The sequence below is a fragment of the Azohydromonas lata NBRC 102462 genome, assembly GCF_001571085.1.
Classification (GTDB): Bacteria; Pseudomonadota; Gammaproteobacteria; order Burkholderiales; family Burkholderiaceae_C; genus Azohydromonas; species Azohydromonas lata.
The window spans coordinates 1-108133 of sequence record NZ_BCTC01000008.1; the positions used below are offsets into that span (position 1 = coordinate 1).

Here is a 108133-nt window from a genome sequence, read left to right on the forward strand (position 1 = left end):
GCATTTTTTGAATTTCCTCTAACTCCCGGCGCTTCGCATCGTAGTCAGTTGCGTGATGGTTGAGATGGCGATCTGGAGCCCAGAAATACAAGTACTCATAGCAGTGTCCCTCCGGCGTTGGCGAAATCCGTCTCAACGGACTTTTATATTCGAGATGCGAATTCCCCGGTTTCGGTTCACGGACATAGCCATCCGCGGACTGCCAAGAGGGGACCGATTGCAGCAAGCGAACCGCAAGGTCGCTTTCGATGAGAAGGCGTGCGCCCTTGTGAGTGCTCTCAAGCCCCACAGCTCTCGCTAGGGTGTCGTCGTTCGGCAGAAATTTTTGAAAATTGTCACGCTCCAATCGTGGCTCGAATTCCAAGACGCCATCAACAATGGCGCCACGCAGAAGCAGCCCCCGGTGCAACAGTTTGAGATATAGCAGCCCAAGTTCCCGCAAGGCGCCTCGCTCATCAGAGCCCCACATAAAAAAACTGTCACTGAACATCATAATTCGGCTACCACTTGCCGAAATCCATTCGTTGTCGACGTTGAGAAATGTGGTGCTGTAGAACTCATTGAGCTTCTCTTTCGCCAAGCCAGGAGATAGCTTGTACATGGCAGAGATGCCAAGGAGATCCCCGTAAAACGTGTAGCCCATAAGGTTCCCTAATGTAAAGTCAAGGGGCAGGGCAAAAGTGCGGCTCTTGGCCTGTCCCACTTAAGCGACATGTTATGCATTTGATAGCAATGATGAGACCGTATCGACCCACTCCACCTGCTTGGTGTGGATTCTCGGCAGAGGATGATAGTAGGCCCACTCAACCCCGTTTTTTCTTATACCAATTGGATTGCTTTCAGAGATTTGGTTGATGGCCTTTCTTGCCAACGCCTCAAGATTGGAATCAACTCCCCATCCATAAATGACAGGCACGCGTTGGCGAAATAGATTTAAAAACTCTTTATGTCTAGATTGATGGAATATTGAATGAGGGATGGAGTTGGCGTTGCTTGATTTGAGGAATTTGTAAAACTCCTTGCTGCTGGGCTGACGCGCATCGGATAAGTTGAGAATGCGCGCAAAATTTAAGCCCACGTTGTTCATTACTGCCATGATCTGATCCTGGGTTGGATCGGGGTGGGCTTCACTTGGAGCATTATTGTTATCAATGCCATCTAATGGGTAAGACGAACCGGGGTTCATCATTACAACCATAATGTCTGGTTGGTTTAAATTAGTCCCTACTGTTTTTATGTTCAGATACCTGCGGCATTTCAGGCCAGAAAGCTCATAAAAATGGCCGGATATTTCAAATTTGTTGGCCACGCCACCTCCCAATGGATGCATAACGTGTGAGTTCAGCGGGCCGGAAAAAGCGTAGCTTTTCCGGCCCGCTGGAAAGCAAGGCTGGGAGTGGCCAGAAACACATTTGGCCCCTAGGATTGCGCAGGCCAAAGAGGCTAGCCAGCCCCGCACCGATTTTCGTAGCGCCGCTCGCCAGAAATGCCAACTGGGCGGTCGCCCGTAAGCGATATGTCACGCGTGCCACCCCCGGCGAATACCGCAGCGCAGTTCGGAAACGAAACGGACCGATTACTCATGACGCCTGCAACACCCAACGTTAATTGACCCGCTCGGTAACAGCACACCAATGCGGCCTAAACAACTCAAAGTCCCAATCATCTGTTCCATGGCCCGCCTCGGCAAGGTGGCCAGGTCGCTTTCCGTTTCGGGTCTGTCTATAGTGCATTAAGCCGCTTAAAAAAACTACGGATGGACAAATGGGCGTTGAATAAGTCACGAAATTCTTTTCCTGCTTCGCCATTGAACGACAAGCGCGGGCCTCCACGCAAAAGGAAGCCTAGCCGCCAAATTGATCTTCCACCGCCGGTCCAGGCCATCTCCACCCGCCGCCCTATGAAACGAATGGCGCCCCCGGGTTGGCCGCCTCGCTGCTTGATGACAGCCCCCGAGAAAACAATATTTCTTTCCGGCACCCCATGCCGACCAATTGACGCCTCCCGCGCCCCTCAGCTCCCGTCGCCCCCCACCGGCCGCTCCTCAAACCACTCCACCAAAAAATCCACCAACGCCCGCGTCTTCGCCGAAAGGTGGCTACGCGTAGGAAACACCGCATAGATATCCGCCGAAGGCAGGCTCCACTCCGGCAGCACGACTTGAAGCGCACCAGCCCGCACATGCGCCGCCGCGTCCCACAGCGAGCGCATCAAAATCCCGTGCCCCGCCAGCGCCCACCCCAGCGCCGTCTCCCCGTCGTTAGTGCTCAGCGGCCCGCGCACCTTCACGGTTTCCTGCCGGCTGCCCTGGCTCAAATGCCAGGTGCCGAAGGTTTCGTCGCCCTCGCGAATGAAGATGCACGCGTGCTGCGCCAGGTCGCGTGGCGTGGCCGGCTCGCCCGCGCGCGCCAGGTAAGCCGGCGCCGCCAGCAGCGCGCGCCGGTTCAGCGCCAGCCGCCGCGCCGTCAGCCGCGCATCGGGCAACTCGCCAAAGCGCACCTGCAAGTCAAAACCCTGCTCGACCAGGTTGATGGGTTTATCGGCCAGGTGCAGTTGCACTTCCACCTCCGGATAGCGCAGCGCGAAGGCCGACAGGGCAGGGGCCAAGTGCCGCCTGCCAAACCCCAGCGTGCCGCTCACGCGCAGCAGCCCCTTGGGCTGCGCGCGGCTGCCGGCCACCGTGCGCTCCAGCGTTTCCAGCTCCTCCAGCACCCGGGCGCCTTCCACCAGATAGGTTTCGCCCTCCGGCGTGAGGCCGATGCGGCGGGTGGTGCGGTGCAGCAGCCGCACGCCCAGGCGCTGCTCCAGCGCCGCCAGCCGCTTGCTCACGCTCGAAGGCGTCACGCCCAGCTCCTGCGCAGCGGCCGCCAAGCTGCCTTGCTTGACGACCAGGCTGAAGAAGGTCAGATCAGAGAAGGCATCCATTGGTGAATTTAAAGAACGAAAGAAGTTCAGAAGAAGAAATTATGCGACTTGGGTTCATGGATAGCATCTCCCCATCGCTTCCACAAGACACAGGAGACAAGCCATGCAACGCCGAAGCGCGCTCGCCGCCCTGGCCGCACTGTCTGCGCTGGCCGCCACCGCGGCCCAAGCGCAGACCTACCCGGAGCGGGCCATCAAGCTCGTCGTCCCTTATGCGCCCGGCGGCAGCGCCGACATCGCCGCGCGGCTGATCTCCGACGAATGGGCCAAGGCGCTGGGCGGCACGGTGTTCATCGAGAACAAGGCCGGCGCCGGCGGCAACCTGGGCGTGGACGCGGTATCTAAATCCAAGGCCGACGGCTACACCATCGGCCTGCAGACCGTGTCGCTGGCCATCAACCCGGCGCTCTTCCCCAAGATGCCCTACGACACGCTCAAGGACCTGGCGCCCATAGGCCTGGTGGCCAGCTCCCAGCACGTGCTGGTGGTCAACAACAACCTGCCCGCCAAGGACGTGAAGGCGCTGCTGGCGCTGCTCAAGGCGCAGCCGGGCAAGCTCACCTACGGCTCGGCCGGCCCGGGCAGCACCTTCCACATGGCCGCCGAGCTGTTCAAGGGTGTCTCCGGCACGGCCATCACCCACATTCCCTACCGCGGCGGCGGCCCGGCCCTGGCCGACACCATCGGCGGCCAGGTGGACATGAGCTTTCCCGTGCTCTCCGCCGCGCAGCAGCAAGTCCAGACCGGCAAGCTGCGCGCGCTGGGCGTGACGGGGGCGAAACGCTCGCCCCTCATGCCCAACGTGCCCACCATCGCCGAGGCCGGCCTGCCCAACTACGCCTTCGAGACCTGGTTCATGGTCTTCGCGCCCGCCGGCACGCCGCAGCCCGTCATTGAGAAGCTCAACGCCTCGCTGGGCAAGGCGCTGGCTTCGCCCGCCCTCAAGGAGCGCATGACGCGCGAGGGCTACGACCCCACGCCGTCCACGCCGGCCGAGGCCCGCGCCCGGCTGGAAAAAGAAATGCCGCAGTGGGCCAAGCTGGTCAAGGAACGCGGCATCACCGCGGAGTGAACAGCGCCATGAGCGACGCCCCACTGTTCCCCGGCTTCCAGGCCCGCGACGTCGAAACCGACGCCGGCATGACCATCCACGCCCTCACCGGCGGCGAGGGCCCACCGCTGCTGCTGCTGCACGGCCACCCGCAGACGCACGCCATCTGGCACCGGGTGGCGCCCGCGCTGGCGCAGCGCTTCACCCTGGTGCTGGCCGACCTGCGCGGCTATGGCGACTCCTGTAAACCCGCGGGCGACGCGGACCACGGCAACTACGCCAAGCGTGTGATGGCGCGCGACGTGCTGCGGCTGATGCAGGCCCTGGGCCACGACCGCTTTGCCGTGCTGGCCCACGACCGCGGCGCCCGCGTGGCCCACCGCCTCGCGGCCGACCACCCGCAGGCCGTGTCGCGCCTGGCGCTGCTGGACATCGCGCCCACGCTGGCCATGTACGAGCAGACGAGTGAAACCTTCGCACGCGCCTACTGGCACTGGTTCTTCCTGATCCAGCCCGCGCCGCTGCCGGAGCGGCTCATCGAAGCCGACCCCACCGCCTACCTGCGCGACGTGATGGGCCGCCGCAGCGCGGGCCTGGCCCCCTTCGACCCCCGCGCCCTGGCCGAGTACGCCCGCTGCCTCGCGCTGCCCGGCGCCGCCCACGGCCTGTGCGAGGACTACCGCGCCGCCGCCGGCATCGACCTGGCCCACGACCGCGCCGACCGCGACGCCGGCCGCCGCCTGCCCATGCCGCTGCTGGCGCTGTGGGGCGAGCAGGGCGTGGTGCACCGCTGCTTCCAGCCGCTCGCCGAGTGGCGCCGCGTGGCCGCCGACGTGCGCGGCCAGCCGCTGCCCTGCGGCCACTACATCCCCGAAGAGGCCCCCGAGGCGCTGCTCGCGCACGCGCTGCCTTTCCTGTCCGAACCTTCCGAAGACCGCTGAGCCCCGACGGGCTTGTAAACCATGACTTCCAAAACGCTCTACGCCAAGCTGGTCGAGTCGCACACCGTCGCCATCCTGGACGAGCAGAACGTGCTGCTGTTCTGCGACCTGCACCTGATGAACGAATACACCAGCCCGCAGGCCTTCGCCGGGCTGCACGCCGCCGGCCGCGACGTGCCCGTGCCCGGCCAGAACGTGGCGGTGGTGAGCCACATCATCCCCACGCACCCGGTGGCTGAACGCGTCATTGCCGACCCGGCCTCCGCGCTGCAGGCCAGCAACCTCAAGCGCAATTGCGAGCGCCACGGCATCCCGCTGTTCGACACCAACGACCGCCTGCAGGGCATAGAGCACGTCGTGTCGCCGGAGCACGGGATGATCCGTCCCGGCATGGTCGTGATCTGCGGCGACAGCCACACCACCACCTATGGCGCGCTGGGCGCGCTGGGCTTCGGCATAGGCACCTCGGAGGTGGAGCACGTGCTGGCCACGCAGACGCTGGTCTACCGGCTGGCGTTGTCCATGCGCATACGCGTGGACGGCGAGCTGCCCGCGGGCGCCACGGCCAAGGACCTGATCCTGATGATCATCGGCCGCATCGGCGCCCAGGGCGCGCGCGGCTACGTGGTGGAGTTCTGCGGCAGCGCCATTGACGCGCTGTCCGTCGAGGCCCGCTTCACGCTGTGCAACATGGCCGTGGAAGCCGGCGCGCGCGGCGCGCTGGTTGCACCGGACGACGCGGCCATCGCCTACGTGCTGCAGCGCGCGGGCGACATCACCGGCGCCGTGCGCGAGGCGGCCCTGGCGCACTGGCGCACGCTGCACAGCGACGCCGACGCGCGCTTCGACGCCGAGCACCGCTTCCATGCCGGCGAGGTCGCGCCGCACGTCACCTGGGGCACCAGCCCCGACCAGGTCATCCCCGTGGATGGCCGCGTGCCCAACCCCGAGCGGCTCCCGGCAGGTGCCGAGCGCGGCAGCGCCGAGCAGGCGCTGCGCTACGTGGCGCTGTCACCGGACGCGCCGCTGGAGGGCACGCCCGTTCAGCACGTCTTCATCGGCTCCTGCACCAACGGCCGCATCGAGGATTTGAGGGCGGTGGCCGACGTGGTGCGCGGCCGCCGCGTGGCGCCGGGCGTGCGGGCCATGGTCGTCCCGGGCTCGGGCGCGGTGATGGCGCAGGCCGAAGGCGAGGGCATCGCGGCGCTGCTCACCGCCGCCGGCTTCGAGTGGCGCAAGCCCGGCTGCTCCATGTGCCTGGCCATGAACGACGACGTGCTGGCGCCCGGCGTGCGCTGCGCCTCCACCACCAACCGCAATTTCGAAGGACGCCAGGGCCGCGGCGCCATCACCCACCTGATGAGCCCCGCCATGGCGGCGGCCGCCGCCGTCACCGGCGCCATCACCGACGTCCGCAAGCTGGAGCGCCTCCATGGCTGACCAACACCTCATCGAAGGCCGCGCCGCGGCGCTGCGCATCGAAAACCTGGACACCGACCAGATCATGCCCAAGCAGTTCCTGCGCGGCATCGACAAGGCGGGCCTGGCCGCCGGCCTGCTGTACGACCTGCGCCGCGACGCCCAGGGGCGCGAGCGGCCGGCCTTCGTCCTGAACCGGCCGGACTACGCGGGCGCCTCCATCCTGGTAGGCGGCGCCAACTTCGGCTGCGGCTCCAGCCGCGAGCACGCCGTGTGGGGCCTGCAGCAGTTCGGCATACGCGCCGTGATCGCGCCCAGCTTCGGCGAGATCTTCTATTCCAACGCCATGAACAACGGCCTGCTGCTGGCCATGTTGCCGGCGCAGGACGTCGCCGCCCTCATGGCCGATGCGGACGACCCGTCGCGCAACGCCGTGCGCATCGACCTGGAAACCATGACGGTGCGCAGCGCCGGCGTGCACGCCGGCTTCAGCCTCTCCGCGCGCCACCGCCGCATGCTCATGGAGGGGCTGGACGTGATCGGCCTTACGCTCACGCAGCGTGCCCAGATCGAGCAGTTCGCCCGCCGCCATTGGGACGCGCATCCGTGGCTGCAGGACGTGGCGCTCAAGACGCGCCAGGCGCTGCCGGCCGGCTGAGCCGCGGCCGTGGCGCCCGCGGGCCCCGCGCCGGCCGTGTGGCCGCCGCTTGCGCGCTGCGTCAGGCCCTCTGTGCGGCCGGTTCGCGGGCCAGTTTCAAGCCAGCTCGACCGGCGAGACCAGGATGCGCCTGTACCGCTCCATCATGGCCGGGTCGCTCAAACCTAACCAGCGCGCCACCTCCGTGGCCGGCTTGCCCTTGCGCAACTGGCGCAGCGCGAAGGTGTGGCGCAGCTTGTAGCTGCCGCCTTCCACGTCCTCTATGCCCGCGGCCAGCAGCACGGTGCGCGCGGCCGTGTACTGCGCGACCTTGCCCCAGGCCTTGCCGCTGGTCTTGGTGGAGGGAAAGCACATGGGCCCCGGGATGCGCTGCTGGCTGCGCACCTGCAGCCACGCCGCCAGCAGCCGCGCCGCCCAAGGCGCCATGGGCGTCTCGCGCGCGGGGGAGTTGCCGTTGCCGGGCAGCCGCAGCTTCCAGGGCAGCCCGGCCACGGGGCCGCCCTCGCAAATGACGCCCTCCAGCGTGAGCGCGCGCACGTCGCCCGGCGTCAGGCCCGCGCCCAACATCAGCGCCACGGAGGCGCGGTTGCGCAAGTCCTGCCAATAGCTGGCGCCACCGCCGAGCGGGCGGCTGTCGCAGAGGTAGACCACGAGCCGCTTGGCCTCGGTGGCGCTGAGCACGTCCGGCAGCGGGTCGCGCCCGTGCGAGCCGGCAAAGCGCACTTCGGCGCGCGAGGCGATCAGCTCGGTGGCGGCGCGGTTCACGGGCGCGCCGCGCGTGAGGCGCCGGTGCTCCATGACGCGCTCCACCAGCCGCAGCAGCCGCAGCGCGTAGCGGGCGCTGAGCTCGTCGAAGCCGCCGCGCGAGGCGATGTAGGCGTCCAGGTCCGCGGCCGTGATCTCGTCCAGCGCGATGCCGCGGCCCACGCACCACTGCGCCAGGGCCGTCCACATCGCCTCGTACACCGAGGCCGAGGAGTCGCGCCGCACCTGTCCGGCCTGCTGGCTGGCGCGCAGCCAGCCGTGCAGCGCGCGCTGGAACTCCAGCGCGCCTGCGCTCTGCGGCGCGTCCTCGAACAGGTCCAGGTTCATCGTGGGCCGTGCAAGGGATTGGTTCATGGCCGCGATGGTGCCTCAGCGCGCAAGCCTGCCCGCTCCATGGGTGCGTTCCGGGCGCGTTCCGGCACGTTCAACCAGCCTTTCCAACCGGCGCCAGTCCTGCGGCCTGGATGGGAGCGCTGCTTTCCGGTGGCAGACTCCGGCCGAAAGACGACCCGAAACGAGCCCCGGCATGGCACTGAGCTACCTGACCTTTGATTTCAGCGAGGCCGACGACGGCGGCGGCAGCTTCGACGCCATGGCTTCCGTGGTGCCGCGCGCGCTGCCGGCGCTGGAGGAGGAGATCGCGCAGGTGCTGGACTGGGCCCACGCCACCTTTCCCGACGGCCCCGGCCCGCTGGACGAGGGTTTTGTTTGGGACCTGGACCTGCAGGCCACCAGCGAAAGCAGCACGCAGCAGCGCGTGCGCTACTTTCCCGGCGCGCGCCGCTTCGAGCGCGAGAGCGTGGGCAGCGAGACCCTGCGCCACACGCTGACGCTGACGCTGGCGGGCCACGCTGATTTCTGCGAGGCCTTCCGCGAAGCCTTCATGGGGGACGACGACTAGCGCGTCCCCGCGGCCTGGTCCAGAGGCCTGGGCCGCGGGCACGCAGCCGCCCGTCGTTGTGTCAGTCCGCCAAGCCGTCCGGCGAGCCCAGCTTGCGCAGCGCCTGGCGTATGTCCTCCACGCCCTGCGGGCGCACGACGCGGGCGACTTCCTGCCCGTCTTGCAGCATCACCAGCGTGGGCCACAGCTTCACCTTGAACGACCGGCCCAGCGGCCGGCCCTTGCCGTCTTCCACGCGCAGGTGGCGCACGGCGGGCACGGCGTCCAGCGCCTGCGCGATGTCGGCCTGCGCCGCCATGCAGAAGCCGCACCAGGACGCGCCGAACTCCAGCACGGTGGTGCCGGCAAGCGCATCGACCTCGGCGCGGGTGGGTTCGACGGCGGCGTAGTGGGGTGTGAAACTCATGTCGGAAAGGGTGCAAGCGATGTTCCTGGGGCTGCCAGTGTCGCCCGGCCGGCCGGCGCGAAGGACGCCCGCTGCCGCCATGCCGCCACGGCCGCCGTGGCTGCGGCGGCCACGCACAATGGGCCGCTTCGCCGGGCCCGCGGGGCCGGCGAGCGCTTGCAGGAGCTGCACATGCACGCATTCACCAGGCGCCAGGGGCTGGCGCTGGCCGCCGCGGCGTTCGCCGCCCGCCCAAGCGCCGCGGCCGAGCCGGCCGCGCTGCGCTCGTGGCCCTTGGGCGCCACGCAGCGGCGCACCGGCATTCGCGACAGCCGCGGCCGGCTTGGGGTGAAGGAGCAGTTCGAGTCCTGGCGCTTCCCGCGCGCAGACGCCAACGTGCGCCAGATCCACGGCCGCCGCGGCGAGGTGTGGCTGCCTGAAAGCGGCACGGAGCACCTCTCCAGCCTGCCCACGTCATGAGCGGCCCCGGCACCCCAGCGCGGCGCGCCGGCCGCCGCCCGCGATGAAGACGCTGCTCGTCGTCTACACCTCCTTCACCGGCGGCACGCGGCAGATGGCACAGGCCGCCGCCGACGGCGCGCGCGGCGAGGCAGGCGTGCAGGTGCGCCTGCTGCAGCCGCCGCAGGCCGGCCCCCAGGACCTGCTGGCCGCCGACGGCTTCATCTTCGCCACGCCGGAGATGCTGGGCACCATGGCCGGGCAGATGAAGGATTTGTTCGACCGCTGCTACTACCCCCTGCTGGAGCGGCTGCAGGGCCGGCCCTGCGCGGTGCTGGTGTGCGCGGGCAGCGACGGGCAGGGCGCGGCGCGGCAACTGGAGCGCATCGCCACCGGCTGGCGCCTGAAGGCGGTGGCGCCGCCGCTCATCGTCTGCACGCGGGCGCAGACGCCGCAGGCCATCGCGGCGCCCAAGCGGCTGGACGTCGCGGACCTGGAGCGCTGCCGCGAGTTGGGCGCGGCGCTGGCGGCGGGCTTGGCGCTGGGGGTGTTCTAGGCCAGCCGCCAACGCGGCCGGGATGTACGGGAAGGCGGCTTCAGGCCAGGCGCTTGACAGGCCGCGGCGGGCGCGATGCGGTCCCCTGAACGCGGTGTTAGACGGTCTAACGCCTGCGTCAGCCCGCCAGCGATTGCAGCGCCGCCATCACCTGCGCCGTGTCGGTCTGGGGCGCATTGGCCTTGAGGGCGTCCAGCGCCAGCAGCGTGAGCTCGTAGAGGTCGCCCGCGCCCACGGGCACGGCAAAGCCGCGCCGCGCCTGGCCCACGCGAACCAGCACGCCGCCGGACTGGCGGCGCAGCTCGAACCACTTGTCGTTGAGCACGCCGTGCCCCTGCGCCTGCAACTGCGGCAGCAGGTTGAGCATCACGGCGGCGAAGGCGGGCAGCTCGCGCGCGGTGAGCTGTACCGCGATCTTGTGCTCCCAGTCGTAGCGGCGCTCGGCCAGCGCGCCGGCCACCTCCAGCCGCAGCGTGTGGCGGCGCACGGGGTCGTCGGTACGCCAGTGGTCCAGCTCCACGCGCAGTGCTGCCTTGGCGCCATAGACATGGTGGCCGCGCGGCAGCACGCGGGCGCCGGACTGGGCCGCTGGCGTGCCGGAGGCCGGCGCGCCATTCGTGGCGGCAGGGGCGGGCGGCGGGGGCGGCTCCGGGGCAGGCCAGGGCGCGTCGTCGTGCGGCTCCGGCGGCGGCCAGTCGTCGTCAGGCCAGCCGGCATCCAGGCTGGGCGCGGCGGCCTCGTCGTCCACCGCCGCTTTCCTGGGCGGCGCGGGCGGCTGCAGGTGCGGCCACAACTGCGCCACGGCCGCTTCGTCCGGCAAGGCGCGCAGCGCGGCGAAGAAGGCCTGGCTGCCCAGGAGCTGCAGCGCCGCCAGCACCTGGCCCACGTCGTCCGACAGGCCCGCGGCCCGCAGCGCGGCGCGGTGCTCGGGGCGGCTGCAGCGGACGAAGTCGGCCAGGTCGCTCATCTGCGCCACGCTGTCCGTGCCGGACTGCAGCGCCAGGCAGGCGCGGCCCAGCGCCTGCGACTGCTCCGGCCGCAACTGCGCCACGGCCTCGCGCAGCGTCTCCATCGGCAGCAGCGGCAGGCCGCGCGCGCGCAGCACGGTGTGCAGCCAGCCGGGGTTCAGCGGCGGGGCGTTCATGCGTGCGGGCGCGGCGTGCGTGCCAGGGGCGCGGCCGTCACGCGTCGGCGGCCGGTTCCACCGGCGCGTGGGGCACGCCGGCGGCGTCCTGGGCGCGGTGGGTGGCGAACAGGGCGTCGCGGGTGCGGTCGTCCAGCATGGGGGCCAGGCGGTCCAGCGCGTCCAGGCGCTGCAGCCCGGCGCGGCGCAGCACCTCGGCGTGCGGCACGCCCTCGCTGAGCCAGGCGACGATGGCGCTGTTGCGCAGCGCGGCCGGGCCCGTGTCGCCGGGCAGGCGGCGCAGCACGCCGTCCTGCAGCGCGACGTTCAGGAAAGCCTGCACGGCGCGGAAGGCGGGCTGGCGGCTCAGCGGCGCGCGCATCTGCGGCAGCGCGGGGATGAGCGGCGTTTCCGGCTTGGGCAGCCGCGGCAGCCAGGCCGCCAGCGCGTCGGCCGTGAGCTCGCTCAACTGCAGCGTGCGCCACTGGCTGCGCCGCGGGCCGCCGATTTCCAGCGACCACACGCCCGCCTCGTCGCGCCCAAGGTGCTCCACGCGCGCGCCGGCCGTTTCGGACAACGTGAAACCTTCGCCCAGCAGCAGCGCGATCAGCAGCCGGTCCCGCTGGGCCTGCACTTCCAGCGGATGCCAGTGCTCCAGCCGCAGCAGCAGTTGCGCGCGCTCCGCGGGCGTGAACGCCACCGAGCGCGGCTGCTCGCGCCGCGGCACCTCGTTGCCCAGGTCCTCGAACGGGTTGCCCGGCGGCAGCGCCCCGCACATCACGCCGCCCGCGTGCACCTGGCCCAGCACGCGGCGGTAGCGCGCCTGGGTGGTGGGGTTCAGGCGCTCGCCGGCCAGGAAGGCCACGGCCTCTATGGGCGTGGCCGCCTCCAGCGGCACCTCGCGCCCGGCCAGGAAGCGCCGCCACGCCAGCCAGTAGGTCGTGTAGAGCTGGCGCGAGCGCGGCGAGAGCTTGGGCAGGCTCATGCCCACGGGGTCGTCTCGCCAGCGCTCGGCGTCGCTGGGCCGCAAGGGATCGGAAGGGAACAGGGTTTCTGCGTTCACGCCCTGCAACATACAACAGCGCGCAGGCGCTTTTGCTCACGCCGGCTCATTAATTTCGGCCTCGGCGGCTGCACTACCAGGACCGGCCCGGGCCCATACCCAGGAATAACGTGCATTTTCGGCGCAACCGCTGCAGCCATTTACATGGCAGCGTTAAAGCGTGCGCAACATTCGCGCACGCTCGCCTCCAGCCCTCGACGGGCTTTTCCATTTTTTATTCCCACGTTTTATGGACATGCCCGCTGCAGCGCCCGCAGGTGACTTGGCGCGCGCCTTGAACGTTTTTGCGCGGCGCACCGCGCCGGCGGCTCACGCCCGAGATCGCCGTTCATGCGCCCAGCGCTCGTCGGCTTGCCTTAACGGACGTGTTTTGCGTCAATATGTTACTGCCGCGGCCTGGCTGTCCGTTGACTTGGGGGCGGCGCCAAGCTGCATGTGCATTTCATGAACTTTTGTCCCTCGCCTACCAATACGCTGCGCGCCGCCGCGCCGGCCGTCACCATCCTGATCGTCGAGGACGATGCGGTGATCGCGCTGGACCTGCAGTTGCAACTGGAGGACATGGGTTACCGCGTGGTTGGGCCGGCCGACAGCGCCGCCGATGCGCTGGCCCTGGCGGCGCGGGAGCTGCCGGACCTGGTGCTCATGGACATCAACATCCGCGGCCCGCTCAACGGCGTGCAGGCCGCGGAGGCGCTCAAGCAGGCCGGCGGCGCCATGCCGGTGATCTTCCTGAGCTCGCACACCGACCTGGGCACGCTGGCGCAGGCCGTGGGCACGGCGCCGCACGGCTATCTGACCAAACCGTTCCAGCCCGGGGAGCTGCGCGCGTGCATAGAAGTGGCGCTGGCCCGCTCGCAGATGGAGCAGCAGCTGCTGGACAGCGAGCAGCGCTGGCGCCATGTGTTCGACGACGCGCCGCAAGGCATGGCGCTGGTGTCGCTGCTGGGCGAGGTGCTGCAGGCCAACCAGACGCTGGCGCGGCTGCTGGGCCTGGCGCTGCCGGCGCTGCAGGGCCGCGCGCACGGCGCGCTCACGCATCCGGACGATGCCGCGGTCGAGTCCTCCCACCTGCGCGCGCTGTGCGACGGCAGCAGCCGCAGCGTGCAGTTCGAGAAGCGCTACCTGCGCGCCGACGGCGCCGTGGTGTGGACGCAGGTGAGCGTGTCGCTGCTGGAGCCGCACGACGCCTCGCCGCGCCTGCTCTACCAGGTGCAGGACATCAGCGACCAGAAACTGGCCCAGCGGCAGCGCGCCGAGCTGGAGGCCGAGCGCCGCGCCCTGGAGCTGCGCGAGGCGCAGCAGCACGCGCAGGCGCAACTGCTCTCGCGCGTGAGCCACGAGATGCGCACGCCGCTCAACGCGGTGCTGGGCTTCACGCAGTTGCTGCGCCTCACGCCCTTCGAGGCCAAGCAGTCCAAGTCGGAGCAGTACCTGCAGCACATCGAGGAGGCCGGCCGCCACCTGCTGGCCATGGTGGATGACCTGCTGGTGCTGCAACGCGCCCATGAGGGCCAGTTGCGCGTGGAGATGGAAACCGTGCCGCTGGCGCAATGCGTGCAACTGGCGCTGTCGCTGCTCATGCCGCAGGCGCGCGCGCAGCAGGTCAGCCTGCTGGAGGACGTGCCGGCCGGGCTGCAGGTGCGCGCCGACCCGACGCGGCTGCGGCAAATCCTCTCCAACCTCGTCTCCAACGCCATCAAGTACAACCGCCCGGGCGGCGAGCTGCGCGTGACGGCCGAGCGCGTGCAGGGCCGCGTGCGGGTGCGGCTGGCCGACGACGGCATCGGCATGACACAGCAGCAGTTGCAGCAGGTGTTTCAACCTTTTGCTCGCGCCGGCCGCGAGCGCACGTCCATCCCGGGCACCGGGTTGGGCCTGGTGATCTCGCGCCGGCTGGCCGAGGCCATGGACGGCACGCTGACCATGGCTTCCCAGGAGGGCGGCGGCACGGTGGCGACGCTGGAGCTGGTGCCGGGCTGAACGCGCACGCCGCTTCCACGCTCGCCATGACACGGCCTTGAGCCTGGCGGGCGCGCCGCCTGCTCCACGCTGCGTCGAGCCCTTGCGGGCGTGTCGTCACGGGAGACGAGGACATGGAAGTAAGAACAATGCGGGCGCGCCGCTCGGCGCGATGGGCGGCTGTCGCCCTGTTGAGCGCGGCCGGTGCCGTGCAGGCGCAGGCGGACGTGCAGCGCACGGTCAGCAGCGACGGCAGCGTGCTGGCGGCACTCTCGGCCGACACGGGGGCGTCCTTCGCTGGGGCGTTGCGCGAGGGCGCGGCGCCGGACGCCAAGGCCGAGTTCCCGGCCTTCACGCTCTCCGGCGCGGCCTTGGCGGACTTCCGCAGCCGCTACCAGCCCAAGCTGCCGCCTTACGCGCGCGCGGGCGGCGACCGCGCCCAACCCGAGGCGGTGGTCGGCCCCGACCGGCGCTTTCGGCTGTATCCCCGGGAATCCGGCTTTCCCTATCGGGCCATCGGCTTCCTGACTTTCACGCAAGGGGGATTCGAGTTCTCCTGCACCGCTTTCCTGATCAGCAAGGACACCGTGGCCACGGCCGGCCACTGCGTGCACGAAGGCGCCGGCGGCAGCTGGAGCCGCGACGTCAAGTTCTATCCCGCCTTCAACAACGGGCTGGCGCCCTTCGGCTCCTGCGGCGCGCGGCGGCTGTACGCCGTGGCCAAGTGGACGGAGGAGGGGCGCGAAGACTTCGACTACGGCGCCATCAAGCTCAACTGCTCCATCGGCGAGACCACGGGCTGGTTCGGCTACTACGCCACGGCCGACTCGCAGACCGGCCTGGCGGTGCTGGTGGTCGGCTATCCCGGTGACAAGCCCAAGGGGACGATGTGGGGCGGCGCCGGCAACATCCTCTCCACCGAGCAGCGCAAGATGCACTACGGCATAGACACCGCCGGCGGCCAGAGCGGCGCACCGGTGATAGAAGCCGACCGCGGCGCCAGCAAGGCCAACTGCTTCGGTACCTGCGTGGTGGCCATACACGCCTACGCAGATTTCGGCCCCACCAACAGCGGCACGCGCATCAACCAGTCCGTGGCCGCCAACTTGACGGCGTGGAAGAACGCGCCGTGAGGCCGCGGGCGCGCCGCGCCGCGTGGCTGCCGGCGATGGCGCTGGCGCTGGCTGCGGCGGGCTGCGTCGGCTGCGCGCGGCAGGCGCAGCCGCAAGTACCAGCAGGCGTGGGCGGCGGCCCCGGCGCTGCGGTGGCCGCGGCTCAGGGCGTATCGGGGCGGGTGGTGGACGGCGCGGGGCGGCCCGTGGCGGGGGCGCTGATCGAGGCCCGCTCGCTGGAGCGTCCGCCCCGGCCGCTGGCCGAGATTGGCGTGCTCAGCGGCGCCGACGGGCGTTTCAAATGGCCGCTGCCGGCCGGGACGCGCGCCGCGCTGCGCGCGCGGCTGGGAGATGCGGTGTCCTGTGAGCGGGACGCGACGGCAGGCGCCGCCGAGGTGGTGCTCACGCTGCCGGCGCCTGCCGCGGGCTGCGCGCCCTTGTCATGAAGGCCGGCGGGGCGCAACGCGGCGCGTGAGCGGCCCGCGTCTTCAGCGGGACTTGCAGCCGGCGGCGCAGACGAGCTGGTTCTTGCCCAGCAGCTTCTTGGACACGAGTTCCGCGCGCGGGCGGTGCACGCCGCATTTGAAGCAGGACATGGTGGCCAGATGCATGCCGCCGCTGCCGCCGGGGCTGAACGGCGAGCCGGCGGCCTTGCGCTTGTAGCGCAGGCCGTCGTCCTGAATGACGGTAGTGGTTTCGTCTTGGGGCTTCATCGCGAGCGTCCTCCTTGGAAATCGGCAGCCGGGCCGCGGCGCTCCAGATGACGGAACGTGATGCGCGCCTTGCTGAGGTCGTAGGGGGAGAGTTCCAGCGAAACACTGTCGCCGGCAAGGATGCGGATGTGGTGTTTGCGCATGCGCCCCGCGGTGTAGGCCACCAGTTCGTGGCCGTTTTCCAGTTCCACGCGGAAACGCGAGTCGGGCAGGACTTCGCGCACCACGCCGTTCATGGAGATGAGTTCTTCCTTGGCCATGGGGTCACGCAGTCATCAGCTTGAAGTGGATGCGGGCACACATGCTGCGGCGTGCTCGCGGGCAGGGCTGCACCAGGGCAGCCGGACGGCAAAAGGGCTGGGGGGTGAAGGTGTCTATGGACGTCTTTCAATAGCCGGCCCAAGCAGGCTGCCCAACGCGGCAGCCGGCGCCGCTTTCGCACGCGGCACCTGGCCGGAAAACTTAAAAAGATTCCGGCCGAATGCCGAAACCGCGGAGCGCAACGCCGTTGCCTGCCATTGACAGACAACCGCAGCAGCGCAAAGACCGAGAAGTGGCGAATCGAGCAAGCCTGCGTCGGTCAGTACAGGCTTTCAGGCAGGGGCCGCGTCACGCGGGCCATCGCGAAAATGTATCAGTTACAGCGTTCGCCCAACGCCGCTGCCAAAAGCGACCTTGCCACTGGAACGCTTTTCTGATGTTTCCATGCAAATTTCGCAGTCATAGGGCACGCGTTCAGAACCCGGTTTGAGCCTGAATTCGTAGAAAACGGGAGTACACGCGTTGGAATGCAAAGGCCTTGATTGCGTGAATTATGTAAATTTATTATACAAGGCGCATTTATTGCCCACTTCTTACTGCCCAAGCCCGCGTGTCGGTTCATCCCAGCCGTTGCGGTTCTTCTCCCTATTCGTTCACCCATGACAGACCTTGATAACGCGAGCAGGGCGCGACGCATTGCCATGCACCAGATTCGGCAGTTGATGGAGTTTTGGAACATCACGCCGGAGGAGTTGGGCTCGTTGTCGCCAGCGCCTGCCCGCCGCACCAGCGCCCCCTTGCCGGGGTATGTGAAATACCGCCATCCGGTGACCGGTGAAACCTGGGACGGCGACGGCGAGCACCCTGAGTGGCTGCGCAAGGCGCTGCTCAAGGAGGGCTATCGAGTGGCCGAGCTCAAACCCGAATTCCAGCAGGACCATGCCGCCCAAAAGCAGGAACAGGAGCAGGAACAGCCTGGAGGTTGAGCCCGGTGCACGAAGTCTGCCGCAGCACGCGCGGGCGGTGGCCTTGACGGCATTGCGACTGCTCCGCGCAGCCGCCGTTGCGCGTGGAGCAGGCCCGGCCAGCGTGTCCGGTGGTTTTGATGTTCGTTAGCGAGGTGTTTGGCGCGCGGCCGGCCTCTACAGTTCTGCCGTAGTCCACGCGCTGACCAACCCCGCCATGAATTCCATCGCCATTTCCAATGAAACCGCTTCGACGGATGCGCGCTGGAGCGCCGTCCTGACCCGCGATCCGCAGGCTGATTTCATTTACGCCGTTCGAAGCACCGGTATTTATTGCCGTCCGGCCTGTCCCTCGCGGCGGGCGCGGCCGGGCAACGTGGTGTTTTTCGAAAATGCCGGGTTGGCGCGGTCAGCGGGTTTTCGCGCCTGCCGGCGCTGCGATCCGGACGGCGAGGCACCTGCGGTGCGGCGCGCGCAGTTGATTGCCGTGCTGTGCCGCCACATCGAGGCCGAGGACACGCCGCCGCCGCTGCAGGCACTGGCGCAGCAGGCCGGCATGAGCGCCGTGCAGTTGCGCCGTGTGTTCCAAGCCGCCATGGGCCTCACGCCCCGTGCCTACGCCCAAGCCCTGCGCGCGCGGCGCGTGCAGCAGGCACTGGCGGACGGCGAGGCCAACGTCACGCAGGCGCTGTACGGGGCGGGCTTCAACTCCAGCGGGCGCTTTTATGCGCAAGCCGACGCGCTGCTGGGCATGGCGCCCGGCCAGTACCGCAAGGGCGGGCAGGAGGCGGACATCCGCTTCGCCGTGGGCCAGTGCAGCTTGGGCGCCATCCTGGTGGCCTGCAGCGGGCGCGGCGTGTGCGCGATCTCGCTGGGTGACGAGGCCGACGCGCTTGTCCAGGAACTGCAAGGCCGCTTTCCGCAGGCGCGGCTGCATGGGGGCGACGCGGATTTCGAGTCGCTGGTGGCGCGCGTGGTGGGCCTGGTGGACGACCCGCGCGCGCCTGTGGCGCTGCCGCTGGACATCCGCGGCACGGCTTTCCAGCAGCGGGTGTGGCAGGCGCTGCAGCAGGTGCCGCCGGGCCAGACCTTGAGCTACGCCGAACTGGCCGCGCGCGTGGGTTCGGCCGCCGCGGTGCGTGCCGTGGCCGGCGCCTGCGCGGCCAACGTGCTGGCGGTGGCCATTCCCTGCCACCGCATCGTCCGCAGTGACGGCGGGATTTCCGGCTACCGCTGGGGCGTGGAGCGCAAGCGCGCGCTGCTGACGCGCGAAGGAGCGGTGCAGGAGCCGCCACCCGCCGCCGGCGACTGATGCGGCCGCCGCGGCCGTCAGGCGCCGCCGCTTACTGCGGCGACTGCAGCATCTTGTCCATGCGGGCCTGCGCGAAGCGGTCTATGACCTTGCGCTGCCAGCCGGGGGCCTGGCGGATCATGGTGTCGGCCTCCGTACTGCATTGCTGTCGCAGCGCACGGGCCTTGGCGGGTTCCAGCCTGCGGACTTGATCCTCGGCCTGGTCCAGCTTGGCCTTGGCTTTGTCCTCGTCACGTGAGCCGTCCAGCCATGCGTCACCCACGAAGGCGGCGCCTTGACGCAGCACTTGCAGCAATTCGGGCTTGCGTGCCTCGTTGCCGGCCTTGACCTGGCCGGCCAGATCGTTGGACTGCAGCTTCAAGACCGCCACGCATTGGGCGTTGTCGCTGCCGGAGGGTTGGGCAACCGCCACGACACTGAGCAGCAGGGCGGCGGAAAAGGTCAGGAATTTGGAGAACATGGTGCGATTGTCGTAAGCAAGTGCGTGCCCGCCCTGCAGCAGGGCCAAGCCGGGCAGTTGTTGCGGGGCTGGGAAAGCCGATCCGGTTCCAACGCGGCATAGCGGGTACGCGGTTGACGGCAACGGGGTTTCACAGCGGGCAAGCCGCCTGCTCTTTTGGTGGAAACCCTGGGCCTGCCGGGCTGATGCGCGGTGGTAGCCAGGGTCCGACGCTGTACCGCGCCCGGTGCCCATTTCTCTAGAAGACAGCCCGTGGCCTTCATTCCCAACCAGTGGAGTTTCCGCATGCCCTCCGACGTGATGCAACCCTTCATGGCCCCGTTCACCAAACTGGCGCAATCCAACCTCGAATTGCTGACCAAATTCTCGCTGTCGCCGGAAATGGTTTCCCAGGCCATGACGCAGGCGCAGCGCATGTTCAATCAGCAGCCCTCGGCCTCGCCCATGGCCGTGCCGCCCAACGCCCTGGCCGATTTGATGATGGGCCTGATGAAAAACTACATGGAATTTCTGATGGAACTGGGCCAAGGCAGCGCCACGCTGATGCAGCAGGCGCCCGCAACCTTGGCCAAAGCCACGCAACAAGCCGCACGCCAGGCCGCCACGGTGGCGGTGCCGCCGACGGCCTGATTCATCGGCCGTTTGTTCAGCAAAACCGGCCGTACGCAGCCGGTTTTTTTGTGCTCAACGTTGCAACCCTTGATCCGAGTAAATGGACCTCAAAGTACAACATACACGTGTCCTTTGAGAACAAGTGATACCCTGGTTTTTTTAAATTTTCATGTCAAGCCGCGATTTACTTTTACTTGACCTGAAATCTTCTTTGTTTCTCTCAATCGGCCCAAAACCCAGCCATCCAGCCTGGAGAGGCGGTTGGCTCACTGCCAAATAAGCCGTGATATATATTCAAATAATTGAAATTGTTGCGCCATTTATCAAGGAGTTATTAATAAATAAAATGCTGGTGCATTTTTAAAATAATCAGGGCAGGGTAGCAATAAGTTGCACTCCAAAAGTTACGTGTATGTTGTAAAGAGGTCCGAAGACCTCTTCCTTACCCTGCTCTTTCAGGCTTCGATCAAAGCCTGGACCAGGCGGCGGATTTCCGACGTCAAGGCAGCGCGGTCCACACCGGACTCGCGCACGCAGCGCACCATGAGCCCGTCAAAGATGGCCGCCAACGCGGATGCACGCGCGCACAGCGTGGTCGGCTCCAGTTCCACGCCGCGCTGTCGCAGCGCCAAGCGCAGCAGCGCCTTGCAGCGCTCGCGGCTGGCGGCATCCGCCGCCTGGACGATGGCCGCGAGCTTGGGGTTGCGGCCCGCCTCGGCGGCCACTTCCAGGCGCAAGGCGGCGTCGGCCGCCGCGGTGCATTCCTCCACGCCCTGCTGAACGCCGTCGAGCATGGCCTGGGCCACGTCCGGCGCGCGCAGCATGGCCTCAGCCTTGGCCAGCCAGTTGGCCTGGTCGCGCGCCACGATGGCGGCGATCAGGTCTTCCTTGTTCTGGAACAGGTTGTAGATGTGGCCGGGGCTCATGCCCGCGGTGCGGGCGATCTCGGCCATGCTCGCGCCATGGAAGCCGTGGCCGCGGAAGCACTGGGCCGCCGCGTCCAGCACCTGCTGGCGGCGCGCCTCGGCGCGCTCGCTGTCGCTGGGCGGCGCCATGTCAGCGGGCTCCGCCGGCGGCGGTGGACGCCGTGCGGGTGGAGGCTTCCCAGCCGCCGCCCAGCGCCTTGTACAGCGTCACGGCGTTGATCTGCTGCGCCAGCGCTGTGGTGATGCGCCCCTGCTGCGCCGTGTAGAGCGAGCGCTGGGCGTCCAGCACGCTCAGGAAATCGTCCACGCCGCGCTCGAATCGCGCCTGCGACAGGAACTGCGCCCGCTGTGCCGCTTCTTCCAGCGACTGCTGCGCGGCAAGCTGCTCCACCAGGCTTTCGCGCTGCGCCAGCCCCTCGGCCACCTCGCGGAAGGCCGACTGGATGCTGCGCTCATAGGTCGCCACGCGGATGTCGCGGTCGGCCTGCGCCACCTGCAGATTAGCCCGGTTGCGGCCCTGGTCGAAGATGGGCAGCGCCAGTTGCGGCACGAAGCTCCAGATGCCCGACCCCGCGCCGAAGAGGCCGGACAGCGAGGAGCTGGCCGTGCCGATGGAGGCGGTGAGCGAGATGCGGGGAAAGAAGGCCGCGCGCGCCGCCCCAATGGTGGCGTTGGCCGCCTGCAGGTCGCGCTCGGCCTGCGCCACGTCCGGCCGCTGCAGCAGCACCTCGGACGACAGGCCCGCGGGCAGCGGTGCGAAGGCCAGCGACAGCGCCTGCTCGTTGGGCAGCAGCTCGGCCGGCACGGGCCGGCCCACCACCAGCTGCAGCGACTGCAGGTCGGACTGCACCTGGCCGGCATAGCGCGCGGCGTCGGCGCGGGCGGTTTCCACCGTGGTGCGGGCGCGCTGCACGTCCAGGTCCGACGACACGCCCAGCTCGAAGCGCCGCTGCGTCAGGCGCAGCGTGTCGGACTGGCTCTTGAACGTGGCCTCGGCCAGCGACTGGCGCTGGCGGTCGGCGGCCAGCGTCAGCCAGCTCGCCGCCACCTGCGACACCAGGCCGATGTGCGTGGCGCGGCGCGCCTCCTGGCTGGAGAGGAACTGCTGCAGCGAGGCGTCGTTGAGGCTGCGCACGCGGCCGAACAGGTCCAGCTCGTAGGCGCTGAAGCCCAGCGTGGCGCTGTACTGGCGCGTGACGCGGGCCTGGCCGCTGGTGCTGAGGTCGCCCGGCACGCGCTGCGCGGTCTGGCCGGCGGCCACGCCCACGGAGGGCAGCAGGTCGGCCTGCTGCACGCCGTAGAGGCCGCGGGCACGCTCGATGTTGAGCGCGGCGATGCGCAGGTCGCGGTTGTTCTCCAGCGCCAGCGCGATCACCTTTTGCAGCCGCTCGTCGCCGAAGAAGGACTGCCAGCCGATGTCGGCCACGGCCGTGGCCGCGGCGGCGGTATCGGCCGTGGTGCTGCCCAGTTGCGCCGGCACCGGCGCGGCCGGACGCTCGTAGGTGGGCGCCAGGCTCGCGCAGCCGCTGAGGAAGGCGAGGGCGGCCACGGCCGCCGCGGCCAGTCGGGGGAAGTTTCTATTCATGGCTTGCTCAGGCATGGTCACCCGCCACCGAAGCGGAGGCGGCGCCAGCCGCGGAAGGCGCCGTCTTGCCCTTGAAGCGGCTGCGGACGACGACGAAGAACAGCGGGACGAAGAAGATGCCCAGCAGCGTGGCGGCCAGCATGCCGCCCAACACGCCGGTGCCGATGGCGTTCTGCGAGCCGGACCCGGCGCCGGTGGCCAGCGCCAGCGGCAGCACGCCCAGGCCGAAGGCCAGCGACGTCATCAGGATGGGCCGCAGGCGCAGCCGCACCGCCTCCAGCGTCGCTTCCACGATGCCCTGGCCCTGTTCCATCAGGTCCTTGGCGAACTCCACGATCAGGATGGCGTTCTTGGCCGACAGGCCCACGGTCACCAGCAGGCCGACCTGGAAGTACACGTCGTTGCTCAAGCCGCGGCCGAAGGCGGCCAGCACCGCGCCCAACACGCCCAGGGGCACCACCAGCATCACCGCGAAGGGGATGGACCAGCTTTCATACAGCGCCGCCAGGCACAGGAACACGACCAGGATGGAGATGGCGTAGAGGGCCGGCGCCTGCGAGCCGGAGATGCGCTCCTGGTAGGACAGGCCGCTGAACGAGATGCCGAAGCCCGGAGGCAGTTGCGCCGACAGCCTCTCCACGGTCTTGAGCGCGTCGCCGGAGCTGGTGCCCGGCGCGGCCTGGCCCTGGATCTGCACCGCGCTCACGCCGTTGAAGCGCTCCAGCCGCGGCGAGCCCAGCTCCCAGTGCGCGTTGGCAAAGGCGCTGAAGGGCACCATCTGGCCGGAGGCGTTGCGCACCTTCCAGTCGTTGAGGTCCTCGGGCTGCATGCGGAAAGGGGCGTCGGCCTGCATGTAGACGCGCTTGACGCGGCCGCGGTCGATGAAGTCGTCCACATAGGAGCCGCCCCAGGCGCTGGCGAGCATGTCGTTGATGCTGGCCACCGACACGCCCAACGCGCCGGCCTTGGCCTGGTCCACGTCGATGCGCAGCTGCGGCGAGTCGTCCAGCCCGTTGGGCCGCACCGCCACCAGCGACGGCTCCTTGGACGCCATGCCCAGGAACTGGTTGCGCGCCTGCATCAGCGCCTCGTGGCCCAGGCCGGCCTGGTCCTGCAGGTAGAACTCGAAGCCCGTGGCGTTGCCCAGCTCGATCACCGCGGGCGGCGCAAAGGCGAAGGCCATGGCGTCGCGCCACTGCATGAAGGTACCCATGGCGCGGCCGGCGATGGCGCGCACGCTGTTCTCGGCACCCTTGCGCTCGCTCCAGTCCTTCATGCGGACGAAGCCGATGCCCATGTTTTCGCCGCGGCCGGCGAAGCTGAAGCCCGCCACGGTGAAGATGGACTGCACGCGCGAGCTTTCCTTCTCCAGGAAGTGCTTCTCGACGCGTTCGATCACCTGCAGCGTGCGCTGCTGCGTGGCGCCGGCGGGCAACTGGATTTGCGTGAACAGGATGCCCTGGTCCTCGTCCGGCAGGAAGGACTGCGGCAGCCGGACGAAGAGCACGGCCAGGCCCGCGACGATCACGCCGTACACCAGCAGCCAGCGGCCGCGGCGCGAGAGGATGCGCGAGACGTTGCGCTGCGTGCCGTTGGTGCCCCGGTCGAAAGTGCGGTTGAACCAGGTGAAGAAGCGGCCGTGCGCGTGGTGCTCGCCCTTCTTGACGGGCTTGAGGATGGTCGCGCACAGCGCGGGCGTGAGGACCAGCGCCACCAGCACCGACAGCGCCATGGCCGAGACGATGGTGATGGAGAACTGGCGGTAGATCACGCCGGTGGAGCCGCCGAAGAAGGCCATGGGCACCAGCACCGCGCACAGCACCAGGGCGATGCCGATCAGCGCGCCGGTGATCTGCTGCATGGACTTGCGCGTGGCGTCGCGGGGCGACAGGCCCTCCTCGGTCATCACGCGCTCGACGTTCTCCACCACCACGATGGCGTCGTCCACCAGCAGGCCGATGGCCAGCACCAGGCCGAACATGGTCAGCGTGTTGATGGAGAAGCCCGCCACCGACATCACGCCGAAGGTGCCCAGCAGCACCACGGGCACGGCGATCGTCGGGATCAGCGTGGCGCGGAAGTTCTGCAGGAACAGGAACATCACCAGGAACACGAGCACCACGGCCTCGATCAGCGTCTTGACCACCTCCTCGATGGACAGGCGCACGAAAGGCGTCGTGTCGTAGGCCACCACGGCCTTCATGCCGGCGGGGAAGTTCTTTTCCAGGCGCTGCAGCGCGGCGCGGGCGGCGTCGGCCGTGTCCAGCGCGTTGGCGCCGGTGGCCAGGCGCAGCGCCACACCGGCAGCGGGGCTGCCGTTGTAGCGGGACTCCAGCGAGTAGGTCTCGGCGCCGATTTCCACCCGCGCCACGTCGCGCAGGTGCACCTGGCCGCCTTCGGTCGTGGTGCGCAGCAGGATGCCTTCGAACTGCTGCGGCGTTTGCAGGCGCGTCTGCGCCGTCACCGTGGCGTTGAGCTGCTGGCCGGCCTGCGCGGGCGCGGCGCCCAACTGGCCGGCGGACACCTGCGCGTTTTGCGCCTTGATGGCCGCGGCCACGTCGGCGGGCGTGAGCTTGTACTGGTCGAGCTTGCCCGGGTCCAGCCACACGCGCATGGCGTACTGGGCGCCGAACAAAGTGACTTCACCGACGCCGGGGACGCGGCTGAGCGGGTCTATGAGCTGCGAGGAGACGTAGTCCGAGATGTCGGTGCGGTTCATGGAACCGTCCTCGGACACGAAGCCCAGCACCATCAGGAAGTTGACGCGGCTCTTGACCACCTGCACGCCCTGGCGCTGCACCTCCTGCGGCAGCAGCGAGGTGGCGGCGGCGAGCTTGTTCTGCACCTGCACCTGCGCGATGTCGGGGTTGGTGCGAGCGTCGAAGGTCAGCGTGATGGCCACGTTGCCCTGCGCGTCGCTGGTGGACGACATGTAGGTCAGGCCGTCCAGGCCCTTCATGCGCTGCTCGATGATCTGCGTCACCGTGTCCTCCAGCGTCTTGGCGGAGGCGCCGGGGTACACGGCGTTGATGGTGATCTGCGGCGGCGCGATCGGCGGGTACTGCTCGATGGCCAGCGTGCGTATGGCCAGCGCGCCGGCCAGCATGATGATGATGGCGATCACCCACGCGAAGATGGGCCGATCGATGAAGAAGCGGGACATGTGAAGGCGCCTTCAGCGTGTCAGTTGGCGGCGGTCGTCGCGTTGACGCCGGAAGCGGAAGAAGCAGCGGCCGCGGGCGCGGCGCCGGCACCCGAGGTCGGCGCGCCGGAGGCGGCACCGGCCGGCGCGCCGGGGACGCCGGAAGCCGGCGCCGACGCGGCCTCCGCCGGCACGCCGCGTGCGGGTGCGCCCGGGCGCACCTTCTGCAGCCCGTCCACGATGAGCTTGTCGCCCGGCTTGAGGCCGTCGGTCACCAGCCACTGGTCGCCCACGGAACGGTCCACCTTGAGCGGACGCGGCTGCACCTTGCCGTCGTCGCCCAGCACCATGGCCAGGGCGTTGCCCTTGGGGTCGCGCGTGACGGCGCGCTGCGGCACCAGGATGGCCTGCTGCGTCGTGCCCTCGTCCAGCAGCGCGCGCACGTACATGCCCGGCAGCAGCGTGCCCTTGGGGTTGGGGAAGACGGCGCGCAGCGTGACGTTGCCGCTGGTGGGGTCCACGGTGGCCTCGGCGAACTTCAGCGTGCCTTCCACGGGGAAGGTGCTGCCGTCTTCGAGCTGCAGCTTGACGCGGGCGCGGTTGCCGTCCAGGCGCTGCAGCTTGCCGGAAGCAAAGGCCCGCTGCAGTTGCAGCAGCTCGGCGCTGGCACGCTGGATGTCCACGTAGATGGGGTCGAGCTGCTGCACGGTCACCAGCGGCGCGGTTTGCGTGGCGGTGACGAGGGCTCCCGGCGTGACGGTGGAGCGGCCCGCGATGCCGGAGATGGGCGCGCTCACGCGGGCGTAGTCGACGCGGATCTGCGCCGTCTTCACCGCCGCATTGGCCGTGGCCACGTCGGCCTTGGCCTGCAGCAGCTGGGCCTGCGCATCGTCGCGGGCCTGCTTGCTCACGGCGTCGATGGTGACCAGCTCGTCGTAGCGGCGCGCGCGCAGGTCGGCCGTGGCGAGATTGGCCTGCGCCTTGGCCAGCGTGGCGCGGGCACTTTCCAGGTCGGCCTGCAGCGTGGCGGGGTCGATCTGGTAGAGCGTCTGGCCCGCCTTGACGAAGCTGCCTTCCTCGAACAGCCGCTTCTGGATGATGCCGCCCACCTGCGGCCGCACCTCGGCCACGAGGTAGGGCGTGGTGCGCCCGGCCAGCTCGGTGCGCAGCGTCAGCGGCTGAGCCTGCACCGTCATCACGCCCACTTGGGCCGGCGGCGGCGCGGCCGGCGCGGCGGCGGGCTGTTCCTTGGAACAGCCCGCCAGCATGACGACAGCCGTGCAGGCCAGCGCCAGCAAGGTGGTGGAAAAAGTGAGGCGGTAAGGAGGACGCAGCATGTGCATGGCGTAAGGAGTGGCAACGCGGGCGCGAAGCACACCCGGAATGGTTTTTACTGAATGAACGTTCATTCTACGGGTTTTGCCGGCATGTTGCAGCGCAGCAGTGGTGCTCCCACCACGCCGAGGCGCTGGGAACCCGCGAAAGTGCATGCGCGCAGGGCTGCGGCAGGCGTCGGCAAGGCCGCGCGGGGCGCGCGAGGCGTTACGCCGCCGGCAGGACAACGGCCCGGGCATGCGGCACCGCCCCGCGGCTGCGCACGGAGAACGGCACCAGGATGGGACGTGCAAAGGACAGGGCTGCGGCGCAAGGCGGGCAGCCGCCGGGTTCAAGGCTCAGCGGCGCACAGCAAATGAAGTGCCTTGGTGGCGACGGCCGGACGCGGCCAGCCGGCGTCAGGCCGCCGGGGCGTCGAAGACCTGGCGCAGGTAGGCCAGGAAGGTGGCGTCGGTGGCCAGCGTCTTGCCCGGCGAGTCGGAGAGCTTGGCCACGGGCTGGCCGTTGCAGCGCACCAGCTTCATGACGATGTTGAGCGCGGGCAGGCCCAGGTCGTTGGTCAGGTGCGTGCCGATGCCGAAGCCGCACTGCGTGCGGTCGGCGAAGTGGCGGTACAGGGCCAGGGCCTTGTCCACGTCCAGGCCGTCGGAGAAGACCAGCCGCTTGGTGCCGGGGTCTATGCGCAGCTTGTCGTAATGGGCCAGGGCCAGCTCGCCCCACCAGTAGGGATCGCCGGAGTCGTGGCGCAGGCCGTCGAAGAGCTTGGCGAAGTAGAGGTCGAAGTCGGAGAGGAAGGCGCGCATGCCCACCACGTCGGTCAGCGCCGTGCCCAGGTCACCGCGGTACTCCTGCACCCAGTCTTCCAGCGCGGCCTTCTGGTGGTCGCGCAGCCGCACGCCCAGCGCCTGGTACATCTGCAGGTACTCGTGGGCCATGGTGCCTATGGGCACGAGGTCCAGCTCGGCGGCCAGGAAGACGTTGGACGTGCCCTTGAAGTACTGCGGCACGGCGCGCCGGAAAGCGTCCACCACCTCGCGGTGCCAGGGGCCGCTGAAGCGGCGGCGTATGCCGAAGTCGAACAGGTCGAAGGGATTGCGGCGCTTGGGCTCCGCGTCGAAGGCCTGCAGCGTTTCAAGCTTGGCGCGCAGGCGGTGCCGGCCTTCGGCCAGCGCCGGTTCGGCGTCGAAGCGGCGGTAGTGCAGCTCGCTGACGATGGCCAGCACGTAGATCTCGAACGCCATCACGTGCACCTGCGGGCCCTCGGCGACGATGTGCAGCTCATCGCCGTCGGCCCAAGCCCGGATGAACTCGCGCTGGAAGCGGAAGATGCGCAGGAAGTCCACGAAGTCCGGGCTGATGTAGCGCAGCGAGCGCAGGTAGGCCAGCTCGGCCTTGCTGAAGCTCAGGCTGCACAGCGCGTCCAGTTCCTGCTCGACCTGCGGCAGCAGCGCGCCCAGGTCGGCGCTTTCGCGGTTGCGGCACACGAAGTGGTATTCGGCCTGCGTGCGCGGGTGCCGGTGCAGCATGGCCTGCCACATCGTGAACTTGTAGAGATCGGTCTCCAGGAGGCTGTGGATGACGGGGGACATGGAAACTCCAGCGCAGGGCAGGCGGTGCCGGCGCAACCAGTGACACGCCCCAGCGCGCCGCCTGCACGGGGAAAGCCATCAAGGGCCCCAAAAAGCCCACCCGCGGCGACAGCGCCTGCACAATTAGGTTGACATAATCCCCATTGCCGATATTCAGCGTGCCGTCCGCGCCCTCAACTGTCTCACCTCGAAGGCCCGCCGGTGAGCTTGATGGGGCTGCGCGGGCGCCACGGCTTCATGCCATGGCCGGGCGCGCCGTCAGCCCAAGGCCCGCGGTGGCCTGTACCGCGACCCGGCCGTGCTCATTGCACCAGCGGCGTATCGGCCCCGTCGAGGCTGACATGCGCCAGCTCGGCCGTGCCCGCCAGCCGTTGCAGGTACTGCCGCAGCGCCAGCACCCAGGCGTGCTGCCGCATGGACTGGGCCACCGCGGCGTGCACCTGCTCGAACGGCGGCGGATCGCCCAGCTCCCGCTTGAGCACCTCCACCACGTGCAAGCCATGCCGGCTGTGCACCAGGCGCGGCAGCACGCCGACCTCGGCGTGGCCGAAGATTTCCTTGCCGAGCTCCGGCACCACGTCCGCCGCGGTGAGCTCGCCCAACGCGCCCCCGTGCGCGCCGCTTGGGCAGTTGGACAGCTCGGCGGCGGCCTTGCCGAACGCGCCGTCCTGCGCCGAGGCGCAGCGCAGCTCCAGCAGCAGCGCCTCGGCGCGCTTGCGCAGCGCGTTGAGGTCCACACCCGGGGTGACGGCGAACAGCACATGGCGCAGCGCCACACGCTCCGGCCCGCCGAAGCGCCGCGGCTGGGCCGCGTGGTGGCGGCGGCACGCGGCCTCGTCGATGACGGGCAGTTGCAGCGCGCGCTCCAGCAACGCCTCTATGGCCAGCGACGCCGCGGCGCTCATGCTGCCGTCGAGCTGCGGCACGTCCGCCGCGTCCAGCAAGCCGGCGCCCAACGCCGCCTGGCGCAGCAGCTCGCTGTACGCACGCTGGCGCAGCGCCGCCTCCTCCGGCCGCTGTCCCGGCGCATGCAGCGCGATGCCGTTGACGCGGGCCACGGGCTCGTCAGCCTCCACCGGTGGTGGCACGGCCAGCATGGCGGCCACGGCCTCGTCCATCACTTCAAACTCGCGCGCCTGAAGGCGCGCGCCGCCACAACTGCATCCGCAGCCGTCGCCTGAGTTGCCTGCACATCCGCTCATGGTGGGCTCCTTGGTTGCGGCCTGGTTTCAACCCCGTCCGTGCGACGGCTGCACGCTGGCCGGCGCGGCACTGCCGTGCACGCTCACGGCCGGACGGCCCACGGTGTTTTCCAGCGTGCGGCGCGGCGCCAGGTGGCCCGCCGGCAGGTTCAAGCGCCGGCTGCGCACCACCTGGTACGGACGCAGCACGTAGGCCACCGAGGCCAGCCCGCTCCACACGTGCACCAGCCGCGTGAAGGGGAACACCAGGAACAGCGTCATGCCCAGGATCATGTGCAGCTTGAACACCCAGCCCACCGAGGCCAGCTCCGCCCCGTCCACGCGCAGCGTCACCACGCGCTGCGCCCAATCGGAGAGCACCAGCATCACGCTGCCGTCCAGGTGTTGGGCGGAGAACGGAAGGCTCGCCAGGCCCAGCGCCAGTTGAATCCACAACAGCACCAGCAGCACGATGTCGCTGGTCTTGGACGTGGCGCGGATGCGCGCGTCGGACAGCCGGCGGTTGAGCAGGATGTTCACGCCGGTGAAGGCCAGCAGCCCGGCGATGCCGCCGCTGGCCATGGCGATCATCTGCTTGGTGCCCGCACCCATGAAATGCTCATACAGCGCGTGCGGCGTGAGCATGCCCACCGTGTGGCCGAACAGCAGGAACAGCACCCCGGCATGGAACAGGTTGCTGCCCACGCGCAGGCTGCCGCCGCGCAGCAGTTGCGAGGAGTCGCTCTTCCACGTGTACTGGTCGCGGTCGAAGCGGATCAGGCTGCCGACGAGGAAGACGGCCAGGCAGAGGTAGGGATAGAGGCCGAAGAAGAAATGGTCCAGGGCTTTCATGCTTGCGCTCCTTGGGCGGGTGCCGCGTGGGCGGCGTTCTTGCGCACGACGTGTATGGGCTGGGCTTGGCCGGGCGCGGACTGCCCGCGCGTGCTGCAGCCGTCAAAGGCGGGCGGCTCGGCCCAGGCCTCGTCCAGGGGCTCGTCGGCCTGCACCGCCACGGCCTGCGGCTTCTCGCCGGCCAGCTCCAGCACGGCACCCAGCACGCAGGCGTAGGGGCTGCCGCGCTGGAGCAGCGCGCTGAAGACGGCGTTGAGGATGTGCGCCATCTCGCCCAGGAACTCCCGCGCCACCGCCGGCGGCTGCGTCGAGGCGAATTCCAGCACCACGCCCAAGTGGTCGGGCAACTCCTCGTCGCCCAAGTACAGGCCGGCGCGCTCGTAGGTCTGCAGCAGGTCGATCATGGCCGGGCCGCGTTCGCGCGAATCGCCGTGCACGTGCTCGAACAGGTGCAGCGAGGTGGCGCGGCCACGGTCGAAGGTCTCGACGTAGCGCTCCTCCAGCTCGTAGGCGTCGCCGCGCTGCAGGCCCGCCATGAGCGCGCGCAGCTCGTCGCGGCGCGCCGCGGGCAGCGCGCCCTCCTCGTCCAGGGCCTGCGCCAGTTGCGGCAGCGCGGCGCGAAGCTCGGCGCCCGGGTAGCCCAGCAGCGCCGCGAGCACGCGGGCGGTGAGCCGGTGGTTCCTAGCCTTGTTGAACATCGCTTGCTCCCCTGGCCTCAGACGCTGGCTTGGATGGGAATGGTGCGGCGCTTCTTGGCGCCGAACAGGCTGGTTTCGCCCGCACCGTCCGAGCAGCCGTTGCCGAAGCTGAAGCCGCAGCCACCGCGCACGTCGAAGGCGTTCTCGGCGTACTCGCGGTGCGCCGTCGGGATGACGAAGCGGTCCTCGTAGTTGGCGATGGCCATCACCTGGTACATGGCCTCGACCTCGGCGCGATCCAGGCCGACCTGCGCGAGCACCGACAGGTTCTCGCGCCCCTCCACGTGCTTGTCGCGCTGGTAGGCGCGCATGGCCAGCATGCGCTCCAGCGCGCGCACCACGGGCTTCTCGTCGCCGGCCGTCAGCAGGTTGGCCAGGTACTGCACGGGGATGCGCATCTGCTGCACGTCCGGGATCTGGCCATTGGTGCCCAGGTGCCCGGCCTGCGCTGCGGACGTGATGGGCGACAGCGGCGGCACGTACCACACCATGGGCAGCGTGCGGTACTCGGGGTGCAGCGGCAGCGCCACCTTCCACTCCACGGCCATCTTGTAGACCGGGCTCCTGCGCGCGGATTCCAGCCACGCCTCGGGGATGCCGTCGGCGCGGGCCTGCTCGATCACGCGCGGGTCGTTGGGGTCCAGGAAGATGTCGAGCTGCGCCTGGTAGAGGTCCTTGTCGTGCTCGATGCTGGCGGCCTGCTCGATGCGGTCCGCGTCATAGAGCAGCACGCCCAGGTAGCGGATGCGGCCCACGCAGGTCTCGGAGCACACCGTGGGCTGCCCGGCCTCGATGCGCGGGTAGCAGAAGATGCACTTCTCGGCCTTGCCCGTCTCCCAGTTGTAGTAGATCTTCTTGTAGGGGCAGCCGGAGACGCACATGCGCCAGCCGCGGCACTTGTCCTGGTCGATGAGGACGATGCCGTCCTCCTCGCGCTTGTAGATGGAGCCGGACGGGCACGATGCGACGCAGGCCGGGTTGAGGCAGTGCTCGCACAGCCGCGGCAGGTACATCATGAAGGTGTTCTCGAACTGGCCGACGATCTCCCTTTGCGCCGCCTCGAAGGTCGCGAGGTTCGCGTCCTTGCTGCGCTTGGCGAACTCGCCGCCGAGGATCTCCTCCCAGTTCGGCCCCCATTCGATCTTCTGCATGCGCTGGCCCGTGATCAGGCTGCGCGGGCGCGCCGTGGGGGCGGCCTTGCTCTCCGGCGCGGACTGCAGGTGATCGTAGTCGAAGGTGAAGGGCTCGTAGTAGTCGTCGATCTGCGGCAGGTTGGGGTTGGCGAAGATGCGCATGAGCAGCTTCCACTTGCCCCCCTGGCGCGGCTCGATCGAGCCGTCGGCGTTGCGACTCCAGCCGCCGTTCCACTTGTCCTGGTTCTCCCACTCCTTGGGGTAGCCGATGCCGGGCTTGGTCTCGACGTTGTTGAACCAGGCGTATTCCAGGCCCTTGCGGTTGGTCCAGACGTTCTTGCAGGTGACGGAACAGGTGTGGCAGCCGATGCACTTGTCCAGGTTCAGGACCATGCCGATCTGAGCACGTACTTTCATGTCGGTACTCCGTTTCTTCCCGGGTGCGGGTCAGGCGTGTGCGGCCGCAACGGGCTCGTCATCCAGCCAGTCCACCTTGGCCATCTTGCGCACCACGACGAACTCGTCGCGGTTGGTGCCTATGGTTCCGTAGTAGTTGAAGCCGTAGCTGTACTGGGCGTAGCCGCCGATCATGTGCGTGGGCTTGGTGACGATGCGCGTCACCGAGTTGTGTATGCCGCCCCGCGTGCCCGTGATCTCCGCCCCGGGCGTGTTGATGATCTTCTCCTGCGCGTGGTACATGAGCGTCATGCCCTCGTTGACGCGCTGGCTCACCACCGCACGCGCGGCGATGGCGCCGTTGGCATTGAAGAGCTCGACCCAGTCGTTGTCCACGATGCCGGCCTTCCTCGCGTCCACCTCGCTGAGCCAGATGACCGGGCCGCCGCGGTTGAGCGTGAGCATCATCAGGTTGTCGCTGTACGTGGAGTGGATGCCCCACTTCTGGTGCGGCGTGATGAAGTTGAGCGCGATCTCCTTGTTGCCGTTGGGCATGCGGTCCATCACCGGGCTCACGGCCTTGAGGTCCACGGGCGGGCGGTAGGCCACGAAGCCTTCGCCGAAGGCGCGCATCCAGTCGTGGTCCTGGTAGAACTGCTGCCGCCCGGTGAGCGTGCGCCAGGGAATGAGCTCGTGCACGTTGGTGTAGCCGGCGTTGTAGGAGACCTTCTCGCTTTCCAGCCCCGACCACGTGGGCGAGCTGATGATCTTGCGCGGCTGCGACTGGATGTCGCGGAAGCGGATCTTCTCGTCCTCGCGGTGCAGCGCCAAATGCGCGTGCTCCAGGCCCGTTTGCTTGGAAAGCGCGTCCCACGCCTTGACGGCGACATGGCCGTTGGTCTCGGGCGCCAGCATCAGCACGACCTCGGCGGCGTCGATGTCGGACTCGATCTTCGCCATGCCCCTGGAGACGCCGCTGTCCTGCACCACGCCGTTGAGCTCGCGCAGCTGGGCCACTTCGTCCTTGGTGTCCCAACCTATGCCCTTGCCGCCGTTGCCCGCCTTCTCCATCAAGGGGCCCAGCGCCGTGAAGCGCTTGAAAGTGTTGGGGTAGTCGCGCTCGACCACGGCGATGGACGGCGCCGTCTTGCCGGGGATCAGCTCGCACTCGCCCTTCTTCCAGTCCTTCACGCCGAAGGGCTGCGCCATCTCGGCGGCGGTGTCGTGCATCAGCGGTGTGAGCACGACCTCCTTCTCCACGCCCAGGTGGCCGACGCAGACCTCGCTGAACTTCTTCGCGAAGCCCTTGTAGATCTCCCAGTCCGACTTGGCCTGCCACGCCGGGTCCACCGCCGTCGAGAGCGGGTGGATGAAGGGGTGCATGTCGGAAGTGTTGAGGTCGTTCTTCTCGTACCAGGTGGCCGTGGGCAGCACGATGTCCGAGTACAGGCAGGTGGTGCTCATGCGGAAGTCCAGCGTGACCACCAGGTCCAGCTTGCCTTCAGGCGCCTGGGCGTGCCACTTCACCTCGGTGGGCTTGGCGTCGTCCGCGCCCAGGTCCTTGCCCTGCACGCCGTGCGTGGTGCCCAGCAGGTGCTTGAGGAAGTACTCGTGGCCCTTGCCCGACGAGCCCAGGATGTTGGAGCGCCACACGAACATGTTGCGCGGCCAGTTGTCGGGGTGGTCCGGGTCCTCGCAGCTCATCTTGACCGAGCCCTCCTTGAGACCCTGGACCACGAAGTCCTTGGCCTCCAGGCCCTGGGCCGCCGCCGCGGCGGCCAGCGTCAGCGGGTTGGCCTGCAGTTGGGGCGCGGAAGGCAGCCAGCCCATGCGCTCGGCGCGCACGTTGTAGTCGATCATGCTGCCGCCGAATTTGGCCTTGTCGGCCAGCGGCGAGAGGATCTCGTCCACGCCCAGCCGCTCGTAGCGCCACTGGTCGGTGTGGGCGTAGAAGAAGCTGGTGGAGTTCATCTGGCGCGGCGGGCGCAGCCAGTCCAGGGCGAAGGCCAGGGCCGTCCAGCCCGTTTGGGGCCGCAGCTTTTCCTGGCCGACGTAGTGCGCCCAGCCGCCGCCGCTTTGGCCGATGCAGCCGCACAGCATGAGCATGTTGATCACGCCGCGGTAGTTCATGTCGGCGTGGTACCAGTGGTTCATGGCCGCGCCGATGATGATCATGGACTTGCCATGCGTCTTGTCGGCGGTGTCGGCGAACTGGCGGGCGACGGTGATGGCCTGCTCGCGCGGCACGCCGGTGATCTTTTCCTGCCACGCGGGCGTGTAGGGATGGTCGTCGTCGTAGCTCTGGGCCGCGTTCTCGCCGGGCAGGCCGCGCGCCACGCCGTAGTTGGCCGCCAGCAGGTCGAACACCGTGGCCACCAGCGCGCTGCGCTGCTCGCCCGCCTTGCCCAGGCGGATGCGCTGCACCGGCACGGCGCGGCGGATCACGTCGCCGGCGGACTTGTTGGCCGTGAAGTGCGGCGTGTCCAGGCCGCCGAAGTACGGGAAGGCGACCAGGGCGGTCTCGGCCTCCAGGCCGTCCACGCCCTCGCCTTCCAGCGCGGAGAGCCTGAGCTTCACGGCCTGGCCGTGGCGGGCTTCCTTGGCCTCCAGGTTCCACTGGCCCTGGGCCTTGCTCCAGCGAAAGCCGATGGAGCCGTTGGGCAGCACGACCTTGCCGGCCTCGTCGATGGCCACCGTCTTCCACTCCGGGTTCTCGGCCTGACCGAGGTGGCCGTTGAAATCGCTGGCGCGCAGGTAGTGCGCGGGCACGAGCGCCGTGGAGCCGTCCGCGAGCGCCTGCTCTTCGAGTTGCACCAGCAACGGCAGGTCGGTGTAGCGGCGCGCGTAGTCGTCGAAGTACGCGCTGCGCTTGTCAAAGTAGAACTCCTTGAGGATGACGTGGCCCATGGCCATGGCCAGCGCCGCGTCGGTGCCCTGCTTGGGGTGCATCCACAAGTCGCACAGCTTGGCGACCTCGGAGTAGTCCGGCGTCACCGCCACCGTTTTCGCGCCCTTGTAGCGCACCTCGGTGAAGAAGTGCGCATCGGGCGTGCGCGTCTGGGGCACGTTGGAGCCCCAGGCGATGATGAAATTGCTGTTGTACCAATCGGCCGACTCCGGCACGTCGGTCTGCTCGCCCCAGGTCTGCGGGCTGGCGGGCGGCAGGTCGCAATACCAGTCGTAGAAGCTCATGCACACGCCGCCGATGAGCGAGAGGTAGCGCGATCCCGCCGCGTAGCTGACCATGGACATGGCCGGTATGGGCGAGAAGCCGATGATGCGGTCCGGCCCGTGCTTCTTGGCCGTGTAGACGTTGGCCGCGGCGATGATCTCGTTGACCTCGTCCCAGGTGCTGCGCACCATGCCGCCCAAGCCACGCTGCTGCTGCCACTCGCGCCGCGCATCGCTGTTCTCCACGATGCTGGCCCACGCATCCACCGGGCTCTGGGCCACGGCGCGTGCCGCTCGCCAGTGCTTGAGCAGCCGGCCGCGCACCATGGGGTACTTCACGCGGTTGGCCGAGTACAGGTACCAGCTGTAGCTGGCGCCGCGGGCGCAGCCACGGGGCTCGTGGTTGGGCAGGTCCGGCCGCGTGCGCGGGTAGTCGGTCTGCTGCGTCTCCCACGTGACGATGCCGCCCTTGACGTAGATCTTCCAAGAGCACGAGCCCGTGCAGTTGGTGCCGTGCGTGGAGCGCACGATCTTGTCGTGCTGCCAGCGGGCGCGATAGGCATCCTCCCAGGTGCGGTCTTCGCCGGTGGTGACGCCGTGGCCGTCGGCGAAACCCTCCTTGGGCTGGGAGAAGTGCGTGAGTCGGTCAAGGAAGTGGCTCATGTCTCGTTGCTCGTGTAATGCGTGGGAATGCGACGCGAGTCGTGGAGGGCGCCTTCGCGCCGGCCTCAGCAGGGCATCTCGGCGTGCTTGCGGGCGTAGAACCACCAGGTGATGGCCACGCACAGAACGTAGAAGGCGATGAAGCAGTACAGCGCCGCCTCCGGGCCGCCGGTCAGCGAGATGGAGGTGCCGTAGCTCTTGGGGATGAAGAAGCCGCCGTAGGCCCCGATGGCGCCGGTGAAGCCCAGCGTGGCCGCGCCCTCGGTGTTGCCTTCCTTGGTGGCGCGGGCCACGGCCACGGCGTCATGGCGGTCCACGCCGCGCAGGGCCTGGTTCAGGAAGATCACCGGGATCATGCGGAAGGTGGAGCCGTTGCCAATGCCGGTGGTCATGAACAGCACCAGGAACATGGCGAAGAAGCCGGTGAAGTTGCCGCCCACGCCATTGGTGGGCAGGAAGTGCAGCACCCCCACCACGGCCAGCGCCATGACGGCGAAGTTCCAGACGGTCACGCGGGCGCCGCCCAGCTTGTCGGCCAGCCAGCCGCCCACGGGGCGGATGAGCGCGCCGGTCAGCGGGCCCATCCAGGCGTAGGCCAGCGGGTTCACGCCCGGGAACTGGCTCTTGATCAGCAGCGGGAAGCCCGCGGCGTAGCCGATGAAGGAGCCGAAGCAGCCCAGGTACAGCACGCACATCAGCCAGTTGTGCTTGCGGCGGAAGATGGCGGCCTGCGCGGCGAAGGAGGCCTTGGCGTCGGCGATGTCGTTCATGCCGAACCAGGCGGCCACGGCTGCCAGCGCGATGAACGGCACCCAGATGAAGGCGGCGTTCTGGGCCCACACGGTGGAGGCGGCGCCGTTCTTCATGATCTGCTGTGCTTCGCCGCCGATGGCGCCGAACAGGCCCAGGGCGATGACCAGCGGCGACAGGAACTGCACCACCGACACGCCGAGATTGCCCAGGCCGGCGTTGACGCCCAGGGCCGCGCCCTTCTTCTCCTTGGGGAAGAAGAAGCTGATGTTGGCCATGGACGAGCTGAAGTTGCCGCCGCCCAGGCCGCACAGCAGCGCCAGCAGCAGCATGGTGGGGTAGCCGGTGGTGTTGTCCTGCACCGCGAAGCCGATGCCCAGCGCGGGAATCAGCAGCGAGGCGGTGGAGATGGCCGTCCAGCGGCGGCCACCGAACACCGGGACCATGAAGGAATAAAAGATGCGCAGCGTGGCCCCGGAGAGCGCGGGCGCCGCCGCCAGCCAGAAGAGCTGGTTGGTGGAGTACTGGAAGCCCAGCGAGGGCAGGCTCACCGCCACCACGCTCCAGACCTGCCAGATGGCGAAGGCCAGGAACAGCGCGGGAACGGACAGCCAGAGGTTGCGGCGGGCAACGGCTTCGCCTTCGCGCGACCAGAACGCCTTGTCTTCAGGCGCCCAGTGCTGGAGCGTGCGGCCCTGCCGTGCACCCAGTGCGACGGCGGAGGGAGAGGTGGAACTCATGAGGGTTCTCCGTGTGTGACGGAAGAAGAAAAGAGGTGGCGTCGCGCGCGGGGGGGTGGGAGAAGGACAGTGAGATGCGCGCGACGCCGGGGAACTTCGAGGCTCAGGCCGCGGCGCTGCCCAGCACGGGGCGGCTGCGGACCTCGGTGAAGTACATCCAGATCAGCGACACCCAGACCACGCCGTAGAGCAGCATGAAGGCGCTGGAGCGCACGCCGGTGAGGTCCATGAGCGCGCCGAACAGGATGGGCAGCAGGAAGCCGCCCATGCCGCCGGCCAGGCCCACGATGCCGCTGATGGCGCCGATGTTGGTCGGGTAGTCGTTGGCGATGTACTTGAAGACGCTGGCCTTGCCGAACGCGAAGGCCACGCCCAGCACCGCCATCAGCGCGGTGAAGGCATAGACGTTCAGGCCGATGTGGAAGGTGGCCGGGCCGTTGACCGTGAGCACCGTGAAGTCGGTCTGCGGGTAGGACAGCGCGAACAGGCAGATCCAGCTCACCCACATCACCCACCAGGTGACGGAGTGGGCGCCGTACTTGTCGGAGAGCCAGCCGCCGATGGCGCGCAGCACGCCGCCGGGCAGCGAGAAGCAAGCCGCCAGCAGCGCCGCGACGCGGATGTCCAGCCCGTACTCGCCCACGTAGTACTGCACCATCCACAGCGACAGGCCCACGTAGCCGCCGAACACGATGCTGTAGTACTGGCAGTACTTGAGCACGCGCGGGTCCTTGAGGGCCTGCAGTTGCTCGCGGAACGAGGCCTTGCTGGTGACCAGGTGCGCCGGGTCGGAGCGGCTGAACAGCCAGAACAGCGCCACGGTGCCCAGCATCACGGCCGCGTACACCTGCGGCACCATGGCCCAGCCGGCGGCCACCACGATGGCCGGCGCGATGAACTTGTTCACCGCCGCGCCGGAGTTGCCAGCGCCATAGACGCCCATGGCGAAGCCCTGGCGGTTCTTGGGAAACCAGCGCGCGACGTAAGGCGTGCCCACCGAGAACGAGCCCCCGGCCAGGCCCACGAAGAGGCCGATGGCGATGAAGTGCCAGTACTGCGTGGCGTAGGCCATCAGGAAGATGGCCGGGACCGTGGACGCCATGAGCAGCGTCATGACGATGCGGCCGCCGAAGCGGTCGGTCCAGATGCCCAGCGGCACGCGCACCAGCGAGCCGGTGAGCACGGGCGTGGCGGTGAGCAGGCCGAACTCGGTGGCGTTGAGGTTGAGTGCCTTCTTGATGGGGATGCCGATGACGCCGAACATCATCCAGACCATGAAGCACACCGTGAAGGCCAGCGTGCTGACCACCAGCACCGACAGCGCCTGGCGGCTGCGGGTGGCCGCGGCGTCACGCTGTGATGCGACCGCGGCGGTGGTGACGGGTACAGCCATGAAGCTCCCCTCTTGTTGACATGGGGAGGAGTTTTTCGTTATTTGCCCGTCGCGCCCATCCATCCGACGGCCAGTCGGCGCCGTCGCGAAGGAGGATGGCGGCTCATCCCCAGGAACGAGCCGCCGCGGCCGCGGCATCGTTCGAAAGGAGTATTGGGCCGTGCCGGCCCGCCGGCCTCAGACGTGCGCCAGCGCCTCCACGATGGGCTGGCGCACCGCGCGGCGCGCCACCCAGGCCGAGGCCAGCATGGACAGCAGCGCCATGGTCAGCACCGTGCTGAGCACGGGCCACGCCTCCAGGTCGATCTGCAGCGGATAGCCCACGCTGTGCCCGGGCGGCGGCGGCATCTGCACGGGGAAGATCCGCAGCAGCGTGGAGATCGCCACCGCCGCCGCCGCGCCAAGCAGCGCCCCGGCACCGCCGAGGATGAGGCCCTCCAGCGCCAGCGCGGTGAGCAGTTGCCGCGGCAGCGTGCCCAGCGCGCGCAAGGTGCCGATCTCGCGCGTGCGCTCCACCACGGCGCTGGCCATGGCGTTGGCGATGACGACGACCACGATCACGAAGATCACCAGGCCCATCACGCCGAAGATGCGGTGGTAGAGCGCGCGCACGCTGTCGTAGAAGCCGGCCTGCGCCTCCCAGGTGCGCACGGTGAGCGACGGCAGGCGCTCGGCCAGCCGCGCCTGCGCCGCCGCGACGTCCTCCATGCCGCGCAGGAAAACCGAAAGCACGGAGACGCGCTGCGTCTGCAGCAGCCGCTGCGCGGTGGCGAGGTCGGTGTAGAGCAGCCGCCGGTCCAGGTCCGGCACGCCGGTGGAGATCACGGCCCGCAGCTTCACCGCCGCGGACTCCAGCGTGCCGCGCGTGCCCGTGGCCATGAGCGTGAGCGCGGCGCCGGGCTCGGCGCGCAGCGTGCGCGCCAGCTCCGCGCCCAGCAGCACCCAGCCGCCCTCGCCGCCTTCACCACCTGCAGGCATGGCGCCCTGCACCACGCGCAGGAAGTCGCCCTTGGCCTGCGCCTCGGCCGCGGCGTCCATGGCGATGGCGGCCATGCCGACGGACTTCTCGCCGTTGCCCACCAGCCCGCTGAACTCCACGCGCGCGAGCACGTGGCGCACGGCCGGGTCGGCCAGCAGTTGCCTGCGCAGCGCGTCGGCGTCGTCCAGGCCATGCTCCAGGGGCACGGCCTCGTCGAGCTCGAAGTGTCGCGGGGTGCCGACCACCAGATGGCCGCTGTCGCGCACGGCGGCCTGCGCCAGCGCGTCATAGGTGTAGAGCGCAAAGCCGCCGGCCAGCAGCAGCGCCGCCGTGCCCAGCGCGGTAATGAACAGGGCCACCGTCGAGCGGCGGCGGTTGCGCAGCACGTTCTGCGCGGCAAAGGTGAGCCACCTCATGCGGCGCTCCGGGCGTTGACGGGCACGGCCGCCGGCGCGCCCTCGATGCGGCCGTCCAGCAGCCGCACGATGCGGTCGCAGCACCGCGACAGCCGCTCGTCGTGGCTGGCGAAGAGAAAGGTCACGCCGTCCTCGTGGCAGCGCTCGCGCATGAGGTCCAGCACGGCCTCGGCGGTGTGCGAGTCCAGGCTGGCCGTGGGCTCGTCGGCAATCACCAGCGCCGGCCGTTTCACCAGGGCCCGCGCAATGGCCACGCGCTGGCGCTGGCCCCCCGAAAGCTCGTCCGGCCGGTGGCGGGCATGGGCGGCCAGGCCCACGGCCTCCAGCGCCTGGGCGACCCGGCGGTCGCGCTCGGCCTGCGGCACGCCGGCCAGGAACAGCGGGTACTCCACGTTCTGCGCGGCGCTCATGACGGGCACCAGGCTGAAGCCTTGGAAGACGAAGCCCAGCAGGTCGCGCCGCAGCAACGCGCGGTGCCGTTCGCTCAACCGGTGCACCGGCTCGCCTCTGAGCAAAACATTGCCGGCGTCGGGCAAATCGATGAGCCCGCACATGTTCAGCAGCGTGGTCTTGCCGCTGCCCGACGGGCCGGTCAGCGCCAGCATCTCGCCGGCGCGCAGGTCCAGGTCCACGCCCTGCAGCGCGGGCACGGTATGCCGCCCAAGGCGGTAGCTCTTGCGCAGTCCGCGCAGCGTCATCACCAGCGGTGCGGTCACAGCGTCAGCCTCCTCGTCGCGGTAATCTGCCGCTTGCAGGGCAGGCGCCTTGCCCACCATCCAACCATCATCCCGCATGGCCATGCTTTTGAACGTCGCCATCGTCCTGCTGACCATCGTCGCCATGGAATTCTTCGCATGGTGGGTGCACCGCCACGTGATGCACGGCATAGGCTGGGGCTGGCATGCCTCGCACCATGCGCCACGCCAGGGCCTTTTCGAGAAGAACGATTTGTATGCGCTGGTGTCGGCGGGCATCGCCATCGCGCTGATCTGGGTCGGCATGCAAGGGCACGCCGTGCCGCTGTGGGTGGGCGTGGGCATGACGGCCTACGGCGTCCTGTACTTCATTGCCCACGACGGGCTGGTGCACCAGCGCTGGCCGCTGCGCATCACGCCGCGGCGCGGCTATTTCAAAAGGCTTTACCAAGCACACCGGTTGCACCACGCGGTGAGCAGCCGCGATGGCGCGGTGTCCTTCGGCTTCCTGTGGGCGCCGCCCCCGCAGCGGCTGCGCGAGGAGCTGCAAAGGCTGCGGGCGCAGCGCGAAGGCGCGGGCAGCCGCGAGCCGGCGTCCTCGCCCTCCCCCACGGCGCCGCGCTGAAGCCGGCGCCGCGGTGCGCCCAAACTCAGGCGCGCTGCGGGCGTTGCCAGAGGGTGGCGGGCCGCGGCGCTGCCGGCAGCGCCCGCATGGCCAGCGCCACGGCCATGCCGCGCGCCACGAACCAGGCCTTCTCGGCCCCGCTGGTGCGGGCGCGCGTGTCCCAGGCCTGCGGGCCGCGCGCATGCACCTTGCGGCCGATTTCGCGGTACACGTCGCGCGCCGTGGCCACCGACCAGGCCGAGCGCACCGGCAGCGCCGCCAGCCCCGCGCGCGCCGAGGCGTAGTAGGGATCGGCCGCGGCCAGCAGCCGCGCCGCGACGCCGGCCAGCGCCTGGCGGTGGCGCGGGTCACACACCTCGTCCGCCGCAACGCCGGCCGTGTGCAGCCACTGCAGCGGCACGTAGATGCGGCCGATGGCGGCGTCCTCCACGATGTCGCGGGCGATGTTGGTGAGCTGGAAGGCCAGGCCCAGATCGCAGGCACGGTCCAGCACGGCCGCATCGCGCGCGCCCATCACGCGGGCCATCATCAGGCCCACCACGCCGGCCACGCGGTAGCAGTAGAGCAGCGTGTCCGCCAGCGTCTCGTAGCGCGAGCCTTCCACGTCCATGCGAAAGCCGGCCAGGTGCTCCAGCGGCAGCGCGGGAGGAATGCCGTGCTGCCGCACCACCTCGGCCAGCCCGTCGAAGGCCAGGATGCCGCAGCGCCGGCCGGCGCAGGCGCGGCGGGTGAGCGTTTCCAGCTCCTGCAGGCGCTGCAGGCTGTGGTCGCGGCTGCCCTCGCGCTGGCCGTGGCCGAGCTGCTGGCCGTCGATCACGTCGTCGCAGTGGCGGCACCAGGCGTAGAGCATCACGGTGCTGCGGCGCGTACCGGGGTCGAACAGCCTGGCCGCGGCGGCAAAGCTGCTGGAGCCGGCCTGGATGACCTGCCGGCCATGGCTGCCGGCGTCCACGGCCGGTGGCGTCAGCGGCGATGGCGGCTTGCGCGTGGCCGTGAGGCGCAGCAGCGCGCGGCGGGCGCGGTCGGCGGTGGCGGTGTGTCGGATCGCACTCATGCCATGTCCTCCAGCATCAGCCCTGCCGTCGCCTTGGCCGAGCCCACCACGCCCGGCACGCCCGCGCCCGGGTGCGTGCCCGCACCGGCGATGTAGAGGTTGGGGATGACGGCATCGCGGTTGTGCGGCCGGAACCACGCGCTTTGCGTGAGCACCGGCTCCAGCGAGAAGGCCGAGCCGAGATGGGCATGGAGCTCGTCGCGGAAATCGGCCGGCGTGAAGATGCGGCAGGTCACCAGGTCGCCGCGCAGCCCCGGCATGTGGCGCTCCTCCAGGTACTGCAGGATGCGCTCGCGCATGCGCGGGCCCTCCACGCTCCAGTCCACCGGCGCGTGGCCCAAGTGCGGCACGGGCGCCAGCACGTAGTGGCTGCCGCAGCCCGGCGGCGCCAGCGAGGGGTCGGTGACGCAGGGCGAATGCAGGTAGAGCGAAAAATCGTCGGGCAACGGCCCGGCGAAGATTTCCTTGATCAGCTCGCGGTAGCGCTGGCCGAAGCACACCATGTGGTGGCGCAAGTGCGCGTGGTGGCGGCGCAGGCCGAAATGGATGACCAGCAGCGACATGCTGAAGCGCTTGCCCTTGAGCGCCTTGGCCTGCGCCACGCCGCGCGGCTCGTGGCCCAGCAGGCGCTCGTAGGTGTGGACCACGTCGGCGTTGGAGGCCACGCGGTCCGCCGCCAGCCGCTCGCCGCCGCGCAGCACCACGCCGCAGGCCCGCCCGTCGCGCAGCTCGATGCGCTCCACCGGCGCGTTCAGCCGCACCGTGCCGCCCAGGTCCTCGAACAGTTTTACAAGCGCCCGCACCAGGGCGCCGGTGCCGCCGCGCGGGAACCACACGCCCCACTGCCGCTCCAGCGCGTGGATGAGCGCATAGATGGAGGACGTGGCGAAGGGATTGCCGCCCACCAGCAGCGAGTGGAACGAGAACGCCTGGCGCAGATGCTCGTCGTGGATGAAGCGCGCCACCATGGCGTACACGCTGCGCCAGGCCTGCAGCCGCATGAGCTGCGGCCCGGCGGCGGCCATGGAGCGGAACGAGAGAAACGGCACCGTGCCCAGCTTGAGGTAGCCCTCGTTGAACACCTCGCGCGAGTAGCGCAGGAAGCGCTGGTAGCCCTCCACGTCCTGCGGGCAGCGCTGCCGGATCTGCTCGTCCAGCCGCGCCTGGTCGTTGTCGTAGTCGAAGAAGGAGCCGTCCTCCCAGCACAGCCGGTAGAAGGGCGACACGGGCAGCAGCTCCACGTAGTCCTTCATCCGCCGGCCGCTGAGGGCGAACAGCTCCTCCAGCGCCGACGGGTCGGTGATGACCGTGGGCCCGGCGTCGAACGTGAAGCCCTGGTCCTCGTAGACGTAGGCGCGGCCGCCGGGCTTGTCGCGCGCCTCGACCAGCGTGGTGTGGATGCCGGCGGACTGCAGCCGCACGGCCAGCGCGATGCCGCCGAAGCCCGCGCCGATGACCACCGCACGGCGCTCCCCGCTCATTGGTGCACCTCCACGCGGCCGGACGACGGCCGGTCCAGCGCCGCCCGCAGCGCCGCGCCCAAGGGCACGGGCGGCTTGCCCGCGACGATGCGCAGCTTGTCCAGCGGATGGAGTTGCGCGGCGTAGAAGCGCGCGATGAGCGATTCCGGCAGTCCGTAGAAACGTTGCATGACCTTCCAGCGCTGGTGAGGTTGAGCCGAACGGAACAGCATGCGGTTGAGCAGGCGGAAGAAGCCTCTCGCGCGCCAGCGCTCCTGGGCGTGGCGGCGCACGGCCTGGAACAGGGCCGCCGCCGACAGATCGGATTGCGCGGCCAGCAGTTCCGCCAGCGCCACGGCGTCCGGCAGGGAATAGCCCGTGGTGGGATGAAACAGCCCGGCCGCCAGGCCTGAGCAGGGCACGCCGGCGGCCTCACGCCAGAAGGCCTGCACGTCGCCGGAGAGGACGATGGGCAGCACGCCCTGCTCCTCGCGCAGCACGCGGCGCACCTGCCAGCCGTGGCGCTGCACGTAGCGGGCAATGCGCGCGCGCAGCACCGGCACGTCCAGCGTGGTCGCGTCGGCGTAGTAGGTGTCCTCCACCAGCAGCGTGGTCGCGGTGAAGGGCAGCACGTAGACGAAGCGGTAGCCGTCGTGCTGGTCCACGCCGGCGTCCATGAGCAGCGGATGCGCGAGGCCGTGCGGCTCGCGCAGCTCCAGCTCCTGGCCCAGGAATTTCTGGTGGCCCAGCGACAGCGCCGCGCTGCGGCGCAGGCCGCGGCCGTCGATGACCGCGCCCGCGCGCAGCACGCCTCCGTCGGCCAGCCGCACCTGCGTGGGCGTGAGCGACGCCACCGGCACGCCGTAGCGCACCCGGTTGCCCAGCGCGGCCGACAGTTGCGCGTGGAAACGGTCCGAGGTGAGGCTGGCATAGCCGCCGCGCAGCACGCGCCGGCATTGCGGGAACACCACCTCGTGCGCGTCCCAGCGGTGGGCCACCAGCGGCGCTATCCACGCGCGCTGCGCCGCGCTCAGGTCCGTGGGGTGGAAAGACCAGGTGTGGTTGCCGCCCAAGGTGGCGCCGGCTTCGAGCAGCAGCACGTGCACGTCCGGCCGCGCCTGCCACATGCGCCAGGCGATGAGGCCATTGGCCAGGCCGCCGCCGACGAGGATCACGTCCGCGTCCAGCGCCGAACCCAAGGGCAACGCGTGTTCAGCCGGCAAGCCGCACCTCCGCGGGCGATGGGAGCCCGAAAATCTGTTCCATGAGCGTGACCGCCCGCACGGCGCCGCCGGCGGTGGCCACCTCGGCGCCCAGCCTGCGCGCGTTGGCACGGAAGGGCGTGTCCGTGAGCAAGCGCTGCAAGCGCCGGCGAATGGCCCCCGCCGTGGCCAGCCGCGGCGACAGGCTCAGGCCCGCGCCCGCGTGCACCAGGCGCGCCGCGGCGCCGGGGTGGTCGAAGGCGATGGGCAGCGCCAGCATGGGCGTGCCGGCCACCAGCGCGTCCAGCACCGTGTTGAGCCCGCCGTGGCTGACCACCGCATCGGCGCGCGCCAGCGCCGCGCGCTGCGGGGCGAAATCCGTCACCCAGGTCGCGCCCGCGGCCCGCACGGCTTCCACCTGCGCCGCGTCCAGCCAGCCGCAGTGCGCCAGCAGCAGTTGCGCATCCAACTCGCGGCAGGCGCGGGCGATGCGCTGGAACAGCGCCAGGCGCCCGCCCTGCATGGTTCCCAGCGAGGCGAAGATGAAAGCCTTGCCGTCGCGCACGGGCAGCACCAGCGGCGGCTCGTCCCGCGGCGGCGGGCGCAGCGGCCCAACGGCGTGGAAGCACGGCGGCAATTGGGTGCGCGGGAAATCGAAGCCCGGCGTGGTCTGGCTGATCTGCAACTGCGTCGAGAGGCACTGCGCCAGGTGCGTGCGCGGCGGCAGGCCCAGCAGCCGGGCCGACTCGGCGATGGCGCGGGCATGCGGCGCCATCATCCAGTCGTAGACGCGCGTGCTGGCCTCGTTGCGGTGGCGGGCGCGCTCGCTGTCCTCGTAGCGCCAGGGCATGACGGGCAGCGGCACCAGCGGCTCGCGGTTGACCGGCAGCGCGCAGGCCACGGACACGCAGGGTAGCCCCAGCGACTCGGCCAGCAGGCCGCCGGCGGCCTCCATCTGGTCGGCAACGACCACCTGCGCCCCGGCTTGCCGCAAGGCTTGCCGGCCGTGGCGGCACAGCAGCGCGGTGCCCTCGGCCATGTCCTGGATCACGCGGCGCAGCCCCCAGGGCGTGCCGGGCCGCGCCGCGCGCGCAGCCACTTCGGACAGCGGCCGCTTGGGCTCGTCGCCCCGGCCCACGGGCTTGAAGCCAATGCGCTGGTCACTGATGAGCGCGCGCACCTCGGGGCGGGCGATCCACGTCACCTCATGGCCCCGGCGCAACAGCTCGCTTGTTAAACCTTCGAGCGTGCGCACGTGGCTCAGGAAGGGCGGCGCGATGACGGCAAAGCGCGTCATGGCGGGCAGCGGCTGGATGCTTGAGAAATCAAGCGCATGTGCGCAGTGGAAGCCATAGCGACCCCTTCATGCCATGTCCCCGGCTGATGAACGTGCGGCGGCCCACGCCGCCTCCAAGGTCCCGGGAACGCGGCGGCGCGCCGCCTGCTCTAAAAAGACCGTCCCGGGTGCCGCCCGGGAGCAAGGCACGCGCCGCCCTGGGTTGGCGCGGGCGTTTCCTCACCAGCCTTTGCCCAAGCCATGACGCTTTCCGCCGCAGACCCGATGGTGTTCCTGCCCGCCGTGGACGACCCCGTGCTGTCCGGCCTGCGCTCGGGTTTCGAGGCGCACCTGGCCGCAGCGCTGCCCAAGTCGCGCGACGCCGCCGACCTGGTGGTGGCCGCCATGCGCGAGGCCGCGCTGTCGCCGGGCAAGCGCATCCGGCCGCTGCTGCTGCTGACGGCCACGCACGCGCTGGGCCGGCCGGCGTCCTCGGTGATGGACGCGGCCTGCGCGCTGGAGCTCGTGCATGCCGCCTCGCTGGTCATGGACGACTTGCCTTGCATGGACGACGCCAGCCTGCGCCGCGGCCGGCCCACGCTGCACCGCCAGTTCGGCGAGGACGTGGCCTCGCTGGCGGTGATCGGCCTGCTCAGCCAGGCCTTCCGGCTGGCGGCCGCCTCACCGGCGCTGGAGCCCGGCCCGCGTGCGCGGCTGACCGTGTTGCTGGCCGACGCCGTGGGTTGCCAGGGGCTGGTGGGCGGCCAGTTGCGCGACCTGCGCTGCACCGAAGGCGCCCGCACGGCGCGCGACGCCGCGGTGGTCAACCGCTGCAAGACGGGCGCGCTGTTCCGCGCCGCGCTGCAAGGCGCGGCCATCGCCGCCGGCGCGCAGGCCGACGTGCAGGACGCGCTGGGCCGCTGCGCCGACGACATCGGCCAGGCCTTCCAGCTCCTGGACGACTTGAAGGACGACGGCGCCCTCGCGCCCACCGGCAAGGACACGCACCAGGACGAGGGCAAGACCACGCTGCTGTCCCTGCTCGGCCGCGACACCGCGCGGCGCCGCCTGCAGCGCCACTTGCGGCGCGTGGAGGACGCGCTCACGGCGCTGTTCCCGCAGGAGGACGTGGTGCTGCGGCTGCTGCGGCGGGGGTGCGGGTTTGACGCGCTGGGCCAGGCCGGCGCACGCCGCAATGGCGCGGCCCCGGCTCAGGGCAGCGCGGCCGCCGCGGGCTGAGACGGCGCCGCCCGTCAGGCCGTGCCGTCCACGGCGCCGGGCATGACGGCCCCCGCCTCGATCGCCGCGACCGTGCGCGCCAGCGCCGCCCCGGCCGCCTCGTCGGCCTCGGCCCGCTCGGTCAAGTGCGCCGGCAACTGCTTGGCCGGCTTGATGCCCAGGTCCTTGAGCATTTCCGCCTGCCGGATCACGTTGCCCCGGCCGCTCGCGAGCTTCTTTTCCGCGTCGTCGAAGCACTTCTGCGCCGAGCGCAGCGCCTCGCCCGCGCGCTTGAGCTCGTTGGCAAAGCCGCACAGCCGGTCGTAGAGCTCGCCGCCGCGCCGGGCGATCTCCTGTGCGTTGCGGTTTTGCGCCTCCTGGCGCCACAGGTGCGACACCGTGCGCAACACGAACAGCAGCGTGGACGGGCTCACCAGCAGCACGTTGCGCCGCCACGCGTCCATGAACAGCTCGCCGTCGTGCGTCACCGCCAGCATGAAGGCCGGCTCCACCGGCATGAACATCAGCACGAAGTCCAGCGAGTGCAGGCCGTACAGGTGCTGGTAGTGCTTGTCGGAGAGGCCGCGCAGGTGCGCGCGCACGGAATCCAGGTGCTGGCGCAGGTGGCCCGCACGCGCCGCCTCGTCCTCGGCATTGGCGTAGCGCTCGTAGGCGATGAGCGACACCTTGGCGTCCACCACCAGGCGCCGCTCCTCCGGCAGGTGGATCACCACGTCCGGCTGCAGCCGCTGGCCGTCGGCATCGACGCGGCTGTCCTGCGTCACGTACTCCTGCCCCTTGCGCAGCCCCGCGGCCTCCAGCACGCGCTCCAGGATCAGCTCGCCCCAGTTGCCCTGGGACTTCGTCGAGCCCTTGAGGGCGGAGGTGAGGTTCTTCGCGTCCTCGCTCAGCGCCTGGTTCAGCTCGGCGAGCTGGCGCACCTGCTGCGCCAGGGCCGAGCGCTCCTTGCCCTCGGTGACGTAGACCTCCTCCACCTTGCGCTGGAACTCGGTCAGCCGCGTGCGCAGCGGGTCCAGCAACTGGCCCAGGTTGGCCTGGTTCTGCTCGGTGAAACGCCGGCTCTTCTCTTCCAGGATGTCCGCGGCCAGCGCCTTGAACTGGTCGCTGAGCGACTCGCGCGCGGCCGTGAGCAGCGCCAGCTTCTCGGCCGAGCCGCGCCGCTCGGCGTCGAGCTGCTCGGCCAGGCCGCGCGCCTCGGCGGCGTGGCGGCGGCCCTCGGCGTCCACGCGCTCGAAGGCGGCCTTGAGCTCGCGCAGTTGCGCGTCCAACTGCTGCGCACGCTGCGCGTGCTCGGCCTCGGCGGCGGCCAGGCGCTGGCGGGTGTCCTGCTCGTCCTGCAGCTGCAGGCGCAGGTCCTGCAGATCGGCTTCCAGGCGCGGCACGCGCCCGGCGCGCTCGCGCAGGCCCGCGGCCTCGTCGCGCAGCCCGTCCAGCGCGCTTTGCAGCGCCTCGGCGCGGCCGCGCAGCACGCGCAGCTCCTCGCCCTGCTGGCGCAGCGCGCCTTCAGCGTTCTCGGCGCGGGCCAGGGCGGCGGACTGCTGCGCCTGGCCCTCGGCTTGGGCGCGGGCCAGCGCCAGCGCCACGGCCGCCTGCTGGCGCGGCCGCATCCACAGCACCGCCGCGCCGCCGCCAGCCAGCACGCCCGCGGCCAGCACGGCCAGCATCGCCACATCCATTCCCACGCTCCTCGTCCACCGGAGGGCGGGATTATCCCGAGCCCGCCGGCAGCCCCGGGTCCGCGACCGCGCCCATGGCGGCGGCGCAACACCCCGGGCCGCCCCCCGTGGCGGTACAAAGGCAGCCCGTGCCCGCCCCGGGCCGGGCTGGCCCGCGGCGGGCGCACGTCTTGCCGCCAGCCGCCCAATCGCCTGATCGCCCAGGCCGCCAGAACCACCACCACAGGACTCCGATGAGCGCCCTCTTTCAACCTCTGGACCTCGGCGCGCTGCGCCTGATGAACCGCATCGTCATCGCGCCCATGTGCCAGTACTCGGCGCGCGAAGGCACGCCCGGCGATTGGCACCTCATGCACTTGGGCACGCTGGCGCTCTCCGGTGCGGGGCTGCTCATCCTGGAGGCCACGGCCGTCTCCCCCGAGGGACGCATTTCCCCCTTTGACCTGGGCCTCTACAGCGACGACAACGAGGCCGGCCTGGCCCGCGTGCTGCAGGCCGTGCGCGCCCATTCGCCCATGCCCATCGCCGTGCAATTGGCACATGCCGGCCGCAAGGGCTCCTCGCGCGCGCCCTGGGACGGCGGCACGCAGATCGCGCCGAATGAGCCCCTGGGCTGGAAGACCGTCGCGCCCTCGCCGCTGCCGCACAGCCCGGAGGAAGACGCCCCCGCCGCGCTGGACGCCGCCGGGCTGCGCAAGGTGCGCGACGACTTCGCCTGCGCCGCGCGCCGCGCCGCCCGCCTGGGGCTGGAGGCGATAGAGCTGCACTTCGCGCACGGCTACCTGCTGCACCAGTTCCTGTCGCCGCTGGCCAACCAGCGCGACGACGAGTACGGCGGCAGCCTGGACAACCGCATGCGGCTGCCGCTGGAGGTGTTCGACGCCGTGCGCGCCGCCTTCCCCGCCGAGCGCCCGGTGTGGGCGCGCATCTCCGCCACCGACTGGGTGCCGGGCGGCTGGGACATCGAAGGCACCGTCGCCCTGTCACAGGCGCTCAAGGCCCGCGGCTGCGCCGCCATCCACGTCACCACCGGCGGCCTGTCGCCCCTGCAGGCCATACGCCTGGGCCCGGGCTACCAGGTGCCCTACGCGCAGCGGGTGAAGGCGGAAGTCGGCCTGCCCACCATGGCGGTCGGCCTGATCACGGAGCCGCGCCAGGCCGAGGCCATCGTGGCCGAGGGCGAGGCCGATGCCGTGTCCCTGGCCCGTGCCATGCTCTACGACCCGCGCTGGCCCTGGCACGCCGCCGCCGCGCTGGGCGCCCAGGTGTTCGCCCCGCCGCAGTACTGGCGCTGCCAGCCGCACGAATACAAGCACCTGTTCATCGAGAACCGCTTCGGCCAGCGGTGAGCGCGGCCTGCCGCGGCGGCGCGACGGCTGCGGTCGCCCGTGCGCGCCGCAGTCCCCAGCCCGGGCCACGGTGGCCATCAAGGCCCAGGCCTGAGGTCAGGGCACGGGTAGGGTCGCCGCAATAGCCGAAACTCACGACAAAAGCAGCCAAAAATCATTTTTATTCCCACATCAAAAGTGAAACAAATACAGCATCAAATTTCACGACACGTAAATCAAGTCTTGCTGGCATCATGGATTTAATAGGGATAAACGCCCCCTTTAATATCCACCCACTAATCCAGTGGTGGCGGCTGAAGGAGCGTGGCAATGCATTTCAAGCTGGTGACGATTGCGGCAGCCGTCGCAGGCATGGCCGCGGGCACGGCTCAGGCCGATATACGGCTCAGTGCCCGCATCAATGATTTCGGCTATCAATTGACCGACCTGCGGCCCAGCGATGGCATGGCGCCGTCGCTCGACTTTGGGAACGCCGGCTACTACATCGACCTCAATGCCGCAGAAGGCCCTTACGCCGGTTTTCGCGATAACCAGATGAAAGGCTCTTCCGCAACGAAAATAGGCTTGCTTCAGGAAAACTTGTCCATTACCCGTGCCGTTTCTAGCGGGCGCAGCGATGCTGCGTTTGGCATTTCCGGAGCCTTGTCGAGCCACAGTTTCGAGTGGTTCGTGAGCGGAAATGCGGTGACCCCCAGGGGCAATCCCGTACAGGCCAGCTTGGTTCAGTTGCAAGCGATCAGCGGTCAGCCGGGCCTGTATTGGACCATGACCGTGGCACCGTACACGCAGGTGACTTGGAGCGGGACATTGACATTGGAAGCCGCACAGACCCAGGGCAAGCGCGGGGCGCGATACGAAGAAATGAACCTGTCAGGGGGATTGACGCTGCTAGACGAGAACCGCGAAATCATCGACGGCCTGGGGCGTTTCATCCATATTCCCCGCGGCACTGTGGACAGCCAGCACAACGATTATGAAATTGACATGGTCTTTTCCAACCACAGCGCAGCGGCACGCCACCTGATTCTGGAAGGCGGCATGTCCGGCATGGGGCAATCATTCTTTCCTGTACCCGAGCCCAATACGGTCGCAATGATGCTGAGCGGCATGGGAATATTGGTGGGCGTGGTGTGCCGCAGACGCCGCCAGGCCTGATGAACACGGGGCCGTCCAGTCCATGTCCTGCGGCCAGGTTCCTACTGGCCAGCTTCCTGGAGAAACTCATGCAGCAGCAGTTTGCCGTGGCGGCATTGGCCATCTTGGCGTCGAGCTTCAGTTTGCCAGCGCATGCAGATATCTCGGCGCGGGCGCGCATCGACAACTTTGGCTACCGACTGATCGACCTGCGGCCCGGCGACGGTATTGCGCCCGCCATCCGCTTTTCTCCCGAGGGCGGCTCCCAGGTCGGAGCCGGCACCTTTCAAGCAGCCGAACCCTACGATTTACGTGACGAGGAGACCAAGCGCAACGGATTTGGAGAATTTCAAACCATGACGGTTTCCGCCAGCTTGCTTGGGATTGCCAACGCCAGGTCCAGCATGAGCGGCACGTTCCATTCGGCCCCTGGCGACTTTGATGTCGTGGCGCGTGGGGCGCTGCGCAGCAGTGCAGATGAAAATATATTGCGCGCCTTTGGAGCCTATGCCGAACCGGTCAATGAAGCTTATGGTCATTATGAAGTCACACCCTTCACAAAAGTGGTTTTCACAGGCTTTGTGACAGTGGAAGCGCGGCGCACCGTGGCCAATACGGCTTCATTTCTCCAACTGGCCGATGCCGCGGTCAGAATAAGATATACCGGCACGCCCAACGAAGTGGGAACCAAGGAAGTCAGCGTGGAGTTGGTACGCGGCTCGGACATGAGCAAAACCGTCAAAGAGCGCCAACGCATCGTGTTTGAAAACACCACCGGGTCGGCGGCATCCGGCTTCATTGGTATTTACGTCGGCGCGCAAGGGCAAGTTTTTGAGGTCCCGGGCATCCACAAATTCGCCCCGGCCACCCCGGTGCCCGAACCCGCTTCTATGGTGCTCATGCTGTGCGGCTTGGGCGTCGTCACCGCCGTGGCACGCCACGCTCGCCGCGACGGCAGGCACAAATCCGTCAATACTCCAGCCGGCCCGGCATGCGCCGTTTGATTTACTTGACAATCAATTCCGGCTGCAGCGAGCGAATCCGCTTGTCCTCGTAATAGCCGCCGTATTCGGTATATCGCAGAAAAGCATGGCCGCAGTGGCGGCAGCACCAGACTTCACTGCGGTTGGCGGGAAAGCAGCGCAGCGCGATGGGCGCTTCGGGGGACCAGTAATTCGTCCCGGCCGGGTGGTGTTCCTCCAGCGTGGGCTCGTCCTCCTCGCCGGCCTGCCACAGCGTGCCCACGCCCTCCAGTGCGACGTCGCTCTTGTCGCCGGGGAAGGACTCCCAGCCCACAAAGGCCAGCGGCGCGCAGTGGGCGCAGGGCGCGGGCTGCGCGCGGGCCAGGCGCTCGACGTCTTCGGGGCTGAGTTTGGGCATCACGGCGGGGGCTCCTAGGTGGTGGCGGCGGGGCTGGGAGTATCCCGCCGCGCGGCAAGCCGGCTTCCCGGTGCGTGGGACGGCGCACGCCCTGGAGCCACTGGAGCAGCCCGCGTCCGCTTTTTTTCCCTTTCCTGTCGCCGGCCTGAGCGTGGGCTGACGTGTCGCTTGCACGGCGAAAAACCACGGCGCAAATGGCTTCAGGGGTGGTCGACGGCTTGAGCCATGTCAGGCGCACGCACGGGTAGGCGGCGCAGACTGGATGCGATGCCAATAAATCACGGCTTCTTAAAGCCGGCTTACAGGAGACTTCGTTGCTCGCCGCTTACATCACCCACCCTGACTGCGTTCGCCACGAAATGGGACCCGGCCATCCCGAATGCCCAGAGCGACTGGGCGCCATCCAGGACCAGCTCCTCATCAAGGGGCTGCTGGACTACATGGTCCCGTACGACGCACCGCTGGCGACCGACGAGCAATTGGGCCGCGCCCACTCCTCCATGCACGTGCGCAACATCGTGGACAACGCGCCCTCGGAGGGCTACCACCACGTGGACCCCGACACCAACATGAACCCGCACACGCTCACGGCCGCGCGCCGGGCCGCGGGCGCGGCGGTGGAGGCCACGGACCTGGTGCTGGGCAACAAGGTGAGCGCCGCCTTCTGCGCCGTGCGCCCGCCCGGCCACCACGCCGAGTACGACGCGGCCATGGGCTTTTGCTTCTTCAACAACGTCGCCGTGGGCATACGCCACGCGCTGGACGTGCACGGGCTGGAGCGCGTGGCGCTCATCGACTTCGACGTGCACCACGGCAACGGCAGCGAAAGCATCTTCAAGGACGACGAGCGCGTGCTGATGTGCTCCATCTTCGAGAAGGGCCTGTACCCCTTCCCCGACGAGACGGGCCACACCACCACCATGGTCAACGTCGGCCTGCCCACCCGCACCGGCGGCAAGGAGTTCCGCGAAGCCGTGACGCAGCACTGGCTGCCCGCGCTGGACGCCTTCAAGCCGCAGCTCCTCTACATCTCCGCCGGCTTCGACGCCCACCGCGAGGACGACATGGGCAATCTCGCCCTGGTCGAAGCCGACTATGAATGGGTGACGCAGCAGCTCATGGCCGTGGCCAAACGCCACTGCCGGGGCCGCGTCATCTCCTGCCTGGAGGGCGGCTACGTGCTCAGCCCCCTGGCACGCAGCGCCACCGCGCACGTGAAGGTGCTCATCGGCGCCGATTGATTCACCCGCGCCGGGTGGCGACCCGACCTCTCACCAGGTCACAAGCGCCCGGCCTCGCACCTCATGGACCAGCACTACCTCACCCCGCTCTTCGCCCCCCGCTCCATCATCGCCTTCGTGGGCGACCCCGAGGCGCCCGACTCCTGGACGGAGCATGCGCGCTCCGTGCATGCTGCGCTGACGGCCGAGCCCTTCAAGGGCGAGCTCAAGTTCATGGACATCCGCGGCAGCGCCACGACGCTGGCCGACCTGGCGCAGGCGCGCGCGGACCTGGCCATCATTGCCCTGAGCGGCCCGGACCTGGCCGCCGCGCTGGAAGTGGCCGGGCGCATGCGCTGCCGCGCCGCCATGGTGCTCACCGGCGGGCTGGACGCCGCCGCCGCCGCCGAGCTGCACCGCATCGCGCGGCGCGAGCGCATCCGGCTGCTGGGCCCCAACTGCCTGGGCTTCATGCGGCCGCACCACAAGCTCAACGCCTCGGCGCTGGGCCTGCCCGCGCGGCCGGGCCCGCTGGCGCTGGTGTCGCAGTCGGGCTCGCTCACCGCCTCCATGCTCGATTGGGCCGACCGCAACGGCGTGGGCTTCTCCACCGTCGTCTCGCTTGGGCCGCACACCTCGCTGGGCATCGCCGAAGTGCTGGACTTCCTGGCCAACGACGCGCAGACGCACTCCATCGTCGTCTACCTGGAAGGCATTGCCGACGCGCGCCGCTTCATGAGCGCGCTGCGCTCGGCGGCCAACGCCAAGCCGGTGATCGTGCTGAAGTCCGGCCGCAAGCACGCGGGCAACCTGGCGGCGCAGACGCACAGCAGCTCCATCGTGGGCAGCGACGAGGTGTTCGACGCCGCCCTGCGCCGCGCCGGCGCCGTGCGCGTGCGCTCCTTCGTCGAGCTGTTCTCCGCCTCCAAGTGCCTGGCCTCGCGCTACCGCCCGGTGGGCAAGCGGCTGTCCATCGTCACCAACGGCGGCGGCCCCGGCGTGCTGGCGGCGGACTGGATAGGCGAGATCGGCCTGGAGCTGGGCCGGCTGTCCAACGCCAGCAAGGCGGCCTTGGCGCCGCAACTGCTGCCCGGCGCCTCGCTCACGGACCTGATCGACCTGGGCGAAGGCGCCAGCCCCGCGCACTTCCATGCCGCGCTGCAAGCGGCCGACAAGGACCGCGACATCGACGGCGTGCTGGCCATCTTCTCGCCCAAGGCCGGCACCCACCCCGAGGACATCGCCAAGGCGCTAGTGGACATCAAGCGCCAGATGGCCAAGCCGCTGCTGGCCTGCTGGATGGGCGACGCTTCCGTGGGCCAGGCGCGCGAGCTGCTGGGCACGGCGGCCATTCCCAGCTTCCGCACGCCGGAAGCCGCGGTGGGCGCCTTCGGCAACATCGCCAACTTCTATCAAAACCAGATGCTGCTGCAGCAGACGCCGGCGCCGCTGTCCTCGCTGGCCAAGCCCGACATCGAGGGCGCGCGGCTGGTGATCGAAAGCGTGCTGGCCGAGCGGCGCAAGGTGCTCACCGAGATGGAGAGCAAGACGCTGCTGTCGGCCTTCCACATCGGCGTGACCGAAACGGTGCTGGCCCGCAGCGCGCACGAGGCCATGATGATCGCCACGCAGATGGGCTTCCCCGTCGCGCTCAAGATCGACTCGCCCGACATCACCCACAAGTCCGACGTGCACGGCGTGGCGCTGGGCATCATGACCGCCACCGCCGCCCGCGACGCCTACAACGACATGGTCGAGCGCGTGCGCCGCCTGGAGCCCAACGCGCGCATCAACGGCGTGACGGTGCAGAAGATGGCCCGCGCGCGCCGCGGCCGCGAAATCCACATCGGCCTGATGACGGACGAGCCCTTCGGCCGCGTCATCGTCTTCGGCGGCGGCGGGACCATGGTCGAGCTGATCAACGACCGCGCCATGGAGCTGCCGCCCCTCAACCGCTTCCTGGCGCGGCGGCTCATCGAGCGCTCGCGCGTGGCCGAGACCCTGGGCGAGTGGCACGGCGCCGAGGCCGTGGACCTGGACGCGCTGGAGCAGGTGCTGCTGCGCGTGTCGGAAATGGTGTGCGCGCTGCCGCAGCTGCGCGAGATGGACATCAACCCCATCATCGTGGACGCCAGCGGCGCCGTGGCGGTGGATGCGCGCATCGTCATCGACAGCGCCCCGCAGCCCGCCGGGGGCGGGCGCGGCAGCGACTACCCGCACCTGTGCATCTCGCCCTACCCGGCGCGCTACGAGCAGGTGTGGCCGCTGCGCGGCGGCGGGGAATACCTGGTGCGGCCCATCCGCCCGGACGACGCCCAGAAGCTGCAGGACCTGGTGCACAGCGTCTCGCCGGAAAGCCGCTATTTCCGCTTCGTCTCGTCGATGACGGAATTGCCGCCCTCCATGCTGGCGCGGCTGACCATGATCGATTACGACCGCGAGATGGCGCTGGTGGCGGTGGTCAAGACCCGCAATGCCAACGAGGACGGCGACATGGTGGAAACCGAGCGCGTGATCGGCGTGTCGCGCTACATCACCAACCCGGACCAGTCGAGCTGCGAGTTCTCGCTGCTGGTCGCCGACGACCTGGCTGGCAAGGGCATAGGCTCGCGCATGATGGAAAGCATCATGGAAGTGGCGCGCGACAAGGGCCTTACCGAGATCGACGGCCTGGTGCTGGCCAACAATCCCAACATGCTCAAGCTCATGCGCTCGCTGGGATTCACGGTGAAATCCTTCGAGGAGGATCCGGATTTCAAGCTGGTGACGCACGCGCTGTGACGCGGGCGGCGGATGCTGGTTGAACAGCGTCCGCCCAATAAATCAAAGCAGGCCGATAAAAAGCCCGCCTGGGCCCTGTCAGGCAGGCTTTTCTAATTCAAGCCTTATTCGATTTCCTGTGCCTTGCCAGCCAGCCCACCATGCCCAGGCCGGCCAGCATCATGGCCGGCGTGGCAGGCTCCGGGACCATCAGCGCCTGCGGACGCGCCCTGCCGATGATGTGCATGCTGTGCGAAAAAGGTTGCGAACTGTTGAAATGATTCTCGTACACGAAATTCACATGCCCTTGCGCCTGAAATTCGCCGGAATTGGGGTCCAGCGCAGGGTTTGATCGAATTATCTTGCTGATAGGCCTGTCCATGCCCGACCCGTCCATGTCCAGGTAGACGAAATCGCCCTCGGGGGCACCCGCCACCTTGTCCACGTGGATGTTCACTGAATAATCCATGCGCACCGTCAGCCGTGTATTGCCGCTGACCTCGCTGTCCAGCCAGGCCCATGTATTGGCTTCCAAACCTGCATGCGGTGCAATCGCCGTGCCGCGCGCGATCATGGCGAAATTGTCCGGCGTCCAGGTCACTTCGGTATAGGCCGAGCCGCCCTGTGAATTCAATTGGCCGATTTGGGTGCCGAATTTGATGGACAGAAAATCGCCGTTCATTCTCTTGTTCAGCCGTGCTATGGCGCCGCCCCAATCCAGGCCAATGGGCGTAACGAAAGGCGTCATGCCGTCGCTGGGGTCCAGGTCCGTCAATTCGTAGCGCAAATTGGTGAATTGCGCCTCGAAACTCAGGGCAGCCATAGCGCCGGGCGCGGCGGCGGCCAGCAGCAGGGGAAGAATCATCCGCATGAGCTGTCTCCTCTTGGGTAAAAGCCGGGGGCGGCACAGCAAACTGCCTGCCAAAATACATTAACCCCGGATTTCAGAAAATTTTCTACTGCATCAATAAATCAGAATTCATTGATGAACTGCCGCCTAAAAATTTCCACAATTTAGTAAACACTTTGGCAGGCCGCATTCCAATATATTAACTGTCAGATCAAATACCGTTTGTAAACAAGCTGGGTATTTTTGGGAAAATGGCGCAAGCGGCTTGCCGAACCCAGCACGGCACGTCCGCATTCGGGGCGGACAGGCACCCGGCGGCACCGGCTCCCCGGCGGGGTTGGCCCATCATGGGAAGCTTGGATCTCCGGCCTGGCCTTCCACCGCAGCACCCCCAGCCTCACAAAACGATGCCCACCCCCGCCCTGCGCCCCTCCTCCGCCCTCGTTCTGGTCCGCGACGCCGCGGCCGGGCCTGAAATCCTGCTGCTGCGCCGCGCCGAGCGCGGCGACCAGAACAGCGGCGCCTGGGTCTTCCCCGGCGGGCTGCTCGATGCGGCGGACGCCGACCTCGCTCCCGTGTGCACCGGCCGCGACGCGGCGGCCTGCCACCAGCGCCTGGGCCTGGCCGAAGGAGGCCTCGCCTGGTACGCCGCCGCCGTGCGCGAAACCTTCGAGGAGGCCGGCCTGCTCATCGCCGTGGACGCGCAAGGCGTGACCGTCACCGGCATCCAACTGGAATCGGCCTGGCGCACCCGGCTGCACGGCCGTGAGATCGCCCTGGACGCGCTCTGCCGCGAACAAGGTTTCCGGATTGCGCTGGACCGCGTGCACGTCTTCGCCCACATCGTCACGCCGCCCGGCCTGCCCAAGCGTTTCGACACGCGCTTTTTCATGGCGCCGGCGCCCGCCGGCCAGGAGGCCAGCCACGACGGCATCGAGATGACCGCCCACGCCTGGCTCAGCCCCGCGCGGGCGCTGGACGGCGCGCAGGGCGTGCACGTGGTCGGCCCCGTGCGCCGGCTGCTGCAGCAGCTCACGCGCTTCAGCACCGCCCGGGAGATGCTGGACTGGGCCGCCGCGCTTCCCGAGGTGCCCTGCATCCGCCCGCAGCTCGCCCGCGATGCGCAGGGCCGCGTTGGGCCGCTCTTCCCCGACCACCCGGGTTGGGCCGAGGCGCGGCGGGTCGATCCGGACGGCCGCGGCCTCGCCCGCGCCCAAGTCACGCCGGGCGAGCCCCTGCGGCTGAGCGAGCGCGTGATACGCCTGACCGCCACCAACCCCGGCGTCATGACCGGCCCGGGCACCAACAGCTACCTGGTCGGCGCCCTGTCCACCAACGAGTGGGCGGTGATCGACCCGGGCCCGGCAGACGCGGCCCACGTCCAGGCGCTGCAGGCGGCCGCGCCCGGCCCCATCCGCTGGATCCTGGTCACGCACACGCACCTGGACCACTCGCCCGGCGCCGCGCCGCTGGCCACCGCCACGGGCGCCCAAGTGCTGGGCCGGCGCACGCCGCACGCGCAGTGGCAGGACGAGGCGTTCGCCCCCACGCGCGAGCTGCAAGAGGGCGAGCGCCTGGCGCTGGACGCGGGCACCACGCTGCGCGTGGTGCACACGCCCGGCCACGCGTCCAACCACCTGTGCTATTTGCTGGAGGAGGAAGCCACCCTCTTCACCGGCGACCACGTGATGCAGGGCTCCACGGTGGTGATCAACCCGCCGGACGGCGACATGGGCGCTTACCTGGCGTCGCTGCGCCGCCTGCGCGACGAATTCGCGCCACTGCAATGGCTGGCTCCCGGCCACGGCTTTCTCATCGCCAACCCGGCGCGGGTGTGGAATTTCCTGATCACCCACCGCGAGCAGCGCGAGGCCAAGCTGCTGGCGGCGCTGGGCACCGAGCCTCAAACCCCCGACGCGCTGCTGCCCGTGGTGTACGACGACGTGCCGCCCGCCAAGCACGCCGCGGCCCGCCGCTCCCTCCTGGCAGCCTTGCTCAAACTGCGCGCCGAAAATCGGGCTTTCGAAACTCCGGACCAGCGCTGGCGCCGGGCCTGAGCTTCAGAACAGCGGCAACCGGAAACGACCACGGCGGCCGGGCCGCCCTTCCCGCCTACACCGCCCGCGCGGGGCCTTGCTGCAGCAGCGCCAGCAAGGCGCCCAGGTCCACGGGCTTGCTCAGGTGGCCGTCGAAGCCGGCGTCGCGCGAACGGGAGCGGTCCTGGTCCTGCGCCCAACCGGTCACGGCCACCAGCAGCGGGCAGTCGGGGCCCAGGCGCTCGCGGGCGGCGCGGGCCACCTCGTGGCCGTCACGCCCCGGCATGCCGATGTCCAGCAGCGCCACCTGCGGGCGCTGCTGCTCCAGCAGCCGCAGCGCCTCGTTGCCGTCGGCGGCGCTGAGCACCTCGTGGCCGTGCAGCGCCAGCAGCGTGGACAGGCTGTCGCGCGCATCGGCGTTGTCGTCGGCCACCAGCACGCGCAAGGCGCCGGCCGGGCCGGCCGCGGGCGTCTCGGCCAAGGGGTTGGCGCTGCGCACCCGGCCCACGGGCACGCGCAGCGTGAACTCGCTGCCCTGGCCCACACCGGCGCTGGCCGCATCAATGCGCCCGCCGTGCAGCTCGGCCAGGCCACGCGACAGCGCCAGGCCTATGCCCAGGCCGCCGGCGCTGCGCTCGTCGTGCGCGGACACCTGCGAAAACATGCCGAACACGGTGGGCAGCACCTCGGCCGGAATGCCAATGCCGTTGTCGGCCACGCTCACCACCACCTCGGCGCCCTGCACCTGCGCGCGCAAGCGGATGTGGCCGCCGGGGTCGGTGTACTTGGCGGCATTGGTGAGCAGGTTGGAGAGGATCTGCGCCAGCCGCAGCGGGTCGGCCTCGAAGCACAGGGGCTCGTCCGGCGCCTCGACTTCCAGCCGGTGCTGCTTGGCGTCCAGCAGCGGGCGGGCGGTTTCGATGGCCGCATCCAGCACCGCGCGCAGCTCGGTGGCGCACTTGCGCAGCGCGAGCTTGCCGCGGGTGACGCGGGACATGTCGAGCAGGTCGTCCAGCAGCAGCGCCATGTGGCCGACCTGGCGGTCTATCACCTCGTGGCTCCAGCGCCGCTGCGCCTCGGTGGCGTTGGGTGCGCGCGAGACCTGTGCGGCCTGGCGTATGGGGGCCAGCGGGTTGCGCAGCTCGTGCGCGAGGGTGGCGAGGAACTCGTCCTTGCGCCGGTCCGTCTCGCGCAGCGCCTGCTCCTGGCGGCGGCTTTGCGTGACGTCGGTGAACCACACGGCCAGCCCCTGCGGCACCGGCGAGGCGATGACGTGGAAGCAGCGCCGCGCCGCGCCCGGGGGCTGCCAGTCGAAACCGCTGCCGCGGCCGGCGGCCGCGGCGGTGAGAAAGGGCTGCAGCGCTGCCTCGTCACCGCCCAGCGTGTCGCGCAGCAGTGCTTGCGCCGCAATGGAGCGACCCAACAGCGCCGCCGCGGCCGTGTTGGCGTAGGCCCAGCGCAGTTGCGGCGCGGCATCGGCCTCGGCGGCACCCTCGCAGGGCTCCAGGATGCCGAAGGGCAGCGGCGAGGAGGCCATCACGCCGGCCAGCCGCTCGTCAGCGCGTTGGGCGCGGCGCTGCGAGCGCTCGCGATCGGCGTGCACGGCGGCCTTGCGCGCGCAGATGTCGGCCAGGTGGCGAAGCCGCTCGTCAGGCTCGTCCGCCTGGCTCAGGTAGACCGACATGGCGCCTATCACCTGCCCGTCCAGCGCGATCAGCGGGGTGCTGTGCACACCGTGCACGCCCTGCTCGCGGGCCAGCGCATGCCATGGGGCGTAGCGCGGATCGGCCTGCACGTCGCGCACCACCACGCGGCGCGCGCTTTGCACGGCCTGGCCGCAGGCGCCGTCGCCGCGGCGCAGCCGGGAGAGCACCTGGCGGGTGTGCTCGGACAGGCCCTCGCCGGCGGCCACGCGCAGCGTGGACCCGTCCGGCTCGCACAGCAGCACCGCGCCCAAGCGGGCGCCGTGAAAACGGCAAAGGGTTTGCAAAATCAGGTGGAGCTGCTGCTCCAGCGAGCGCACCTCCAGCAGCCGGCTGCTGAGCTCGTGCAGCGCCTGCAGGTCCGTGACCTGGCGGCTGAGATCGGCGCGCTCCTGCCGCCCGGTGCCCAAGCACCGCAGCGGCCAGGCGCCGCGAAAGGAAAGAAACATGGCAGCCCGTCCTCGTCTGGACCATCAGCCTAGGGCTTGACGCCCGCGCGGCTGTAACAACATCGGTGCGGGACGGGCTCGGCCACCGCGCCCACCCCTGGACATGCAACGCGGGCGGCAGGCAGCCATGCAGCCCGGGCGGTCAAGTATGCGACAGGGCGCCGCGTCAGCGCGGCGGGGTGGGCGCCGGCGGGCCGCCGTCCGCCGGCAGGGGAGGCGTGGCCGGTGCAGGCGGATTGGGACTGGGCGTGGGTTGGCGCTCGGCGTCGGTGGAGGGCATGGGCTGCGCCGGCTCCACGCTGCGCAGCTCGCGCAGCACGCCGCCGCCGGTGACGCTGCCGCTGGTGGCGCCGCTCTGTATGCGGCGCTCACACTCGGCCCGGTCAGCGGCTGGCAGCGGCTGGCAGCGCTGCAGGGCGTTTTGCGCGTAGCGGTCGTCGCTCACGGCCGCGGCGCCGCGGCGGGCGTGGCGCGCCTCCTGGTAGGCCGCGGCGGCTTCGCGCAGGCAGGTGGAGCGGTCCTGCCCCGACTGTCCGCTCGTGCACGCTGCGCGCTCGCGCTCGTAGGTGGCGCGTGCGTTGTCGGCAGCCGACACCACGGCCGCGCACCCTATGGAAGCCGTCAACAGGATCAAGAAGGTCTTCATGGCTGCACCTCTGACGCACCCCTAGCAGCCGGCGTGCCGCTGCTGCGTGGTGGGCCGGATTGAAGCCCTGTGCGGGGGCTTCGTCCATCGTGCGGGCGGGTGACGCCGGCAAGAAATCTTGTGCCTGGGCAACAGCCTGTAGAGCGCCCACAAGGAGGCGCACGGGGCGGCGCATGTGAACGCCGGGGCACACCCGGAAACAAAAACCCCGGCTGCCGGACCGCCGTGTCAACGGCGGCCGCCAGCCGGGGAGCGTGATGCGCGGCGCAGGGCGGGCCGCCTGGGGGCCCGCGCGCGCGGTCAGGCGTAGTTGTAGAAGCCGCGGCCCGTCTTGCGGCCCAAGCGGCCGGCCTGGACCATTTCACGCAGCAGCGGCGCGGGGCGGTACTTGGTGTCGCCGAAGCCCTCGTGGAACACTTCCATGATGCTGAGCATGGTGTCCAGGCCGATGAGGTCGGCCAGGGCCAGCGGGCCGATGGGGTGGTTGCAGCCCAGCTTCATGCCGGCATCGATGTCTTCCGCCGTGGCCAGGCCCTCCTGCAGCACGAAGATGGCCTCGTTGATCATCGGACACAGGATGCGGTTGACCACGAAGCCCGGGCTGTTCTTCACCGTCACGGGCGTCTTGCCCACGGCGTGGGCGAAGGCCGCGGCCAGGGCATGCGTGGCGTCCGAGGTCTGCAGGCCGCGAATGACTTCCAGCAGCCCCATGAGCGGCACGGGGTTGAAGAAGTGCAGGCCGATGCAGCGCTCGGGCTTGTTGAGCACGGCGGCGAGCTGCGTGATGGAGATGGACGAGGTGTTGGAGGCAATGACGGTCTCGTCGCCGACGATGCTCTCCACCTGGCGCAGGATGCGCAGCTTCAGGTCCGGGTTCTCGGTGGCGGCCTCGATGACGATCTGCGCGTCCTTGAGTTGCGCGTAGTCCGTGGTGCCGGTGACCAGCGCCAGCGCCGCGTCCTTTTGCGCGGCGGTGAGCTTTTCCTTCTTGACCAGGCGGTCCAGGCTGCCGGAGAGCGTCTTGACGCCGCGCTGCACCGCCTCGTCCGAGATGTCCACCATCACCACCTGGATGCCCGCCACGGCGCACACCTGTGCGATGCCATTGCCCATGGTGCCCGCGCCAATGACGCCGATGTGCTCGATCTTCATGCCTTCCCTTTCCAAAACTCGGTAGAAACCCGAAACCTACATACTACGGCGGTACTGCCCGCCCACTTCAAACAGCGCGTGCGTGATCTGCCCAAGCGAGCACACGCGCACCGCGTCCATCAGCACGCCGAACACGTTCTCGCCCTCGATCACGGCCTGCTGCAGCCGCTTCAGCATGGCCGGCGCTTCGCCGGCGTGGCGGGCGTGGAAGTCGGCCAGGCGCTGCAGTTGCGACTGCTTTTCGTCCTCCGTGGAGCGCGCCAGCTCGATGTGGTCCGGCACCGGCTCGCCATGCGGGTTGCGGAAGGTGTTGACGCCGATGATGGGATGCTCGCCCGTGTGCTTGAGCATCTCGTAGTGCAGGCTCTCTTCCTGGATCTTGCTGCGCTGGTAGCCGGTTTCCATCGCACCCAGCACGCCGCCGCGCTCGGCAATGCGCTCGAACTCGGACAACACTGCCTCCTCGACCAGCTCCGTGAGCTCGTCCAAGACGAACGCGCCCTGGTTGGGGTTCTCGCATTTGGCCAGGCCCCACTCGCGGTTGATGATCAACTGGATCGCCATGGCGCGGCGCACGCTCTCCTCGGTGGGCGTGGTGATGGCCTCGTCGTAGGCGTTGGTGTGCAGCGAGTTGCAGTTGTCGTAGATGGCGATCAGCGCCTGCAGCGTGGTGCGTATGTCGTTGAAGGCGATCTCCTGCGCGTGCAGGCTGCGGCCGCTGGTCTGGATGTGGTACTTCAGCTTTTGCGAGCGGTCGTTGGCGCCGTAACGGTCGTGCAGGGCCACGGCCCAGATGCGGCGGGCCACGCGGCCCAGCACCGTGTACTCCGCATCCATCCCGTTGCTGAAGAAGAAGCTCAGGTTGGGCGCGAAGTCGTCGATGTGCATGCCGCGCGCGAGGTAGGCCTCCACCAACGTGAAACCGTTGGACAGCGTGAAGGCGAGCTGGCTGATGGGGTTGGCCCCGGCTTCGGCAATGTGGTAGCCGGAGATGGAGACGGAGTAGAAATTGCGCACCCCGTGCTGGACGAACCACTGCGCGATGTCGCCCATCACCTTGAGGCTGAACTCGGTGGAGAAGATGCAGGTGTTCTGGCCCTGGTCCTCCTTGAGGATGTCGGCCTGTACCGTGCCGCGCACGTTGGCCAGCACCCAGGCGCGGATCTGTGCCGCCTCTTCGGCCGTCGGCTCGCGGCCCTTCTCGGCCTGGAAGCGTTCGAGCTGCTGGTCGATCGCCGTGTTCATGAACATGGCCAGGAGGGTCGGCGCCGGCCCGTTGATGGTCATGCTCACGCTCGTGCTCGGGTCGCACAGGTTGAAGCCGTCGTAGAGGACTTTCAAATCGTCCAGCGTGGCGATGCTCACGCCGGAGTTGCCCACCTTGCCGTAGATGTCCGGGCGCGGGTCGGGGTCGGCGCCGTAGAGGGTGACGGAGTCGAAGGCGGTGGACAGGCGCTTGGCCGGCATGCCGTCGGACAGGAGCTTGAAACGCCGGTTGGTGCGGAAGGCGTCGCCCTCGCCGGCGAACATGCGCGTCGGGTCCTCGTTCTCGCGCTTGAAGGGGAAGGTGCCCGCGGTGTAGGGGAAGCTGCCCGGCACGTTCTCCAGCAGCAGCCACTTCAGCAGCTCGCCATGGTCCTCGTACTGCGGCAGGACGACCTTGCGCACCTTGTTGCCGGACAGCGTGGTGTGCGTGAGCGCGGTGCGGATTTCCTTGTCGCGGATCTTCACGACGTACTCGTCGCCCGCGTAGGCCTTCACCACCTCCGGCCACTGCGCCAGCAGCTTCGCGGCCTTGGCGTCCTGCTGTTGTGCGCGCACCTCGGCGAGCTGCAGCACGGTCTTGCGGGCGCCGTCGCGGGTGGGGTCCGCCTCGTGCAGCATGCGCGCGCTCTCGCGCAACTGCTGCAGCTCGCGCGCGAGCCTGGCTTGGGCGCGGGCGCGCTGCTTGTAGCCGCGCACCGCCTCGGCGATGTCGGCCAGGTAGCGCGTGCGCGCCGCCGGGACGATGGCCATGCCCTGCGTGCTGTGGCGCGTGTCCACCGGCGGCAGCCGGCCCTCGCGCAGCGGCAGGCCCAGCTCGGCCAGGCGCGCCTTCAGCGCCTGGTACAGCGCGGTGACGCCGTCGTCGTTGAAGCGGCTGGCCATGGTGCCGAAGACGGGCATCTCTTCCGGCCGCCTGCAGAAGTCCTCGCGGTTGCGCTGCACCTGCTTGGCCACGTCGCGCAGGGCGTCCAGCGCGCCCTTGCGGTCGAACTTGTTGATGGCCACGAACTCGGCGAAGTCCAGCATGTCGATCTTTTCGAGCTGGCTGGCGGCGCCGAACTCCGGCGTCATCACGTACATGGGCACGTCCACCAGCGGCGCGATGGCGGCGTCGCCCTGGCCTATGCCGGAGGTTTCCACGATCACGAGGTCGAAGCCCGCGCACTTGCAGGCGGCAATGACGTCCGGCAGCGCGGCGCTGACCTCGCTGCCCGCGGCGCGCGTGGCCAGGCTGCGCATGTACACGCGCGCGCCCGCCTGCCAGGGGCCGATGGCGTTCATGCGGATGCGGTCGCCCAGCAGCGCGCCGCCGCTCTTGCGCCGCGAGGGGTCTATGGAGACGACGGCGATGCGCAAGGCGTCGTCCTGGTCCAGGCGCAGGCGGCGGATCAGCTCGTCGGTGAGGCTGCTCTTGCCCGCGCCGCCGGTGCCGGTGATGCCCAGCACGGGCACGCAGCGCTGGGCGGCGCCGTCGTGCAGCGCCTTCACGAGGTCCGTGTCCACCGCGCCGCCTTCCAGCGCCGTGACGAGTTGCGACAGCGCGCGCCAGGCGGCGTCGGAATGCCCCTGAACGGCCGCGATGTCCGCGGGCGCGGCGTCGCAGAGGTCGCGGTCGCAGCGCATGAGCATCTCGCCGATCATCCCCTGCAGGCCCATGCGCTGGCCGTCCTCGGGGCTGTAGATGCGCGTGACGCCGGCGTCCTGCAGCTCGCGGATCTCGGCCGGGACGATCACGCCGCCGCCGCCGCCAAAGACGCGGATGTCGGCCCCGCCCCGTGCGCGCAGCAGCTCCACCATGTACTTGAAGAACTCGACGTGCCCGCCCTGGTAGGAGCTGACGGCGATGCCGTGCGCGTCCTCCTGCAGCGCGGCGGTGACGATGTCGTCCACCGAGCGGTTGTGGCCCAGGTGGATCACTTCCGCGCCCATGCCCATGAGGATGCGCCGCATGATGTTGATGGAGGCGTCGTGCCCGTCGAACAGCGAGGCGGCGGTGACGAAGCGCAGCCGGTGCACCGGGCGGTACTCGGCGAGCGACTTGAATTCGGCGGACAAATCGGTCATGGCGGCGTCTCCTGGCTGTAGCTCTTGTCTGGAGCGCGACGATAGGCCGCTTGCGCCCGTCGCGCGATGGTCTGCGGCATCAACCGCGTTGGCAGTTTTTGCCAGTCCCAGGCCGCTAGACTGGCCGGAAATCTTTGCCTTGAACGCCATGCTCCCCAGCAGCGAAGCCGCCATTGCCGCGCTACCTGCCGCCACGCCCGTGGAGGAAAAGGACACCGTTTCGGTGGCCTTCGTCGCCGCCGCGCTGGCGCGGCTCACCGAGCCGGCCCGCGCGCGCGCCCTGGCCGCCGCCGGCATACAGGCCGAGCTGCTGCGCACGCCGCAGGCGCGCGTGACGGCCGACGCCTTCGCCGCGCTGTGGCTGGCGGCGGCGCGCGAGCTGGACGACGAGTTCTTCGGCCTGGACGCCCGCCGCATGAAGTCCGGCAGTTTCAAACTGCTCTGCCGCTCGCTGCTGCCGGCACGGGACCTGGGGCAAGGGCTGCGGCGGGTGCTGCAGGGTTTCAATTGCCTGCTGGACGACGTGGGCGGCGAGCTTCTACAGCGCGGGGACGAGGCCGTGGTGACGCTGCACAACCGCGTGGCCGAGCCTGAGGCCCACCGCTTCGCCGCCGAGACTTTCCTGGTGCTCGTCCACGGCCTGATGTGCTGGCTGGCCGGGCGGCGCATTCCCCTGCGCTGGGCGCGGTTCGACTACCCGCGGCCCGCGCATGCGCGCGAATACGCGGCCATGTACTCGCCGGAGTCCGCCTTCGAGGCAGCGGAAACCGCCATCGCCTTCGACGCCGCGCTGCTGGCCGTGCCGGTGGCGCAGGACGAGCGCAGCCTGAAAGCGTTCCTGGCGGCGGCGCCGCGCTCCGTCTTCCTGAAATACCGCAATGAGGAAGGCATGGCCGCCCGCGTGCGCCGCCGCCTGAAGCCTTGCGTGGAATCCGGGGCCGAGTGGCCGCAATTTGAAACCGTCGCGGCCGAGCTGCACCTGAGCGCCAACACGCTGCGCCGCCGCCTGGCCGCCGAGGGCGCGAGCTACCAGGGCATCAAGGACACGCTGCGCCGCGACGCGGCCATCCACTTGCTCACCGGCAGCCGGCTGAGCGTGGAGGCCATCGCCGCGCGTCTGGGCTACGAGGACGCCAGCGCCTTCCACCGAGCCTTTCGCAAGTGGCTCAACACGCAGCCGGGCGAATACCGGATGCGGGCCGCTCCACCGCCATCCACCTGAAGTACCCGATGAATTCAACGATCGACAAGCTGCCCGTCTACGACGCGGCCGAAACCGCCGCCGCGCTGGACTACCCCGCGCTGGTGGCCGCCATCGCCACCGCCGCGCTGGACGTTGAAACCGGCGCCATCACCAGCCCCGAGCGCCAGGTGCTGCCCCTGGGCCCCGGCGGCGTGATGCTGAGCATGCCGGCCACGGCCGCCGACATCGGCATCCACAAGTTGGTGAATGTGCAGCCCGCCAACGCGCGGCGCGGCCTGCCGACCATCCACGGCACGGTGACGGTGTTCGACGCCGCCACGGGCCGCCCCTTGGGCGTGCTGGACGGCCCCACCGTCACGGGACGGCGCACGGCGGCCGTCTCGCTGCTGGCCCTGCAGCGGCTGCTGCCAGCGCCGCCCAAGGCGGTACTGCTGTTCGGCACGGGCACGCAGGCGGTACACCACGTGCAGGCGCTGCACGCGATTTACCCGGACACCACGCTGTGGGTGAAAAGCCGCAGCCTCGAAAGTGCCCAGGCCTTCTGCGACCAGCAACGCGTGCTGCACAAGGACATGCGCCCCTGCGGCGACGGGCTGCCGCAAGACTTCGACGCCGTCATCACGCTCACCACCAGCACCGAGCCCGTCTATGACGAAGCCGCCCGCCCCGGCCGCCTGGTCGTGGGCGTGGGCGCCTTCAAGCCGGAAATGGCCGAGATCGGCCAGGCCACGCTGGACGGCAGCGACCTCTACGCCGACGACCCCGCCGGTGCCCGCCACGAGGCCGGCGACCTGCTGCGCGCAGGCGTGGACTGGTCCCGCGTCGCCTCGCTGGCGCATGCCGTGCGCAAGCCGGCCGATTTCAACCGTCCCATCGTCTTCAAGAGCGTCGGTTGCGCCGCCTGGGATTTGGCTGCCGCGCGCGTAGCCATTTTCAATCTCGGCCTGACCCCGCAATCCTGAATTCACGCCTTACTCCTCCAGCATTACCGGAGCCCCCATGCTGAATTTCACTCGCACCCTCCAGACGATTGACGCCCATACCGGCGGCGAGCCGCTGCGCATATTGGTTTCAGGCATGCCGCCGGTGCCGGGCAGCAACATCCTGGAAAAGCGCGCCTGGCTGAAGGCAAATCGCGACGACCTGCGCCAATTCTTGATGAACGAGCCGCGCGGCCATGCCGACATGTATGGCGCCTATTTATTGCCGCCCACCACGCCGCAGGCCGATTTCGGCGTGGTATTCATACACAACGAAGGCTACAGCGACATGTGCGGCCACGGCATCATTGCCCTCGGCAAGGTGCTGGTGGAAATGGGTTACGTTGAGCGGACAACGCCGGCCACGCGCATAGGCTTCGACGCGCCGGCCGGCTTCATAGAGGCGCACGTCGAGTGGGACGGCACGCGCGCCGGCGCGGTGACGTTCAGGAACGTTCCCGCCTTCATATTCATGCGGGATCTGGAAGTCGAAACACCGAATTTTGGCCGCATCACCGGCGACATCGTGTTCGGCGGTGCCTTTTATTACTACATCAACGGCGATCAGGCCAATCTTGAAATCAAGCCGGAACAGGTTCGCTCATTGATCCAATTGGGCGCGGAAACCAAGGCGGCGGTGAAGGAGAAAATTCAAATCCGGCATCCACTGGAGCCGGGCCTGAATGAGCTTTACGGCACCGTCATCGACGGCAAACCCAATTGCGGGGGCGTGGACCAATCCAACGTCTGCATATTCGCCGACCGGGAAGTGGACCGATCGCCCACGGGCACCGGCACGTCCGGGCGGGCCGCGCAGTTGTTCCTGCGCGGCCAGTTGGGACTGAATGAACCCTATGTGAACGGCAGCATCGTGGGCAGCCGCTTCACCGTCCGCGTGACCGAGGCTGTGAAAGTGGGCGACCTGGACGGCGCCATCACCGAGGTCACGGGCACGGCCCACGTCAGCGGCTTCAACCAGTGGGTGCTGGAGGATTCGGACCCCTTCCCCACCGGCTTCTTCCTGCGCTGAGCCGGGCCCGCCGTCAGGCGTTGCCGCCGCCGGCCGCCTGCAGCTTGTCCTGGGTGCGCAACTCGAAATCGCTGGCGTCGTGGCGCTCGTGCAGTTGCTCCGCCGGATCGCCAAAGGTGCGGTTGACCATGCGGCCGCGCCGCACGGCCGGGCGCTCGGCGATCTCGCGGGCCCAGCGCATCACGTGCGTGTAGCTGGGCGCATCCAGGAATTCGGCCGCGCCATAGACCTGGTTGAGCACCAGCGCGCCATACCAGGGCCAGATCGCCATGTCGGCGATCGTGTAGGCGTCGCCGGCCATGAACTGGTTCTCGCCCAGGCGGCGGTTGAGCACGTCGAGCTGCCGCTTGGCCTCCATGGCGTAGCGGTTGATGGCGTACTCGAATTTCTCGGGCGCGTAGGCGTAGAAGTGGCCGAAGCCGCCGCCCAGCAGCGGGCCCGCGCCCATCTGCCAGAACAGCCAGGACAGGCACTCGGTGCGTCCGGGCAGATCCTGCGGGATGAAGGCGCCGAACTTGTCCGCGAGGTAGAGCAGGATGGAGCCCGACTCGAAGACGCGTATGGGCGTCTCCTGGCTGCGGTCCACGAGGGCCGGGATCTTGGAGTTGGGATTCACCTCCACGAAACCGCTGCCGAACTGGTCGCCCTCATTGATGCGGATGAGCCAGGCGTCGTACTCCGCGCCGCTGTGGCCTGCGGCCAGCAGCTCCTCCAGCAGGATGGTCACCTTCACCCCGTTGGGCGTGGCCAGCGAGTAGAGCTGCAGCGGGTGTTCGCCCACCGGCAGCGCCTTGTCGTGCGTTGGGCCGGCGATGGGACGGTTGATGTTGGCGAAAGCGCCGCCGCTGGCGGCCTCCCATTTCCAGACCTTGGGCGGGGTGTAGGGTGCGTCGGCCATCGGGGCTCCTGTTCGGTGGGGTAAAGCAGGCGAAGTCGCCTTTGTACCCACCGGCGGCGGTGCAACCCGCATGCCTTGGCGGCCAAGCAACACCGGCCCCGGCACGGAGCCCGCGTGGTTGGCCTTGGCCTTACTTCAGCAGGTCCACCTCGAAGGCCACCAGGTCTTCGTAGACCTCGCGGCGGCGGATCAGGCGCATCTCCTTGCCGTCCACCAGCACCTCGGCCGGGCGGCCGTGCGAGTTGTAGTTGCTGGCCATGCTCATGCCGTAGGCGCCGCAGGAGAACACCGCCAGCAGGTCGCCGCTCTTCATGGCCGGCAGCGAGCGCCCAAGCGCCAGGTAGTCGCCCGTCTCGCAGATGGGGCCCACCACGTCCACCTTCTCCAGCCCCTGGGCCGGCAGCCGGGCCACGGCTTCCCAGTCGCCCGTGAAGCCGTCGTGCTGCGCAGGCCACATCAGGTGGAAGGCGCCGTACAGCGTGGGCCGGATCAGCGTGTTCATGCCCGCGTTGACGATGGCGATCTTGTGGTCCCAGCCCTGCTTCATGTACTCGACCTGGCACAGCAGCAGGCCCGCGTTGGCCACCACCGAGCGGCCGGGCTCGACCACGAATTTCTTGCCGCGTGCACGGAAACCCTGCAGCCGCTCGGCAATCGCCTGGCCGATTTCCAGCACCGGGCGGAAACTCTGCCCCGGCGAGGCATAACTCACCGGATAACCGCCGCCGACGTTGATGTAGCGGATTTCCCGGCCCGCGGCGGCCAGGCGCTGCTCCATCTGCTCCAGCGCCTCGATGGCCAGCAGGTAAGGCGAGGCTTCCGACAGCGGCGAGCCCAAATGCACGTGCAGGCCGCAAATGTCCACATGTTCAAAGCCGCCGTCGGCAATGATCTTCTCGGCGTGGTGCAGCGGAATGCCGAACTTGGTTTCCCGCCCGCCGGTGGAGGTCTTGGCGTGGGTGGTCTCGTCGGCCACGTCGGGGTTCACGCGCAGCGCCAGCTGCACCTTGCGGCCCAGCCCGCCGGCGATCTCGTTGATGCGTTCCAGCTCCGCCGTGGACTCCACGTTGAACATCAGCACGCCCTGCTGGATGGCCAGCGTCAGCTCCTCGCGCGACTTGCCCACGCCGGCGAACACGATCTTTTCAGGCGGCGCGCCGGCCTGCAGCGCGCGGCGCAGCTCGCCGCCGCTGACCACGTCCAGCCCCGCGCCATGGTCCACCAGCAGTTTCAGCACGCTCAGGTTGGGACAGGACTTCACCGAGAAGCACACCAGCGGGTCTATGGCCGCGAAAGCCTTCTGGATGGTGCCCAGGCCCTCGCGCAGCGCCTGCGCCGAGTACACGTAGGCGGGCGTGCCGTGCGCCTGCGCCACGTCGCGCGCGCTCAAGCCCTCCACCATCAGGGTTCCGTCCTGATAATAAAAATTCGACATCCCAAAACTCCTGGCCACCGGCCCAATCGGCCTCATCGGCCGGCAATTCAATAGCGCACCCGCGCGGCAAAAATCAACTGGCTTTTCCAGGCCCAGCACCCGCCCAATATTTGGAATATTTATATATTCCATGATTGACGAAGGCGCCACCCACCCTATTCCGCCGCAACCATCAAATACTGACCAGGCAAACTCGAATATTCAATATCCGAAAATCCACCTTATTTTGCGACCATCAATTTGAGGCAGAATTTGCGCGCGCAGGCCGGAAAATCAAAAATTCTACCACGCAACCATACCGAGCCAGGAGCGCCCGGGGCGGCCGCGTGCCATTGCGCACGCCTGCCGCAGCAGCGTTCACCCTCCTGCCATGGACCGCCTGACGCCAGGATTACACTCGCGCCCATTTTTGGACAGCGCTGTCCCACCCTGTGTCCAACGGCGGGCGGCGCACAAGCGGGATTTGAAGATGCAACTGGGAATGGTGGGACTGGGCCGCATGGGCGGCAACATCGTGCGTCGGCTCATGCGCGCCGGGCACGAGTGCGTGGTGTTCGACGCCGACGCGGCGACCGTGGACCGGATCGCCGCCGAGGGCGCCCGCCCCGCGGCCGACCTGGACGCGCTGGTGGCGCAGCTCCAGGCACCGCGCGCCGTGTGGGTGATGCTGCCGCACGGCCGCGTCACCGAGGAGACGATCGCCGCGCTGGCCGCGCGGCTGTCGCCCGGCGACGTGATCATCGACGGCGGCAACACCCATTTCCACGACGACGTGCGGCGCGCGGCTGGGCTGCGCGAAAAGGGCCTGGAGTACCTGGACGTCGGCACCAGCGGCGGCGTGTGGGGCCTGGATCGCGGCTACTGCCTGATGATCGGCGGCGAGGCCCCGGTGGTGCAGCGCCTGGCGCCGCTCTTTGAAGCCCTGGCGCCCGGCGTGGGCGACATCGCCCGCACCCCGGCGCGCACCGAGTCGGCCGAGACCGCCACCGCCGAGCGCGGCTGGCTGCACTGCGGCCCGGCCGGTGCGGGCCACTTCGTGAAGATGATCCACAACGGCATCGAGTACGGAATGATGCAGGCCATGGCCGAGGGATTCGACATCATGCGCAGCGCCAGCAAGCCGCAGGTGCCGGCCGAGCGCCGCTACGAGCTGCCGCTGGCCGACATCGCCGAGCTCTGGCGCCGCGGCAGCGTGGTGTCGAGCTGGCTGCTGGACCTGGCCGCCGACGCGCTGGCCGAGAACGAGAGCCTCTCCAACTTCTCGGGCGTGGTGCAGGACTCCGGCGAAGGCCGCTGGACGGTGGAAACCGCCATCGAGGAGGCCGTGCCCGCCGAGGTGCTCACCGCGGCGCTGTTCACGCGCTTTCGCTCGCGCCAGGACCACACCTACGCGGAGAAGGTGCTGTCGGCGCTGCGTTTCAAATTCGGCGGGCACGTCGAGATCAAGAAGTAAGCCGCGCACGCAACGAAAAACGCCCGGGCACCGCGTGTGACGCGGCGCCCGGGCGCGCGGGTGGGGCGCGGCGAGCCGGCGCGGCCGGGCTCCCGGTCTGCGCGGGCTGCAGCCGCCGCTCACAGCTCCTTGAGCAGCTTCTGCACCTCTTCCTGGGCGTTGAAGTCCTTGCCCAGCTTGGACAGCTCCACCAGCTCCGTGCGGGCCTCGTTGCGCTTGCCGGCGTCCATGTACAGCCGCGCCAGGTTCAGCCGCCAGGTGGGCTCCTTGGCGTCCAGCGCCACCAGCTTCTTCTGCAGCTCCAGCGCCTTGTCGGTCTGCTTGGCCGCGGCCAAGGCGGTGGCCAGCGTGTCCATGAAGGCGGGGGTGTCGGGGCGCAGCTTGTTGGCCTTCTCGGCCGTGGCCAGCGCCTCGGCGCGCTTGAGCTGCACCTGCACCCAGGCCAGGTTGTTCAGGACGATGGGATCGTCCTGGCGCAGCTTGAGCGCCTCGTTGAGCCGCGTCTCGGCCGTGGGGAAGTCGCGCTGGGCCAGGGACACCTCGCTGAGGTGGAACATGAAGCCGCCGTCCTTGGCGTGGTCGGCCATCCACTTGTTGGCGAAGGCGGCGGCGCCGGCCTTGTCCTCCTGCGCCAGCAGCGCGCTGTGCACCTTCACGGCCGCGGCCGTGCTGTCGGGCTGCTGGGTGAGCGCCGCGCGGTAGGCCGCCGTGGCTTCGCGCCAGTGGCGCTGCGAGCCCTCGATGTCGCCTTCGAGCACCAAGCCGGCCACGGCCATGTCCTTTTCCTTCTGCAGCGCGCGCGCCGTGGACAGGGCCTGCGCCGGCTTGCCCGCGGCCAGGTAGGCCGCCACCGCGCGCTGCGCCACGTTGAAGTCGCGCGGCGCCAGCGAGCGCGCGCGCTCCACCGCGGACAGCGCCGCGTCGTAGTTCTTGGCCGCCAGGTGCACCTCGGCCAGCATGAGCTGCGCCTGCACCGAGTTGGGCTGCTTGGTGGCCACCTGGTTCAGGCTGCTGACGGACTGGTTGAAGTCGCCGCTGAGCGCCTGCACGCGCGCCAGCGCGGCCAGCAGCGCGGGGTTGTCCGGCAGCGCGGCCACGCCCTCCTGCGCGGCCACCAGCGCCGCGGCGTTGTCCTTGAGCGCCAGGTGCTGCTCCACCAGCGCCAGCCGCGCGGTCTGGTCGCCGGGGTTGGCGCGCACGGCCTCCTGCAGCGCCTTGGTCACCGCCGGCGCGGGCTCGCCGGCGGCCTGGCGTATGCGCGCCAGCGCCAGCATGGCGCCCACGTTGTGCGCGTCGGCCTTGAGCACGCCGTCAAAGCGCTTGCGCGCGGCGTCGAACTGCTTGTCGCGCACGTCCAGCTCGGCCAGCGCCGCGGCGGCCTGCAGGTTGGCGGGCTCGGCCTTGAGCACCTGCTCCAGGCTCTGGCGCGCCTTCTCCGGCTGCTTGAGCGCGAGCTGCACCTGCGCGCGCAGCAGCGGCGCCAGGGCCTTGCCGTCGGTCTTCTTCTCCAGCGCGTCGATGGCGGCGAGGGCCGGCTCGAACTCGCGCCGGCGCATGCGCTCGTTGATGAGCGCGAGGTCGGCCGTGGTGCCCTGGTCGCCCGCGGCGGTGGACTGCAGCACCTCCAGCGCCGAGGCGTCGCCGCGCGCGAGCTGGTTGAGCGCCAGCGCCACGCGCGTGCGCTTGTCGGCCGGGTCCAGCGCCGCGGCGCGCTTGAACAGCGCCTCGGCGCGCGCGAGGTCGCCCTTTTGCTGGTAGGCCTGCGCGGACAGGTTGAGCGCCGCCAGGGCGGGCGACTTGTCCTCCACCAGCGGCTGCAGCGTGGCCAGCGCCTTGTCGGTCTCGCCCGCGCGCAGCAGCGCCTGGGCCAGGGCCTGGCGCACGGGCACGGAATCGGGCACCTGCGCATTGGCCTTGGTGAAGTAGGCGATGGCCTGCGCCAGCGCGCCGTCCTCGTACTCCACGCTGCCGGCCAGTTGCAGCGCGTAAGGGTGGTTGGGCGCGACCTTGAGCACGGCCTGCAGCGCCTCGCGCGCGCCCTTGATGTCGCGCTTGCGCAGCGCCGACTGCGCCTCCAGCAGCCGCGTCTGCGGGTGCTCGGGGAACTGGTTCTTGAGCGCGGCGAGCTGCTTGTCGGCCTCGTCGTACTTCTTTTGCTGGTTGAGCAGGCCGATGTAGCCGCCATAGCCGGCCATGAGGTCCTTGCGCAGCGCCAGCGCCTGCTGGTAGGCCTGCGCGGCGGCGTCCATGTCCTCGGCCGCCTGGGCCAGCGCCGCCTGCAGCAGCAGCGCCTCGGGCGACTTGGGATGCTGCGCCAGCACGTCCTGCACCATCTTGCGCGCGCCGGGCAGGTCCGGCTTGGATGCCAGCAGCCGCACCTGCAGCAGTTGCGCGGCCATCAGCTTCGGGTCCAGCGCCAGCGCGGCCTCGATCTCGGCCTGGCCGCGCTCGCGGTCGTTGAGCGTGAGGTGCGCCTGCGCCAGCGCGGCGTGCAGCGCGGCCTGCGCTTCGGGGCGCGACAGCGACGCGTGCGCATAGCGCGCCAGCACCTGGTCGGCCTTGCCCTGCACCAGCAGCACGTTGGCCATGAGGGGCACGGCGTCGTCCTGCACGCCGCCGAGCTCCAGCGCCTTGGACGCCTGCACCTCGGCAGCCACCACGTCGCCCTGGTCCAGCAGCGCACGGCCCAGCAGCACGCGGGCCTCGGCCAGGTCAGGAGACTTCTGCAGCGCGTTCTTGAGCTGGATGGCGGCGGCCTTGGGGTCGTTTTGCTCCAGGTAGCCGCGGGCGGAGGCGATGAGCGCCGTGGGGTCCTTGTCCTCGCCGCAGCCCAGCAGCGCGGCGGAGGACAGCAGGCATAGCGACAGGGACAGCGAAAGTCGGCGGGAAGTCTTCATGGCGCAGCGGCGCGCCGCGCGGCGCGGGGCCGGCGGCGCAGCCCATCTTGTTCGGTGGTTGCGTGAACACGTTCCCGGCGCCGCCTGCACCGCGGCGGCCGCGAGGCCGCCACGCGCGCGAGGGGCCGCACCCGGAACGTGGTTCGCAAGTCTTGCCCACGCCGCGGCTGCGCTTGCGCCCGCCGGGACAGGGTTTTCGTGCCGCTTTTCTCGCTTGCGCGCCCTTCCGCGGCGGCCGTGGCGGCGGCAGCGGCGCGCAGGCCGCGCCCGGGGCGTCGCGGCGCGGCGCGGCGTGTGCATTCCGTGGCAGCTTTGTGAGCCTCGTCATGGCCAGGTGCCCGGGGCGCCCCTTACAGTGCCCGAGGTGTGCACGGCGCTGCCGCAGCGGCCGCGCACGCATCGCCCGGGACGGCGATCCAGTTCCCATTTCCCGCCGGCGGCCTCGGCCCAGCACGGCCGATGCCCACCCTCACCATGTCCCAAAGCACCGTCCTCATCGTCGACGACAACCCGGAAAACCTCACCGTCCTGGGCGAGCTGCTGTGCGGCCCGTACCGCGTGCGCGCGGCCAACTCCGGAGCGCGGGCCCTGCGGCTGGCGGCGCAGCCGCCCGTGGCCGACCTGGTGCTGCTGGACATCATGATGCCGGAGATGAACGGCTACGAAGTGCTGCAGCGGCTGCGCCAGGAGCCCGCCACGCGCGACGTGCCCGTGATCTTCATCACCGCCATGGACGCCGTGGAGGACGAGCAGCGCGGCCTGACCCTGGGCGCGGTGGACTACATCACCAAGCCGCTGCACCCGGCCATCGTCCTGGCGCGGGTACAGACGCACCTGGAGCTCAAGCGCGCGCGCGACCTGCTGCGCCGCGACAACGCGCTGCTCGAAGCCGAGATCTCGCGCCGCATGCACGAGAACCAGGTGGTGCAGGACGTCACCATCCGCGCCCTGGCCCGCCTGGCCGAAACGCGCGACAACGACACCGGCAACCACATCCTGCGCACCCAGGAGTACGTGCTGGCGCTGGCGCGGCGCGCCGCGGCGCTGCCGCGCCTGGCCGCGCAGCTCGGCGAGCACGCCATCGCGCTCATCGCCAAGTCCGCGCCGCTGCACGACATCGGCAAGGTCGGCATCCCCGACCACATCCTGCTCAAGCCGGGGCCGCTCACGGCCGAAGAATGGGCGGTGATGAAGACCCATGCCGCGCTGGGCGCCGCGGCCATAGACCGCGCCGTGGACGACCTGCACGAGCCCGTGGAGTTCCTGGCCTACGCGCGCCAGATCGCGCTGCACCACCACGAGCGCTGGGACGGCAGCGGCTACCCCGAGGGGCTGGCCGGCGACGCCATCCCGCTGGCCGCGCGGCTCATGGCGCTGGCCGACGTGTTCGACGCCCTCATCTCGCGCCGCGTGTACAAGGCGCCCATGCCGGCCGAACGGGTGCGCGACATCCTGGCGGCCGAGCGCGGGCGGCATTTCGATCCCGACCTGCTGGACCTCTTCCTGGCCGACTACGCGCACTTCTGCGACATCGCCTGCCGCTACCCGGACGAGTCCGACGCCACCGATGCGCTGGCCACGCGCTGACGACGTGAACCGCACCACGGGGCCGACTCCCGGCGAGGCCACCGAGCGGGCACGCCGCCACGCGCTGCGCCTGGCGCTGGCCTATGGCGCCCTGGGCTCGGCCTGGATCTGGGGGTCGGACTGGCTGCTGGCGCAACTGCGCCTGGAGCCGGACTGGCTGCTGCAGTTGAGCGCGCTCAAGGGCTGGATGTTCGTGGGCGTGACGGCGGTGCTGCTGTACAGGCTGGTGGTGCGCAGCGCCGGGCCCTCGCGCAGCGCCAGCAACACCACGGCGCCGCGCCTGCTGCCGCTGCTGGCCATGACCGTGGTGGTGTCCAGCATCACCGGGCTGGTGCTGTTGAGCAACTACGAGGAGCGCCGCAAGGAGCAGGTGCGCCAGATCGAGACGGTGGCCGAGCGCCAGGCCGCGCAGCTCTCCAGCTGGTTCTCCTACCGCAAGTCGCAGGCCCGCTTCGTGCGCTCCAGCCCCGTGTACGCCAGCCACTACCAGCGCTGGCGCAACGGCGACACCGAGGCGCTGCAGCAGTTGCTGCAGCGCGTGTCGGCCATGCGGCTGGCCTTCGGCCACCACGCCGTGATGCTGTACGACGACAGCGGCGAGCTGCTGTCCACCGAGAGCGCGCAGCCCGGCGAGGACAGCGAGGGGCTGCAGGCCGTGGTGCAGCAGGCGCTGGCCAGCGGCGACATCCTGCAGCACACCAGCCTGGACCCGCCCACCGGCACGCCGTGGCTGGACATGGTGGTGCCGCTGGTGGGCCAGGGCGCTCCGGCGCAGCTGGCCGTGGTGCTGCGCGTGGACCTGGGCGACTCGCTGCTGGACATGCTGGGCGGCTGGGCCACGGACACGCGCAGCGGCCGCTCGCTGCTGCTGCGCCGCCAGGGCGACGTGCTCACCAACCAGCTCGACGGCCAGGCGCTGCCGATGTCCACGCCGCAACTGCTGGCCGGGCGCGCGCTGGCGGGCACGCTGCCCTTTGGGCGCGGCGCCGCGGGCACGGACTTCCGCGGCGTGCCGGTGTTCGGCGCCGTGCGCCCGGTGGACGGCGGCGACTGGGTGCTGGTGGCGCAGATCGACCAGGCCGAGCTGCGCGCCCATTCGCTGGGCAACTCCGCCTGGATACTGGCCACCGGCGCCATGGCGCTGCTGGGCACGGGCGCGGCCATGGTGCTGCTGCGCGAGCGCCGCGCGCTCAACGCCGCGCACGTCGAGCGCGAGGAGCAGGCCAAGCAGTTGCGCGCGCTGTCGCTGGTGCGCGCCATCGCCGAGGGCTCCAACGACGCCATCTACGCCAAGGACCTGCAGGGCCGCTACCTGCTCTGCAACGGCGAGGCCAGCCGCGTGCTGGGCGTCACGCCCGCGCAAGTGCTGGGCACGCTGGACAGCGACCACATGCCCGCCGCGCAGGCCGCCGTGCTGCGCGCCAACGACGCGCAGGTCGTCAGCGAAGGCCGCGTGCGCCCCTACGACGAGGAGTACGTCACCGCCCAGGGCGTCTTCACCTACCTCGCCACCAAGGGCCCGCTGCGCGACGAGCACGGCCAGGTCATAGGCATGTTCGGCATCGCGCGCGACATCACCGAGCGCAAGCGCGCGGAGCTGGCGCTGCGCGAGGCCAACGAGCTGGTGCAGGCCGTCACGGACTCGGTGCTGGACCACATGGCCGTGCTCGACCGTGACGGCATCATCGTCAAGGTCAACGCCGCCTGGGCCCGCTTTGCCCAGGACAACGGCGGCGGCGGCAACGTCCTGGGCCACAGCTACCTGGCCCTGTGCCGCGCGGCCGAGGGACCGCAGGCCGGCGAGGCCGCCTGCGCCGCCGCCGGCATCGAGGCCGTGCTGCAGGGCCGGCTGCCGAGCTTCTCGCGCGAGTACCCCTGCCACTCGCCGCAGCGCATGCGCTGGTTCCTCATGACCGTCACGCCGCTGAACACGGCCGCCGGCGGCGCCGTGGTGGTGCACAGCGACATCACCGAACGCTGGGAGGCCCAGGAGCAGTTGCGCAAGCTCTCGCTGGCCGTGGAGCAAAGCCCCATGGGCATCGCCATCCGCGACACGGCCGGGCGCATCGAGTACGTCAACGGCGCCTTCACCCACATCACCGGCTTCGAGCGCGACGAGGCGGTGGGCCGCCTCATTCACTCGCTGCAGCCGCGGCGCGTGCCGGCGCTGCGCAAGCGCATGCTGTGGCAGGCCATGGAGCGCGGCGAGATCTGGTCCGGCGAGTTCCGCTGCCAGCGCAAGAACGGCGAGCACTACGACGAGCTCGTCCGCGCCGCGCCCATACGCCAGGCCGACGGCAGCATCACGCACCACCTCTGGATCGTCGAGGACGTGACGGAGAAGAAGCGCACCGCCGCCGAGCTCGACCGCCACCGCCACCGGCTGCAGGAGCTGGTGGACGAGCGCACGCAGCAGCTGCAGCAGGCCAACGCCGAGCTCGTGCGCGCGCGCGACCGCGCCGACGCGGCCAACGAGGCCAAGAGCGCCTTCCTGGCCAACATGAGCCACGAGATACGCACGCCGCTCAACGCCATCCTGGGCCTGACGCACCTGCTGCGCCGCGACGTGGTGGACGCGCTGCAGGCCGAGCGGCTCTCGCGCATCGGCACGGCCGCCGGCCACCTGCTGCAGGTCATCAGCGACATCCTGGACCTCTCCAAGATCGAGGCCGGGCGCCTGGAGCTGGAGGAAACGGGCTTTTCGCTGCGCGCGCTGCTCGAAGGCAGCCGCGCCCTGGTGGACGAGGCCGCGCGCGCCAAGGGCCTGCGGCTGACGGTGGACGTGCAGGACGTGCCCGACGCGCTGCTGGGCGACCCGACACGGGTGTCGCAGGCGCTGCTCAACCTGCTGAGCAACGCGGTGAAGTTCACCGAGCGCGGCCACATCGACGTGCACGCGCAACTGCTGGAGCGCGGCGCGCAGGGGCTGCTGCTGCGCATGAGCGTGCGCGACACGGGCAAGGGCATCGCGCCGGACAAGCTGGAGCATCTCTTCGGCGCCTTCGTCCAGGAGGACGCCTCCACCACGCGGCGCTTCGGCGGCACGGGGCTGGGCCTGGCCATCACGCAGCGCCTGGCGGTGATGATGGGCGGCGAGGCCGGCGCCAGCAGCGAGCCCGGCGTGGGCAGCGAGTTCTGGTTCACCGTGCGCGTGCGCGAGGGGCAGCAGGACCTGCCGCCCACCGACGTGCCGCACGTGGAGCAGGAGGCCGATGCCGACACCGTGCGCTGGCGCTGCGGCGGCGCGCGCGTGCTGCTGGCCGAGGACGACCCCATCAGCCAGGGCCTGTCGCTGGAGCTGCTGCATTGGGCCGGGCTGGAGGTGGACCTGGCCGACGACGGCCGCCAGGCCGTGCAGGCCGCCGAGACCGGCGACTACGCGCTCATCCTCATGGACATGCAGATGCCCAACATGAACGGGCTGGAGGCGGCGCGGCGCATCCGCGCGCTGCCGCGGCACAGCGCCACGCCCATCCTGGCCATGACGGCGGCAGCCTTCACCGAGGACCGCGCCGCCTGCCTGGAGGCCGGCATGAACGACCACGTGCCCAAGCCCGTGGACCCGCCGCGCCTGTTCGCCGCGCTGCTGCGCTGGCTGCCCATGACCCACCCGCAGGGCGCCGCCGAGGCCGCGCCGCCGAGCCCGACCGACGCCACGGACCAGGCCGAGGCCGAGGCCGTGCCGTCGGTGCCCGCCATTCCCGGCCTGGACGCCTCGCTGGCGCTGCGCTACTTGGGCGGCCAGGCCACGCTCTACCGCCGCGTGCTGGAGCAGTTCCTGCACCACTACGGCGCGCGGCTGCCGCTGGCACGGCGCGCCCTGGCCACCGGCGACATGGCCGGGCTCAAGTCGCTCACGCACATCCTGTGGGGTTCGGCCGAGCCCATAGGCGCGGCCTCGCTGGCGCGGCGCGCACGCGCGCTGGACCGCGCGCTGGCCGAAGGCGCCTCGGCGCAAACGCTGCACGCCACCGGGCAGGCGCTGCTGGACGAGCTGGAGCAGTTGCTCTCGGCCATAGGCCAGGCGCTGGACCTGGCCCGCCCCGGCACGGCGGCGTCCGCGGCGGACGGCGGCGCGGCGGAGCCCGTCGCGCCGGCGCCGGCGCTGCTGCAGTCGCTGCGGCGGCTTGCCGAGCTGCTGCGCTTGGGCGAGTACCGCGCCGTGGCGCAGTGGCGCGAGCTGGCGCCCGCGCTGCGCCGCAGCAGCGTCGCCGTGGCGGCGGAGATGGACTCGCGGCTGCTGGACTTCGACTTCGAGGGCGCGCTGGCCGTGCTGGAGGCGTTCGTGGCCGGCGCCGGCGGCGACGCGCCGGGCGGCGAGCCGGCCGCCCCGCAGCCGCGCCACGAGGACACGGCGCTGGAGCTGTAGGCGCCTGGCGGCCGCCGCCGCGGCGGCAACCCGACGGCGCGCGGGCCAGCGCCAGGGGGCCGGGCCGGCACCTCCACGCCGCCCACGCCTTCAATCCACCCGCACCGCCACCTTGCCGAACTGCGCGCCGGACGCCAGCCGGTCCAGCGCGGCGTGCACGTCGTCCAGCGCCCAGGTCGAATCGATCACCGGGCGGATGGCGCCGCCCGCGCAGGCCTGGAGCAGCGCGCCCATCTCGTGCAGGTCGCCCAGGGTGGAGCCCAGGATCTGCAACTGGCGGATGAAGATGCGGCGCAGGTCCGCCGGCGGCTGGTCGCCGCTGGTGGCGCCGCAGGTGACGATGCGCCCGCCGCGCACCACCGCGCGCAGGGCCGCACCCCACACGGCCGCGCCCACGTTCTCGATGACCACGTCCACGCCGCGCCCCGCGGTGAGCGCCAGCACGGCCTTGGCCACGTCCTCGCGCTCGCCGTTGACGGCGTGGTCCGCGCCCAGGGCCAGGGCCCGCTGCAGCTTGGCGTCGTCGCGCGAGGTGACGATGGCCCGCGCCCCCGCCCACTTGGCCAGTTGCAGCGCCGCCAGCGACACGCCGCCGCCCACGCCGAAGACCAGCACCGTCTCCCACGGCCGGAGCCGGGCCTTGGTGAAGAGCATGCGCCAGGCCGTGAGGTGGTTGACGCCCAGCGCCGCGGCCTCCTCGAAACCGAAGCCCTGCGGCATGGGAAACACGTTGCGCGCGGGCAGCGACACGTATTGCGCCAGCGTCCCGTCGCGGTGCTCGCCCAGGTAGGACACGCTGGGGCACAGCACGCCCTCGCCGCGGGCGCAGAACTCGCAGCGAGCGCAACTGATGCCCGGGTGCAGCAGCACCGCCTGGCCCACGCGCAGCAGCGGCTCGTCCTCGCCGACCGCCTCCACCGTGCCCGCGCCGTCGATGCCCATGATCTGCGGCAGCCGGTGCGTGATGCCCGCGCCGCTGTCGCGCATGTACAGGTCCACGCGGTTGAGCGTGGCCGCGCGCAGCCGCACCAGCACCTCGCCGGGGCCGCGCCGCGGGCGTGGGCGCGGGCCCACGCTCACCACCTCGTTGCCGCCATGGCCGGTGATGCACGCGGCCTTCATCGTGTCGTTCACGGGGACTCCTGCAGGATGGGGAGCCGCATGATGCGCCGAGCGCCGCGGGACGGCGGCCGGTTGCGGGCCGGCTTCAGGCCCGCTTCAGGCCTGGGTCAGCGCCGGGCGCGGCGGCGGGGGCGGTGCGTTGAACTCGCCCAACTGCTGCGGGCGGCCGAAGTGGTAGCCCTGCACGTGGTCCACGCCCACGCTTTTCAGCAGGGCCAGGGTCTCGGGGTCCTCGACCATCTCGGCGATGGTCGTCTTGTTCAGGCCCTTGGCCACGTCCACGATGGCGCGGACGAAGACGAGGTCGTTGCGGTCGCGCGCGAGGTTGCGCACGAACAGGCCGTCGATCTTGAGCACGTCCGCGGGCAGGTGCTTCATGTAGGCGAAGGAGGCGAAGCCGCTGCCGAAGTCGTCCAGGCACACGCGGCAGCCCAGGCCGTGGAGCTGGGCGATGAGGTTTTGCGCGTCCTTGAGGTCGCCCACGGCGGCGGTTTCGGTGAGCTCCACCAGCAGCCGCTGGGGCTCCACGCGGTGGCGGCGCAGCTCGTTTTCGATGTGCCGCGGCAGCCCCGGATCGTCGAAGGAGCGGCCGGAGATGTTGATGGCGATGGCCGGCACCGCCGCGCGCTGCGCCAGCGTGGCGATGGCGTTGCTGATCACCCAGCGGTCGATCTCGCGGATGAGGCCGCTGCGCTCGGCGTGCGGGATGAACTGCCCCGGGTTGATGAGCCGCTCGGGGTCGGCCTCGTCGCGCAGGCGCAGCAGCAGCTCGTAGTGCTGGAGCTGGCCGCTTTGCGTGTCGAACACGCCCTGGAAGACGGGGACCAGGAGCTGCTGGTCCAGCGCGCGGCGCAGCCGCTCGTTCCAGCCGATGCGGGCGAGCTTCTCGTCGGTGCCGTCGCGGTCGCGGTCGTAGAGCTGCCAGCCGTTCTTGCCGGCCTCCTTGGCCTGGTACATGGCCGCGTCGGCGCGGGCCACGAGCTCGTCGGGGTTGTCGCCGTGCTCGGGGAAGAGCGCGATGCCCAGGCTGGAGGTCAGCCGCAGGCTCTGGCCGCGGAAGGCCACGGGCAGCCGCGCAATGGCCTGCACGATGCGGTCGGAGAGCGCCTGCAGCATCTCCGGCCCCTCGGCCTCGCAGATCAGCGCGAACTCGTCGCCGCCCAGGCGGACGAAGAACTCGCTGCGCCGCACCAGCGCGCTGACCTCGGTGGCCACCTGCACCAGCACCTTGTCGCCGGCCTGGTGGCCGTAGCGGTCGTTGATGAGCTTGAACTCGTCCAGGTCGAACAGCAGCAGCGCCACCTGCGTGCCCTGGCGCTGCGCGTTGGCCAGGCGGCGCTGCAGCTCGTGCTGGAAGGAGCGGCGGTTGTACAGGCCCGTGAGCGGGTCGCGCTCGGCCAGGTACACGAGCTGCTGCGCCGTGCGGCGCTCGGCGGTGACGTCGCTCAGGATCCACAGGCGGCCCATGGTGTGGCCCTCCTCGTCGCGCACCGGGTGGGCGATGCGGGTGAGCACCGTGCCGTCGGTGAGCTGCAGCTCCGCGCTCTGGCGCCCCTGGCCCTGGCCGCTGGCGAAGCAGTCGCGCGCCACGCCGCGCGCCGCGGCCAGCGCGGCCAGCACCTGCACGGCGTGGCCGTCGACCTCGGCGTCCACGTCGATGCCCAGCAGCCGGCACAGCGCGGGGTTGTGGTAGACGATGCGGTCCTGCTCGTCCACGAACAGGATGCCTATGGACATGGCCGACAGCAGCGCCGCCAGCCGCGCGTGCTCCGCGCGCGACTGCTCCAGGTAGCACTGCTGCAGCGCGTGCGCCTCCTGCAGCGCCTGCACGCGCTCGGCGATGGCGCCGGCCATGGTGTTGAACGCGCGCGTGAGCGTGCCCACCTCGTCGCGGCTGGCCACGCGCAGCCGCACGTCCAGCCCGCCCTCGGCAATGCGCTGCGCCGCGCCCGTGAGCTCCTTGAGCGGGCGCGTAAGCCAGCGCCCAACGGCCACCAGCAACCCCAGCGAGGCCAGGATGGCCGCCACGCTGATGGCCACGTTCTGCGCCATCAGGCGCTGCGCCGTGGCGTGCAGCTCCTGCAGCGCGATGCCGAAATGCAGCCGCCCATAGGTCTGTCCGGCCAGCTCGATGGGCATGTCCACGTCGAAGTGGCCGTCGGCCAGGTCCAGGCGCAGCTCGGTGTCGGCCGTGGGCAGCCGCTGGTGCATGTCCCAGCCCTCGCTGGCGATGGGCTTGCCCTCGTCGTCCAGCAGCACGAGGTAGGCGATGGCCTGGGCGCTGCGGCTCTCGCGCAGGATTTCCTGCAGCGTGACGATGTCCTCCTGCGCCAGCGGCGCGGCCAGCGCGGCGTTGAGCAGCGGCTTGGACTGCTCCACCCGCAGCGCCGCCTGCGCGCGCAGCGTGCTGTCCATGAGCCGCGCGCCGCCGGCCACCAGCAGGCCCAGCACCACGACTTCCACCAGCACGCACGCGAGGATGATGCGTGCCGACAGCGAGCCCAGCAGCCGCTTGAGACCGCTCAACGGGTGCTCTCCAACTGCGCCTTGAGGTCCGCCACCAGCGGGTCCAGGCTGGCCATGTCGCGCGCGGACAGCGGCGCCAGGCCGCCATGGCCCAGCTCGGCCACGAACTTCTGCCCGGCCGGCGTGGCGTTGGCGAACTCCATCATGGTGCGGCGCAGCGCCTCCACCTCCGCCGGCGCCAGCACCGGGCTGGCCATGTACATCAGCGGCGTGGTGGTGCTCAGCACCGTGATCACGCGCAACTGCTCGGCCGCCGCGGCCGGGATCTGGCGCAGCGTGGTGGACGAGGAGATGGCGGCCATGGCGTCGCCGCGCTGCACGGCCGCCAGCGAGTTGGCGTGGCTGTTGGTGGTGCGCACCGTGACGTCGCGCCCGGGCACCAGGCCGCGCTCCTTGAGCGCGCGCTGCCCGGCCAGCGTGAGCGTGGCCAGGGCGTCGGTGGTGGCGATGGTCTGCCCGCGCAGCGAGGCCACGTCCTGCACCGGGCTGTCCTTGAGCGTGACCAGCAGCACTTCCAGCGAGTTCTGCGCGCGCAGCAGCGGCACGTAGCCCGTCTCCACCTGCGCCAGGCGGCCGAAGGCGGGCGAGGTGGCCACCACGTCGTACTCGCGCTTGGCGGTCTTGTCGAGGTAGGTCAGGTAGTCCGGCGCGCTCACCAGCCGCACCGGGCGCTGCAGCGTGCGCTCCAGGTGCTCCTGCAGCGGCCGGTAGAGCTGCACGATGGCACGCGCGCTCAAGTAGGGCACCACGGCCAGCGTCAGCGGACGCTCGCCGGCCGCCTGCGCGCCGCCGGCCAAGGCCAGCAGCAGGCTCGTGAACAACTTCAGAAAGGCGCGCATCGGTCCCAGGGCCGCGAAGAGGAATGACAACAAGACCCCATCACGGTGATGGACGGCCCGCCCCACATTGTGGCTGCGGGAAGGCCCCACCAGGCCACCGCCACAAGTTACGCCGTGATACATAGCACGACGCCATTGGGCACGAAGCGGGGGGCGAAGCCCTTCACGCTTCTTTACCCGGGCCACACGGCTGCGCAACGCACGGACCTCAATCTTCAGGCTCCTACTGCGTGGAGCCTTGAAATGAACAAGCAAGCAAGCGTGACTTATTCCACTGCCCCAGCGTCCGCGATGCGGCGCACCGCCTGGCGTGCCGGCGCCGCTGCGCTGGTGCTGGCCCTGGCGGGCGCGGCCGGCGGCATGGCGCAGGCGCAACCCGCGCCGCCGCCGCCCGCGGCCTCCGCGCCCGGGCCGATGGGGGGGCCGATGGGCGGCCCGATGCACGAAGGCCACCGCCATGGCGGCCCGGGCATGGGCGGCCGCCACATGGAGCGGCTGCTGGAGCGCGTGAACGCCACGCCGGAACAACGCGGCAAGATCCGCGGCATCTTCGATGCCGCCGCGGCCGACATGCGCACCCAGCGCGACACGCGGCGCCAGTTGCACGAGCAGGGCCTGACGCTGCTGGCCCAGCCCACCATAGACACGGCCGCCGTGGAGCAGCTGCGCCAGCAGATGCTGGCCCAGCACGACCTGGCCTCCCAGCGCTGGAGCAAGGCCATGGTCGATGCGGCCAACGTGCTCACGCCGCAGCAGCGCACGCAACTGGCCGCGCTCATGCGCGAGCACGCAGCACGCGGTCCTGGTGGCCAGCATCGCTGAGGGGGCTATGCTTTCGTGCTCTTCAATACAGAGCCCAAGTAGTGCCCCTGACATGCCCCGACTGCTGCTGATCGACGACGACGCCCGCCTGAGCGCCATGGTGGCTGATTACCTGCGCAACGCAGGCTTCGCCGTTGAGCTGGCCGCCACGCTCAACGACGGGCGCCGGCGCCTGCTCATAGAAAACTTCGACGCGCTGGTGCTGGACCTGATGCTGCCCGATGGCGACGGGCTGGACCTCACGCGCGAGCTGCGCGCCGATGCGCGCACGCGGCGGCTGCCGCTGCTCATGCTCACCGCGCGCGGCGAGCCGCTGGACCGCATCGTGGGCCTGGAGCTGGGCGCCGACGACTACCTGAGCAAGCCCTTCGAGCCGCGCGAGCTGCTGGCACGCATCAAGGCGCTGCTGCGCCGCGCCTTGCCCGGCGAGCCCGCGCAGGAGGTCATGCGCTTTGGCCGGCTGGAGATCGACCTGGGCGCGCGCAAGGCCCGGCTGGACGCGCGCGAGGTGGACCTCACCGCGCACCAGTTCGAGCTGCTGCGCGTGCTGGCCCAGCATGCCGGGCGCGTCATGACGCGCGACCAGATCATGGACACGCTCAAGGGCCACGCCCAGGAGGCGTTCGACCGCTCCATCGACGTGCACGTCTCGCGCATCCGCGCCCTCATCGAGGACGATCCGCGCAACCCCCGCCGCGTGCTCACCGTGCGCGGCGTGGGCTACCTCTTCGCCCGCCGTCCGGACGAGCCGGGGCAGGAAGCACGCGAGGGCGTGGACGGGCAGGCGTGAGCCGCCGCGCGCCCCTGCCGCACCGTCGCCCCGCCCATCCGTAACCCTTGAAGAGAGCGGGCCGCCCAAGGGGCGGGCCCCTCGGACACCTGCGCCATGAAATCCCTCTACCTGCGCGTCTGGCTCACCGTCGTGGCGGTGCTGGCCCTCTTCGCGCTCGGGTCAGGCTGGCTGTTCCAGCACCAGATGGAGCGCGAGCGCGGCCGCCTCGACGCCGCCGCCGGCGAACGGCTCAGCGCCTGGGGCGACCTGCTGCAGCACGCCCTGCCGCCGCCGCAGGCCGCGGCGCGGGAGCAGGCCGTGGCGCTGCTGGAGTGGTCGGAGCGGCTGCGCGTGCCGCTGGCGCTGGACGACGCGGCCGGACAGCGCCTGGTCCAATCCGAGGCCTTCGAGCGCCTGAGCCGCGAGCCGGGCGCGCGCGTGACGCCCATCAAGCTCGACGACGGCCGCACCCTGTGGACGGCGCGCCCCCCGCGCGGCGGCCCCGGCGGCCACCACGGCCCGCCCCTGCCGCCGCCGCCGCCCTGGCTGCGCGGCACGGGGCTGCTGGCCGTGCTGCTGCTGCTGTTCATGGCCGTGGCCGCCGGCGCCTACCCCGTGGTGCGGCGCCTGACGCGGCGGCTGGAGGCGCTGCGCGACGGCGTGGAGCGCTTCGGCGCGGGCGCCCTGCACCACCGCGTGGAGGACGGCGGGCGCGACGAGGTCGCCGCCGTGGCGCGCAGCTTCAACAAGGCCGCCGAGCGCGTGGAGACGCTGTTGCGCTCGCACCAGTCGCTGCTGGCCAACGCCAGCCACGAGCTGCGCTCGCCGCTGGCGCGGCTGAAGATGGCCGTCTCCCTCATGGAGACCGCGCCTGAGCACCAGCAGGACGGCCTGCGTGCCGAGATCCATGCAGACATCGCGGAGCTCGACGCCTTGGTGGAAGAGGTGCTGCTGGCCAGCCGCCTGGACGCCCGCCCCGACATGGACCTGCATCCCGTGGACCTGCTGGCCCTGGCCGCCGAGGAGGCCGCCCGCGTCGGCGCCGAGCTGCAAGCGCCGCTGCACGACGACAACGGCGCCGGCGCCGCCTTCACCGTGCAGGGCGACGAGCGGCTGCTGCGCCGCGCCCTGCGCAACCTGCTGGAGAACGCGCGCCGCTACGGCGGCGACGAGGTGGCGCTGACGCTGCAGCGCGAGGCCGGCGAGCTGCGCGCGGCCGTGTGCGACCGCGGCCCCGGCGTGCCCGCGGACATGCGCGAGCGCATCTTCGAGCCCTTCTTCCGCCTGCCCGGCCACGCCGAGCAGCAAGGCGGCGTGGGCCTGGGGCTGAGCCTGGTGCGCCAGATCGCGCAGCGCCACGGCGGCAGCGTGCGCTGCGAGCCGCGCGAGGGGGGCGGCAGCCGCTTCGTGCTGCAATTGCCCGCATGCTGAACCAGGCCACCACCACCCTTGCCTTCGACACCCCGGGCCGCACGCTGCTGGAGATCACGCAACCCGTGCGCGACTGGGTGCAGGCGCAAGGTTTCCACGAGGGGCTGCTGACCCTCTTCATCCGCCACACCTCGGCCAGCCTGCTGATCCAGGAGAACGCCGACCCCGAGGTGCAGCGCGACCTGGAGCGCTTCTTCGCCCGCCTGGTGCCCGACGGCGACCCGCTCTTTCGCCACCGCGACGAGGGCCCGGACGACATGCCCGCCCACGTGCGCGGCGCGCTCACGGCCACGCAGCTCGCCATCCCGCTGATGGCCGGCCGGCTCGCCTTGGGCACCTGGCAGGGGATTTACCTGTGGGAGCACAGGCGCCGCGGGCACAGGCGCGAGGTGGCGGTGCATCTGGTTGGGCGTTGAGGGGGCACTCCCCTTGCCCCTTGGGCCCCATCGCCACACTCCCGGGAGTCCCGCCATGCCCCAATGGTTGCAAGCCGGCCTGTGGGGCCTGCTGGCCGGTGCCGCGCTGCTGCTGGGCGCCTGGGTGGGGTTTCGCATGCGCATTCCCGCGCGGCTGGTGGCGGCGGTCATGGCCTTCGGCTCCGGCGTGCTCATCTCCGCGCTGTCCTTCGAGCTCATGGACGAAGCGTTCAAGAGCGGCGGCATGGACTCCACGGCGCTGGGCTTCGTCGGCGGCGCGGCCGTCTACACCGGCGCCAACTGGCTGCTCGCGCACCGCGGCGCGCGCCACCGCAAGCGCTCCGGCGGCCAGCAGCCCAGCGAGCAGGAGAACGCCGGCAGCGGCCTGTCCATCGCGCTGGGCGCGCTGCTGGACGGCATCCCCGAATCCATCGTCATCGGCCTGAGCCTGCTCAAGGGCGGCGCGGTCAGCACCGTGGCCGTGGCGGCCATCTTCCTCTCCAACCTGCCGGAGGGCCTGTCCAGCGCCGCGGGCATGAAGAAGGCGGGCCGGGGCGCGGGCTACGTGTACGGCGTGTGGGGCGGCATCGCGCTGGCGTCGGGGCTGGCGGCCGTCGCCGGCTTCGTGCTCTTCGACGGCAGCTCGGCCGAGACGGTGGCGGCCACCACGGCCGTGGCCGCCGGCGCCATCCTGGCCATGCTGGTGGACACCATGATCCCCGAGGCCTTCGAGCAGGCCCACGACTTCGCCGGCCTCATCACCGTGGCCGGCTTCCTGGCCGCCTTCGCCCTGAGCAAGCTCGGCGGCTGAAGGGGCCCTGGACAGCGCCTGGCCTCCGCAGCATCGGCCCCTTCCGCGAGGCCGAAGCCGGACCTGGCCCCGGACGACGCCCCGCCTCCGACCCCTCGCTGACGGATGAGAAAGATCTGGCTGAGCCCTGCGCGGTCGCAGATGAAGGCGATCTGCCGGCCGTCCGGCGACCAGCGCGGCTGAGCGTCCTTGTGCGTGCCGGCGGTGAGCTGGCGCGGCGCGGGGCGCCCGCAGCCGCGCGCCCCGCGCTTGCGACTGGACACACCCACTGCCCGCAGGGGAGGCGGCGGCGCTGCAAAGTGCCGGCAGGCAGGCGGCCGCCCACGCGCCGCCTCCCAGCAGTCCATGTCCGACGCGCCGCCGCCCCCCTCGACCTCCCCCGCCTTGCCCGTGCGCGAGGCGCTGGCCCACGGCGAGGCCATGCGCTGGCAGCTGCGGCGCAACTGCCGGCTCACGCCGCGCCAGTTGGGCGGCTGCTTCATGGCGGTGTGCCTTTTTCACCTGCTGCTGGCGCTGGCCTTCTGGGCCCTGGGCTTTCCGGTGGTGAGCCTGTTTGCCGGGCTGGAGGTGGCCGTGCTGGCGGCCGCGCTGCTGGTGCACGCGCGCCACGCCGGTGACCGCGAAATCATCACCCTGGCCGCGGACCGGCTGAGCGTGGAGCGCCACGTCGGCGCCCGCGTGGAACGCCTGGAGCTGCCCGCGGCCTGGGTGCGCGTGCACGCGGACGGCGCCGGCCCAAGCGCGCTCGTGCGCCTGACGGCGGGCCGGCTCAGCGTGAGCGTGGGCCGCCACCTGTTGCCCGCGCACCGGCCGCTCATGGCCCGCGCACTGCGCCAGGCGCTGGCGCAGGCCAAGCGGCCGCCGCCGGGGACGCCGGGGCTTTGAGCCCGTCCCCGGCCCGTGCCGCGGCATAAGGGTTGCCCCTTAGTCCGGCATGAACGGACCACACCTGCACGCGGGCGGCCGGCGGCCGTCCGCCAAGAATCCACCCAGTGCCGGCCACCGCCCGGCGCTGTTTTCCACTTGGGCGCTGCGCGAGCGCGGCGGGGCGCACCGCATCGTCATCGTGGGCGGCGGCGCGGGCGGGCTGGAGCTGGCGGTGCACTTGGGCGAGGCGCTGCGCAAGCGCCAGCACCGCGGCACGCCGGCCGAGGTACTGCTGGTGGATGCGTCGCTCACCCACGTCTGGAAGCCCTGGCTGCACGAGCTGGCCGCGGGCACGCTGGACGGGCACGACGCCGGGGTGGAATTCCTGCAGCAGGCGCGGCGGCACAACTTCCGCTTCCACCTGGGCACGCTGGAGTCGCTGGAGCGGCAACAGCACGAGCTGTGGCTGGAGCCGCTGGTGGGCGAGGACGGACAGGAGATCGCCCCGCGCCGCGCCGTGGCCTACGACACCCTGGTCATCGCCGTGGGCAGCATCGTCAACGACTTCCACACCCCAGGTGTAGCCGAGCACGCGCTGGCCCTGAACAGCGCGGCGGATGCGCAGCGCTTTCACCGCCGGCTGCTGGCCGAGTGCGCGCGGGCGGAAACGAAGTCCGACGGGCCGGTGCAGATCGCCATCGTGGGCGGCGGCGCCACGGGCGTGGAGCTGGCGGCGGAGCTGATGGAGTCGGTGCGCGACATCGCGGGCCTGGGCACGGAGCTGAGCCAGGAGCCGCAGCCGGTGCAGATGCGGCTGATCGAATCCGGAGCGCGCCTGGTGGGCGCCTTGAGCGAGGACATCAGCCGCGAGGTGCAGGCCGATCTGCACCGCCGCGGCGTGGAGGTGCTCACCGGCCGGCGCGTGACGGAGGTGGCCGCCGGCCACGTGGTGCTGGACGGGCACGAGGTGCTGCCCGCCGCGCTCACCGTGTGGGCCGCCGGCATCCAGGGCCCGCGCGTGCTGGAGAAGCTGGGCGGGCTGGAGCTGAGCAAACAGCGCCAGTTGCTGGTGCGCGACACGCTGCAGACCACGCGGGACGCGGACGTCTTCGCCATGGGCGACTGCGCGAGCTGCGTGACCGAACCCGGCGCCGGCCCCGTGCCGCCGCGCGCGCAGGCCGCGCAGCAGGAGGCGCGCTACCTGGCCGGCGCACTGCTGCGGCGGCTGGAAAATCAACCGGTGGCGGGTTTCCGCTTTCACGACCGCGGCTCGCTGGTGGCGCTGGGCAGCCATGACGCCGTAGGCCGCATCCTGGGCCGCGCCGGGCGCGGGCTGCGGCTGCAGGGCCTGATGGCGCGCTGGGCCTACTGGAGCGTGCACCACGCCCACATGGTCCGGCTGCAAGGCGCGCTGCGCACGGCGGTGGACCAGTTGGGGAGCTGGCTCAATGGGCGGTCGCAGCCGCGGGTGAAGCTGCATTGAGGGGCGGGTCGAGGGGAGTTGAGGGCGCGATGGCGTGCTTGCGCCAGCCCTGCGGCAGGCCATCGCACCCGGCCACCGTCAACCCGCCGGTTCACCCTCGCGCATCAAGGCCTGCGCCAGCTCTCCTACCCGCCGCAGTGCCCGCCGCTGGGCCTCGTCCCAGCGGCCGCCCAAGCCCAGCCGGATGCAGTGCCCGTAGCGCCCGGTGGTGCTGAAGATCGAACCCGGCGCGATGCAGATGCGCTCGCGCAGGCAGGCTTCGTACAGCGCCATGGCGTCGCTGCCCGCGGGCAGCTCCACCCACAGGATGAAGCCGCCCGGCGGGTCGGTCACGCGCGTGCCCTTGGGAAAGCTCTCGGCGACCAGCTCCCGCGCGTCCGCCACGCGCGCCGCCACGGTCGAGCGCAGGTGGCGAAAGCCGCTCTCCAGCCCGGGCTGCATCAGCAGGTCCGCCAGCGCCAGCTCCATCAGCTCGGTGTAGCTGCCGGAGTGCACGGCCTTCAGGTGCCGCACCTCGGCCGACCAGCGGCCTGCGTCCGTCCAGCCCACGCGCAGGCCGGGCGCCAGCGTCTTGGAGTAGGAGCCGCACAGCATCACGTGGCCCGTGGGGTCGAAGCTGCGCACGGCGCGGCGCTGCTCGTCGTGCTCGCACAGCGGGTTGTAGAGCACGTCCTCGATCAGCGCCACGCCGCGCTGCGCCACGAGCTGCGCCAGCCGCCGCCGCTCGGCCAGCGGCATGCTGGAGCCCAGCGGGTTGGACAGCGTGGGCACGGCGATGACGGCCTTCACCGGCTGCGTGTCCAGCGCCAGCGACAGCGCGTCCACCGACAGCCCGTGGCGCGGATGCGTCGGGATCTCCAGCGCGCGCAGGTGCATGCTCTCCAGCAGCTCCAGGAAGCCGAACGAGGTGGGCGACTCCAGCGCCACCACGTCGCCGGGCTGCGTGACGGCGCGCAGGCACAGGCTGATGGCCGCCTGGCAGCCGGTGGTGGAGACGATGCGCTCCGGGTCCAACTGGCAGCCCAGCGCCAGCGCCTGGCGCGCCACGGCGCGGCGGAACTCGGCGGCGCCGTGGCCCGTCGGGTAGCGGCACAGCGAGGCACGATGCCGCTGCGCCGCGCGGCTGACGGCACGGCGCACGCGCTCCTCGGGGAACAGGTCGGCGCTTGGGCACACCGCCCCGAAGGACACCACGCCCGGCTCGTGCGCCATGCCCATCACCCGCGCCGCCAGCGAGCTCACCGCCACCGGCTGGGCCTGCGGCGCCAGCGCGGTGGTCTCCGGCTCGGCGGCACGCCGGCCGGGGCGGCCGGCGACGAAATAGCCCGACCGCGGGCGGGCCTCGATCAGCCGCGCGTCTTCCAGCGTGCGGTAGGCCTGCACCACGGTGGCCATGGACACGCCCTGCTGGCGCGCCAGCTCCCGCACCGAGGCCAGCCGCTCGCCGCGCGCCAGGGTGCCGGCGCGAATCGACCCTTCGAGCTGCTGCGCGATGCGCAGGTAAAGCGTCTCCTGCGCCCGGTCCTGCCCGGCGCCGCGCCTGCTTTCCTGCCTGGTGTCCCGCCGCTCGTCGTGCGCAATGGCTTCCATGCCTGTGGGCCCTTCCCCGTTCAACTGGCGGCGGCCGGCAGCACCCGGTGCGCCAGCTCGCCGATGCGGCGCAGCGCTTGGCGCTGCGTGTCGTCCCAGCGCCCGCCCACGCCCAGGCGCAGGCAGTGGCCGTAGCGTCCCGTGGTGCTGAACATGGGCCCGGGCGCGATGCAGATGCGCTCGGCCTGGCAGGCCTCGAACAGCGCCATGGCGTCGCTGCCCGCGGGCAGCTCCACCCACAGGATGAAGCCGCCGGGCGGGTCGGTGACGCGCGTGCCCTTGGGAAAGCTCTCGGCGATCAGCCCGCGCGCCTCGTCCACCCGCGCGGCGAAGAGCGTGCGCAACTGGCGGAAGGCGCTTTCCGTGCCGGGCTGGGTGAGCAGGTCGGCCATGGCGGCTTCCAGGAACTCGGTGTGGCTGCCGGACTGCACGGCGCGCAACTGCTGCACGCGCTGCGACCAGCGGCCCGCGTCGGCAAAGCCCAGGCGCAGGCCCGGGCCGACGGTCTTGGAGAAGGAGCCGCAGACCATCACGTGGCCCGTGGGATCGAAGCTGCGCACCGCGCGGCGCTGCTCGTCGTGCTCGCACAGCGGGTTGTAGAGCACGTCCTCGACCAGCGGCACGCCGCGCTGCGCCACGAGCTGCGCCAGCCGCCGCCGCTCAGCCAGCGGCATGCTGGCGCCCAGCGGGTTGGACAGCGTGGGCACCACCAGCACGGCCTTGATGGGCTGCGTGTCCAGCGCCAGCGTGAGCGCGTCCACCGACAGGCCCTGGCGCGGGTGGGTGGGAATCTCCAGCGCGCGCAGCTCCAGGCTTTGCAGCAGCTCCAGCAGGCCGAAGTAAGTGGGCGACTCCAGCGCGACGATGTCGCCGGGCTGCGTGACGGCGCGCAGGCACAGCGTCATGGCCTCCATGCAGCCGTTGGTGATGACGATGTCGTTCTGGTCGAGCTGGCAACCCATGGTCAGCGCCTGGCGCGCGATGGCACGGCGCAGCTCGGCCGAGCTGGTGCGCAGCGGGTAGCGGCACAGCGTGGCGCGGTTGCGCTGCAGCGCGCGGGTGAGCGCGCGGCGTATGCGCTCCTGCGGAAACAAATCTTCGCTGGGCGCGGCGGCGCCGAAGGAGATGTACGAGGGGTCCACCGCCGCGGCCAGCACGCGCTGGCCCAGCGTGCACACCGCCACCGCCTTGGATTGCGGCGGCAGCGGCGTGGTGTCGGGCTCGGCCAGCCGCCGCGCCGCGGAGCGGCCGGCCACGAAGTAGCCCGAGCGCGGGCGGGCCTCGATGAGCCGCGCATCCTCCAGCGTGCGGTAGGCCTGCACCACGGTGGCCATGGACACGCCCTGCTGGCGCGCCAGCTCCCGCACCGAGGCGATGCGCTCGCCCCGCGCCAGCGTGCCGGCCCTGATGGAGCCGGCCAACTGGTCGGCAATGCGCAGATAGAGAGTGTCTTGGTGGCGTTCCATGCCGGAATTCTGTATCGGTCGCTGCTGCACAGACCCATACAGATACAGCCGCACACGACCGGTACAGCCGGCCGCGGCGGGCGGCTGTCATGGCTGTATTGGCCGGCGTCTGCATCTGTTCAGGTCCAGGCCCGGCGCCGACATTGGCTGCACGGCAGACGAAGTTTCAAAAGCAACCAAGGCCCCCGGCGCGAAGCCGGGCGGCGGCGGGGCGAAGGGAGCTTCCCGGCCGTGCCCAAGTAGCAACACACATCACAAGAGGTCCGCCATGAACCTGAGCACGCATTCGCACCAAGCCGCTTTCGACCTGCAACCCGGCACCGCGCTGGGTTTGAGTCACGCCGCTGGCCGCGAGCTGGTCGTGTTCAGCGGCCGGGTGTGGCTGACCATGGGCGGCAACCAGGAGGACTTCTTCCTCGCTGCCGGCGACCGCATGCGCATTGGGGCGGACGCCGTCATCCAGTGCGACAGCCCGGGCGCGGCACGCCTGCAACTGGCCGCCGGGGGGCCGTCGCCGCTGCGCTTGGCCGGGCAGTTGATCGCCGTCCTGGCGCGTCGGCTGCCGCGGCTGCCGGCCCTGCTGCCGGCGCCGCTGGACCGCAAGGCGGCGGACGAGGGGCATACCGCCTGAGATTGAATCGAGCCGGGTATTTACTCCTGCAACGTCTGCAACCCTGGACGGCAGCAATACGTCCCCACGGTGGCAGCAACAAGACAGCAATAAGGCTGCAATAAGGCTGCAATAAGGCCTAAATACCCGGCACCCCGGTTTTCAGCTTCTCAGGGTTTCATGGGCAGGGCCGTGGCACGCCGGCCCGGCCGGCTCACAAATACCCCTGGCAACTCCACTGCTCGTCGCCCAATTGGGCGTAGCAGTTGATTTTTCCTATGCGGGGCAAGGAGGGCGCATAGGTGAAGCTCAATTGCCGGCTCTTGGCATCCAGGCTCAATTCCGGCTGGGTGGGCAGCCGGTTGAGGTAAGCGGGCGTCAGCTCGTCCAGCGAATCCGGCAGGCTGCTGTGATCCCGCTCGTACAGGGCCAGGGCCTGCAGCACCGGCGTGGCGCGCTTTTGGTATTTGAGCCCCATTTCATCATGGCCCGGCGTGCCGCCACTGCAGGCGCAAAGCCCGCTCACAGCCACGACGGAAATTACCCGGTGAAGCATCATGACCTCCCTGCGGCCGCATTCAGTCATGGGCCATTGAATGTTTTTCTTTGTGCCATGGTCTGCGGCCATGTTCGATCACCGGCCTATGTTTACCCTTGCCGGCAACGCCCAGACATGCGCGGCGACATACTATTTATCAATTTCCCATGCACCCGTGAAAAATTAACGCTTTGGGTCAGAAAACTCCGCTGAAGCACCTCAACTTTCATGGGCGGATGTCGCTGGGGCCTGCAAGAGGAGCCATGACGCGGCTTCTGCGCCGGTGCGCCGGCACTTGAACCGGCAACGAAAAGGGTGAAGGCCGCGGGCGGGGCCGGCGGCTTCAGGCTGCGTCGCTGCGCGTGAGCAACTGCAAGATGGGCCGCACCTCGCCGCGGGTGACGGGCGGGGTGGGAGGCAGGAGCTGGCCGATCCAGGCCTCCAGGTCCGGCACGGACAGCGGGCGCGCGTAGTGGTAGCCCTGGAACTCGTCGCACTCGGCGCCGCGCAGCACCTCGGCCGTGGCCTCGTCCTCCACGCCCTCGGCCGTGACCTGCAACCCCATGGTGTGCCCCAGGCCCACGATGGCGCGCACCACCGCCAGCTCGCCCAGGTCGCGCGCGAGCGCAGCCACCAGCGTGCGGTCCACCTTGAGCCGGTCCACCGGGAAGCGGTTCAGGTGCGGCACGCTGGAGTAGCCGGTGCCGAAGTCGTCAATGGACAGGCCCACGCCCAACTGCTTGAGCGCCACGAACTGCGCCAGCATGAATTCGACGTCCTCCATCACCGCCGCCTCGGTGAACTCCAGCTCCAGTTGCGCCGCGGCCACGCCGTGGCGCTGCAGCGCCGAGCGCAGCGTCTCCAGCAGCGCCGGATCGCGCAACTGCACCGGCGAGAGGTTCACCGCCACGTGCAGGTGCGGCATCTCGCGCGCGCGCCACTGCGCGAGCTGGCGGCAGACCTGGTCCAGCACCCACGCGCCTATGGGCACGATCTGCTTGGACGCCTCGGCCACGGGCACGAACTCCATGGCCGAGACCTCGCCCAGGCGCGCGCTGTTCCAGCGCAGCAGCGCCTCCACGCCCACCAGCGCACCGTCGCGCGCGGCCACGCGCGGCTGGTACAGCAGCGAGAACTCGCCGCGCTCCAGCCCAAGCTTCAACTGCGACTCCAGCATCACGCGCCGGTGCGCGCGCTCGTGCACCTCGGCCGTGAACAGGCTGGCCGCGTCGCCGCCCTTGCCGCTGGCCTGGGCCACGGCCGCGTCGGCGCGGCGCATGGCCTCCTCGGCCTCCACGCCAACCAGGCACGGCGCCACGCCCACGCTGCAGGTGATCTCCATCGACACGCCGTTGACGGCGTAGGCTCGGCGCAGTTGCGGCAGGAAGCGCTGCTCCACCAGGCGCAGCGCCTCCTCGCCGTCCTGCAGCCCGCCCAACGCCACGGCGAATTCGTCGCCGCCCAGGCGGCAGGCCACGTCGCCGGCACGCAGCGTCTCGACCAGGCGCTGCGCCACGGCGCGCAGCAGCGCGTCGCCGCCGGCGCGGCCCAGCGAATCGTTGATCTGGCGGAAGCGGTCCACCCCGATGCACAGCACCGCCACCTGGGACTCGCCCAGCCGCGCGCGCTGCACCATCGCGCGCAAGCGCTCCAGGAACAGCACGCGGTTGGGCAGCCCGGTGAGCGCGTCGTGGTGCGCCAGGTAGCGGATGCGCTGCTCCTGCGCCTGGCGCTCGCTCACGTCCACGGCGCTGAACAGCGTGAAGCGCCGCGGCCCCTCGGCGGAGGCCACGTCGCTGATGACGCTGGCCACCACCCACACCGGCACGGAGCGGCCGTCGGAGCGGCGCAACTGCATCTCGCCCTGCCAGCGGCCCTGCCCCTCCACGCTGCGCCAGAAGCGCTCCACGAACTCGCCTTCCGTGTCCTCGGCCAGCAGCCGCTCCAGCCCGCGGCCCACCACCGCGTCGGTGCGGCAGGCGGTCAGCCGGCTCAGCGCGCCGTTGAGCGAGACGAGCTGGCGCTGCTGGTCGAAGATGGCCAGCGCCTCGGTGGCCGCCTCGTACACCTGCGCCCACATCGACAGGCCCTGCTCGGCCGCCCTGAGCCGCTCCACCGGGGTGAAGACGGTCAGCACCGCGTCGCGCCCGTTGTAGACCAGCCGCCGCTGCGACACCACGCCGCTCAGGGCCTGCGCGCCCATCTGCCAGCGCACCTCGAAGCCGTCGACCTGGCCGCGCTCGCCCAAGTGGCGCGCCAGCTGCGCGCGGGTGTCGGCGTCCAGCCCCAGGCTCCAGGGATCCTGCCGGCGCCGGCCCGTGAGCTCCAGCCCGGCGGCGTTGGCGTGCAGCACCTCGTGCGCGGGCAGCGAGGTCACCACCAGCGGCAGCGGCGTGACGTCGCCCAAGCCCGTCTGCGACTGCAGCGTCTCCAGCGCGGCCTGCAGCTCGTCGCGCTCGGCGCGCTTGCGCGTGAGCCGCGACAGCGTCTGGTTGAAGGCCTGCGCCACCTGGCCGAACTCGTCCTGCGCGTCCCACTCCAGGCGGCGCGTGGTGTCGCCGCTGCGGCGCAGCGCGCGCGCCACCTCGGCAAAGGCCTCCAGCGGGCGCGTGATCTGGCGCGCCACCCGCAGCGACAGCACCAGCAGCACCAGCAGCACCGCGCCGCCGCCGCCAAGCTCCAGGACCAGCTTGCGCTTGCGCTGCTGCACGCGCTGCTCCAGCTGCGCCGCCAGCGGCGCCGACAGCCGCGTGGCGTGCTGCTCGACCTGCGTGAGCAGCGCGCGAAAGGCCACGTCCAGCGGCTGCAGCGCGGCCTCGGTGGGGTTGGTGTTGCCCTGCGCCAGCGTGCGCCCGCTGCGGCCGAAGTCCTCGATGGCCCCCAGCATCTGCGTCTGCCAGGCCAGCGCCGCGGCCAACTGCTCGTCGTTGGTGTTGCGCGCGTGCTGGCCGTCGAGCTCCAGCAGCCGTGCCTGCGCCACGAGCTGGCCTTCGAGCATGTAGAACTCGCTGCGCCAGTCCTCCACCGCCTCCACCCCCGGCGTGCCGTGCGGCACCGCCGCGGCCAGCAGCAGCGCTTGCATGCGCTGCGCCAGCACCATGAGCTCCGGCAGCCGCGACACCACGATGGGCAGCGCGTGGCGCCCCTGGTCCAGCGCGGGGCTGGCGCCCAGCCGCGCATCCCAGGCCACACGCTCCACCACCGTCTCGCCCTGGCGCAGCACCTCCACGCGCAGCGCGGCCAGCGCGGCACGCCCGGGCAGCCCGGCCATCTGCTGCGCCGGGTCCTGGCTCAGCCGCTCCAGCGCCTGCGAAAAGCGCCCGCCCGCGGTCTCGGCGCAGGACGGCGCCTGCAGCATCAGCGCCGTGGAGCGGCGCGAGGCGCCCGTGGCCTCCGGCGCCACCGAGCCGATGAGCACGCGCTGCACCTCGCCCAGGCAGGCCAGCCCGGCCAGCTCCTGCTTGGCCCCGTCGGCGATGCGCAAACGATCGCGCACGAGCATGCCGCCCAGCCCCGCGGTCAGCACCAGCGGCAGCAGGCTCAGGACGAGCAGCTTGGGGCCGACTCGCAATCGGCCGAAAAGAGGGGGAATGACGCGCGGCATGTCAAGCACTTCACGGACCGCCGACGACTCGTGCGTCCATGCGGCGCCGTCCGCGAAGCCATGGACCCGCCACAGTCATCAGCAGCCAGTGGACCTCGCAATGCTGCGGCACAGCACGCCTGCAGGCGGCATGAAGTCCACACTGACTGTGATCTACGTCACAACGTATCCAGAAGCTTGGTGCTGAAACCTGCGTCGCCGTCCTGCGGCCAGGCCGCCACGCGGTTGCGCCCGCCCTGCTTGGCGGCGTAGAGGGCGCGGTCGGCCCCGTCCACCAGCGCGGCCTCGCCCGGGTCCTGCGGCTGGCCTTGGCCCTCGGCTTCGCCCCCGGCCCCGCTCTGGCCGGCCTTGCCTGGCCCGCTTGCCTGCGGCAGCGGCGGCAGCAGGGTGTGCAGGCCCACGCTGACCGTGACGCGCCGCAGCTCGCCGTGGGGGTGCTCTATGGCGAGCTGCCACACCGCGCGCCGCGCCAGCTCGGCCACCACCTGCGCGCCCTGGGCGTCGGTGTGCGGCAGCAGCATGGCGAACTCCTCGCCGCCCCAGCGCGCCACCAAGTCGCCCGGGCGGCGCGAGACGCTGCGCAGCGCCATGGCCACGCGGCACAGGCAGGCGTCGCCCGCGGGGTGGCCAAGGCTGTCGTTGAACTGCTTGAAGCGGTCCACGTCCATCATCAGCAGGCTCAGCGGCTCGCGCCGGCGCCGCGCGTCCAGCCAGGCCTCGCGCAACGCCTGGTCGAAGCGGCGCCGGTTGGCCAGACCGGTGAGCGGATCGAACGCGGCCAGCCGCGCCAGCTCCTCGTTGCTCAGCGCGAGCTGCTCGTGGGCCGTCTCCAGCTCCACTTGCGTGCGCCGCAGCTCCGTGATGTCGGTGCGTATGGCGATGTACTGGTAGGGCTTGCCGCGCTCGTTGAGGAAGGGAACGATGGTCGTGTCCACCCAGTAGGTGCTGCCGTCCTTGGCGCGGTTCTCGATCTGGCCCTGCCAGACGCCGCCGCGCGCGATGGTGCGCCACATCTCCCGGAAGAAGCTCGGCGGGTGGCGCTCGGAGCGCACGATGCTGTGCGGCGCGCCTATGAGCTCCTCGCGGCTGTACTTGGAGAGGGCGCAAAAGCGATCGTTGACGCCAACGATCACGCCGCGCACGTCGGTGATGGCCACCACGGCGTGCTCGTCCATGGCGCGGCCCAGTTCCGCCAGGCGCCGGTGCGAGCGCTGCAGCTCGCGCGCCAGGGCCTGCTCGCGCCGCAGCGCGCGCTGCATGCGCACGCTGGCGCCCACCAGCAGCGCCACCACCGCGGCCACGGCCAGTGCATCCAGCACCGCCAGGCGCCCCCACGCCGCCAGCACGTGCGAGCGCGCCTGGCCCACCACGACCAGCAGCGCAAAGCGCTGCGAGTGCACGAAGCTGTACTCGCGCAGCACGCCGTCCAGCGGCGACGCGGCGGTGAAGCTGCCCGCGTCGGCCAGCGCGTAGTGCTCGCGGTAGAGCGCCGACCCCTGCAGCTCCGCACCCAGCGCGCTTTCGCTGTAGGGGCGGCGCACGAGCACGGTGGCGTCGCGGGTGTTGAGCGCCAGCAGCCCGTCCGGCCCCAGGTCGAAGCGCTCCAGGTACTGCTGCAGGTAGCGCACCGACAGGGCCCCCACCACCACGCCGGCGAAGCTGCCGTCGGCATGCACCAGGCGGCGCGACAGCGGCACCACCCACTCGCCGTGGGGCTCCACGCGGTAGGGCTTGCCCACCAGGAGGTCGTCGCGCGTGCTGGCGCGGTGCGCGGCGAAGAAGGGGCGCCCGGCCGCCGAGGCCTCGTAGCGCGGCACGGCGTAGGAGCTCAAGCGCAGCGCGCCGCGGGCGTCGTAGACGTAGATGTCGTGCAGCGCGGGCTGCCCGCTCAAGTGGCGCAGGATCTCGTCGCGCAGCGCCTGCGTGGCGCCGCCGCCGTCCTCGTAGGGCGCCAGCACCGTGCGCGCCACCAGGGCCATGAAGCTGTCGGACTCGCGCACCACGGCCTCGGCATGGTCCAGCACCGAGGCCGCGAGGTTGGCGTTGGACTGCCGCGCCTGCGCCAGCGCGGCCCCGCGCGCCTGCCACAGAAACAGCGCCGCTGCGGCCACCAGTGCCGCGCAGGCCAGCAGCAGCACCAGGCCCACGTGGCGGCGCACGCCGCCCACTGCCGCGTCCGCGTCGGCGTGAATCGGCACTGAATCGGAATGTTCTGGCGTCATGACGGGAAAACGTGCCGCAGCCGCTGCACGGGGCGTGGCGGCGCGGGCCAAGGCGCCGGGCGCCGAAAGCTTCGCGGCCGCACGCATGCAAGCCCGGCGCTTCGGCAGCGGCGGGTCCGAGTTGAGGCGGCAGCCTCGAAAAAACCGCGCATTGTCGTGCGTCTGTCATGAGGAGCTTCCCCCAAGCTGATTTCCCGGGATGCACCCCGGGATGCGGGAAGGCGGTTTGCCTGTGCACCCGCAAGCCCCGCCGCACCGCCTGCGGACGACGCCGCCCCGCCAGCCCCCAGCCCGCCGCCGCCTCCAGCCGCCCACAGCGCGGCAGCGGCGCAGGCTCCCGGGCCAGGCAGGACGCCACCGTCCGGGGCGGCTGCGGCACCCCGCACCGTCCGCCAAGCTTCCAAGGAACCTGCCATGCCCACGCCGCGCGCCCGCTACCGGCCTCCCAGCCCCTCCTTCTTCAGCGCCTTCAGCCCAACGCGGCTGCGGCTGGACGAGGCGGCGGAACTGGAGTCGCTGGCCGACTTGCTGCAGCACTTCTGGATGCAGCTCAACCGCGCGCGCATCCAGTTCCTGTGCCAGACGCTGTCGGCCGAGGCGCTGCAGGCGCTGTGGAGCGAGCGCATCCGCGAGATCCAGGCGCTGCTGCAGCGCGTGGGCGTGCTCACGCGCGACCATGCCGTGGACGGCCTGGAGCGCGTGCGCGTGGCCGTGCAGGACTGGGAGGAACAGGTGGCCCGCTTCGAGCAGGGCCCATTCAAGATGGCCGACTACTGCATTCTGCAAAACCGCCTGGAGACGCTGGCGCGCGCCATGGACCTGTGCGTGCGCATGTGGCAGTTGCAGCAGCGCCGCAACTGAGGCTGCGGCGGCGCGCGCCGCACGGCGCCGCTGAGGTTGCGGGCGCACCGGCTGCCGGCGCCTATGATGCGGCGCCCCACTGCCGCGAAAGACTGTCGCCATGACGCTGCTGCTGCTCGGCCTGCTGCTGTTCCTGGGAACGCATTCGCTGTCCATGCTGGCGCCCGACTGGCGCCGCCGCTGGATCGCGCGCCATGGCGAGAAGCCGTGGAAGGGCCTTTACTCGCTGCTGTCGCTGGCCGGATTGATCCTGCTGGCCGTGGGCTACGGGTGGGCGCGGCAGTCGCCCGTGGTGCTGTGGACGCCGCCGCTGTGGACGCGCCACCTGGCGCTGCTGCTGATGCTGCCGGTGTTCCCGCTGCTGCTGGCGGCCTACCTGCCCGGGCGCATCCGCAGCGCCGTGAAGCACCCCATGCTGGCGGCCGTGAAGCTGTGGGCGCTGGCGCACCTGCTGGCCAACGGCACGCTGGCCGACGTGCTGCTCTTCGGCGGCTTCCTGGCTTGGGCGGTGGCCGACCGCATCTCCGTCAAACGCCACCCGCGCCCGCCGGTGCCCGCAGCGCCGCCGCGGCCGGCCAACGACCTCGTGGCGATCCTGGGCGGGCTGGCGCTGTACGCGCTGTTCCTCGCGGGCGCGCACGCCTGGCTCATTGGCGTGTCGCCGCTGGGCTGAGGCACCCGCATGACGCACTTCCGTTCACGCCCTGTCCGCACGCCGGCGGCCACCCTGGCGGCCTCCCTGGCGGCTTGCGGCGCCTTGGCCGGTGCGTTGCCGCCGGCCACCGCCCCGTCCCACCACATCACGCTGCGGCTGGAGCCCGCCGAGGGCCGCCTGGAGGGCGTGGACCACATGGCGCTGCCGCCGGGCCGGCGCGGCCCGCTGGCGCTGCAGCTCATGCAGGGGCTGCAAGTGCAATCGGTGAGCGCCGCGGGCCGCGCGCTGCCCTTCACGCGCGAGGGCGACGCGCTGCGCCTGGCGACGCCGGCAGGCGCCTCGTCGCTGGAAGTGCGCTGGTCCGGCCGCCTGGCGGGCCAGGCGCCGCCGCGCGTGGCCGCCGAGGGCACGTGGCTGCCGGGCGAGGCCGCCTGGTATCCGCGCTTGGGCGAGGCCGACCGGGTGCGGGTGGACGTGCTCACCCCGCCCGGCCAGCAGGCCGCGCTCACCGGCGCGCTGCGGGAGGAGGACAGCACCCCAGCCGGCACGCGCACGGTGTTCGAGGCCTACGCCGGCGAGCCGCCCACGCTGCTGGCCGGCCCCTGGCAGTGCGAGGGCCGCCCGCATCGCGGGCTGCGGCTGCGCGCGTGCTTTCACGCCGAGGTCGCCCCTCTTTCCCAGGCCTACCTGGACGACGCCGCGCGCCACCTCGACCGCTACGCCGCGCAACTGGGCCCCTATGCCTACGCCGGCTTCGACATGCTCTCCGGCCCCGACCCGGTGGGCCTGGGCTATCCGGGGCTGACCTACGTGTCGCGCGCCATCCTGCCCCTGCCCTTCATGCGCGCGCGCTCGCTGCCGCACGAGGTGCTGCACGGCTGGTGGGGCAACGGCGTGCGGGTGCGCGCGGGCAGCGGCAATTGGGCCGAGGCGCTCACCACCTACCAGAGCGACTACGCCTTGTCCGGCGCCGAGGCGCAGGAGCGCATGCGCCGCGAGTGGCTGCAGGACTTCGCGGCGCTCGCCCCCGCGGCGGACACGCCGCTGTCGGCCTTCGTCACCAAGACGCATGCGCGCGACCAGGTCGTGGGCTACGGCAAGGGCGCCTTCGTCTTTCACATGCTGGAGCGCCAGTTGGGCCAGGCCGCCTTCGACGCCGGCCTGAAGCGGTTTTACGCGGCGCACCGCTTGGGCGACGCGGGCTGGCGCGAGCTGCAGTCGGCCTTTGAATCGGCCGGCGGCCAGCGCCTGGACGGCTTTTTCCCGCAGTGGCTGCAGCGCGCGGGCGCGCCGGCGCTGGCGCTGCAGGGTGTGGACTGGCGCGAGGACGGCGTGACGCTGCGGCTGGCGCAAACGCAGCAGGGCGCGCCCTACGCGCTGCGCGTGCCCGTGGAAATCACGACCGGGGACGGCGCACGCGAGACGCACGTGCTGGCGCTGGAAGGCGCACGCACGCGCGCGGACATCGCCACCCGCGCGCGGCCCGTGGCGCTGCAGGTGGACGCGCACGCGGACGTGTTCCGGCGCCTGGCGGCCGGCGAGCGCGCCGCCACGCTGCGCGACGTGCTGCTGCTGGAGTCGGCGCGCACGGTGCTGGTGAACGCCGAGGGCGATGCCGGCGCGGCCGCGCTGGCGCTGGCCGGGCAGCTCGTGGCACAGGCGGGCGAGCCGGTGGCCGCCGGCGCGTGGGAGCGCACGCAGCCGGCGCTGGCGGTGGGCGTGGGCACGCCGGCCGCGGTGGCCGCCGCGCTGGGCCTGGAGCCGCCCGCGCTGCCCGCGGGCGAGCCCGCCACGGTGGTGGCCTGGGCCGTGGCGGG

84 protein-coding genes are annotated in these 108133 nt (G+C 70.4%); 38 read left to right on the forward strand and 46 right to left on the reverse strand.

What is annotated here, in order from left to right:
• From ALA01S_RS32570 to ALA01S_RS04825, 3 genes are all read right to left on the reverse strand, one after another.
• Positions 1–703: hypothetical protein (locus ALA01S_RS32570; RefSeq protein WP_157118764.1), on the reverse strand; the 703-nt coding region annotated here is incomplete at its 3' end.
• A gap of 12 nt (positions 704–715) precedes the next feature.
• Entirely contained in the window at positions 716–1309 is a 594-nt protein-coding gene (locus ALA01S_RS31475) for a DUF1643 domain-containing protein (RefSeq protein ID WP_169805850.1), read from the reverse strand.
• A gap of 704 nt (positions 1310–2013) precedes the next feature.
• Positions 2014–2925 (reverse strand): LysR family transcriptional regulator, encoded by a 912-nt coding sequence (locus ALA01S_RS04825; RefSeq protein WP_066332777.1) that lies wholly within the window; start codon positions 2923–2925, stop codon positions 2014–2016.
• A 103-nt stretch (positions 2926–3028) separates the two neighbouring features.
• On the opposite strand from ALA01S_RS04825, the gene ALA01S_RS04830 reads away from it, so the two are divergent.
• From ALA01S_RS04830 to leuD, 4 genes are read left to right on the forward strand one after another with little or no spacing between them, the layout of a single operon-like run.
• Positions 3029–3997, forward strand: coding sequence for a tripartite tricarboxylate transporter substrate binding protein (locus tag ALA01S_RS04830; RefSeq protein ID WP_066332780.1), 969 nt, complete (start codon positions 3029–3031; stop codon positions 3995–3997).
• An 8-nt stretch (positions 3998–4005) separates the two neighbouring features.
• Positions 4006–4917: an alpha/beta fold hydrolase gene (locus tag ALA01S_RS04835; protein WP_066332990.1), complete on the forward strand. Its 912-nt coding sequence runs from the start codon at positions 4006–4008 to the stop codon at positions 4915–4917.
• Between the two features lie 21 nt (positions 4918–4938).
• The gene (leuC, locus tag ALA01S_RS04840; protein WP_066332782.1) at positions 4939–6357 is read left to right on the forward strand and encodes a 3-isopropylmalate dehydratase large subunit; all 1419 of its coding nucleotides are present in this window, start codon (positions 4939–4941) and stop codon (positions 6355–6357) included.
• Positions 6350–6994 (forward strand): 3-isopropylmalate dehydratase small subunit, encoded by a 645-nt coding sequence (gene leuD / locus ALA01S_RS04845; RefSeq protein WP_066332785.1) that lies wholly within the window; start codon positions 6350–6352, stop codon positions 6992–6994. The genes leuC and leuD overlap by 8 nt, the downstream gene beginning before the upstream one ends.
• A 96-nt stretch (positions 6995–7090) precedes the next feature.
• Here leuD and ALA01S_RS04850 read toward each other — a convergent pair whose 3' ends face one another.
• Positions 7091–8113 carry a tyrosine-type recombinase/integrase gene (locus tag ALA01S_RS04850; RefSeq protein WP_157118765.1) on the reverse strand — a complete coding sequence of 341 codons (1023 nt, stop codon included), beginning with the start codon at positions 8111–8113 and terminating at the stop codon, positions 7091–7093.
• A gap of 172 nt (positions 8114–8285) precedes the next feature.
• Between ALA01S_RS04850 and ALA01S_RS04855 the strand changes: the two genes are divergently transcribed.
• On the forward strand, positions 8286–8660 hold the full coding sequence (locus tag ALA01S_RS04855; RefSeq protein ID WP_066332790.1) for a hypothetical protein: 375 nt from the start codon (positions 8286–8288) through the stop codon (positions 8658–8660).
• A gap of 61 nt (positions 8661–8721) precedes the next feature.
• Here the strand turns inward: ALA01S_RS04855 and ALA01S_RS04860 are convergent, their stop codons facing one another.
• On the reverse strand, positions 8722–9066 hold the full coding sequence (locus tag ALA01S_RS04860; protein WP_066332793.1) for a thioredoxin family protein: 345 nt from the start codon (positions 9064–9066) through the stop codon (positions 8722–8724).
• A gap of 171 nt (positions 9067–9237) precedes the next feature.
• Between ALA01S_RS04860 and ALA01S_RS35415 the strand changes: the two genes are divergently transcribed.
• Complete coding sequence (locus tag ALA01S_RS35415; protein ID WP_157118766.1) at positions 9238–9525, forward strand: hypothetical protein; 288 nt, start codon at positions 9238–9240, stop codon at positions 9523–9525.
• Positions 9526–9568: 43 nt separating this feature from the next.
• Positions 9569–10060: a flavodoxin family protein gene (locus ALA01S_RS04870; RefSeq protein ID WP_066332805.1), complete on the forward strand. Its 492-nt coding sequence runs from the start codon at positions 9569–9571 to the stop codon at positions 10058–10060.
• A 118-nt stretch (positions 10061–10178) separates the two neighbouring features.
• Here ALA01S_RS04870 and ALA01S_RS04875 read toward each other — a convergent pair whose 3' ends face one another.
• Both ALA01S_RS04875 and ALA01S_RS04880 read right to left on the reverse strand, forming a co-directional pair.
• Positions 10179–11204 (reverse strand): hypothetical protein, encoded by a 1026-nt coding sequence (locus ALA01S_RS04875; protein WP_066332814.1) that lies wholly within the window; start codon positions 11202–11204, stop codon positions 10179–10181.
• A 37-nt stretch (positions 11205–11241) separates the two neighbouring features.
• Positions 11242–12246 (reverse strand): tyrosine-type recombinase/integrase, encoded by a 1005-nt coding sequence (locus ALA01S_RS04880; protein ID WP_157118767.1) that lies wholly within the window; start codon positions 12244–12246, stop codon positions 11242–11244.
• A gap of 444 nt (positions 12247–12690) precedes the next feature.
• Here ALA01S_RS04880 and ALA01S_RS04885 point away from each other — a divergent pair, with 444 nt between their 5' ends.
• The 3 genes from ALA01S_RS04885 to ALA01S_RS04895 all read left to right on the forward strand — a co-directional run bounded on the left by ALA01S_RS04885 (position 12691) and on the right by ALA01S_RS04895 (position 15766).
• Complete coding sequence (locus ALA01S_RS04885; protein WP_157118768.1) at positions 12691–14229, forward strand: sensor histidine kinase; 1539 nt, start codon at positions 12691–12693, stop codon at positions 14227–14229.
• A 113-nt stretch (positions 14230–14342) separates the two neighbouring features.
• Complete coding sequence (locus ALA01S_RS04890) at positions 14343–15341, forward strand: trypsin-like serine peptidase (RefSeq protein WP_084267227.1); 999 nt, start codon at positions 14343–14345, stop codon at positions 15339–15341.
• A complete protein-coding gene (locus ALA01S_RS04895) occupies positions 15338–15766 on the forward strand; it encodes a carboxypeptidase-like regulatory domain-containing protein (protein ID WP_157118769.1) in 429 nt (142 codons plus the stop codon). Before ALA01S_RS04890 ends, ALA01S_RS04895 begins: the two co-directional genes overlap by 4 nt.
• 42 nt (positions 15767–15808) lie before the next feature.
• Here ALA01S_RS04895 and ALA01S_RS04900 read toward each other — a convergent pair whose 3' ends face one another.
• Both ALA01S_RS04900 and infA read right to left on the reverse strand, forming a co-directional pair.
• Positions 15809–16033: a hypothetical protein gene (locus ALA01S_RS04900; protein WP_066332834.1), complete on the reverse strand. Its 225-nt coding sequence runs from the start codon at positions 16031–16033 to the stop codon at positions 15809–15811.
• Complete coding sequence (infA, locus tag ALA01S_RS04905; RefSeq protein WP_066332838.1) at positions 16030–16293, reverse strand: translation initiation factor IF-1; 264 nt, start codon at positions 16291–16293, stop codon at positions 16030–16032. Before infA ends, ALA01S_RS04900 begins: the two co-directional genes overlap by 4 nt.
• Before the next feature lie 702 nt (positions 16294–16995).
• On the opposite strand from infA, the gene ALA01S_RS04910 reads away from it, so the two are divergent.
• Both ALA01S_RS04910 and ada read left to right on the forward strand, forming a co-directional pair.
• On the forward strand, positions 16996–17280 hold the full coding sequence (locus tag ALA01S_RS04910; protein WP_238455698.1) for an H-NS histone family protein: 285 nt from the start codon (positions 16996–16998) through the stop codon (positions 17278–17280).
• Positions 17281–17476: 196 nt separating this feature from the next.
• Positions 17477–18571, forward strand: a complete 1095-nt coding sequence (ada, locus tag ALA01S_RS04915) for a bifunctional DNA-binding transcriptional regulator/O6-methylguanine-DNA methyltransferase Ada (protein ID WP_066332842.1) — start codon at positions 17477–17479, stop codon at positions 18569–18571.
• A gap of 31 nt (positions 18572–18602) precedes the next feature.
• Here ada and ALA01S_RS04920 read toward each other — a convergent pair whose 3' ends face one another.
• Positions 18603–19031 (reverse strand): hypothetical protein, encoded by a 429-nt coding sequence (locus ALA01S_RS04920; protein WP_157118770.1) that lies wholly within the window; start codon positions 19029–19031, stop codon positions 18603–18605.
• A gap of 252 nt (positions 19032–19283) precedes the next feature.
• Between ALA01S_RS04920 and ALA01S_RS04925 the strand changes: the two genes are divergently transcribed.
• Complete coding sequence (locus ALA01S_RS04925) at positions 19284–19661, forward strand: hypothetical protein (protein ID WP_066332851.1); 378 nt, start codon at positions 19284–19286, stop codon at positions 19659–19661.
• Between the two features lie 437 nt (positions 19662–20098).
• Here the strand turns inward: ALA01S_RS04925 and ALA01S_RS04930 are convergent, their stop codons facing one another.
• The 14 genes from ALA01S_RS04930 to ALA01S_RS04995 all read right to left on the reverse strand — a co-directional run bounded on the left by ALA01S_RS04930 (position 20099) and on the right by ALA01S_RS04995 (position 41290).
• Complete coding sequence (locus ALA01S_RS04930; protein ID WP_066332853.1) at positions 20099–20698, reverse strand: TetR/AcrR family transcriptional regulator; 600 nt, start codon at positions 20696–20698, stop codon at positions 20099–20101.
• Position 20699: 1 nt separating this feature from the next.
• Entirely contained in the window at positions 20700–22154 is a 1455-nt protein-coding gene (locus ALA01S_RS04935) for an efflux transporter outer membrane subunit (protein ID WP_066332993.1), read from the reverse strand.
• Positions 22155–22161: 7 nt separating this feature from the next.
• Positions 22162–25317, reverse strand: a complete 3156-nt coding sequence (locus ALA01S_RS04940) for an efflux RND transporter permease subunit (protein ID WP_066332856.1) — start codon at positions 25315–25317, stop codon at positions 22162–22164.
• A gap of 20 nt (positions 25318–25337) precedes the next feature.
• Positions 25338–26639: an efflux RND transporter periplasmic adaptor subunit gene (locus ALA01S_RS04945; RefSeq protein WP_169805851.1), complete on the reverse strand. Its 1302-nt coding sequence runs from the start codon at positions 26637–26639 to the stop codon at positions 25338–25340.
• 390 nt (positions 26640–27029) lie between these two features.
• Positions 27030–28220, reverse strand: coding sequence for a nicotinate phosphoribosyltransferase (pncB, locus tag ALA01S_RS04950; RefSeq protein ID WP_066332860.1), 1191 nt, complete (start codon positions 28218–28220; stop codon positions 27030–27032).
• Between the two features lie 302 nt (positions 28221–28522).
• On the reverse strand, positions 28523–29422 hold the full coding sequence (locus ALA01S_RS04955; RefSeq protein ID WP_084267228.1) for a peptidylprolyl isomerase: 900 nt from the start codon (positions 29420–29422) through the stop codon (positions 28523–28525).
• 27 nt (positions 29423–29449) lie between these two features.
• Positions 29450–30253 (reverse strand): respiratory nitrate reductase subunit gamma, encoded by an 804-nt coding sequence (narI, locus tag ALA01S_RS04960; protein WP_084267229.1) that lies wholly within the window; start codon positions 30251–30253, stop codon positions 29450–29452.
• Complete coding sequence (gene narJ, locus ALA01S_RS04965) at positions 30250–30951, reverse strand: nitrate reductase molybdenum cofactor assembly chaperone (protein ID WP_066332864.1); 702 nt, start codon at positions 30949–30951, stop codon at positions 30250–30252. Before narJ ends, narI begins: the two co-directional genes overlap by 4 nt.
• 17 nt (positions 30952–30968) lie before the next feature.
• Positions 30969–32501, reverse strand: a complete 1533-nt coding sequence (gene narH, locus ALA01S_RS04970; protein WP_066332867.1) for a nitrate reductase subunit beta — start codon at positions 32499–32501, stop codon at positions 30969–30971.
• A 30-nt stretch (positions 32502–32531) separates the two neighbouring features.
• Entirely contained in the window at positions 32532–36314 is a 3783-nt protein-coding gene (locus ALA01S_RS04975; RefSeq protein ID WP_066332870.1) for a nitrate reductase subunit alpha, read from the reverse strand.
• Between the two features lie 65 nt (positions 36315–36379).
• A complete protein-coding gene (locus ALA01S_RS04980) occupies positions 36380–37804 on the reverse strand; it encodes a NarK family nitrate/nitrite MFS transporter (RefSeq protein WP_066332872.1) in 1425 nt (474 codons plus the stop codon).
• Positions 37805–37907: 103 nt separating this feature from the next.
• Positions 37908–39197, reverse strand: a complete 1290-nt coding sequence (locus ALA01S_RS04985) for an MFS transporter (protein WP_066332874.1) — start codon at positions 39195–39197, stop codon at positions 37908–37910.
• A gap of 177 nt (positions 39198–39374) precedes the next feature.
• The gene (locus ALA01S_RS04990) at positions 39375–40592 is read right to left on the reverse strand and encodes an ABC transporter permease (protein ID WP_066332877.1); all 1218 of its coding nucleotides are present in this window, start codon (positions 40590–40592) and stop codon (positions 39375–39377) included.
• Entirely contained in the window at positions 40589–41290 is a 702-nt protein-coding gene (locus ALA01S_RS04995) for an ABC transporter ATP-binding protein (protein WP_066332995.1), read from the reverse strand. Before ALA01S_RS04995 ends, ALA01S_RS04990 begins: the two co-directional genes overlap by 4 nt.
• A 94-nt stretch (positions 41291–41384) precedes the next feature.
• Between ALA01S_RS04995 and ALA01S_RS05000 the strand changes: the two genes are divergently transcribed.
• The gene (locus ALA01S_RS05000; RefSeq protein WP_066332881.1) at positions 41385–41912 is read left to right on the forward strand and encodes a sterol desaturase family protein; all 528 of its coding nucleotides are present in this window, start codon (positions 41385–41387) and stop codon (positions 41910–41912) included.
• A 25-nt stretch (positions 41913–41937) separates the two neighbouring features.
• On the opposite strand, the gene ALA01S_RS05005 is transcribed toward ALA01S_RS05000, so the two are convergent.
• From ALA01S_RS05005 to ALA01S_RS05020, 4 genes are read right to left on the reverse strand one after another with little or no spacing between them, the layout of a single operon-like run.
• Positions 41938–42966: a phytoene/squalene synthase family protein gene (locus tag ALA01S_RS05005; RefSeq protein ID WP_084267231.1), complete on the reverse strand. Its 1029-nt coding sequence runs from the start codon at positions 42964–42966 to the stop codon at positions 41938–41940.
• A complete protein-coding gene (locus tag ALA01S_RS05010; RefSeq protein ID WP_066332883.1) occupies positions 42963–44447 on the reverse strand; it encodes a phytoene desaturase in 1485 nt (494 codons plus the stop codon). The genes ALA01S_RS05005 and ALA01S_RS05010 overlap by 4 nt, the downstream gene beginning before the upstream one ends.
• The gene (gene crtY, locus ALA01S_RS05015) at positions 44444–45649 is read right to left on the reverse strand and encodes a lycopene beta-cyclase CrtY (RefSeq protein ID WP_238455700.1); all 1206 of its coding nucleotides are present in this window, start codon (positions 45647–45649) and stop codon (positions 44444–44446) included. The genes ALA01S_RS05010 and crtY overlap by 4 nt, the downstream gene beginning before the upstream one ends.
• Positions 45639–46925, reverse strand: a complete 1287-nt coding sequence (locus ALA01S_RS05020) for a glycosyltransferase (protein ID WP_066332894.1) — start codon at positions 46923–46925, stop codon at positions 45639–45641. The genes crtY and ALA01S_RS05020 overlap by 11 nt, the downstream gene beginning before the upstream one ends.
• Before the next feature lie 240 nt (positions 46926–47165).
• Between ALA01S_RS05020 and ALA01S_RS05025 the strand changes: the two genes are divergently transcribed.
• The gene (locus tag ALA01S_RS05025) at positions 47166–48143 is read left to right on the forward strand and encodes a polyprenyl synthetase family protein (RefSeq protein ID WP_084267232.1); all 978 of its coding nucleotides are present in this window, start codon (positions 47166–47168) and stop codon (positions 48141–48143) included.
• 14 nt (positions 48144–48157) lie between these two features.
• Here the strand turns inward: ALA01S_RS05025 and ALA01S_RS05030 are convergent, their stop codons facing one another.
• Entirely contained in the window at positions 48158–49819 is a 1662-nt protein-coding gene (locus tag ALA01S_RS05030; RefSeq protein WP_157118771.1) for a DNA recombination protein RmuC, read from the reverse strand.
• Between the two features lie 233 nt (positions 49820–50052).
• Between ALA01S_RS05030 and ALA01S_RS05035 the strand changes: the two genes are divergently transcribed.
• From ALA01S_RS05035 to ALA01S_RS05045, 3 genes are all read left to right on the forward strand, one after another.
• The gene (locus ALA01S_RS05035; RefSeq protein WP_066332899.1) at positions 50053–51168 is read left to right on the forward strand and encodes an NADH:flavin oxidoreductase/NADH oxidase; all 1116 of its coding nucleotides are present in this window, start codon (positions 50053–50055) and stop codon (positions 51166–51168) included.
• A 309-nt stretch (positions 51169–51477) separates the two neighbouring features.
• Entirely contained in the window at positions 51478–52323 is an 846-nt protein-coding gene (locus tag ALA01S_RS05040; protein WP_066332902.1) for a PEP-CTERM sorting domain-containing protein, read from the forward strand.
• Between the two features lie 68 nt (positions 52324–52391).
• The gene (locus tag ALA01S_RS05045) at positions 52392–53306 is read left to right on the forward strand and encodes a PEP-CTERM sorting domain-containing protein (RefSeq protein WP_066332905.1); all 915 of its coding nucleotides are present in this window, start codon (positions 52392–52394) and stop codon (positions 53304–53306) included.
• Position 53307: 1 nt separating this feature from the next.
• Here ALA01S_RS05045 and ALA01S_RS05050 read toward each other — a convergent pair whose 3' ends face one another.
• On the reverse strand, positions 53308–53682 hold the full coding sequence (locus ALA01S_RS05050) for a hypothetical protein (RefSeq protein WP_066332906.1): 375 nt from the start codon (positions 53680–53682) through the stop codon (positions 53308–53310).
• Between the two features lie 314 nt (positions 53683–53996).
• On the opposite strand from ALA01S_RS05050, the gene ALA01S_RS05055 reads away from it, so the two are divergent.
• Together ALA01S_RS05055 and ALA01S_RS05060 are read left to right on the forward strand one after the other, a co-directional pair.
• Entirely contained in the window at positions 53997–54923 is a 927-nt protein-coding gene (locus ALA01S_RS05055; RefSeq protein WP_084267233.1) for a histone deacetylase family protein, read from the forward strand.
• A 63-nt stretch (positions 54924–54986) separates the two neighbouring features.
• Positions 54987–57683, forward strand: coding sequence for a bifunctional acetate--CoA ligase family protein/GNAT family N-acetyltransferase (locus ALA01S_RS05060; RefSeq protein ID WP_066332908.1), 2697 nt, complete (start codon positions 54987–54989; stop codon positions 57681–57683).
• Between the two features lie 97 nt (positions 57684–57780).
• Here ALA01S_RS05060 and ALA01S_RS05065 read toward each other — a convergent pair whose 3' ends face one another.
• Positions 57781–58533, reverse strand: coding sequence for a PEP-CTERM sorting domain-containing protein (locus ALA01S_RS05065; protein ID WP_066332909.1), 753 nt, complete (start codon positions 58531–58533; stop codon positions 57781–57783).
• A 386-nt stretch (positions 58534–58919) separates the two neighbouring features.
• Between ALA01S_RS05065 and ALA01S_RS05070 the strand changes: the two genes are divergently transcribed.
• Positions 58920–60569 carry an MBL fold metallo-hydrolase gene (locus ALA01S_RS05070; protein ID WP_066332911.1) on the forward strand — a complete coding sequence of 550 codons (1650 nt, stop codon included), beginning with the start codon at positions 58920–58922 and terminating at the stop codon, positions 60567–60569.
• Between the two features lie 55 nt (positions 60570–60624).
• Here the strand turns inward: ALA01S_RS05070 and ALA01S_RS05075 are convergent, their stop codons facing one another.
• The 4 genes from ALA01S_RS05075 to icmF form a co-directional block, all read right to left on the reverse strand.
• Complete coding sequence (locus tag ALA01S_RS05075) at positions 60625–62700, reverse strand: ATP-binding protein (RefSeq protein WP_066332916.1); 2076 nt, start codon at positions 62698–62700, stop codon at positions 60625–60627.
• A 166-nt stretch (positions 62701–62866) separates the two neighbouring features.
• Positions 62867–63346 carry a hypothetical protein gene (locus tag ALA01S_RS05080; RefSeq protein ID WP_066332924.1) on the reverse strand — a complete coding sequence of 160 codons (480 nt, stop codon included), beginning with the start codon at positions 63344–63346 and terminating at the stop codon, positions 62867–62869.
• A gap of 300 nt (positions 63347–63646) precedes the next feature.
• Positions 63647–64498, reverse strand: coding sequence for a 3-hydroxybutyryl-CoA dehydrogenase (locus tag ALA01S_RS05085; RefSeq protein ID WP_066332926.1), 852 nt, complete (start codon positions 64496–64498; stop codon positions 63647–63649).
• 36 nt (positions 64499–64534) lie between these two features.
• Positions 64535–67828, reverse strand: a complete 3294-nt coding sequence (icmF, locus tag ALA01S_RS05090) for a fused isobutyryl-CoA mutase/GTPase IcmF (RefSeq protein WP_066332927.1) — start codon at positions 67826–67828, stop codon at positions 64535–64537.
• 148 nt (positions 67829–67976) lie between these two features.
• Here icmF and ALA01S_RS05095 point away from each other — a divergent pair, with 148 nt between their 5' ends.
• From ALA01S_RS05095 to lhpH, 3 genes are read left to right on the forward strand one after another with little or no spacing between them, the layout of a single operon-like run.
• A complete protein-coding gene (locus ALA01S_RS05095) occupies positions 67977–69050 on the forward strand; it encodes an AraC family transcriptional regulator (protein WP_066333010.1) in 1074 nt (357 codons plus the stop codon).
• A gap of 8 nt (positions 69051–69058) precedes the next feature.
• Entirely contained in the window at positions 69059–69994 is a 936-nt protein-coding gene (lhpI, locus tag ALA01S_RS05100) for a bifunctional Delta(1)-pyrroline-2-carboxylate/Delta(1)-piperideine-2-carboxylate reductase (protein WP_066332928.1), read from the forward strand.
• A 37-nt stretch (positions 69995–70031) separates the two neighbouring features.
• Positions 70032–71042, forward strand: coding sequence for a trans-3-hydroxy-L-proline dehydratase (gene lhpH, locus ALA01S_RS05105; RefSeq protein ID WP_066332929.1), 1011 nt, complete (start codon positions 70032–70034; stop codon positions 71040–71042).
• A 13-nt stretch (positions 71043–71055) separates the two neighbouring features.
• Here the strand turns inward: lhpH and yghU are convergent, their stop codons facing one another.
• Together yghU and lysA are read right to left on the reverse strand one after the other, a co-directional pair.
• A complete protein-coding gene (gene yghU / locus ALA01S_RS05110) occupies positions 71056–71940 on the reverse strand; it encodes a glutathione-dependent disulfide-bond oxidoreductase (protein WP_066332931.1) in 885 nt (294 codons plus the stop codon).
• 130 nt (positions 71941–72070) lie between these two features.
• The gene (lysA, locus tag ALA01S_RS05115; protein WP_169805852.1) at positions 72071–73375 is read right to left on the reverse strand and encodes a diaminopimelate decarboxylase; all 1305 of its coding nucleotides are present in this window, start codon (positions 73373–73375) and stop codon (positions 72071–72073) included.
• Between the two features lie 469 nt (positions 73376–73844).
• On the opposite strand from lysA, the gene gnd reads away from it, so the two are divergent.
• Positions 73845–74828 (forward strand): phosphogluconate dehydrogenase (NAD(+)-dependent, decarboxylating), encoded by a 984-nt coding sequence (gene gnd / locus ALA01S_RS05120; RefSeq protein ID WP_066332937.1) that lies wholly within the window; start codon positions 73845–73847, stop codon positions 74826–74828.
• 119 nt (positions 74829–74947) lie between these two features.
• Here the strand turns inward: gnd and prsT are convergent, their stop codons facing one another.
• Positions 74948–77725, reverse strand: coding sequence for an XrtA/PEP-CTERM system TPR-repeat protein PrsT (gene prsT / locus ALA01S_RS05125; RefSeq protein ID WP_066332939.1), 2778 nt, complete (start codon positions 77723–77725; stop codon positions 74948–74950).
• 474 nt (positions 77726–78199) lie between these two features.
• Between prsT and ALA01S_RS05130 the strand changes: the two genes are divergently transcribed.
• Both ALA01S_RS05130 and ALA01S_RS05135 read left to right on the forward strand, forming a co-directional pair.
• Positions 78200–79312, forward strand: a complete 1113-nt coding sequence (locus ALA01S_RS05130; protein WP_084267242.1) for a response regulator — start codon at positions 78200–78202, stop codon at positions 79310–79312.
• A 4-nt stretch (positions 79313–79316) separates the two neighbouring features.
• A complete protein-coding gene (locus ALA01S_RS05135) occupies positions 79317–83681 on the forward strand; it encodes a PAS domain-containing protein (RefSeq protein WP_157118773.1) in 4365 nt (1454 codons plus the stop codon).
• Positions 83682–83771: 90 nt separating this feature from the next.
• Here the strand turns inward: ALA01S_RS05135 and ALA01S_RS05140 are convergent, their stop codons facing one another.
• The 3 genes from ALA01S_RS05140 to ALA01S_RS05150 all read right to left on the reverse strand — a co-directional run bounded on the left by ALA01S_RS05140 (position 83772) and on the right by ALA01S_RS05150 (position 88201).
• Positions 83772–84815 carry a zinc-binding dehydrogenase gene (locus tag ALA01S_RS05140; RefSeq protein WP_238455701.1) on the reverse strand — a complete coding sequence of 348 codons (1044 nt, stop codon included), beginning with the start codon at positions 84813–84815 and terminating at the stop codon, positions 83772–83774.
• An 84-nt stretch (positions 84816–84899) separates the two neighbouring features.
• Positions 84900–87329 carry an EAL domain-containing protein gene (locus ALA01S_RS05145; protein ID WP_066332948.1) on the reverse strand — a complete coding sequence of 810 codons (2430 nt, stop codon included), beginning with the start codon at positions 87327–87329 and terminating at the stop codon, positions 84900–84902.
• Positions 87326–88201: a phosphate/phosphite/phosphonate ABC transporter substrate-binding protein gene (locus ALA01S_RS05150; RefSeq protein WP_169805853.1), complete on the reverse strand. Its 876-nt coding sequence runs from the start codon at positions 88199–88201 to the stop codon at positions 87326–87328. Before ALA01S_RS05150 ends, ALA01S_RS05145 begins: the two co-directional genes overlap by 4 nt.
• Positions 88202–88411: 210 nt before the next feature.
• Between ALA01S_RS05150 and ALA01S_RS05155 the strand changes: the two genes are divergently transcribed.
• From ALA01S_RS05155 to ALA01S_RS05185, 7 genes are all read left to right on the forward strand, one after another.
• Entirely contained in the window at positions 88412–88990 is a 579-nt protein-coding gene (locus ALA01S_RS05155; RefSeq protein ID WP_169805854.1) for a Spy/CpxP family protein refolding chaperone, read from the forward strand.
• A 52-nt stretch (positions 88991–89042) separates the two neighbouring features.
• Positions 89043–89780, forward strand: coding sequence for a winged helix-turn-helix domain-containing protein (locus tag ALA01S_RS05160; RefSeq protein ID WP_066332954.1), 738 nt, complete (start codon positions 89043–89045; stop codon positions 89778–89780).
• Positions 89781–89876: 96 nt separating this feature from the next.
• Positions 89877–91193 (forward strand): HAMP domain-containing sensor histidine kinase, encoded by a 1317-nt coding sequence (locus ALA01S_RS05165; protein WP_066332957.1) that lies wholly within the window; start codon positions 89877–89879, stop codon positions 91191–91193.
• Entirely contained in the window at positions 91187–91609 is a 423-nt protein-coding gene (locus tag ALA01S_RS05170) for a secondary thiamine-phosphate synthase enzyme YjbQ (RefSeq protein ID WP_066332960.1), read from the forward strand. The genes ALA01S_RS05165 and ALA01S_RS05170 overlap by 7 nt, the downstream gene beginning before the upstream one ends.
• A 55-nt stretch (positions 91610–91664) precedes the next feature.
• Positions 91665–92420 (forward strand): ZIP family metal transporter, encoded by a 756-nt coding sequence (locus ALA01S_RS05175; protein ID WP_066332962.1) that lies wholly within the window; start codon positions 91665–91667, stop codon positions 92418–92420.
• Positions 92421–92765: 345 nt separating this feature from the next.
• Positions 92766–93305 (forward strand): DUF2244 domain-containing protein, encoded by a 540-nt coding sequence (locus ALA01S_RS05180; RefSeq protein ID WP_066332965.1) that lies wholly within the window; start codon positions 92766–92768, stop codon positions 93303–93305.
• A 49-nt stretch (positions 93306–93354) separates the two neighbouring features.
• Positions 93355–94770 carry an NAD(P)/FAD-dependent oxidoreductase gene (locus ALA01S_RS05185; protein ID WP_066332968.1) on the forward strand — a complete coding sequence of 472 codons (1416 nt, stop codon included), beginning with the start codon at positions 93355–93357 and terminating at the stop codon, positions 94768–94770.
• 78 nt (positions 94771–94848) lie between these two features.
• Here ALA01S_RS05185 and ALA01S_RS05190 read toward each other — a convergent pair whose 3' ends face one another.
• A complete protein-coding gene (locus tag ALA01S_RS05190) occupies positions 94849–96360 on the reverse strand; it encodes an aminotransferase-like domain-containing protein (RefSeq protein WP_084267237.1) in 1512 nt (503 codons plus the stop codon).
• Between the two features lie 20 nt (positions 96361–96380).
• Complete coding sequence (locus ALA01S_RS05195; RefSeq protein WP_066332972.1) at positions 96381–97826, reverse strand: aminotransferase-like domain-containing protein; 1446 nt, start codon at positions 97824–97826, stop codon at positions 96381–96383.
• A gap of 268 nt (positions 97827–98094) precedes the next feature.
• Here ALA01S_RS05195 and ALA01S_RS33880 point away from each other — a divergent pair, with 268 nt between their 5' ends.
• A complete protein-coding gene (locus ALA01S_RS33880) occupies positions 98095–98457 on the forward strand; it encodes a DUF2917 domain-containing protein (protein WP_066332974.1) in 363 nt (120 codons plus the stop codon).
• A gap of 193 nt (positions 98458–98650) precedes the next feature.
• Here the strand turns inward: ALA01S_RS33880 and ALA01S_RS32575 are convergent, their stop codons facing one another.
• The 3 genes from ALA01S_RS32575 to ALA01S_RS05215 form a co-directional block, all read right to left on the reverse strand.
• Positions 98651–99064 (reverse strand): hypothetical protein, encoded by a 414-nt coding sequence (locus tag ALA01S_RS32575; RefSeq protein WP_157118774.1) that lies wholly within the window; start codon positions 99062–99064, stop codon positions 98651–98653.
• 253 nt (positions 99065–99317) lie between these two features.
• Positions 99318–102578, reverse strand: coding sequence for a bifunctional diguanylate cyclase/phosphodiesterase (locus ALA01S_RS05210; RefSeq protein ID WP_084267239.1), 3261 nt, complete (start codon positions 102576–102578; stop codon positions 99318–99320).
• Between the two features lie 158 nt (positions 102579–102736).
• Positions 102737–104776 carry a diguanylate cyclase domain-containing protein gene (locus ALA01S_RS05215; protein WP_066332979.1) on the reverse strand — a complete coding sequence of 680 codons (2040 nt, stop codon included), beginning with the start codon at positions 104774–104776 and terminating at the stop codon, positions 102737–102739.
• 438 nt (positions 104777–105214) lie between these two features.
• Here ALA01S_RS05215 and ALA01S_RS05220 point away from each other — a divergent pair, with 438 nt between their 5' ends.
• The 3 genes from ALA01S_RS05220 to ALA01S_RS35305 all read left to right on the forward strand — a co-directional run.
• Positions 105215–105661 (forward strand): hypothetical protein, encoded by a 447-nt coding sequence (locus ALA01S_RS05220; RefSeq protein ID WP_066332982.1) that lies wholly within the window; start codon positions 105215–105217, stop codon positions 105659–105661.
• Positions 105662–105761: 100 nt separating this feature from the next.
• On the forward strand, positions 105762–106334 hold the full coding sequence (locus tag ALA01S_RS05225; protein WP_066332984.1) for an NnrU family protein: 573 nt from the start codon (positions 105762–105764) through the stop codon (positions 106332–106334).
• Positions 106335–106343: 9 nt separating this feature from the next.
• Positions 106344–108133 (forward strand): M1 family metallopeptidase (locus ALA01S_RS35305; RefSeq protein ID WP_066332986.1); only part of this gene is annotated, 1790 nt, incomplete at its 3' end.

What these genes read in the sequence shown, in the direction of transcription:
- ALA01S_RS04825 (WP_066332777.1), bottom strand. Translation starts at nt 2,925, where the DNA reads ATGGATGCCTTCTCTGATCTGACCTTCTTCAGCCTGGTCGTCAAGCAA.
- ALA01S_RS04830 (WP_066332780.1), top strand. Translation starts at nt 3,029, where the DNA reads ATGCAACGCCGAAGCGCGCTCGCCGCCCTGGCCGCACTGTCTGCGCTG.
- ALA01S_RS04835 (WP_066332990.1), top strand. Translation starts at nt 4,006, where the DNA reads ATGAGCGACGCCCCACTGTTCCCCGGCTTCCAGGCCCGCGACGTCGAA.
- leuC (WP_066332782.1), top strand. Translation starts at nt 4,939, where the DNA reads ATGACTTCCAAAACGCTCTACGCCAAGCTGGTCGAGTCGCACACCGTC.
- leuD (WP_066332785.1), top strand. Translation starts at nt 6,350, where the DNA reads ATGGCTGACCAACACCTCATCGAAGGCCGCGCCGCGGCGCTGCGCATC.
- ALA01S_RS04850 (WP_157118765.1), bottom strand. Translation starts at nt 8,113, where the DNA reads ATGAACCAATCCCTTGCACGGCCCACGATGAACCTGGACCTGTTCGAG.
- ALA01S_RS04855 (WP_066332790.1), top strand. Translation starts at nt 8,286, where the DNA reads ATGGCACTGAGCTACCTGACCTTTGATTTCAGCGAGGCCGACGACGGC.
- ALA01S_RS04860 (WP_066332793.1), bottom strand. Translation starts at nt 9,066, where the DNA reads ATGAGTTTCACACCCCACTACGCCGCCGTCGAACCCACCCGCGCCGAG.
- ALA01S_RS35415 (WP_157118766.1), top strand. Translation starts at nt 9,238, where the DNA reads ATGCACGCATTCACCAGGCGCCAGGGGCTGGCGCTGGCCGCCGCGGCG.
- ALA01S_RS04870 (WP_066332805.1), top strand. Translation starts at nt 9,569, where the DNA reads ATGAAGACGCTGCTCGTCGTCTACACCTCCTTCACCGGCGGCACGCGG.
- ALA01S_RS04875 (WP_066332814.1), bottom strand. Translation starts at nt 11,204, where the DNA reads ATGAACGCCCCGCCGCTGAACCCCGGCTGGCTGCACACCGTGCTGCGC.
- ALA01S_RS04885 (WP_157118768.1), top strand. Translation starts at nt 12,691, where the DNA reads ATGAACTTTTGTCCCTCGCCTACCAATACGCTGCGCGCCGCCGCGCCG.
- ALA01S_RS04890 (WP_084267227.1), top strand. Translation starts at nt 14,343, where the DNA reads ATGGAAGTAAGAACAATGCGGGCGCGCCGCTCGGCGCGATGGGCGGCT.
- ALA01S_RS04900 (WP_066332834.1), bottom strand. Translation starts at nt 16,033, where the DNA reads ATGAAGCCCCAAGACGAAACCACTACCGTCATTCAGGACGACGGCCTG.
- infA (WP_066332838.1), bottom strand. Translation starts at nt 16,293, where the DNA reads ATGGCCAAGGAAGAACTCATCTCCATGAACGGCGTGGTGCGCGAAGTC.
- ALA01S_RS04910 (WP_238455698.1), top strand. Translation starts at nt 16,996, where the DNA reads ATGCACCAGATTCGGCAGTTGATGGAGTTTTGGAACATCACGCCGGAG.
- ada (WP_066332842.1), top strand. Translation starts at nt 17,477, where the DNA reads ATGAATTCCATCGCCATTTCCAATGAAACCGCTTCGACGGATGCGCGC.
- ALA01S_RS04920 (WP_157118770.1), bottom strand. Translation starts at nt 19,031, where the DNA reads ATGTTCTCCAAATTCCTGACCTTTTCCGCCGCCCTGCTGCTCAGTGTC.
- ALA01S_RS04930 (WP_066332853.1), bottom strand. Translation starts at nt 20,698, where the DNA reads ATGGCGCCGCCCAGCGACAGCGAGCGCGCCGAGGCGCGCCGCCAGCAG.
- ALA01S_RS04935 (WP_066332993.1), bottom strand. Translation starts at nt 22,154, where the DNA reads ATGAATAGAAACTTCCCCCGACTGGCCGCGGCGGCCGTGGCCGCCCTC.
- ALA01S_RS04940 (WP_066332856.1), bottom strand. Translation starts at nt 25,317, where the DNA reads ATGTCCCGCTTCTTCATCGATCGGCCCATCTTCGCGTGGGTGATCGCC.
- ALA01S_RS04945 (WP_169805851.1), bottom strand. Translation starts at nt 26,639, where the DNA reads ATGCACATGCTGCGTCCTCCTTACCGCCTCACTTTTTCCACCACCTTG.
- pncB (WP_066332860.1), bottom strand. Translation starts at nt 28,220, where the DNA reads ATGTCCCCCGTCATCCACAGCCTCCTGGAGACCGATCTCTACAAGTTC.
- ALA01S_RS04955 (WP_084267228.1), bottom strand. Translation starts at nt 29,422, where the DNA reads ATGAGCGGATGTGCAGGCAACTCAGGCGACGGCTGCGGATGCAGTTGT.
- narI (WP_084267229.1), bottom strand. Translation starts at nt 30,253, where the DNA reads ATGAAAGCCCTGGACCATTTCTTCTTCGGCCTCTATCCCTACCTCTGC.
- narJ (WP_066332864.1), bottom strand. Translation starts at nt 30,951, where the DNA reads ATGTTCAACAAGGCTAGGAACCACCGGCTCACCGCCCGCGTGCTCGCG.
- narH (WP_066332867.1), bottom strand. Translation starts at nt 32,501, where the DNA reads ATGAAAGTACGTGCTCAGATCGGCATGGTCCTGAACCTGGACAAGTGC.
- ALA01S_RS04975 (WP_066332870.1), bottom strand. Translation starts at nt 36,314, where the DNA reads ATGAGCCACTTCCTTGACCGACTCACGCACTTCTCCCAGCCCAAGGAG.
- ALA01S_RS04980 (WP_066332872.1), bottom strand. Translation starts at nt 37,804, where the DNA reads ATGAGTTCCACCTCTCCCTCCGCCGTCGCACTGGGTGCACGGCAGGGC.
- ALA01S_RS04985 (WP_066332874.1), bottom strand. Translation starts at nt 39,197, where the DNA reads ATGGCTGTACCCGTCACCACCGCCGCGGTCGCATCACAGCGTGACGCC.
- ALA01S_RS04990 (WP_066332877.1), bottom strand. Translation starts at nt 40,592, where the DNA reads ATGAGGTGGCTCACCTTTGCCGCGCAGAACGTGCTGCGCAACCGCCGC.
- ALA01S_RS04995 (WP_066332995.1), bottom strand. Translation starts at nt 41,290, where the DNA reads ATGACGCTGCGCGGACTGCGCAAGAGCTACCGCCTTGGGCGGCATACC.
- ALA01S_RS05000 (WP_066332881.1), top strand. Translation starts at nt 41,385, where the DNA reads ATGGCCATGCTTTTGAACGTCGCCATCGTCCTGCTGACCATCGTCGCC.
- ALA01S_RS05005 (WP_084267231.1), bottom strand. Translation starts at nt 42,966, where the DNA reads ATGAGTGCGATCCGACACACCGCCACCGCCGACCGCGCCCGCCGCGCG.
- ALA01S_RS05010 (WP_066332883.1), bottom strand. Translation starts at nt 44,447, where the DNA reads ATGAGCGGGGAGCGCCGTGCGGTGGTCATCGGCGCGGGCTTCGGCGGC.
- ALA01S_RS05020 (WP_066332894.1), bottom strand. Translation starts at nt 46,925, where the DNA reads ATGACGCGCTTTGCCGTCATCGCGCCGCCCTTCCTGAGCCACGTGCGC.
- ALA01S_RS05025 (WP_084267232.1), top strand. Translation starts at nt 47,166, where the DNA reads ATGACGCTTTCCGCCGCAGACCCGATGGTGTTCCTGCCCGCCGTGGAC.
- ALA01S_RS05030 (WP_157118771.1), bottom strand. Translation starts at nt 49,819, where the DNA reads ATGGATGTGGCGATGCTGGCCGTGCTGGCCGCGGGCGTGCTGGCTGGC.
- ALA01S_RS05035 (WP_066332899.1), top strand. Translation starts at nt 50,053, where the DNA reads ATGAGCGCCCTCTTTCAACCTCTGGACCTCGGCGCGCTGCGCCTGATG.
- ALA01S_RS05040 (WP_066332902.1), top strand. Translation starts at nt 51,478, where the DNA reads ATGCATTTCAAGCTGGTGACGATTGCGGCAGCCGTCGCAGGCATGGCC.
- ALA01S_RS05045 (WP_066332905.1), top strand. Translation starts at nt 52,392, where the DNA reads ATGCAGCAGCAGTTTGCCGTGGCGGCATTGGCCATCTTGGCGTCGAGC.
- ALA01S_RS05050 (WP_066332906.1), bottom strand. Translation starts at nt 53,682, where the DNA reads ATGCCCAAACTCAGCCCCGAAGACGTCGAGCGCCTGGCCCGCGCGCAG.
- ALA01S_RS05060 (WP_066332908.1), top strand. Translation starts at nt 54,987, where the DNA reads ATGGACCAGCACTACCTCACCCCGCTCTTCGCCCCCCGCTCCATCATC.
- ALA01S_RS05065 (WP_066332909.1), bottom strand. Translation starts at nt 58,533, where the DNA reads ATGCGGATGATTCTTCCCCTGCTGCTGGCCGCCGCCGCGCCCGGCGCT.
- ALA01S_RS05070 (WP_066332911.1), top strand. Translation starts at nt 58,920, where the DNA reads ATGCCCACCCCCGCCCTGCGCCCCTCCTCCGCCCTCGTTCTGGTCCGC.
- ALA01S_RS05075 (WP_066332916.1), bottom strand. Translation starts at nt 62,700, where the DNA reads ATGTTTCTTTCCTTTCGCGGCGCCTGGCCGCTGCGGTGCTTGGGCACC.
- ALA01S_RS05080 (WP_066332924.1), bottom strand. Translation starts at nt 63,346, where the DNA reads ATGAAGACCTTCTTGATCCTGTTGACGGCTTCCATAGGGTGCGCGGCC.
- ALA01S_RS05085 (WP_066332926.1), bottom strand. Translation starts at nt 64,498, where the DNA reads ATGAAGATCGAGCACATCGGCGTCATTGGCGCGGGCACCATGGGCAAT.
- icmF (WP_066332927.1), bottom strand. Translation starts at nt 67,828, where the DNA reads ATGACCGATTTGTCCGCCGAATTCAAGTCGCTCGCCGAGTACCGCCCG.
- ALA01S_RS05095 (WP_066333010.1), top strand. Translation starts at nt 67,977, where the DNA reads ATGCTCCCCAGCAGCGAAGCCGCCATTGCCGCGCTACCTGCCGCCACG.
- lhpI (WP_066332928.1), top strand. Translation starts at nt 69,059, where the DNA reads ATGAATTCAACGATCGACAAGCTGCCCGTCTACGACGCGGCCGAAACC.
- lhpH (WP_066332929.1), top strand. Translation starts at nt 70,032, where the DNA reads ATGCTGAATTTCACTCGCACCCTCCAGACGATTGACGCCCATACCGGC.
- yghU (WP_066332931.1), bottom strand. Translation starts at nt 71,940, where the DNA reads ATGGCCGACGCACCCTACACCCCGCCCAAGGTCTGGAAATGGGAGGCC.
- lysA (WP_169805852.1), bottom strand. Translation starts at nt 73,375, where the DNA reads ATGTCGAATTTTTATTATCAGGACGGAACCCTGATGGTGGAGGGCTTG.
- gnd (WP_066332937.1), top strand. Translation starts at nt 73,845, where the DNA reads ATGCAACTGGGAATGGTGGGACTGGGCCGCATGGGCGGCAACATCGTG.
- prsT (WP_066332939.1), bottom strand. Translation starts at nt 77,725, where the DNA reads ATGAAGACTTCCCGCCGACTTTCGCTGTCCCTGTCGCTATGCCTGCTG.
- ALA01S_RS05130 (WP_084267242.1), top strand. Translation starts at nt 78,200, where the DNA reads ATGTCCCAAAGCACCGTCCTCATCGTCGACGACAACCCGGAAAACCTC.
- ALA01S_RS05155 (WP_169805854.1), top strand. Translation starts at nt 88,412, where the DNA reads ATGAACAAGCAAGCAAGCGTGACTTATTCCACTGCCCCAGCGTCCGCG.
- ALA01S_RS05160 (WP_066332954.1), top strand. Translation starts at nt 89,043, where the DNA reads ATGCCCCGACTGCTGCTGATCGACGACGACGCCCGCCTGAGCGCCATG.
- ALA01S_RS05165 (WP_066332957.1), top strand. Translation starts at nt 89,877, where the DNA reads ATGAAATCCCTCTACCTGCGCGTCTGGCTCACCGTCGTGGCGGTGCTG.
- ALA01S_RS05170 (WP_066332960.1), top strand. Translation starts at nt 91,187, where the DNA reads ATGCTGAACCAGGCCACCACCACCCTTGCCTTCGACACCCCGGGCCGC.
- ALA01S_RS05175 (WP_066332962.1), top strand. Translation starts at nt 91,665, where the DNA reads ATGCCCCAATGGTTGCAAGCCGGCCTGTGGGGCCTGCTGGCCGGTGCC.
- ALA01S_RS05180 (WP_066332965.1), top strand. Translation starts at nt 92,766, where the DNA reads ATGTCCGACGCGCCGCCGCCCCCCTCGACCTCCCCCGCCTTGCCCGTG.
- ALA01S_RS05185 (WP_066332968.1), top strand. Translation starts at nt 93,355, where the DNA reads ATGAACGGACCACACCTGCACGCGGGCGGCCGGCGGCCGTCCGCCAAG.
- ALA01S_RS05190 (WP_084267237.1), bottom strand. Translation starts at nt 96,360, where the DNA reads ATGGAAGCCATTGCGCACGACGAGCGGCGGGACACCAGGCAGGAAAGC.
- ALA01S_RS05195 (WP_066332972.1), bottom strand. Translation starts at nt 97,826, where the DNA reads ATGGAACGCCACCAAGACACTCTCTATCTGCGCATTGCCGACCAGTTG.
- ALA01S_RS33880 (WP_066332974.1), top strand. Translation starts at nt 98,095, where the DNA reads ATGAACCTGAGCACGCATTCGCACCAAGCCGCTTTCGACCTGCAACCC.
- ALA01S_RS32575 (WP_157118774.1), bottom strand. Translation starts at nt 99,064, where the DNA reads ATGGCCGCAGACCATGGCACAAAGAAAAACATTCAATGGCCCATGACT.
- ALA01S_RS05210 (WP_084267239.1), bottom strand. Translation starts at nt 102,578, where the DNA reads ATGCCGCGCGTCATTCCCCCTCTTTTCGGCCGATTGCGAGTCGGCCCC.
- ALA01S_RS05220 (WP_066332982.1), top strand. Translation starts at nt 105,215, where the DNA reads ATGCCCACGCCGCGCGCCCGCTACCGGCCTCCCAGCCCCTCCTTCTTC.
- ALA01S_RS05225 (WP_066332984.1), top strand. Translation starts at nt 105,762, where the DNA reads ATGACGCTGCTGCTGCTCGGCCTGCTGCTGTTCCTGGGAACGCATTCG.